The 115,343-nt window shown below is 39.8% G+C and carries 101 protein-coding genes, 3 tRNA genes, 1 other RNA gene and 3 pseudogenes (1 of these 108 only partly in view); 65 read left to right on the top strand and 43 right to left on the bottom strand.

Translation table 11 applies throughout. The annotated features are described in order from the left end of the window. From tuf to rimI, 4 genes are all read left to right on the top strand, one after another. Positions 1-490, top strand: the 3' end of a protein-coding gene (tuf, locus tag F903_RS14355) for an elongation factor Tu (RefSeq protein WP_005198081.1). It extends 701 nt beyond the left edge of the window; only the last 490 of its 1,191 coding nucleotides appear in the window; its start codon lies off the left edge, out of view; its stop codon occupies positions 488-490. A 344-nt stretch (positions 491-834) separates the two neighbouring features. Next, entirely contained in the window at positions 835-1,716 is an 882-nt protein-coding gene (locus F903_RS14350) for a metal-dependent hydrolase (protein WP_005198080.1), read from the top strand. 298 nt (positions 1,717-2,014) lie between these two features. Further along, a complete protein-coding gene (locus tag F903_RS14345) occupies positions 2,015-2,899 on the top strand; it encodes a metal-dependent hydrolase (RefSeq protein ID WP_005198079.1) in 885 nt (294 codons plus the stop codon). 93 nt (positions 2,900-2,992) lie between these two features. After that, a complete protein-coding gene (rimI, locus tag F903_RS14340; RefSeq protein ID WP_212749525.1) occupies positions 2,993-3,451 on the top strand; it encodes a ribosomal protein S18-alanine N-acetyltransferase in 459 nt (152 codons plus the stop codon). Positions 3,452-3,454: 3 nt separating this feature from the next. Here the strand turns inward: rimI and F903_RS14335 are convergent, their stop codons facing one another. The 4 genes from F903_RS14335 to trxB all read right to left on the bottom strand — a co-directional run bounded on the left by F903_RS14335 (position 3,455) and on the right by trxB (position 7,735). After that, complete coding sequence (locus F903_RS14335; protein ID WP_005198076.1) at positions 3,455-4,270, bottom strand: arginyltransferase; 816 nt, start codon at positions 4,268-4,270, stop codon at positions 3,455-3,457. Positions 4,271-4,298: 28 nt separating this feature from the next. Further along, the gene (gene aat / locus F903_RS14330; RefSeq protein WP_034595088.1) at positions 4,299-5,030 is read right to left on the bottom strand and encodes a leucyl/phenylalanyl-tRNA--protein transferase; all 732 of its coding nucleotides are present in this window, start codon (positions 5,028-5,030) and stop codon (positions 4,299-4,301) included. Positions 5,031-5,117: 87 nt separating this feature from the next. After that, positions 5,118-6,674, bottom strand: coding sequence for a methyltransferase regulatory domain-containing protein (locus F903_RS14325; RefSeq protein WP_005198072.1), 1,557 nt, complete (start codon positions 6,672-6,674; stop codon positions 5,118-5,120). Positions 6,675-6,784: 110 nt separating this feature from the next. Then, entirely contained in the window at positions 6,785-7,735 is a 951-nt protein-coding gene (gene trxB / locus F903_RS14320; protein WP_005198070.1) for a thioredoxin-disulfide reductase, read from the bottom strand. A gap of 302 nt (positions 7,736-8,037) precedes the next feature. Here trxB and F903_RS14315 point away from each other — a divergent pair, with 302 nt between their 5' ends. Both F903_RS14315 and rhtC read left to right on the top strand, forming a co-directional pair. Continuing rightward, on the top strand, positions 8,038-11,079 hold the full coding sequence (locus F903_RS14315) for a DNA translocase FtsK (protein ID WP_005198068.1): 3,042 nt from the start codon (positions 8,038-8,040) through the stop codon (positions 11,077-11,079). A gap of 126 nt (positions 11,080-11,205) precedes the next feature. Next, positions 11,206-11,823 (top strand): threonine export protein RhtC, encoded by a 618-nt coding sequence (rhtC, locus tag F903_RS14310; RefSeq protein WP_005198066.1) that lies wholly within the window; start codon positions 11,206-11,208, stop codon positions 11,821-11,823. A 37-nt stretch (positions 11,824-11,860) separates the two neighbouring features. Here rhtC and F903_RS14305 read toward each other — a convergent pair whose 3' ends face one another. From F903_RS14305 to F903_RS14280, 6 genes are all read right to left on the bottom strand, one after another. Further along, a complete protein-coding gene (locus F903_RS14305; protein ID WP_004670118.1) occupies positions 11,861-12,148 on the bottom strand; it encodes a PA4642 family protein in 288 nt (95 codons plus the stop codon). Positions 12,149-12,270: 122 nt separating this feature from the next. Further along, on the bottom strand, positions 12,271-12,543 hold the full coding sequence (minE, locus tag F903_RS14300; protein ID WP_004670120.1) for a cell division topological specificity factor MinE: 273 nt from the start codon (positions 12,541-12,543) through the stop codon (positions 12,271-12,273). 2 nt (positions 12,544-12,545) lie between these two features. Continuing rightward, positions 12,546-13,358, bottom strand: a complete 813-nt coding sequence (gene minD / locus F903_RS14295) for a septum site-determining protein MinD (protein ID WP_004670121.1) — start codon at positions 13,356-13,358, stop codon at positions 12,546-12,548. A 59-nt stretch (positions 13,359-13,417) separates the two neighbouring features. Beyond that, entirely contained in the window at positions 13,418-14,137 is a 720-nt protein-coding gene (minC, locus tag F903_RS14290) for a septum site-determining protein MinC (protein ID WP_005198062.1), read from the bottom strand. A 106-nt stretch (positions 14,138-14,243) separates the two neighbouring features. Then, a complete protein-coding gene (locus F903_RS14285) occupies positions 14,244-15,302 on the bottom strand; it encodes a hypothetical protein (RefSeq protein WP_005198060.1) in 1,059 nt (352 codons plus the stop codon). Between the two features lie 4 nt (positions 15,303-15,306). Beyond that, on the bottom strand, positions 15,307-16,239 hold the full coding sequence (locus F903_RS14280; protein ID WP_004670128.1) for an acyltransferase: 933 nt from the start codon (positions 16,237-16,239) through the stop codon (positions 15,307-15,309). A gap of 390 nt (positions 16,240-16,629) precedes the next feature. On the opposite strand from F903_RS14280, the gene F903_RS14275 reads away from it, so the two are divergent. From F903_RS14275 to F903_RS14230, 10 genes are all read left to right on the top strand, one after another. Then, a complete protein-coding gene (locus F903_RS14275) occupies positions 16,630-17,283 on the top strand; it encodes a YiaD family glycine zipper/OmpA-like lipoprotein (RefSeq protein WP_005198053.1) in 654 nt (217 codons plus the stop codon). Positions 17,284-17,467: 184 nt separating this feature from the next. Then, on the top strand, positions 17,468-19,507 hold the full coding sequence (locus F903_RS14270; RefSeq protein ID WP_004670132.1) for a UvrD-helicase domain-containing protein: 2,040 nt from the start codon (positions 17,468-17,470) through the stop codon (positions 19,505-19,507). Between the two features lie 23 nt (positions 19,508-19,530). Continuing rightward, positions 19,531-19,983 (top strand): dUTP diphosphatase, encoded by a 453-nt coding sequence (dut, locus tag F903_RS14265; protein ID WP_004670134.1) that lies wholly within the window; start codon positions 19,531-19,533, stop codon positions 19,981-19,983. Between the two features lie 190 nt (positions 19,984-20,173). After that, entirely contained in the window at positions 20,174-21,595 is a 1,422-nt protein-coding gene (locus tag F903_RS14260; RefSeq protein ID WP_005198050.1) for a phosphomannomutase/phosphoglucomutase, read from the top strand. 13 nt (positions 21,596-21,608) lie between these two features. Beyond that, positions 21,609-22,511 carry an acetylglutamate kinase gene (argB, locus tag F903_RS14255; RefSeq protein ID WP_005198048.1) on the top strand — a complete coding sequence of 301 codons (903 nt, stop codon included), beginning with the start codon at positions 21,609-21,611 and terminating at the stop codon, positions 22,509-22,511. A 125-nt stretch (positions 22,512-22,636) separates the two neighbouring features. Then, positions 22,637-23,413, top strand: coding sequence for a GNAT family N-acetyltransferase (locus F903_RS14250; protein WP_005198046.1), 777 nt, complete (start codon positions 22,637-22,639; stop codon positions 23,411-23,413). Between the two features lie 100 nt (positions 23,414-23,513). Continuing rightward, positions 23,514-24,362, top strand: coding sequence for a class II glutamine amidotransferase (locus F903_RS14245; RefSeq protein ID WP_034595177.1), 849 nt, complete (start codon positions 23,514-23,516; stop codon positions 24,360-24,362). A gap of 337 nt (positions 24,363-24,699) precedes the next feature. Next, entirely contained in the window at positions 24,700-25,155 is a 456-nt protein-coding gene (locus tag F903_RS14240) for a bacteriohemerythrin (RefSeq protein ID WP_034595086.1), read from the top strand. A 245-nt stretch (positions 25,156-25,400) separates the two neighbouring features. Then, a complete protein-coding gene (locus F903_RS14235) occupies positions 25,401-26,483 on the top strand; it encodes an SLC5/6 family protein (protein WP_005198043.1) in 1,083 nt (360 codons plus the stop codon). Next, complete coding sequence (locus F903_RS14230) at positions 26,483-26,797, top strand: RnfH family protein (protein WP_005198040.1); 315 nt, start codon at positions 26,483-26,485, stop codon at positions 26,795-26,797. Before F903_RS14235 ends, F903_RS14230 begins: the two co-directional genes overlap by 1 nt. A 62-nt stretch (positions 26,798-26,859) precedes the next feature. Here the strand turns inward: F903_RS14230 and F903_RS14225 are convergent, their stop codons facing one another. Further along, positions 26,860-27,258 carry an outer membrane protein assembly factor BamE gene (locus F903_RS14225; RefSeq protein ID WP_004670150.1) on the bottom strand — a complete coding sequence of 133 codons (399 nt, stop codon included), beginning with the start codon at positions 27,256-27,258 and terminating at the stop codon, positions 26,860-26,862. A 111-nt stretch (positions 27,259-27,369) separates the two neighbouring features. On the opposite strand from F903_RS14225, the gene fur reads away from it, so the two are divergent. Next, positions 27,370-27,807, top strand: a complete 438-nt coding sequence (gene fur, locus F903_RS14220; RefSeq protein ID WP_004670152.1) for a ferric iron uptake transcriptional regulator — start codon at positions 27,370-27,372, stop codon at positions 27,805-27,807. Positions 27,808-27,955: 148 nt separating this feature from the next. Here fur and F903_RS14215 read toward each other — a convergent pair whose 3' ends face one another. Both F903_RS14215 and F903_RS14210 read right to left on the bottom strand, forming a co-directional pair. After that, positions 27,956-29,074, bottom strand: a complete 1,119-nt coding sequence (locus F903_RS14215) for a PilT/PilU family type 4a pilus ATPase (RefSeq protein WP_005198037.1) — start codon at positions 29,072-29,074, stop codon at positions 27,956-27,958. A 27-nt stretch (positions 29,075-29,101) separates the two neighbouring features. Then, the gene (locus F903_RS14210; protein ID WP_004670156.1) at positions 29,102-30,139 is read right to left on the bottom strand and encodes a type IV pilus twitching motility protein PilT; all 1,038 of its coding nucleotides are present in this window, start codon (positions 30,137-30,139) and stop codon (positions 29,102-29,104) included. Between the two features lie 128 nt (positions 30,140-30,267). Between F903_RS14210 and F903_RS14205 the strand changes: the two genes are divergently transcribed. Beyond that, entirely contained in the window at positions 30,268-30,960 is a 693-nt protein-coding gene (locus F903_RS14205) for a YggS family pyridoxal phosphate-dependent enzyme (RefSeq protein ID WP_005198034.1), read from the top strand. A gap of 12 nt (positions 30,961-30,972) precedes the next feature. Here the strand turns inward: F903_RS14205 and F903_RS14200 are convergent, their stop codons facing one another. From F903_RS14200 to F903_RS14185, 4 genes are all read right to left on the bottom strand, one after another. Next, on the bottom strand, positions 30,973-31,638 hold the full coding sequence (locus F903_RS14200) for an HAD family hydrolase (RefSeq protein WP_004670159.1): 666 nt from the start codon (positions 31,636-31,638) through the stop codon (positions 30,973-30,975). Between the two features lie 42 nt (positions 31,639-31,680). After that, positions 31,681-35,277 carry an AAA family ATPase gene (locus tag F903_RS14195; protein WP_005198033.1) on the bottom strand — a complete coding sequence of 1,199 codons (3,597 nt, stop codon included), beginning with the start codon at positions 35,275-35,277 and terminating at the stop codon, positions 31,681-31,683. 9 nt (positions 35,278-35,286) lie between these two features. Continuing rightward, on the bottom strand, positions 35,287-36,537 hold the full coding sequence (locus F903_RS14190; RefSeq protein ID WP_005198030.1) for an exonuclease SbcCD subunit D: 1,251 nt from the start codon (positions 36,535-36,537) through the stop codon (positions 35,287-35,289). Between the two features lie 167 nt (positions 36,538-36,704). Then, the gene (locus F903_RS14185) at positions 36,705-38,744 is read right to left on the bottom strand and encodes a BCCT family transporter (RefSeq protein WP_005198029.1); all 2,040 of its coding nucleotides are present in this window, start codon (positions 38,742-38,744) and stop codon (positions 36,705-36,707) included. 471 nt (positions 38,745-39,215) lie between these two features. On the opposite strand from F903_RS14185, the gene F903_RS14180 reads away from it, so the two are divergent. Then, positions 39,216-39,998: a crotonase/enoyl-CoA hydratase family protein gene (locus tag F903_RS14180; RefSeq protein WP_005198028.1), complete on the top strand. Its 783-nt coding sequence runs from the start codon at positions 39,216-39,218 to the stop codon at positions 39,996-39,998. 64 nt (positions 39,999-40,062) lie between these two features. On the opposite strand, the gene F903_RS14175 is transcribed toward F903_RS14180, so the two are convergent. Beyond that, entirely contained in the window at positions 40,063-40,458 is a 396-nt protein-coding gene (locus F903_RS14175) for an SMI1/KNR4 family protein (RefSeq protein ID WP_005198026.1), read from the bottom strand. 37 nt (positions 40,459-40,495) lie between these two features. Next, positions 40,496-40,873: pseudogene (locus F903_RS14170) on the bottom strand (VOC family protein). 498 nt (positions 40,874-41,371) lie between these two features. Here F903_RS14170 and F903_RS14165 point away from each other — a divergent pair. Continuing rightward, positions 41,372-41,818, top strand: a complete 447-nt coding sequence (locus F903_RS14165; RefSeq protein ID WP_034595084.1) for an ABZJ_00895 family protein — start codon at positions 41,372-41,374, stop codon at positions 41,816-41,818. A gap of 74 nt (positions 41,819-41,892) precedes the next feature. Continuing rightward, positions 41,893-42,801, top strand: a complete 909-nt coding sequence (locus tag F903_RS14160; RefSeq protein WP_005198021.1) for a TIGR01777 family oxidoreductase — start codon at positions 41,893-41,895, stop codon at positions 42,799-42,801. On the opposite strand, the gene thiO is transcribed toward F903_RS14160, so the two are convergent. Together thiO and hemB are read right to left on the bottom strand one after the other, a co-directional pair. Beyond that, entirely contained in the window at positions 42,787-43,908 is a 1,122-nt protein-coding gene (gene thiO, locus F903_RS14155) for a glycine oxidase ThiO (protein ID WP_005198018.1), read from the bottom strand. The two genes, F903_RS14160 and thiO, sit on opposite strands and share 15 nt — an antisense overlap. A 10-nt stretch (positions 43,909-43,918) precedes the next feature. After that, complete coding sequence (gene hemB / locus F903_RS14150) at positions 43,919-44,932, bottom strand: porphobilinogen synthase (RefSeq protein WP_004670174.1); 1,014 nt, start codon at positions 44,930-44,932, stop codon at positions 43,919-43,921. A 173-nt stretch (positions 44,933-45,105) separates the two neighbouring features. Here hemB and F903_RS14145 point away from each other — a divergent pair, with 173 nt between their 5' ends. The 6 genes and pseudogenes from F903_RS14145 to F903_RS14125 all read left to right on the top strand — a co-directional run. After that, positions 45,106-45,603: a thioesterase family protein gene (locus F903_RS14145; protein WP_005198016.1), complete on the top strand. Its 498-nt coding sequence runs from the start codon at positions 45,106-45,108 to the stop codon at positions 45,601-45,603. 250 nt (positions 45,604-45,853) lie between these two features. After that, complete coding sequence (locus F903_RS14140; protein ID WP_005198013.1) at positions 45,854-47,002, top strand: HlyD family efflux transporter periplasmic adaptor subunit; 1,149 nt, start codon at positions 45,854-45,856, stop codon at positions 47,000-47,002. A gap of 5 nt (positions 47,003-47,007) precedes the next feature. Beyond that, positions 47,008-48,534 carry a DHA2 family efflux MFS transporter permease subunit gene (locus F903_RS14135; protein ID WP_005198012.1) on the top strand — a complete coding sequence of 509 codons (1,527 nt, stop codon included), beginning with the start codon at positions 47,008-47,010 and terminating at the stop codon, positions 48,532-48,534. Between the two features lie 301 nt (positions 48,535-48,835). After that, positions 48,836-50,830, top strand: a complete 1,995-nt coding sequence (ggt, locus tag F903_RS14130) for a gamma-glutamyltransferase (protein WP_005198010.1) — start codon at positions 48,836-48,838, stop codon at positions 50,828-50,830. Between the two features lie 158 nt (positions 50,831-50,988). After that, positions 50,989-51,347, top strand: a transfer-messenger RNA (tmRNA) gene (ssrA, locus tag F903_RS16475). Between the two features lie 183 nt (positions 51,348-51,530). After that, positions 51,531-51,710: pseudogene (locus F903_RS14125) on the top strand (Arm DNA-binding domain-containing protein); the annotation flags it as partial. Between the two features lie 112 nt (positions 51,711-51,822). On the opposite strand, the gene F903_RS14120 reads toward F903_RS14125, so the two are convergent. Together F903_RS14120 and F903_RS14115 are read right to left on the bottom strand one after the other, a co-directional pair. Further along, entirely contained in the window at positions 51,823-53,187 is a 1,365-nt protein-coding gene (locus tag F903_RS14120; protein WP_005198005.1) for an NAD(P)/FAD-dependent oxidoreductase, read from the bottom strand. 58 nt (positions 53,188-53,245) lie between these two features. Beyond that, positions 53,246-53,998, bottom strand: a complete 753-nt coding sequence (locus F903_RS14115) for a hypothetical protein (RefSeq protein WP_005198004.1) — start codon at positions 53,996-53,998, stop codon at positions 53,246-53,248. 79 nt (positions 53,999-54,077) lie between these two features. Between F903_RS14115 and F903_RS14110 the strand changes: the two genes are divergently transcribed. Further along, positions 54,078-54,674 carry a TetR/AcrR family transcriptional regulator gene (locus F903_RS14110; protein ID WP_005198003.1) on the top strand — a complete coding sequence of 199 codons (597 nt, stop codon included), beginning with the start codon at positions 54,078-54,080 and terminating at the stop codon, positions 54,672-54,674. A 305-nt stretch (positions 54,675-54,979) separates the two neighbouring features. Here the strand turns inward: F903_RS14110 and F903_RS14105 are convergent, their stop codons facing one another. Together F903_RS14105 and F903_RS14100 are read right to left on the bottom strand one after the other, a co-directional pair. After that, on the bottom strand, positions 54,980-55,483 hold the full coding sequence (locus F903_RS14105; protein WP_005198002.1) for a GNAT family N-acetyltransferase: 504 nt from the start codon (positions 55,481-55,483) through the stop codon (positions 54,980-54,982). Next, positions 55,477-55,911, bottom strand: coding sequence for a rhodanese-like domain-containing protein (locus F903_RS14100; RefSeq protein WP_005198001.1), 435 nt, complete (start codon positions 55,909-55,911; stop codon positions 55,477-55,479). Before F903_RS14100 ends, F903_RS14105 begins: the two co-directional genes overlap by 7 nt. Before the next feature lie 95 nt (positions 55,912-56,006). On the opposite strand from F903_RS14100, the gene ftrA reads away from it, so the two are divergent. Next, on the top strand, positions 56,007-56,966 hold the full coding sequence (gene ftrA / locus F903_RS14095; RefSeq protein ID WP_005198000.1) for a transcriptional regulator FtrA: 960 nt from the start codon (positions 56,007-56,009) through the stop codon (positions 56,964-56,966). Between the two features lie 105 nt (positions 56,967-57,071). On the opposite strand, the gene F903_RS14090 is transcribed toward ftrA, so the two are convergent. Together F903_RS14090 and F903_RS14085 are read right to left on the bottom strand one after the other, a co-directional pair. Beyond that, entirely contained in the window at positions 57,072-57,449 is a 378-nt protein-coding gene (locus tag F903_RS14090) for a transposase (RefSeq protein ID WP_322782736.1), read from the bottom strand. A 164-nt stretch (positions 57,450-57,613) separates the two neighbouring features. Further along, positions 57,614-57,793, bottom strand: coding sequence for a helix-turn-helix domain-containing protein (locus tag F903_RS14085; protein ID WP_212749524.1), 180 nt, complete (start codon positions 57,791-57,793; stop codon positions 57,614-57,616). Positions 57,794-58,138: 345 nt separating this feature from the next. Here F903_RS14085 and F903_RS14080 point away from each other — a divergent pair, with 345 nt between their 5' ends. Then, positions 58,139-58,546 carry a hypothetical protein gene (locus tag F903_RS14080; RefSeq protein WP_005197992.1) on the top strand — a complete coding sequence of 136 codons (408 nt, stop codon included), beginning with the start codon at positions 58,139-58,141 and terminating at the stop codon, positions 58,544-58,546. A gap of 47 nt (positions 58,547-58,593) precedes the next feature. Here the strand turns inward: F903_RS14080 and F903_RS14075 are convergent, their stop codons facing one another. The 4 genes from F903_RS14075 to F903_RS14060 all read right to left on the bottom strand — a co-directional run bounded on the left by F903_RS14075 (position 58,594) and on the right by F903_RS14060 (position 66,470). Continuing rightward, the gene (locus tag F903_RS14075) at positions 58,594-60,597 is read right to left on the bottom strand and encodes an esterase/lipase family protein (protein ID WP_005197990.1); all 2,004 of its coding nucleotides are present in this window, start codon (positions 60,595-60,597) and stop codon (positions 58,594-58,596) included. Positions 60,598-60,740: 143 nt separating this feature from the next. Next, a complete protein-coding gene (gene adeC, locus F903_RS14070; RefSeq protein WP_005197987.1) occupies positions 60,741-62,135 on the bottom strand; it encodes an AdeC/AdeK/OprM family multidrug efflux complex outer membrane factor in 1,395 nt (464 codons plus the stop codon). Between the two features lie 79 nt (positions 62,136-62,214). Continuing rightward, a complete protein-coding gene (locus tag F903_RS14065; RefSeq protein ID WP_005197986.1) occupies positions 62,215-65,325 on the bottom strand; it encodes an efflux RND transporter permease subunit in 3,111 nt (1,036 codons plus the stop codon). Next, on the bottom strand, positions 65,325-66,470 hold the full coding sequence (locus F903_RS14060; RefSeq protein ID WP_005197981.1) for an efflux RND transporter periplasmic adaptor subunit: 1,146 nt from the start codon (positions 66,468-66,470) through the stop codon (positions 65,325-65,327). The genes F903_RS14065 and F903_RS14060 overlap by 1 nt, the downstream gene beginning before the upstream one ends. A 146-nt stretch (positions 66,471-66,616) precedes the next feature. Between F903_RS14060 and adeR the strand changes: the two genes are divergently transcribed. Then, positions 66,617-67,345 carry an efflux system response regulator transcription factor AdeR gene (gene adeR, locus F903_RS14055; protein ID WP_005197980.1) on the top strand — a complete coding sequence of 243 codons (729 nt, stop codon included), beginning with the start codon at positions 66,617-66,619 and terminating at the stop codon, positions 67,343-67,345. A gap of 48 nt (positions 67,346-67,393) precedes the next feature. Further along, on the top strand, positions 67,394-68,470 hold the full coding sequence (adeS, locus tag F903_RS14050; RefSeq protein ID WP_005197979.1) for a two-component sensor histidine kinase AdeS: 1,077 nt from the start codon (positions 67,394-67,396) through the stop codon (positions 68,468-68,470). Positions 68,471-68,588: 118 nt separating this feature from the next. Here adeS and F903_RS14045 read toward each other — a convergent pair whose 3' ends face one another. The 3 genes from F903_RS14045 to F903_RS14035 form a co-directional block, all read right to left on the bottom strand. Further along, complete coding sequence (locus F903_RS14045) at positions 68,589-69,464, bottom strand: phytanoyl-CoA dioxygenase family protein (protein WP_005197978.1); 876 nt, start codon at positions 69,462-69,464, stop codon at positions 68,589-68,591. A 189-nt stretch (positions 69,465-69,653) separates the two neighbouring features. Continuing rightward, positions 69,654-70,577 (bottom strand): alpha/beta hydrolase, encoded by a 924-nt coding sequence (locus tag F903_RS14040; RefSeq protein WP_171065247.1) that lies wholly within the window; start codon positions 70,575-70,577, stop codon positions 69,654-69,656. 72 nt (positions 70,578-70,649) lie between these two features. Next, positions 70,650-72,185: a flavin-containing monooxygenase gene (locus tag F903_RS14035; protein ID WP_171065246.1), complete on the bottom strand. Its 1,536-nt coding sequence runs from the start codon at positions 72,183-72,185 to the stop codon at positions 70,650-70,652. 416 nt (positions 72,186-72,601) lie between these two features. Here F903_RS14035 and F903_RS14030 point away from each other — a divergent pair, with 416 nt between their 5' ends. Beyond that, the gene (locus tag F903_RS14030) at positions 72,602-73,207 is read left to right on the top strand and encodes a TetR/AcrR family transcriptional regulator (RefSeq protein ID WP_005197974.1); all 606 of its coding nucleotides are present in this window, start codon (positions 72,602-72,604) and stop codon (positions 73,205-73,207) included. Positions 73,208-73,452: 245 nt separating this feature from the next. Continuing rightward, complete coding sequence (locus F903_RS14025; protein WP_005197973.1) at positions 73,453-74,805, top strand: OmpP1/FadL family transporter; 1,353 nt, start codon at positions 73,453-73,455, stop codon at positions 74,803-74,805. 510 nt (positions 74,806-75,315) lie between these two features. Here the strand turns inward: F903_RS14025 and F903_RS14020 are convergent. Next, on the bottom strand, positions 75,316-75,780 hold the full coding sequence (locus F903_RS14020; protein ID WP_005197971.1) for a winged helix-turn-helix transcriptional regulator: 465 nt from the start codon (positions 75,778-75,780) through the stop codon (positions 75,316-75,318). Positions 75,781-75,947: 167 nt separating this feature from the next. On the opposite strand from F903_RS14020, the gene F903_RS14015 reads away from it, so the two are divergent. From F903_RS14015 to F903_RS13995, 5 genes are all read left to right on the top strand, one after another. After that, positions 75,948-76,814 carry a metal-dependent hydrolase gene (locus F903_RS14015; protein ID WP_005197969.1) on the top strand — a complete coding sequence of 289 codons (867 nt, stop codon included), beginning with the start codon at positions 75,948-75,950 and terminating at the stop codon, positions 76,812-76,814. A gap of 38 nt (positions 76,815-76,852) precedes the next feature. Continuing rightward, a complete protein-coding gene (locus tag F903_RS14010; protein WP_005197968.1) occupies positions 76,853-77,290 on the top strand; it encodes a PaaI family thioesterase in 438 nt (145 codons plus the stop codon). Between the two features lie 120 nt (positions 77,291-77,410). Next, positions 77,411-78,094 (top strand): glutathione S-transferase family protein, encoded by a 684-nt coding sequence (locus tag F903_RS14005; protein ID WP_005197967.1) that lies wholly within the window; start codon positions 77,411-77,413, stop codon positions 78,092-78,094. Next, positions 78,091-78,831 (top strand): SDR family NAD(P)-dependent oxidoreductase, encoded by a 741-nt coding sequence (locus F903_RS14000; RefSeq protein ID WP_005197965.1) that lies wholly within the window; start codon positions 78,091-78,093, stop codon positions 78,829-78,831. Before F903_RS14005 ends, F903_RS14000 begins: the two co-directional genes overlap by 4 nt. Before the next feature lies 1 nt (position 78,832). Next, on the top strand, positions 78,833-79,525 hold the full coding sequence (locus F903_RS13995) for a Rossmann-fold NAD(P)-binding domain-containing protein (RefSeq protein WP_005197959.1): 693 nt from the start codon (positions 78,833-78,835) through the stop codon (positions 79,523-79,525). Here the strand turns inward: F903_RS13995 and F903_RS13990 are convergent. Then, positions 79,522-79,944, bottom strand: coding sequence for an Lrp/AsnC family transcriptional regulator (locus tag F903_RS13990; protein WP_005197958.1), 423 nt, complete (start codon positions 79,942-79,944; stop codon positions 79,522-79,524). The two genes, F903_RS13995 and F903_RS13990, sit on opposite strands and share 4 nt — an antisense overlap. A gap of 226 nt (positions 79,945-80,170) precedes the next feature. Here F903_RS13990 and F903_RS13985 point away from each other — a divergent pair, with 226 nt between their 5' ends. The 10 genes from F903_RS13985 (at position 80,171) to F903_RS13940 (ending at position 93,290) form a co-directional block, all read left to right on the top strand. Continuing rightward, positions 80,171-81,445, top strand: a complete 1,275-nt coding sequence (locus F903_RS13985) for a Glu/Leu/Phe/Val family dehydrogenase (RefSeq protein ID WP_171065245.1) — start codon at positions 80,171-80,173, stop codon at positions 81,443-81,445. A 92-nt stretch (positions 81,446-81,537) separates the two neighbouring features. After that, a complete protein-coding gene (locus F903_RS13980) occupies positions 81,538-82,743 on the top strand; it encodes an aspartate aminotransferase family protein (RefSeq protein WP_005197956.1) in 1,206 nt (401 codons plus the stop codon). 21 nt (positions 82,744-82,764) lie between these two features. Further along, positions 82,765-83,811 carry an arginine N-succinyltransferase gene (gene astA / locus F903_RS13975; RefSeq protein ID WP_005197955.1) on the top strand — a complete coding sequence of 349 codons (1,047 nt, stop codon included), beginning with the start codon at positions 82,765-82,767 and terminating at the stop codon, positions 83,809-83,811. Continuing rightward, a complete protein-coding gene (gene astD / locus F903_RS13970; RefSeq protein ID WP_005197954.1) occupies positions 83,808-85,277 on the top strand; it encodes a succinylglutamate-semialdehyde dehydrogenase in 1,470 nt (489 codons plus the stop codon). The genes astA and astD overlap by 4 nt, the downstream gene beginning before the upstream one ends. A gap of 33 nt (positions 85,278-85,310) precedes the next feature. After that, entirely contained in the window at positions 85,311-86,651 is a 1,341-nt protein-coding gene (gene astB / locus F903_RS13965) for an N-succinylarginine dihydrolase (RefSeq protein ID WP_005197952.1), read from the top strand. Between the two features lie 44 nt (positions 86,652-86,695). Beyond that, on the top strand, positions 86,696-87,670 hold the full coding sequence (gene astE / locus F903_RS13960) for a succinylglutamate desuccinylase (protein WP_005197951.1): 975 nt from the start codon (positions 86,696-86,698) through the stop codon (positions 87,668-87,670). A gap of 172 nt (positions 87,671-87,842) precedes the next feature. Beyond that, positions 87,843-89,327: an amino acid permease gene (locus F903_RS13955; protein ID WP_005197950.1), complete on the top strand. Its 1,485-nt coding sequence runs from the start codon at positions 87,843-87,845 to the stop codon at positions 89,325-89,327. 239 nt (positions 89,328-89,566) lie between these two features. Beyond that, positions 89,567-90,949 carry a hypothetical protein gene (locus F903_RS13950; protein WP_005197949.1) on the top strand — a complete coding sequence of 461 codons (1,383 nt, stop codon included), beginning with the start codon at positions 89,567-89,569 and terminating at the stop codon, positions 90,947-90,949. A 43-nt stretch (positions 90,950-90,992) separates the two neighbouring features. Then, complete coding sequence (locus F903_RS13945; RefSeq protein WP_005197948.1) at positions 90,993-91,889, top strand: bile acid:sodium symporter family protein; 897 nt, start codon at positions 90,993-90,995, stop codon at positions 91,887-91,889. A 27-nt stretch (positions 91,890-91,916) separates the two neighbouring features. Continuing rightward, a complete protein-coding gene (locus F903_RS13940; protein ID WP_005197947.1) occupies positions 91,917-93,290 on the top strand; it encodes an amidohydrolase in 1,374 nt (457 codons plus the stop codon). Between the two features lie 62 nt (positions 93,291-93,352). On the opposite strand, the gene F903_RS13935 is transcribed toward F903_RS13940, so the two are convergent. Further along, positions 93,353-94,372 (bottom strand): AraC family transcriptional regulator, encoded by a 1,020-nt coding sequence (locus tag F903_RS13935; protein ID WP_005197946.1) that lies wholly within the window; start codon positions 94,370-94,372, stop codon positions 93,353-93,355. A gap of 188 nt (positions 94,373-94,560) precedes the next feature. Between F903_RS13935 and F903_RS13930 the strand changes: the two genes are divergently transcribed. The 4 genes from F903_RS13930 to F903_RS13915 all read left to right on the top strand — a co-directional run bounded on the left by F903_RS13930 (position 94,561) and on the right by F903_RS13915 (position 99,612). Next, positions 94,561-95,613, top strand: coding sequence for a fatty acid desaturase (locus F903_RS13930; RefSeq protein WP_005197945.1), 1,053 nt, complete (start codon positions 94,561-94,563; stop codon positions 95,611-95,613). A gap of 380 nt (positions 95,614-95,993) precedes the next feature. Further along, positions 95,994-97,694: an NAD-dependent malic enzyme gene (locus tag F903_RS13925; protein ID WP_005197944.1), complete on the top strand. Its 1,701-nt coding sequence runs from the start codon at positions 95,994-95,996 to the stop codon at positions 97,692-97,694. Positions 97,695-98,342: 648 nt separating this feature from the next. After that, positions 98,343-98,966, top strand: a complete 624-nt coding sequence (locus F903_RS13920) for a MarC family protein (RefSeq protein WP_005197943.1) — start codon at positions 98,343-98,345, stop codon at positions 98,964-98,966. Between the two features lie 130 nt (positions 98,967-99,096). Beyond that, positions 99,097-99,612, top strand: a complete 516-nt coding sequence (locus F903_RS13915; protein ID WP_004670298.1) for an acyl-CoA thioesterase — start codon at positions 99,097-99,099, stop codon at positions 99,610-99,612. Positions 99,613-99,737: 125 nt separating this feature from the next. Here F903_RS13915 and F903_RS16725 read toward each other — a convergent pair whose 3' ends face one another. Then, on the bottom strand, positions 99,738-99,914 hold the full coding sequence (locus F903_RS16725; RefSeq protein ID WP_005197933.1) for a hypothetical protein: 177 nt from the start codon (positions 99,912-99,914) through the stop codon (positions 99,738-99,740). A gap of 472 nt (positions 99,915-100,386) precedes the next feature. On the opposite strand from F903_RS16725, the gene F903_RS13910 reads away from it, so the two are divergent. The 4 genes from F903_RS13910 (at position 100,387) to F903_RS13895 (ending at position 103,125) form a co-directional block, all read left to right on the top strand. After that, positions 100,387-101,391, top strand: coding sequence for a CobW family GTP-binding protein (locus F903_RS13910; protein ID WP_005197932.1), 1,005 nt, complete (start codon positions 100,387-100,389; stop codon positions 101,389-101,391). 68 nt (positions 101,392-101,459) lie between these two features. Further along, positions 101,460-101,990, top strand: a complete 531-nt coding sequence (locus F903_RS13905; RefSeq protein WP_005197931.1) for a YaeQ family protein — start codon at positions 101,460-101,462, stop codon at positions 101,988-101,990. Between the two features lie 43 nt (positions 101,991-102,033). Continuing rightward, complete coding sequence (locus F903_RS13900; RefSeq protein WP_004670305.1) at positions 102,034-102,375, top strand: FKBP-type peptidyl-prolyl cis-trans isomerase; 342 nt, start codon at positions 102,034-102,036, stop codon at positions 102,373-102,375. Positions 102,376-102,729: 354 nt separating this feature from the next. Then, a complete protein-coding gene (locus F903_RS13895) occupies positions 102,730-103,125 on the top strand; it encodes a hypothetical protein (RefSeq protein ID WP_004670307.1) in 396 nt (131 codons plus the stop codon). A gap of 75 nt (positions 103,126-103,200) precedes the next feature. Here F903_RS13895 and F903_RS13890 read toward each other — a convergent pair. After that, positions 103,201-103,286 (bottom strand) — tRNA-Leu (locus F903_RS13890). A gap of 208 nt (positions 103,287-103,494) precedes the next feature. Here F903_RS13890 and F903_RS13885 point away from each other — a divergent pair. After that, positions 103,495-105,258: an alkaline phosphatase D family protein gene (locus F903_RS13885; protein ID WP_005197930.1), complete on the top strand. Its 1,764-nt coding sequence runs from the start codon at positions 103,495-103,497 to the stop codon at positions 105,256-105,258. 119 nt (positions 105,259-105,377) lie between these two features. On the opposite strand, the gene F903_RS13880 is transcribed toward F903_RS13885, so the two are convergent. Together F903_RS13880 and F903_RS13875 are read right to left on the bottom strand one after the other, a co-directional pair. Continuing rightward, a tRNA-Leu gene (locus F903_RS13880) sits at positions 105,378-105,463 on the bottom strand. 8 nt (positions 105,464-105,471) lie between these two features. Further along, positions 105,472-105,545 (bottom strand) — tRNA-Cys (locus tag F903_RS13875). A 152-nt stretch (positions 105,546-105,697) separates the two neighbouring features. Here F903_RS13875 and folD point away from each other — a divergent pair. The 3 genes from folD to F903_RS13860 all read left to right on the top strand — a co-directional run bounded on the left by folD (position 105,698) and on the right by F903_RS13860 (position 107,716). Next, on the top strand, positions 105,698-106,546 hold the full coding sequence (gene folD, locus F903_RS13870; protein WP_005197928.1) for a bifunctional methylenetetrahydrofolate dehydrogenase/methenyltetrahydrofolate cyclohydrolase FolD: 849 nt from the start codon (positions 105,698-105,700) through the stop codon (positions 106,544-106,546). Positions 106,547-106,606: 60 nt separating this feature from the next. Then, complete coding sequence (locus tag F903_RS13865; protein WP_005197924.1) at positions 106,607-107,275, top strand: class I SAM-dependent methyltransferase; 669 nt, start codon at positions 106,607-106,609, stop codon at positions 107,273-107,275. A 156-nt stretch (positions 107,276-107,431) separates the two neighbouring features. Further along, complete coding sequence (locus tag F903_RS13860; protein WP_005197922.1) at positions 107,432-107,716, top strand: GNAT family N-acetyltransferase; 285 nt, start codon at positions 107,432-107,434, stop codon at positions 107,714-107,716. 58 nt (positions 107,717-107,774) lie between these two features. Here F903_RS13860 and F903_RS13855 read toward each other — a convergent pair whose 3' ends face one another. Then, positions 107,775-108,197, bottom strand: coding sequence for a hypothetical protein (locus tag F903_RS13855; RefSeq protein ID WP_005197920.1), 423 nt, complete (start codon positions 108,195-108,197; stop codon positions 107,775-107,777). Between the two features lie 260 nt (positions 108,198-108,457). Between F903_RS13855 and glpK the strand changes: the two genes are divergently transcribed. The 3 genes from glpK (at position 108,458) to glpD (ending at position 112,564) form a co-directional block, all read left to right on the top strand. Continuing rightward, entirely contained in the window at positions 108,458-109,972 is a 1,515-nt protein-coding gene (gene glpK / locus F903_RS13850; RefSeq protein WP_005197918.1) for a glycerol kinase GlpK, read from the top strand. Positions 109,973-110,025: 53 nt separating this feature from the next. Next, positions 110,026-110,784 carry a DeoR/GlpR family DNA-binding transcription regulator gene (locus F903_RS13845; RefSeq protein ID WP_004670322.1) on the top strand — a complete coding sequence of 253 codons (759 nt, stop codon included), beginning with the start codon at positions 110,026-110,028 and terminating at the stop codon, positions 110,782-110,784. Positions 110,785-111,043: 259 nt separating this feature from the next. Further along, on the top strand, positions 111,044-112,564 hold the full coding sequence (gene glpD, locus F903_RS13840; RefSeq protein ID WP_005197914.1) for a glycerol-3-phosphate dehydrogenase: 1,521 nt from the start codon (positions 111,044-111,046) through the stop codon (positions 112,562-112,564). A 45-nt stretch (positions 112,565-112,609) separates the two neighbouring features. On the opposite strand, the gene F903_RS13835 is transcribed toward glpD, so the two are convergent. After that, a complete protein-coding gene (locus F903_RS13835; protein ID WP_005197912.1) occupies positions 112,610-114,784 on the bottom strand; it encodes a TonB-dependent siderophore receptor in 2,175 nt (724 codons plus the stop codon). A gap of 369 nt (positions 114,785-115,153) precedes the next feature. Between F903_RS13835 and F903_RS16720 the strand changes: the two are divergent. Beyond that, positions 115,154-115,343 (top strand): annotated as a pseudogene (locus F903_RS16720) (ShlB/FhaC/HecB family hemolysin secretion/activation protein); the annotation flags it as partial.

Here is a 115,343-nt window from a genome sequence, read left to right as displayed (position 1 = left end):
AGAATCTGGTATCGTTAAAGTTGGCGAATCAGTTGAAATCGTTGGTATTCGTGACACTGTTGTGACGACTGTAACTGGCGTTGAAATGTTCCGTAAATTGCTTGACGAAGGTCGTGCTGGCGAGAACTGTGGTGTTCTTCTTCGTGGTACTAAGCGTGAAGACGTACAACGTGGTCAAGTACTTGCTAAGCCAGGTACAATCAAGCCGCACACTAAATTCGACGCAGAAGTATATGTGCTTTCTAAAGAAGAAGGTGGTCGTCATACTCCATTCTTAAATGGTTACCGTCCACAGTTCTACTTCCGTACAACTGACGTAACTGGCGCAATCCAATTACAAGACGGCGTTGAAATGGTTATGCCAGGTGACAACGTTGAAATGTCAGTAGAACTAATTCACCCAATCGCAATGGACCCAGGTCTACGTTTTGCGATTCGTGAAGGTGGTCGTACTGTAGGTGCTGGTGTTGTTGCGAAAGTAACTCTCTAATCATCTAGAGTAATAAAAAAACACCCCTCTGGGGTGTTTTTTTATGCCTATTGTTGGCTCTTTATTTTCTTGCGTCGGAAAAATTAATACTTAATTAATTTTTCCTCTTGCGTCGAAATAAAGCGATGCTTGATTTCTCTTTCATAGTGAAATAATTCCATAAATGATATTTTCCCTTGCGTCTGAAAAATTAATACTTAATTAATTTTTCCTCCTCATGTCCCAAACTGATACTTAGCTGTCCTAAACTGCACTTAATTGATACCAATAAAACAGTAAGATAAAACTCAAGAAAATGAACAAAATTACTCAGTGAGAGATTTCACTTAAAAGGAGTAGGCGGCATGAATGCTAAAGTAAATATTTCAAATCGTGCAGGTGCAAGTTTTCCTGTACGTCGCATGAACTTTGACTTTGACCAAGTCCCTGAATATTGGATGAGTGGTTCAGCAGGTTTAACTCATTTTATGACAGCTCTATCTGCCTTATTTCCAGATGGTGAAAAGCTGTTCATTGATTCTGTTCGCGCAGTACGTCATCATCCTGCGATTAAAGACAATGAAGCATTACAAAAAGAAATCAGTGCTTTTATTGGTCAAGAAGCCATGCATACGCAAGAGCATGTCGGTTTTAATCAGTCCGCACAGAAATATGGTCATGATGTTACAACTTTGGAAAAACGTACAGCGAAACTGATTCAATTCACACGTAAGAATTTTGCGAGAGTGGTTAAGCCATTTGGCATGACACAAGAAATGGTTGATTTAACTGCAACGACAGCATTGGAACACTTTACTGCGACGATTGCTTCTGAGCTATTGCGTAATCCGCACATTCAAGAACTGATGACAGATGACACTATGTCATATATGTGGTTTTGGCATGCAGTCGAAGAAAATGAACACAAAGCAGTTGCCTATGATGTTTATGAGGAAATTTTTGGTCGTGGCATCAAAGCCTATGCATTGCGTAACACTGCATTAGTGGTGGCAATGGTCTTTATTTTCTTAGCACAATCATCATTTGTCTTACGCTTGCTTAAACAAGATGGCAAACTGAATCTAAAAGAATTGGGTATGATTTATAAATATGGCTATAGTCCATCAAAAGGGATTATTGCAGGAATGGTTGGTGAGATGCTGGCATATCTGAAACCAGGCTTCCATCCGAACGACTTGGATACTGTACAGTTGCTCAAAGATTGGAAAGAAAAACTAGGTTTGTGATTTCTAGATTCAGCTATTAACTGTATGTTAAGAAAGGACAATTTTATTGTCCTTTCTTTTTTTTTCATGAAAACTAGATTTTCTATTCTTATTCGACAAATTTCCCTTGCGTCGAAAAAATTAATACTTAATTAATTTTTCCTCTTGCGTCGAAATAAAGCGATGCTTTATTTCTCCTCATGTCCTAAGATGATGCTTTAATGACCTTATCTGCACTTATTTAATGCATATAAAAGCGCGTATAACTAATAAATAGAGCGTAATTAAAAAGAATATTTGCATTATAGGAGAACAAGGTATGAATGCTAAAGTTAATATTTCAAACCGTGCTGGTGCCAGTTTCCCTGTACGCCGGATGGATTTTGAATTTGGTGAAGTACCACGTTACTGGGCACATGGCGATGCAGCATTAACTCACTTTATGACTGCACTATCAGCACTCTTCCCAGAAGGTGAGCAATTCTTTGTCAATAGTACTCGTGCCGTGAGAAATGATCCTAAATTAGCTGATCCTATATTACAGAAAGAAATTAGTGCTTTTATCGGTCAAGAGGCGATGCATTCCAAAGAACATTTGGCTTTTAATGCAGCTGCACAAGCCTATGGTTACGATGTGCGAGAAATGGAAGCACAAACTGGACGTTTGATTAACCGTACAGTCGGCATAATTTCACAAGCGCTTAAACCTTTTGGGTTTAGCAAAGAAATGATTGGTTTGACAGGAACGTGTGCCTTAGAGCATTTTACTTCGACGATTGCAGAAGAATTGTTGAGCAACCCAGACATTCAGGCAATGTTCCAAGATGAAACGATGTATCACCTTTGGATGTGGCATGCAGTAGAGGAAAACGAACATAAGGCGGTTGCTTTTGATGTATATGAAACAATGTATGGTCGAGGTGCAAAAGCGTATTTTATGCGTTCATTGGCGCTTGTGATTGCAATGGGATTGATCTTCATCACGCAATCATACTTTACAGCGAAGCTACTCAAAACTGATGGTAAGCTTACTTGGCGTGATACTAAATATATGATCAAATTTATGTATGGCTACAAAGGCTTTATGTCACGTCAGATTCCGACATTACTCGATTTCCTAAGACCTCGCTTTCATCCGAATGATGATGATACAACTGAGCTATTAAATAAATGGCGTACTGAATTAGGTTTCAATCCAAGTTAACTTCAACGGACAGTGAAAACTGTCCATTTTTTTATTCAAATTTTGGCTAAAATTGCTGATAATCGCATTATCATATTTATAGAGTAGTAGATTTTGATCCGATTGATGCAAGAAAGTGACGTGGATCATGTTGCTGCGATTGAGCGCTTAGTTCAGACACATCCATGGTCTAAACAGCAGTTCCAAGAATCTTTAGTATCTCACCAATGTACTGTTTATGAACAAGCCAATCAGGTGGTAGGCTTTTGTATCTTACAGCCTGTGTTGGACGAAGCAAATTTATTACTGATGGCGATTCATCCAAGTCAGCAAGGGAAGGGATTGGGCTATGCATTACTTGATTATTCAATCGAGCAATTAAAAAATAATCCGATTCAGATTTTTTTAGAAGTGCGAGAAAGTAATCGCGCAGCGATTCGTTTATATGAAAAAGCGCAATTCCATCAAATCGATTTACGCAAAAACTATTATCCAAATGGTGATGGTTCAAGAGAGCATGCTGTGATCATGGTCAGAACATGCACTGATGATTTTGCAGCGCTATTTAAATAAACGCTATTTAATAATTAAATTATTCCATTCGGATGGAAGTGTACTCATTAATGAATCTCCAAGTTGCTGTATTTCATTATTGGAGAGTGGACGATTGAGCCTACGCCATTGTCCATCAAGCAATAATTCGAGTGGCGTATATTGCGATTTGTAATTCATTTTTTGTGAGTGGGGAACCCAGTAACCCAGATAGAGGTATTCAAGGTTTAGACTACGGACATATTCGATTTGTTTGAGAATTGCAAAGACGCCCAAAGAACGACGTTGTTCATCTGGATCAAAGAAAGTATAAACGGCAGATAGCCCATCATCCATGAGATCACAGGTTGAAACCCCAATTAGTTTTTGATCTTTCCATAGCTCCAGAAAGAAACTTTCGGTACAGCTATGCACAAGGAATTTTTCAAACTGGTCAAGGTTTGCTGGATACATATCGCCATCTGCATGGCGTTCATTGATATAGCGTTCGTATAAATCGTAATGTTGTTGCGTCGCTTGAGAAGTGGGCAAAATATTCATTTTTAAATCTTGGTTACGTTTCCATGCCTTTTTCTGGCTACTATTCATTTGAAATTCTTGAATAGGTACGCGACAAGATAAACATTGGCGACACAAATGGCACTCAGGGCGATAAACAAAATCACCACTACGTCGAAAACCGACGCGAGAAAGTTCCGACAATGTCACCACATCTATACGGTGAATCGGGTCTAAAAACACCATTCGAGCTGATTTGCTATCTAGGTAGCTACAATCATGTGGTGGCGTGATGTAATACTGTAAGTCATTTAAAAGGGACTTGGGTTGGTATGATTTCATGAATCTGTCCCTCCAAGGTGTTCGTCCGTTAACCGTCTAATTTTGCATTAAGTGCTATTGTTTTACTTGAAAATACACGTTCTTGATAGCTTTTCCAATTGATAGGGGGGGCAATAATTACATCTTGTAACGATTTTAGATATATTTGGCGAGAAAGTGTACGTGCGCCTAAGCTGATGAGGTGTTCATTGACCAATTGGCAATCCACCCAAGCTAATTGATTTTCTTGTCCGATCAGCATCAGGGTATAAAATGCCATTTTTGATACATCGGTTTCAGTGCTGAACATCGACTCACCAAAACAGCCTTTACCAATGCTGACGCCATACAAGCCACCTACAAGTTGCTGGTGATGCCAGACCTCAACACTATAAGCATAGCCCGCTTTGAATAAAGCGCAATAGCCTTGAATAATATCTTCGCTAATCCATGTTTCATTGGTATAGCTACGTGGCATTGAACAAGAGCGCATGACCTCTTCAAAAGCATGGTTAATGGTAATCCGATAATCATGCTTTTTCATATTACGGATTAAGGATTTGCTTGGCTTGTATGATCGCGGTTCGATAATGCAGCGAGGTTCGGGACTCCACCAGCATATCGGTTCATCTTCATTGAACCAAGGAAATAAGCCGTGGGTATACGCTTCGAATAAAGTGGAAGGGGATAGATCCGCGCCAATACAGATAAATCCATGGCCGTCAGGATCTGCTTCTATTGGATTTGGAAAATTGTATTGAGATAAGGGGAGTTGTTGCATATCAGGAAAAGTTAATAGGAATGATTCTAAACTAACTGAACTGAAACAGAATGGCAATCGTTGAACGATCACCATTCCATTGACAGGCTAATTAAATAAACGAAGTTGTTTCGCGATTTCAATTTTTTTACTATCAATAAAGATTTGCGCTTTGCCCTTTATGATCTCAAGGCTCTGAGTTTTATCAGCCACGGTATTGCCATCTGTATCTAAAACTAGCCATCCAAGTTGACTGATAACATTTTGGACATAAATCGCAAAATCACTTGCTGTTTCTAATCCATCAATAAAATGTGCACGATAGAATAGCTGATGGAAGTGTTCTGTTGGAATGCCGATACCAGTAAGTGGGCTGACTAAGACATTATAGTTTTGATGAAAACTGGCTTGTTTCAGGATGTGATGGTTTAAATCATGGCAGTGTTTAACCGTTTTCTCTTGTGGTTTAAGATTTTGACAAGGTTGTGCCAAACCGAGATGACATAAAATTACTAATGCATTTAAAATCTTTGCGTAGTTTAGTTCTGGAAAACTTTGTTCAAACTCCGCGATTGTTAATGGTTGATAATTATCCTCAGCAAATCGATTAGCAATAGGTTGATAAATTTCTTCAATTAAATTGAATGTACCTAATAGACCATTGATACTTGTTGGTAATTGTTCTTTAGCCGTAAGTAACACAAAAGCGGTCTTGCGTAATTTTTCTTGGACTTGTAGTGGAGTTAAATTGTTCTTTCCACGAATGAATAAGTCTCTCCTAAACTGTGTATTTGCAAAATAGTCTCGGCATTGCTCTTTGAAGATTGGATGTTCAATTGCATCTAAAAACTTTTGATGTTCTTCAGAAAAGTTAATATTATCAAGATGAGAACCTAAATCAGTAGAACCAGCATAAGACAGTTTGATTTCATCAAGAATGCGGACAATCTGTTGAAATGAAAAACATTGCCAATCTTGGTTTAGATATTCATGAATCAAATAGTTGGGGTTTTGTTGTTTTAAGTCTGCAACTTTTTGTGTGGCGTTTGGATTACGCTGAGCAAAAACAGGGTTTTGTTTGAGTAACTCATCACTAAAATTTAGTGCTTCATTCACCTTTTGAATTGGGTTGGTACTTTTACTATTAAATTTGAAATGACTATGAAATAGCTCACGGATTGGCATGTTTGCAGCCCAACCAGTGACGCAGTTATAGCTGATATATACAATACCATTCGGTTTTAGAAATTTTCGAATGAATTTTAAAATAATATGTTGATTTTCATAGCTAATCCAGCTCCATATACCGTGCAAACTGATCGAGTTAAACATTGGTAAATCATCGCGATTTAGTAGCTCCTCAAAGCTATCATCATAAAAAAAATGCTCAATATGGCTTTGTTCTGCTAATTGATTAGCATGTGCAGCGTGGGCAGGATTAAAGTCGGTACCGTAAAATTTAGCTTCATTACTTGTGGCGTGAATGTTGATACTAACGCCTTGTCCAAAACCAAGTTCACAATGGGTTTGGTTATCTTGAAAGTCAGGACTTTCGATGCCATTGAGCAGTAAGCAGAATTTTTGAAAATTCGGGCTCAAGTCACGATAATAACCATAGGTATAATTTACTTCTGTTTGATAGCCGTTAGTCCATGTTGTTGTCATTCATGCATCCATTATTAAATTTTGTTTAAAAAGTATTCATGTTTTTGATTGTATGAATGATTTATAAAAAAAACCACCAAAAATTTGGTGGTCTTTTCATAAATTGTAAATTAGTTCGAATTGTCTAAATACTTCTCAGCATCTAAAGCAGCCATACAGCCTGATCCAGCCGAAGTAATCGCTTGACGATAAATACTATCCGCGACATCACCAGCAGCAAAAACACCTTCAATAGAAGCTGCTGTTGCATTGCCAGAAGTACCACTTTGCACTTGGATGTAGCCATCGCGTAGGTTAAGTTGACCGTCAAACATACTGGTATTCGGTTTATGACCAATCGCAACAAATAGACCTTGGACTTGAACGTCTTGAGTGCTTGAGTCTTGCGTTGATTTGATACGAACAGAAGTTACACCTGTTTTATCACCGAGAACTTCATCGACTTGATGATTCCAAATGATACTGATTTTGCCTTCTTTTTCTTTAGCAAAAAGATGATCTTGTAAAATCTTTTCTGAACGTAAGCTGTCACGACGATGGACTAAAGTGACATGTGCAGCAATATTTGAAAGATAAAGCGCTTCTTCTACCGCAGTATTACCACCGCCTACAACCATGACATTTTGGTTCTTATAGAAGAAACCATCACAGGTTGCACAAGCACTAACACCTTGTCCCATAAATGCAGCTTCAGATTCAAGACCTAAGTACTGTGCAGTCGCACCTGTTGCAATGATAAGCGCATCACATGTGTATTCAGCCATATCGCCCTTTAATACGAATGGGCGAGTTTTGAGGTCAACTTCATTAATATGATCGTAGACGAGTTCTGTACCGAAACGTTCTGCATGAGCTTGCATACGATCCATAAGGACTGGACCAGTCAATCCTTCAGGGTCACCCGGCCAGTTATCGACTTCAGTGGTCGTGGTCAATTGACCGCCTAGTTGTATACCGGCGATGAGTGTCGGTTTGAGGTTGGCACGTGCAGCATAAACTGCTGCGCTGTAACCTGCAGGACCAGAACCCAGAATAATTAATCGTGAGTGACGAGCGCTCATTAAAGAACATCCTTCTTATATTGAAAATGCTAAAATTATACGTGAATCCACACAAGATTGGGGGCAAAACCATGTGGATAATATTGATAAGTTCAATCGAAATAGGCTATATCATGTTTGAGGAATTGATTATTTCAAAATTACGTGTCGAAAATGTGAATCGCCCTTCGATGTTAACAACAACAGTAAACAATCGTGCATCTTTTTTTTTAGAACGCGTGCATAATATAAAACTTATTGATTAAGGTAAGTTAGACCTTAAAAGATACCAACAAATAACGAATTGGGTTACAGGATTGTATATGGCTGCGGTGTCAAGTGTTTATGCACAACGCTTTTTAATGACATTATTTTTAATTTCTTTTGGCATTTATTTATTTCTTGCCACAGTGACCTACACACCTTTTGATCCGGGTTGGATGCATATCTCTAGTGATACCCAGCATGTTTCAAATGCAAGTGGGGTCGCTGGCGCTTGGATCGCAGATTTATTATTTGGTTTCTTGGGCTGGGCGAGCTTACTTATTCCTTTATTTTTATTTATAGAGGCAGTACAGGTTTGGTGGCCAAGAAGCTTTCTAAATTTACCTTTTCGCTATGCAGCACAATTCTTTTTGATCTTATCGGTCTCTAGTTTATTGTATTTACACTGGAATACGCCTGCGGATACGCTGGATAATGCAGCAGGTGGCATCATTGGTTATGAGTTAGGGCAAAGCTTGTCTCACCTTTTGACCATTTATGGTGCGACATTGTTTTTACTGGCATTTAGTATTTTATTGATTACTTTAGCTTTCGGTATTCAATGGAATAAAACATGGTTGATGTTGAAAAAGACACCTGCCTATTTACAGGATTTATTCTATAGAAATGTGCCGCAGAATGAGTCTGCTTATGACCGTACTGAGCAATTGGCGGAATCAGAAATACCTGCAATAAAAAATAAAGTACCAGTACAGACTGAATCGGATGTACAGCAAGCAACGTTAACTAGCGCAACGGTAGATGATGTTCAAGCCAAAGCAACAAAAATGGATGATTCACATCATCAGATTTTGGCTGAAAAGTTGTTTGCTGATGTCGTTGCGCGAGAGCAACAAGGTAATCAACCACAACAAACGCCGCAAACCGAAGACTTTGAGCAAACCTTACAACGCGCACATCAGTTTGAAACTGAAAGCCAACGCCTCGTTCAAACAGGTGAGGTATGGCGCGCGCTACAAAGTGATGATGCGAATCATAAACAAGAAATTGATGCGCTCTTAAGAGCTGCTGATGATGAAAACTCTTCTACAGCGCCACAGCCATCGCAGTCAGAACCAGAGATTCAGAAAAGCAATCATCGCCATTTAGACTGGAATGATGATCAAATTTTTGATGAGTTATTGGCTGCAGTTCCGAATACCAAGACAGCGACGGATTTACACACACCATTTACGCCAGAGCTGCAACAAAATGCACATCATACGGTGGACATGGATATTGATTTTGATTCGCCCCTAAGTGAATCAACGCCAACAAAAAATCTTTATTCCCAAACATCGCCTGCCAAAAATACACATCTAGATGCACAGGATGATTTCGATCATTTTAATGATCTTTTAGTTGAAAGTGAGCAAGACAAAATAACCACGCCAACAAGCAGTAACCCTCATGTACAACTTGCTGCTGTAAGTACCACCGCTGAGATGCAAAAAGAAAAGTTATCCAAAGAAGCATTTATTGAAGCATGGCAAGAAACGGCTGGAAAAGCTGAAACAGATTTAGATTTAGAAGATGATTTTGATTTGGATGCGCCATTAACGGATACATTTGGGCGTCCAATGTCACGTGCGATGCAGGTTGCGCAGAAACGTCGTGACTTGCCGACTTTACCGGGCTTAGAGTTGCTGGATAAGGTTGATCCTAACAAAAAGGTGAATTTTACTGCGGAACAATTGGCACGACTTTCTGAATTATTAGAAATTAAGCTACAGGAATTCAATGTAAAAGCACAGGTGGTTGAAGCTCAACCAGGACCTGTGGTCACGCGTTTTGAATTGGATCTTGCACCAGGCGTTAAAGCATCTAAAGTGACTAATATTTCGCGGGACTTAGCGCGCTCAATGTCGATGGCATCTGTGCGGGTTGTAGAAGTCATTCCGGGCAAACCTTATATTGGTATTGAAGTTCCGAACAGCACGCGTGAAATGGTGCGTCTGATTGAGTTATTGACCATTCCTGCTTTTACCGATCCAAATAGCATTCTTTCTATGGCGATGGGTAAAGACATTTCAGGTAATCCTGTTATTGCAGATTTGGGTAAAGCACCACACATGTTGGTCGCGGGAACGACAGGTTCAGGTAAATCAGTTGCGGTCAACTCGATGATTTTGTCGATGTTGCTGAAATATACGCCTGATCAATTGCGTTTTATTTTAATTGATCCAAAACAGCTAGAATTAGCCAATTATAATGATATTCCTCACTTATTAACGCCTGTTGTAACCGATATGAAAGATGCAGTAAGTGCATTAAATTGGTGTGTAAATGAAATGGAACGTCGTTATAAACTGATGTCATTTCTTAAAATTCGTAAACTCAGTGACTACAATCGTAAAGTCGAAGAAGCGATTGCAAATGGTGAGGATTTAATCGATCCAACGTGGAAACCAAGTGACTCAGCAACACAAGAACGTGCAGCACGTTTGACGCCGTTACCTTCGATCGTCATTGTTGCGGATGAGTTTGCTGACATGATTATGCAGGTCGGTAAAAAAGCGGAAGAAATGATTACGCGTTTAGCACAAAAATCTCGTGCGGCAGGTATCCATTTGCTGCTTGCAACGCAACGTCCATCTGTAGATGTGATTACGGGTTTGATTAAAGCCAATATCCCAACCCGTGTGGCATTACGTGTAAACAGTAAGATTGACTCGCGTACGATCTTGGATGCGGGCGGGGCAGAGGACTTGCTTGGTCATGGTGATATGTTGTTCTTAGGGCCGGGTAAAATTGAGCCTGAGCGTGTTCATGGTGCATTTATTAGTGATGACGAAGTCAATCGCATTTGTGATGCATGGCGTGAGCGTGGTGAACCGAACTATGTTGATGAAATCTTGACGCCTTTTGATGAGGAACCGTCTTCACGTGGTTTTGAAGATGGTGATGGTGATCCAAATCGTGATGCGCTTTATGATCAGTGTGTTGCTTTTGTTTTGGAAACACGCAAAGCCTCAACTTCTTCATTACAGCGCAAATTTAGTTTAGGTTATAACCGAGCTGCCCGTATTATTGACCAAATGGAAGAAAATGGTATCGTCAGTGCGATGGGGGCAAATGGCAAACGAGATATTCTCGTTTAACGAGAAAAATCTAATAATAAAGCCTTTATTTAGAGGCTTTCTTTTTATATTTGCTTAATTTTATATAGTAATAATCACATTTTTTATTTAAGCTTACGCTTTGGAGTCCCATTGCTAGGGTGAGCTATGTTAGTTGCATTGAGTACGCTAATCTTCATTCATTTTTGTGCATTAATTACACCCGGACCAGATTTCTTTTTGGTCTCGCAAACGGCAATCAGTCGTTCGCGTAAAGAGGCCGTATTGGTCGTTTTGGGTATTTGCATTGGTGCAATGCTTTGGTCACTATTGGCGTTGATGGGGCTCAATATCATTTTTGAGAAAATGGCTTGGCTTAAACAAGGGCTGTTGATCGCGGGCGGCTTATATTTGTGTTGGCTTGGCTTCCAGATGCTTCGCTCTGCTTTCTCTAAAGGGGATCAGACGGTAAATCCGATTGTCTTACCTCAATCACCTTATTTATTTTTTATGAAAGGATTGCTAACAAATTTGTCTAATCCAAAAGCAATCATCTATTTTGGTAGTGTATTTTCTCTGTTTTTAACCAATCCTTTATTTGATCAGCATCATTCATTGTTGTTTATTATTGTTTCAGTAGAAACTGCGTTATGGTTTACTTTGGTCGCATTTGTATTTTCTCTACCTGCATTTCGCACAGCGTATCAAAACTTTGCAAAATGGATTGATGGTGTTTCAGGTGGGATTTTTACTTTGTTGGGTGTGTATTTAATCGGAAGTCGATAAATATTTAAAAAAAGCCTGCATCATGCAGGCTTTTTTATTAAGCAAACTTTGCTAAGACTTCTAAGAAACCATCTTTTTGGCGTGGAAATTGTGCAATTACGTCATGGATGCGTAATCCTTCAGGATTGGTTGCATTCAAGTCACGGCCATCAGCCAAAAACTGAGTAATCAATCGCTCATAGTCATTTGGACGCATGTGTTTAAATGCATGATAGAGGACATGAAAGTCAGCATTGACACCTGTTGGTGGAAGTTGGTTGAGGTAGGCAAAAACACGCTCATCTGACCATTCTTCATTGAAAGTTGCTGGCTGTGATAATGCCATGACAGTCTCCTCAGTCTTAAAATAATAAAGGCAAAATACGAGGCTGGATTTGCAAAGCAACGCTTTGCTCAGCAGCAAGGTATTTTGCCTTTATTTACAAAAAATCGCTAATGAAAAAACTACTATCGATCTTCAGGTAAATTGATATTCATTTCTAACATTTCGATATTTGCCTCTGAACGAACTTGCATTTGAATATGCTGTTCATCCACACCTCGAACGTAACGACTGACGACCTGCATGATTTCTTTTTTCATTTGGTCAATTTTGTCTTGGCTTAAACGACGACCTAAGCCTTGTTCAGATGCAACAATCACCTTTAGACGATCTTTGGCAGTTTGTGCACTTGATGACTTTTCATCACTGCTAAATAGTTTACTCCAGAATCCTGCCATCATTACGCTCCAAATAGTCTAGCTAACCAACCTCTTGGCTGTACCACAATGTGTCGATAAGGACGTTCTTCACCAAGAAAACGAGCCACTAAATCATCATAGGCTTGACCAGCTTTTTCTTCTGTATAAAGAATAACAGGCTTACCTTCGTTCGATGCTTGAAGTACGCTCGGACACTCAGGAATAACACCCAAAGTCGGAACACGTAAAATATCTTTAGAAATGTCATCAATCGTCAGCATTTCTTGTCTATCTGCACGTTCTGGATTGAAACGTGTGATACACAAGTGCTTACGGATACGGCCTTCGTTTTGCTCAACTTTTTTAGTTTTGCTATCCAACATACCGATGATACGGTCTGAGTCACGAACAGAAGAAATTTCTGGGTTTGTGACAATGATTGCTTCATCAGCATGATACATCGCTAAAATTGCACCACGCTCGATCCCTGCTGGTGAGTCACAAATGATGTAATCAAACTCTTGTGACAATTCATCAATCACACGTGCAACACCTTCATCACTTAAGGCATCTTTATCACGGGTTTGTGAAGCAGGTAATATGTATAGGTTTTCAATTTCTTTATCACGGATGAGTGCTTGTTGTAAGCGAGCCTCATTATTGATGACATTAACAAAGTCATAGACGACGCGGCGTTCGCAGCCCATGATTAAGTCAAGATTACGTAAACCTACATCGAAATCGATCACAACAGTTTTATGACCACGTTGGGCTAATCCTGTTGCAAAAGATGCGCTGGTCGTAGTTTTACCTACACCACCTTTGCCTGACGTTACGACAACAATTTTGGCCACCGAATCCACTCCTATTTATGGTCATACGCCCCTAAAAGGGCTTTTTTGGTGTTTATAAATTAAAACTGCAAAGTTTCAAATTCAAGCTCTTGCTTGGTGTTTAAATAAATATGTACAGGTTTCTTGATCAGATCTTTAGGAATATCATCTGCAACACAATATGTCCCTGCAATAGAGACCAGTTCTGCTTCGAGAGAATTGCAAAAAATGCGCGCTGAAGTATGTCCACCTGCACCTGCAATGACTCTACCACGTGCATTACCATAAATGTGAATATTTCCAGATGCAATCACTTCTGAGCCGCTGTTCATACCTGCATTTAAGATAATATCGCCTTGATCTTGTACCAAACATTGCCCAGTACGCAAAATCTCATCATGATAAGAGGTGATATGCGTATGCGCTGTGTTTTTTTGTGGTGTTTGTATTGCAGCACTATTCGCTTGCTCTTTAGCTGGGTGAGCCACCACTTGTTCTTTCGATGCTTTAATCCGCTGTAAGGGTTGATCCGCAGGTAAAACAGGGAATTGAATCGCTCGTGCTTCATCACCTAAGAGACCATCAATCACTGCCATTGGTTGTAGGCCTAGATCGATTAACACTTGAATTAAGGCGATGAGTTCTTGTTCAACGGTACTGTCTATAATTACCAAAGTTCCTAAATAAGAACCTTCATTGAGTGTGCTCGTCAATTGCTGTCGGATTGCATTATGGTCATTTGTGTCGAAAGTTAATCGACTAAAATTCACCATTCTGCCCGTAATCCGTATATCAGCCATAATGTATCCTTCAGGGCTTTTAAGCACTCTAGTGTGTTATAAATAAAAGCAAATGCTAGAACAAATTACAGCAATTCTCTAGCTCGAATAGTAAATTTTCTTGTAATCATTCTGCTTTTTTGTTCAATTGAGCATTTTCATCCAGCATTTCTTGCCATTGCTTGACTCGAACTTGTTTGCTTATCGCCTCAATGCTTTCAAATACGACAGATTTAACCAGCTCTTCCAAGTATTGATTATTAATATTTAGCTCACTGACTTTTTCTGCAATCAGTTGAAAATTCTCATTGGGCTGCTGAGGCGAGCCTGCTGTAAAAGGCTCGATTAAACCTGCACTAATATTTTCTCCTAAGCGTTGTCCAATGCTTTGAATCTGTTGTTCAATCCGCCCACCGACGATCGGAATAAGGCGTAATAGCTGAGTCAGCTCAGGCGTATCTTCGATGGCTTGATTGACAATCGCACCTACTTTTTGGGTAATCGCAGGTTGTTGCTGTTGTAAAGCGGTGGCTAATGATTCTTGTAGCAAAGAAGAAAGTGTCGTCACAAATAATTGGCGGTGATGATCAACCAAATTATGAATGGTTTGTTGATGACTACTATTGGTTTTTAACTCATGTTTTAAACCGTCAAGAACAGTCAGTACCACGCGATCGGATAACTCTTCCATCACCACACGATAATAAAATAAAAGTGTGCGCTGTATCTTTTCTGGGATCACCTGATAGCCCATTTCATATAAGCGGTAGGCAATAATCCCAGCCCGAAATAAACGTAGAAAACGCAAATAAGGAATAATGGCTAGAATTTCATAGAAATGCACAAATGGAAACCACCACCAACGAGCATGGTGTTTATTGATGATCGCAAAAATCCAACGTACAACCAGTTCTGCAATCAAAAAGATAATAAACCAAGCTTCAGTGGTGATAACCCAAGGGTTGAGATGGGTTCGATAGAAATCAAGAACGCTGAGTAGATGAATCTGTTGAAATAACCATTCCCCAAGAGAACTCATCAGGAAAAGGTTCATACCTAAGCAGAATAAGTTAAATACAATAATAAACACCATAAAGATGTCATAGAGCAAAAACAGTCGGAAAGGCCAACTGTTTTGATCGACACTGTGGTATTTAGATTTTGGCTTCTTATTCTGCTGAGTCATAAATTTACTTAATGTCCGATGTGGTTGTATATTTTTCTTTCATTTGCTGAATAAGCTGATCTTTTTCAGTCCAGATTTGATCGACCCATTTTTGGAAGCGTTCACGAAACTCTAGATCATCCTCGTAGTTGCCCCCAAGCACCCAATCAGGAATCTCAATTTTACGTAAATCGACCGCTATGCGGGAAACATCACCCAACCAAAAATCGCTATATTCAGGCGGACCATCTGGATAAACAATGGTCATATCAACAAAGGCATCAACTTTATCACCCAGAATATTTAACGCCAATGCTAAACCACCTGCTTTAGGCTTAAGCAAGTTTTTATATGGTGACTGCTGTTTGGCATGTTTTTCTGGGGTAAAACGTGTGCCTTCTAAATAGTTGAGTAAAGTAAAAGGTTGACTCAGCAATTGTTCACAGGCTTTGCGTGCTTCGAGCATATCGCGTGATTTCAGCTCAGGATTTTTAGCAATCTGCTCTTTCGTATGACGTTTCATCATTGGGAAGCCCAAAATCTTAAAGGCTTGGCCAACAAAAGGAATAAAAATCAGCTCCCACTTGGTAAAAAAGCGGGTAAGCGGCATACGGGTTAAACCAAAATATTGATTAACCGTGGTGTCGACCCAGCTTTGATGATTACAAATCATCAAATATCGACCTTGTAAGCTTAGATCGAGTTTTTCATCGATGCTGATATCCCATTGTAGGTTGGGCAGTACATGCTCAATGAGTTGGTTATTTATCCCAATCCAGCTATTTGCGAGTTGGATATTCGTTTCATCGACTTTCGCAGATTTTTTGAATAATTTTGTCAAACCTAAAGCCAGCACAGGAGGGCCATGCAAGAAGGTGCTTCCTGTAATGACAGAACCAACGGTCAATCCTTTACTAATTTTTTGCAATAAAGATGCTTTTTTATTTGAGGTAGACATAAATCAAACCTTGAGTGCAAATGTTTAAAAAATAGATGATCCAACTATAAACAACAGAAATTGAAATACAACCGTATATTTGAGGATCTTGACAATTTTTATATATTTAGATGGGTTAGAGCGCATTTCTACAAAATATTAAAGCTTCTACTGAGGTGTGAAATACCAATTTGTAGTAAACTTAACAATGAAAATGGTGATATTATTTTTGAAAAGAACAGTCAACGTATAACGATGAAGGAAATGTGTTGCTTTATTCAAGTAAAGTGCATCAAAGTATTACAAAAATATAAATAAACTGTTTATTATTAACAAAATATCAATGGTATGGCATCGTTTTCTCATCCATTATTCACCAAGACAACAAAATACATAGACAGGAGCTACGCAATGCGTGCATTAATGATTTCAACACTCGTAGGGGCTGGATTGGTACTTTCTGGTTGCCAAACTACTGGTAATAATATTGGCGGCGTAGAATATGATAAGTCTGCTCTAGGCGCATTGATTGGTGCTGCTGCGGGATATGGCGTTTCTAAAGGTAATGCAAATACAAGTAAGCAAAATAACCGTGCTGCGGCGATTGGTGCAGTTTTAGGTGGTGCTGGTGGTTTATATCTTGACAACAAAGAGAAAAAACTTCGTCAACAAATGCAGGGTACTGGTGTAGATGTTGGCCGTAATCCAGATGGTTCTGTTCAATTGATTATGCCTGGTAGCATTACTTTTGATACCAATAAATCAAATATCAAGCCAAACTTCTATACGACTTTAAACAAAGTTGCGCAAGTATTGGCTGAAGATAACCAAAGTGCGATCTTAGTAACTGGTTATACTGACAACACAGGTAATGATTCAATCAATATTCCATTATCTCAAGCACGTGCTCAATCAGTTAAAAACTATTTAGCTGGTAAAGGTATTTCAGGTGGTCGTATTGATGCACAAGGTTATGGTTCATCAAATCCAATCGCAGACAACAGTACTGCTGCTGGCCGTGAACAAAACCGTCGTGTAGAAATCAGCATTTATGCAAAACAGTAATTTTTACTGATTTTTAAAGAACCACCTTCGGGTGGTTTTTTTATTGCTTAAATTTCTTGCGACAAGCTGTGGCGTGTTATTTGCAGAAGACATCATAATTTATACATATCCCAAGATTTATTATTGGGATTCTAAAACAGAGATGTCTATAATCATGCTCGGAAACGTGAGAGGTATTACAACGATGTCATCTGCCAGTCAATTGAATGACAAGCAACTTGAAGCCATGAAATATGTTCAAGGGCCTTTGTTGGTGCTTGCAGGTGCAGGTTCAGGTAAAACTTCAGTAATTACGAGAAAAGTTGCTTTTTTGGTGCAGCAGTGTGGTATTCCTGCTCATCGCATCACTGCAATGACTTTTACCAATAAAGCAGCACGTGAAATGAAAGAGCGTGTCAGTAAGCTCCTTTCTCGTGAAGAGGCAAAAGGGCTTTCTGTTTCGACCTTCCATACCTTCGGCTTAAATTTATTACGTTTAGAATTAAAAAACTTGCCGCTGAAAGCCAATTTCTCAATCTTAGATGCAGATGACTGTAAACGAATTTTGATGGATTTGATGCAGCGTGACAATTTATCAGGTGCTGAAAGCAAAGATTTGATTGCGAAAGCAATGCGAAAAATTTCAGATTGGAAAAACGATCTGGTTTTGCCTGAACATGCACATTCAACCTGTGAAACGGTCGATGATGTTCAGCTTGCGCATCTCTATCAACTTTATGAACGTAACTTACGTGCTTATAATGCGGTTGATTTTGATGATTTGATTGTGATGCCAACGCGTTTACTTCAGGAAAATGCGGAAGTGCGTGATAAATGGCAAAACAGAGTCCGTTATTTGTTGGTGGATGAATATCAAGATACCAACACCGCCCAATATACCTTAGTTAAGCTCTTAGTCGGGGTGATGGGACAGTTCACTGCGGTAGGAGATGATGACCAATCCATCTATGCATGGCGCGGAGCAAAGCCTGAAAACATGGCTTTACTCAAAGAGGATTTTCATAATCTAAAAGTGATTAAGCTTGAGCAAAACTATCGCTCGACTAGCCGTATCTTAAAAGCTGCCAATGCCGTGATTGAAAATAATCCGCACATTTTTGACAAGAAGTTGTGGAGTGATAAAGGCCATGGTGAAACCATTCGTATCATCACTTGTTTGAATGATGATGATGAAGCAGAGCGTGTGGTTAAAGATTTAATCACACATAAGCTCATGAATGGTAAAAGTTGGAAAGATTATGCAGTGCTCTATCGTGGTAATTTCCAAGCGCGTGTTTTAGAAACCCAACTGCGTCAACTACAGATTCCTTATAAATTATCAGGTGGGCAATCATTCTTTGCGCGTGCCGAAATTAAAGATGTGATGAGCTATTTACGCTTAATCATCAATCCTGAAGATGACAGTGCTTTCTTACGAATTATTAATACCCCAAAACGTGCCATTGGTCCGGTCACTTTAGAAAAGCTCGGTCTATTTGCACAAGAAAATACTCTGTCATTGCTAACAGCATCATCAGACCAACGTCTGTCGATGGTGTTGCCAAAGAAAGCGACGACACAATTACATGAGTTCGCGGATTTTATTGCTACATTCACTCGTGAACTTTTAGATGATGATGAACCTGTACCTAAAGTCCGTCAGATGATCAATGAAGCTGGCTATATTGATTATGTGCGTGAACAAGCGGCGACACCAGCACAAGAAAAAACCAAGATAGACAATATTGAGACGCTATATACCAGTATCCAAAACTTGATCAATCGTGCCGACGATGTTGATGAGAAAAATATCGAAAGCGTAATTCGTAAACTGGTCTTATTGGATATGCTCGAACAGCAACAAGAGGAAGAAGACACTGACAAGGTGAACCTATTGACGCTGCATGCAGCCAAAGGTCTAGAGTTTCCTTATGTCTATATGATTGGTTTGGAAGAAGAGTTACTGCCACATAAAAACTCGATTGCAGCGGAAACCATCGAAGAGGAACGCCGTTTGATGTATGTGGGGATTACCCGTGCACGTCAAGGTTTAACGTTGACACTGGCAGAGCAGCGTAAAAACGGTGGGCAAATGCGTCAGATGACACCAAGTCGCTTCTTGGATGAGCTACCGCAAGATGAGCTGGAATGGCATGGTCGTAAGAAGAAACTTGCGCCAAATGTTGATCCGAAAGAGCAGGCGCAGCATTATCTCGCAAATTTAAAAGCTTTATTGAAACGTTAAGAAAGTGTAAGTAGGAAGTCGAAATGAAAGTCCAAGTTAAAGTATTAGATGCACGTTTAGGTCAAGAGTGGGCATTGCCTTCTTATGCGACGACAGGTTCAGCAGGTTTAGATTTACGTGCTTGCTTGGATGAAGCGATTGAGATTGCTGCAGGTGAAACGGTTTTAGTCAAAACTGGCTTGGCGATTTACATTGAAGATCCAAATTTTGCGGGTTTGATTTTACCACGTTCTGGTCTAGGTCATAAGCACGGTATCGTGTTGGGTAACTTGGTTGGTTTGATTGATTCAGACTATCAAGGTGAGTTGATGGTGTCTGTTTGGAATCGTGGACAAAACACCTTCCGTTTAGAACCTGGTGAGCGTTTAGCACAATATGTGCTCGTACCTGTTGTACAAGCACAATTTGAACAAGTGAATGAATTTGTTGCGACTGAGCGTGGTGCAGGTGGTTTTGGGCATACAGGCCAACAATAACGTTTCAATTAATCTTTTGGAGTGCAATGTTCTCGCGTGGAACGTTGCATTTTTCGTATTGATTGTTGCTTAAATATATATTAAAAAGCAGCTGACGATTTATTTTAATTTTTATCAACAAGGGTGCGTTAATTTCTTAATAGTAATATTTTTTGAATAGTCTTTTGATTATAAAAAATAGGGGCTTACTGTGAATATAAAACATACATTTCCTCTGAATATTTTTCGTGCTTATGATATCCGGGGAAAGCTAAGTAATTTAACACCTCATGTTATTCGTTCAATTGCTTACGCTTTAGTACTACAGTATAAAAAAGCTGAACAAAACCAAATCGTAATAGGGTACGATGCGCGTTTAACCAGTCCAACTTATGCCAATATTATTCAGCAAATATTTGAACAACAGGGCTTTAAAGTCACCAACATTGGGTGTTGTTCATCACCAATGATGTATTACATTGCAAGAGATTATGGTGGTAATGGCATCATGGTCACTGCAAGTCATAACCCAAAATCGGATAATGGGATTAAGTGGATTTTGAGCGGTGAACCACCGAATCCTGAAGCGATTCAAAAAATCGGTCAATTGGCTCAAGTCTCTTTGTCTGATTTAAATCAAGCACATGATTTGGAAAATGTCTTGCATAAGATTATTCCTCAGTACTGTTTGCAGTATCAGCAATCATTGCTCAGCGATATTCACTTATCACGCCCTTTGAAAGTTGTTTTAGATGGTTTGCATGGTTCGGCTGGTCGTTGTGCAACACAGGTTTTAGAAAAGTTAGGCTGCGAGGTGATTGCTTTACGCTGTGAGGCAAATGGGGATTTTCCAGATCATGCTCCAGATCCATCGCATGCAGCACATTTAAGACAATTACAAGCCGCAATTATTTCTGAAAAAGCAGATTTAGGCATTGCTTTAGATGGAGACGGGGATCGGGTGGTTCTACTGGACGAACACGCGCATATTATTAGCCCTGATCGTTTATTGTCTTTGTTCGCACAAATGTGTTTGTTGCAACATCCACATAAAGAAATCGTATTTGATGTGAAGTGTTCTCGGATGGTTGCAGATACGGTGCAGCAACTCGATGGACAAGCGAAAATGATCCGGACAGGCAGTAGTTTCTTACGTGCTTATTTATCACAGTCGCAAGGTGAAGCCGTGTTTGGCGGGGAATATGCTGGTCATTATGTCTTTAATGATGGGCGTGGTTTTGGCTATGACGATGGTTTATACGCCGCATTGCGTGTAATGGAGTATTTTACCCAATCCAATGCAGGCAGTTTTTCTGAATTATTCGCGATTTATCCTGAACGATATTGCACCGAAGATACCTATATCAGTACCCACGAGGCGAATCCTAAACAAGTTTTAAATGATATTGAGATTTTAAGTCATCGTTTAGGTGCTCGTTTAAGTAAAATTGATGGCGTAAGACTTGATTTTGACGATGGTTTTGGCATTATTCGAGCATCCAATACGGGTGAGTATTTTACCGTTCGTTTTGATGCAGATAACCCAGATCGATTAATTGAGATTCGCCAAGAATTTGTTTCTATGTTGCAAGATCAATATCCTCTAATTGCACAAGAACTCGCACAGGCTTAATAAGGAGAGATACATGCCACCTCACGAGCATATCGGCATTGATAAAGCTAAAATTTTGATTGAAGCTTTGCCGTACATCCAACGTTTTGCAGGCAAAACTTTGGTGGTGAAATACGGTGGCAATGCGATGACTGATCCAGAGTTGGAAAGTTCATTTGCTCGTGACATCGTGTTATTAAAAACAGTGGGTTTAAATCCAATTGTGGTGCATGGTGGTGGACCTCAGGTTGATTCATTATTAAAGCGTTTAGGTCAAGAGTCTGATCGTATTGATGGTATGCGTGTCACTGATCAGGCGACGATGGAAGTTGTCGAAATGGTCTTGGGTGGTAGTGTCAATAAATCTATCGTGAACTTGATTAATCAACATGGTGGTCGTGCCATTGGTTTAACGGGTAAAGATGGAAATTTGCTTCGTGCGCGTAAATTGTTGATGGAAAAACAAGAAGCAGATGGTTCAATCTCTCAAATTGATTTGGGCATGGTTGGCGAAGTCACAGGCGTTAAAACGGATGTGCTTGAGATGTTTACCCAAGGTGATTTTATTCCCGTGATTGCCCCATTGGGTGTTGATGACGAAGGTAATACTTATAATATCAACGCGGACTTGGTGGCTGGAAAAGTGGCAGAAGCACTGGGTGCTGAGAAACTGATTTTACTCACCAATATTACTGGTGTACTCGATGAAAATAAAAACCTGTTGACAGGTTTAAGTACGCAGGAAGTTGATCGTTTAATTGAGACGGGTGTGATTTATGGCGGGATGATTCCTAAAGTTGGTTGTGCGCTTGATGCGGTCAAAGGTGGTGTAGTGAGTGCGCATATTGTTGATGGTCGTGTGCCACATGCAACCTTATTAGAAATCTTTACCGATCATGGTGTTGGTACGTTGATTACTAATCGTATGAAGCATTAAATATTCATACCAAGATGAAAGAGACCTCATATAGGTCTCTTTTTTGTCATCAGCTCTTCATGTTTTAGTCATGGCAATGTCATTTAAGCGATTTAAGGTAAGTCTAGTCATAAGGAGCTTTCATTATGCTAGAAAAATTAAACCAATATCGCCAAAATTTGACTTTACCTTTACGTCAAAAACCTTCGCAAACCCAGTTTCGTTTTGAATGGGTAGATAATTTAAAAGAATTACAACAAGTACATCGTTTTAGAGCAACGCAATTTAGCCATCAATTTGGGATGACTTTTGAAGATGGTCTCGATCAAGATATTTATGATTTTGGTTGTGAGCATGCGGTGTTACGTGAGAAATGGACAGGGGAGATTGTTGCTTATACACGGCTTAAATTGTTCCAAGGACATGAAATCGGACAAAGCTATAGTGCACAAGAGTTTGATGTGGTTCCACATTTTTCTCATTTACCAAATGTATTGGAAATTGGACGAACCTGTGTTCACCCACAATTTCGTTCAGGTAAGGCTTTATCCATGTTATGGCTGAACTTGGCTCCAAAAATACTCTGGTCAATGCGTGCTAAGTATTTGATGGGCTGTGTCAGTATTCATCTTGAAGATAATTCAGCCCGTGCTTATTACACACACCGTCAAATTCAACAACTCGCTGCACATCAGAGCATTGATATTCGTTCAAAACGTGCTTTTGAGCCTGAACGTCCTGACTATAGCTTTCCACAAGACGAACGCATGCCCAAGTTATTTCAAACGTATTTAGGAATGCAGTCGAAGTTATCCAAACAGGCATTCTATGATGAGGATTTTAAATGCTTAGACTATTTCGTATTCTTAGAAGTGAATAAAATTGCAACCTCATTTGTGATGAATAAAATGGTGCAACGTTAGGGCTTTGTCATATTTAATCTCATTCTGTGCACATATTGAGATTTACAAGGCATCTAGGGCTCATGCACAATAGGTAAAGATGTCAAAAAGTAAAAAAGATATGTGCCAACTATTAGGAATGAACTGCGCAACACCGACAGATATTACTTTTTCCTTTCGTGGTTTTTCCCAACGAGCAGGTGTGACGTCTGATCATTGCGATGGCTTTGGTATTGCTTTTTTTGAAGACAAAGCCTGCCGTTTATTTGTGGATAATCAATCCGCTGTTGAATCGCCAATTGCGGATTTGGTGCGTAACTATCCAATCAAATCACGTAATATCATCGCACATATTCGAAAAGCCACGCAAGGTAAAATTACCTTAGAAAACTCGCATCCATTTTTACGTGAGTTGTGGGGCCGACATTGGATATTTGCGCACAATGGTGATTTACACGATTTTAATCCTGTATTGAATGGGCGCTTTGAACCTGTTGGCAATACCGATAGTGAATATGCGTTTTGCTATTTATTAGATCAAATGGTTGAAGCGTTTGGCTATACAGAGCCTAGTCTTGAAGAGCTTTTTTCTCTATTAGAACGTATCGCCCCTCAAATCGCTGAACATGGCACATTTAATTTCTGCTTATCCAATGGTCAAGCATTATTTAGCTATGCCACCACCAAGCTGCATTGGCTGGTGCGTGAATATCCATTTCAACATGCACATTTAATTGATTTGGACGTAGAAGTCGATTTTAGTGAGGTAACAACAGCAGAAGATCGGGTCGCTGTGATTACCACTGAGCCTTTAACACATAATGAGGAGTGGACGGCTTTTCAAGCGGGTGAAATGATTTTATTCCAAGATGGAAAATCGATTAAACATGCATTAACGCGCGTTGAACGACTTATTCGTGAAGCAGAAAATCCATCACTAAAACGGGTCACTAAAGCCGATCAATATTAGACGCTTTGTATTATTCCCATCTCGAGAAAAATGGATTTATAAAACAAATCTATCCATTTATAAAAATGAAGTAACATCGCTCAAATGTAGGTGTTTTCTTAATTTAAAGATGTATATATCTTATATATTTCAATAAAATTAGATAGATAATTTTTCTAACTGGTTAAAAAATACTTGAGTGTTTTAGTGGGTGAAAAATTTAAAATAAATATAAAACAATAGGTTAATTTATTTATTTGAAAAATATGTAAAATCTGACAAAAATGCTTTGTTTTTATTTCCCTCCTTTATCGATATTATTCTTTTATTCAATAAATAATATTGATCTTGGGGGATTTTGGGGATGAAATGGTCTGTTGATTATAATACAGGTATTGAGGTTATTGATGATCAACATCGTCGTATTCTAGATTATATTAATGAAATAGATGAATTAAAACACAGCAATGATCGGGTAAAAATGAAAGGTGTATTGGATAATATTATTGATTATACCCAATCCCATTTCACCTTCGAAGAAAGCTTACAAGAAGAAGCGAACTATAAGTATCGTGTCCCACATAAGCGTGTACATGACTTATTTATCAAGAAGATAGAAGTTTATCGAGAGCGTTTTGAATTGGGACAGGAAATCGATAAAGAGTTACATGAAGCACTGTCTAAATGGCTGATTAATCATATTCGTCATGATGATGCTGATTATGTGGGTGCAGTCAAAGAGAATATGATAGGTATCATTAAGGAAAATGAAAAGAAAAAAGGGAAAAACTGGTTTTCTCGCTTTTTCTCATAATAACAAGATAATAAGAAAAGACCCTTTATCATAGAAAAATAAAAAGGTGAGTATCAGTGTAAATAAGGGGTCTAATGAGTAAAATAATAATTCATGCGCGGCAAATCATCTAGATGGTGGTTTGCCTTTTTCTTTCTCTATCTTTTATTTTGATTTTCAGGCTTGAGAAAGGCAAAATAGATTGAATATTTCATTGTAAGCACCATAAAGTGCAATGAGTTCAAAGATTTTTCAAGGAATGCATTATGCAGGACACAACTCTGTCACGCTGGTTGGCTCCAGTGATGGCGTTTTGCTTATCTTTTGTCATGATTACTACTTTAGCCCCTACGGTTGGCGTCCAAATTGATCGTCAATTGGATTTCTGGTTGTTATGGTTAGGCACAATGTTTTTATTGGCATTGCCCATTGCTTATCTTGAAATTGCTTTAGCAAAGCGATCACAGACAACAGCATTGCAAGCATTATCCACACTCACACGTGATGCTGATGCGTCACCAAGATGGCGTATTGTTGGCTGGTTAGCCGTTGTTTTTATCCCGTTTTTTGCGGGTAGTGTTTTAACAACAGCAAGCAGTGTGATGAGTCCACAAATTGCATTCGATCTTTCTGATCAAGTCCTTTTTGCTATTTTTGCCGTTATTGCACTCGGTTTATCCTTTATTCCACGCCAGTTTTTGCTTGCGTTGACAACCTTGGGTGTAGTTGCAGCTTTTATTCTTGCAAATGTTATGGGTACTGAGCTATCTGCATGGCATTGGACCAGTATTGAATTTAAAGAGTGGGGTAATGCCACTGTGCTTGCATTAGTCGCAAGTGGTTTAGGGCTTGGTTTATATTGGCAAAGTAGCTTATCAATGGTGAAGCAGCAGCCAGCTGCGACTACAGCTGTATTGCCGATTTGGCTTGCTCAACTTGTTGCTGTAATTGCTTTTGGTTTTTTCTCTGTTCAGGCTCAACTTCCTGCATTGGCATGGGTGTTCGCTGCGATCATGACGGCAGCATTGTTGATTCAATTGACAAGAGAACAGTTAGCACAACGTCAACTCGCTCATATCATCCAATGGGTGATTATTGTTGCTGCGATCGCAGTGTGGGCTATTCCACACGTTGAACAAGTCTTTAATACGCTGCTGATGTTATGGGGCTTGGCGATTTGCTTAATCTATGCTGTTTTTGCTGGCTGGATTATGAAGATCAGTCATTTGCGTAAAGCGATGGGCTTTAGCAATGAGTTATTTTATAACTTATGGCGTATCGCTGTACGTGTGGTCTTACCACTGTCAATCGTTGTTGCTGCCATCGCTGTGATCGGACAGAGCCTTTAATGGAACAAATCAAGCAGGTTTGGGTTGCTTTTAGCAGCCCTGAGCAACAGTTTCATATTGCGGTTGCATTTGTTGAAGGGATGACGGCATTACAAGCCATTCAGAACAGTGGTTTAGCCGATCAAGTCAATTTACCTGAACCTTTGCAACTTGGTGTCTTTGGTACAAAGATTGAAGCTGATACCGTTCTTCAAGCAGGCGATCGGGTTGAAATTTACCGTACGTTGACGATTAACCCAAACGATATTCGGCGTAAACGAGCTGCTAAAAACCCAGTAGGACGTTTCGCCAAAGGTAATCGTTTCAAACTATGAGCTTGATAAATAAAACCCCTCACGAATAATTCGATGAGGGGTTTTATTTTATAGTAAAGCGACTATAGTGGTGGTGCAGTCAAAATCGCTTCTTTTGATGCCGGTAAGCCCGGTTGTGATTCTGGAATCGTATCTAAACCTTCGATACGCTCTACATTTCCAGTTGCATCAAAGTAAATTTTTAGATGTTGGCCATGTGCTGCAGGTATTTTTGCTTTTTTTGCATAAGTGCCTGGGATATAGTTGTAGATATAGTCCCAACGTTGAGGATTCAGTGGATCTGAAACAGTCGGGCTTCCTAGCAAGAAACGGACTTGCTGGAAACTCATGCCGACTTGTACCTGAGATGCTTGTGCCTTGGTTAAGGGCGTTCCTTGTGGAATGTCGACTTTATAAACACCAAAGACAGAACAACCGCTTAGTACTGAAGTGACGAATAACGCCAGCATGATTTTTTGCATTTTGCTACACTATCCTGATAAATGATGATGCATTTGATCCGAGGATAGATCATACTGCATCTAAACTCTATTTCCTATTCCAACTTAAGATTTGTTGAGAGACCTTTTTTCATGCCTATTTCCAATCAAGACTTACGCAAAGCTGGACTTAAAGTTACCCTTCCTCGTATTAAGATTTTGGAATTATTAGAAAATTCAAAACAACATCATTTAAGCGCAGAAGATATTTATAAAACTTTGCTTGAACAAGGTGAAGATGTCGGTTTGGCGACAGTTTACCGTGTGTTAACACAATTTGAAGCTGCAGGTATCATTCAGCGTCATCATTTTGAAAATAATCATTCAGTTTTTGAAATCATGCAAGAAGATCATCATGATCATTTGGTTTGCTTAAATTGTAATAAAGTAATTGAATTTACTAATGATATTATTGAAAGAGAGCAGCATTTAGTTGCAGAAAAGCATGGTTTTGCCTTAACTGGACACTCTTTGAATCTTTATGGTTATTGCAAAGATACTGAATGCCAAGAGGCTTATCGTAAAAAATAAGTTTGATTCGGTTAAAACTGATCAGTTCACTAAAAATGAACAATTAAAAAAGGAAGGTTACAAAAACCTTCCTTTTTTAATCCCTCCCAACCTCCCTTTATCAAAGGGAGGAGTACCCCTCTTTGATAAAGAGGGGCTAGGGGAGATTTTACTGACCATCAAAGGTAATATTGCGACTCGCATTTAAGAGTTGATCAGCCCCTTCTTCTGAAAGTTTAATGGTGAGACGTAAATCATTTGGTGAGTCCGCATGTTTAAGTGCATCTTTATAAGTGATTTCACCTGATTTATAGAGGTCGAATAAGGCTTGGTCAAAGGTTTGCATGCCAAGTTCACGCGAACGTTTCATCAGATCTTTGATCTCATGAATCTCACCTTTACGGATATAATCAGCTAATAATGGTGTATTGATTAAAATTTCAATTGCTGCACGTCGTGAATTGCCATCTGGTGTTGGAATCAATTGCTGAGCAACCATTGCTTTTAAATTTAGTGACAAATCCATATACAGTTGCGTATGACGATCTGCTTCAAAAAAGTGAATAATACGATCCAGTGCTTGGTTGGCGTTGTTTGCGTGTAGGGTTGCCAATACCAAGTGACCAGTTTCTGCAAAAGCAATCGCATAGTCCATGGTCTCACGAGAACGAATCTCACCAATCAAAATAACATCAGGTGCCTGACGTAGTGTATTTTTTAAAGCAACTTCAAATGAGTCAGTATCAATACCGACTTCGCGTTGCGTGACGATACAACCTGCATGTTGATGTACAAATTCAATCGGGTCCTCGATGGTGATAATATGACCTTTGGAGTTGTGGTTACGGAAACCAATCATCGAAGCCAAAGAGGTTGATTTACCGGTTCCCGTTGCACCCACAAAGATAATAATGCCGCGCTTGGTCATGGCAAGATCTTTGAGTACGGTTGGAAGTTTCAACTCATCCATCGTTGGAATGACGGTTTCAATTCGACGTAATACCATGCCTGGCATATCACGTTGTTGAAATGCACTAACACGGAAACGTGCGGTTTTTTCACGGTTCATAATCGCAAAGTTACATTCACGTGTTTCCGCAAATTCTTTGCGTTGTTTATCACTCATAATTGAGTGCAGTAACTGACCGACGATTTCACCTGATAATTTTGTTTTGGCTACAGGGACAATCTGTCCGTTAATTTTCATCGATGGTTCTACATCATCAGTGACGAATAAGTCAGATGCATTTTGTTGAATCATCAAATTGAGCAAGTCATTAAAGTCCATGAGATTTCTCTAATCCATTTGTAATTTTTATAGGAATGATTCAGGTTGCTTGGCGGCGGTACGTGCCGTTTGAGGGCTAATCAAGCCTTTAGAAACCAGTGTTTTAAGACTTTGATCTAATGTGGTCATACCGTAGTTGGCGCCCGTCTGAATCGCAGAGTACATTTGTGCGACTTTATTTTCACGAACAAGGTTACGAATCGCAGGAATCCCGATCATGATCTCGTGTGCAGCCACACGACCACCGCCGTTCTTTTTCAACAAGGTTTGAGAAATTACCGCCTGTAATGATTCCGAGAGCATGGCACGAACCATATCTTTTTCTTCAGCAGGGAAGACATCGATCACACGGTCAATGGTTTTGGCTGCTGAAGTGGTATGCAGCGTACCAAAGACCAAGTGACCTGTTTCCGCTGCGGTTAAAGCAAGACGAATGGTTTCTAAGTCACGCATCTCACCGACTAGAATAATATCAGGGTCTTCACGCAATGCTGAGCGTAATGCTTCATTAAAGCCATGGGTGTCACGATGCACTTCACGTTGGTTGATTAGACATTTTTTAGACTGATGTACAAATTCGATTGGGTCTTCAACTGTTAAAATATGGTCATAACGATTTTCGTTGATATAGTCGATCATCGCCGCAAGGGTGGTCGATTTACCTGAACCTGTTGGTCCTGTAACCAATACAATACCACGTGGATAATCGCAGATTTGCTTGAAAATTGTGCCTAAACCCAAGTCTTCCATCGTCAAAACTTTAGATGGAATGGTACGGAAGACTGCACCAGCACCACGGTTTTGGTTAAATGCGTTCACACGGAAACGAGCAATGTTTGGGACTTCAAATGAAAAGTCGGTTTCAAGGTCTTCTTCAAAATCACGACGTTGTTTGTCATTCATGATGTCATAAACAAGACGATGGACATCTTTGTGCTCTAGCGCGGGTAGATTAATTCGGCGAACCTCACCATCTACACGAATCATCGGTGGCATGCCCGCCGAAAGGTGCAAATCCGATGCACCATTTTTTACTGAAAAGGCGAGTAATTCTGTGATATCCATAATTTCCCCGAAACAATTAAAAAAGTAATTCATTATTTTGTAGAATAATATAAGACTTTCCCCGAAGCTTACCAAGACTTCTGATTGTGGTTATGCAAAAAAAGATGTCGTGAATGAGAACTGTGTCAATGAATTTACTCCAACAGCAGCGCCAACAAGTATTAAGCCAAATCGAGCAGGCTTGTCAGCGAGTTAATCGAACGGCAGCATCTGTACAATTATTGGCTGTCTCCAAAACGCATCCGACTAGCAGTCTCCAAGAAATGTATGCGGCTGGACAACGTTGTTTTGGCGAAAATTATTTGCAGGAAGCTTTAGAAAAAATAGATAACCTCCAAGATTTAGATATCGAATGGCATTTTATCGGCCATGTACAACGCAATAAAACCAAACATTTAGCGGAAAAGTTTGATTGGGTGCATGGTGTCGATCGTCTCATTATTGCTGAGCGGTTGTCTAATCAGCGTTTAGACGGTCAGCAAGCTTTGAATATTTGTCTTCAAGTGAATATTGATGCACAAGACTCTAAAGATGGTTGTCAGCCTGATGAGGTTGCCGAATTAGTTCAACAGATCAGCCAACTGCCTAATCTGCGCTTACGTGGTTTGATGGTGATTCCTGCACCTGAGAATAGTGCTGCATTTGCTGATGCTAAAACTTTATTTGAGCAAGTAAAGTCTCAGCATGCACAGCCTCAAGACTGGGATACTTTAAGTATGGGCATGTCGGCAGATTTGGATGCCGCAATTGCAGCAGGTTCAACGATGGTCAGAGTTGGGACGGCGTTGTTTGGGTTGAGGGATTATTCAAGTAAGAGTTGAGCATAACCTAAATTATAAATGCTTTAAAATCTCGCTGAATTTTTCATAATTATGTAAGTTAGCATCGGCAATCAATGATTCAACTTGCGGATCAGGGTGAAAGAAGATGGTTCTCATACCAACTTTTTTTGCACCTTGTATATCCGCTATTTCATTATCTCCAACGAAGATACAATCTTGTGGAGGCACGCCAAGTTGTGTACATGACAATAGAAAAATTTTAGGATCAGGTTTTCGAAGTCCTACAGCCTCAGAAACAAGAATACTTGAAAAGAATTCAGATAAGCCTAATGCATAAAAATTATGTTCTTGAAAAGGTGTTCTGCCATTCGATATTAAACCAATTAAATAACCATGTTGCTTCAACTGATTAATCGTAATTTCTACGTTTTCATAGCAGCATGAAAATTTATTAAAATCATTGATATAACTTTCTAGTAGCTGATCTTTAGAAATATGTTTGATCATAAATTCTTGAGTTAATTTTTCATAAACAAGATCTTTCCAAACTTTGCCATTATCGTCTAATTCTAGAAAGCGTTTGATAAATTGCTCTCTAACTTTATTGGGAATTAATCGAAAGTAATTCGTTTGCCAAGTTAGGAATCTGATGAGAGAAGTTGTCCGATCAAGCAGAGTCTGATCAAGGTCAAAAATAATAGCTTTGTTCTGTTTCATTTCAATAGAACCGTTGTGACTATTTATTCACTATAAAGTGAGTTAACCAATAATTTCAATCCGACTCGAACCTGACCCAATTGGTTGTACCTGAATCTGTACAGGAATGCGTTCATGCATTTCCTGAATGTGTGAAATTAAAATGACTTTACGTCCTTGGCTTTGCAACTGATCGAGTGCATTCATGACCATATGCAAAGAAGATGCATCCAATGTGCCAAAGCCCTCATCAATAAACAGAGACTCGATTTTCATCGAACCAGAAGCCATATTGGCAATTGCCAATGAAATCGCAAGGGCAGTGAGGAATGATTCTCCACCAGATAAAGAAGCAACAGAGCGGGTTTCGCCGTCCATATCATGATCAATAATGGCAAGACTCAGCGAATTATCCAAACGTTTTAAAGTATAGCGCTGAGATAGCATCGCCAGTTGTTGATTGGCATATTCAAGTAAAATGTCGAGATTGTATTGCTGTGCTAAATCACGGAAATCTTTGCCTTTTGAATCGCCAATTAAACTGGAAATCTTATTCCAGCGATGTTCTTGCTGCTGTATTTGTTGAATTTGATCTGCAAACTGTTTTTGTTTGGCGAGGTTTTGTTGATGTACCTCAAGCTGTACTTTAAGTTGATCTCGTTGTTCTACACATTGCTGTACATTTTCTTGATTGCAACGGATCAATTCAGTGAGCTGTTCAGCTTGAATATTCGGTTGTTGCTGTAGATGGGCATGCCGTTGCTCTTGGATTGTTTTAAGGGCGTAGTCTGCTTCACTCAGGAGACGATCTGCATGTTGTAGGGCTAAACGAATCTGCTGTTCTTGAGTTGATGAAATCGCAAGTAATTCACTCAGCTGGCTTTCAGTAAAATGTTGGTGTTGAGACAACCATGTTGCTACTTCGGCTTTACATTGCTCAAGCGAATGATGATTCTGCTGCTGTTGCGCTTTAAGTTGTTCTAATTCATTTTTTTGTTGTTCAAAATTTTGACGCGCTTGCTCAAAACGCTGCTTGATTTGCTGATATTGATGCTGTAATTGCTGACGTTGTTGATCATGTTGAGTTAACCATTCATTGGCTATGAATTCAGTTGAACCCGTCATGATAACGATCAGTTGATTGGCTGCTTCAGTATTTTGTTTACCTTTGGCTTCGATATCTTTTAATTGTTGTTTTAAATCGGTGTGTTGTGCGGTTAATCCAACCAAATTCGATTTTAATAAGCTCAATTGTTGATCTGCATGCTCCATTTGCTTGATGAGACTTTCTGCGTGATCAAGTTGCTGATTACGCTGCTGCAAACACTGCAAAATTTGCTGTGAAAATGACAAGGTTTGCGCAGACCATGATATTTTCTCATCAGGATTCAGGCAGTCAACGATATGCTGAATGTGTTGTTGTAACTGTTGTACTGTTTCAAGTTGATGACGTGTATTTTGAATGATCTGCGTTAGGTTGTATTGATCTTTATGGGCTTGGCTGAGTCGTTGTAGATCTATTTCAATCTGTTGTTTAGATTGCGTTGATTGGGTGACTAAAAGTTGCAGCGATGCTGTGATTTCATGCTGAGCCAAATTGAAATCCAGTTGAATTTCGGATTGCACTATAAGCTGCTGTAATTGATGATCCTGAATTTTTAATTTTTCACTGATCTGTTGCAAGCCATGTTGCAATTGGCTTTGTTCCGTGTGGCTCTGTGTGAATTGTTGCTGTGTCTGTTGCCAAAGTTGTAAACACTGTTGTTCCTGCTGAATCGCTTGCTGTTCTTGTTGTTGCTGTAAGGCATATAAGGCTTTAGAGATTTGGCTCTCGTCATCACGGTAGGGGTGTTCGGTACTACCGCAAACTACACAGGCTTCACCTTGTTTCAGTTGAGCGCGTAAATGTTCAATATTTTCTGCATGTAATAAACGTTGTTGCTGCAAGATATCTTGTAATTTTTCACGTTCATTTTTTGCAGATTGATAATCTTGCTCAGTTTTTTTCTTATTCTGTTCAAGCTGTTGAGATTGCTGCTGTACAGTCTCGAATTTGCTTTGCAAAGACAAGACTTCATTTTTTAATTCAAAATAGTGCTGAAGTTTTTGCTGAATAATATCGAGTTGATTTAGTCGATTCTGTTGCTGTTCTCTTAATTTCTGTTTTTGCTCAATTTGAATCTCGATCTGCTGCGCTGTTCCAAATTGTTGAACTAAACCATTTAGCCTTATTTGATCTTGCTCAAGTTTGGCTTGGGCGTGTTGAATAGAACCTACAGTGTTTTCGACTTTCTGATATTGCTGAATAAATTGTTTGAGTTGTTGGATATGCGCATTTAAACCTTTATCTAAAGGCGAGAATTGAGTGCTTTGTTGTTGCTGCTCGCTGCAAATTTTTTGTTGTTCAGTTAGGGTTTGAATGTTTTGCTCAAACTGTTGCTGCTGAGTCAGTAAAGGTTGTTGTTGGTTTTCAATTTGGCTGAATCTGCTTTTGGTCTTTTTATATTCTTCGCCGATGTATTCACGTTCTTGTATATATTTTCGGACTTGGGTCAGTTCATTTTGATAGGTTTGTTCAAAGGATTGGAACTGCTGTAGTGCTGATTCTGCTTGGGAATACAGCGTTTTTTCTTGCTCGAATTGAGTCGATAAAGTCGCGAAGCTATTTTGTTTTTGCTGAATTTGAGGTTCGAGTTGTTGTTGTGTTTTTTGAAGTTGTTGTTGCTGGAAAATAACTGGTCGTATGTCTGAGAAGGTCTCTAGTTGTACGAGCAATTGACGATCTGCTGCTAAGCTATCATGGGCCTTGAGTTGAGTGGCGTGGTATTGCTGTTTTAAGACAATTTCACTTTCCAGCTTATGTTTTTGTTCAAACCACTGCTGTTGTTGTTTAAGTTGATTTTTTTCATTTTCAAATTGTTGAACTTGTTGTTGTAGCTGTTGAAATTTGTTTTTTAGCTCAGCAATTTCTTCATCCGAACGGATTTCAATATGACCTAACACATTTTCCAGTTGTTTACGTTGATTCGTTATTTCACGCGTCTTTTCAAACGCCAATTGACCAATCTTCGCAAAGATACTGGAATTGGTCAGATATTCTAATAATTCACCACGTTCATTATCACGGGCTTTTAGAAAGGCAGTCACTTCGGACTGTGCCAGCAAAACTGCACGTGTAAATTGCTCAAAACTGAGTTGCGTGATTTGTTGAATATGATTTTCTACGGCTTTGGTTTTATCAGCAATGACCACACCATCGGTTAAGCATTTCAGCGAGCGCTGTACGCTTTGTAATTTACCATTGGCATTTTCACGCGCGCGTTTAATTTCCCAACGGGCTAAATAATGTTTTTGATCTTGCGCCACAAAACACAGTTCAGCAAATCCATGACCAGTACCACGCCGTAACACTGTGAGAGGAGAGTTAGTGAGTAACTCTGAACCGTCTACATCTAAGAGTTTGCCATCACTGTCTTTAAGTCTTGGAATTTTATTAAATAGCGCAAGACACATGGCATCTAAAATAGTGGATTTACCTGCGCCAGTTTTGCCAATAATCGCAATCAGTCCAGCATTGGCTAAAGGCTCAGTTTCAAAATCAATAAAATGTTCACCTGCTAGAGATGCCAAATTTTTAAGTCGAATCGATAAAATTTTCATGGCAGCTCTTTAGTTACAGTGATCATCTTCAAGTTGTTTTTGTGCTTCGGCAACCAAACTTAGGAAGTCTTTGCTGACGTCATCATCAACGCTATAACCTTTTTTTTGCCAAATTTGCTGAAATAGTTTTTCAGGTGTAGGTGGTTCAAGGCTAATACTTTGCTTCATCTCAGCATTATTTTCATTGGATAAGTATTGTCTTGAAATCCGCACTAAACGATAGCGATCTTTGGGTAAGGCATCTTCAAATTGTTGTCTTAAATTTGGCTGTGGAGGGGTCGCCGTGTGATATTCAATATCGACATATTCACGGTGGTTGAGATTTTCGATGATGTCATTGGGCAGATTTTTTAGACGTTGCATCACCTCATTCAGTTCGCCTTTTATTTTGTGTAATTGAATAGAGCGAGGAATTGCGATGGCTTCAAATTCAAATTTATTTTGGTCTTTTTCTGGATCAATGGTGACCTCAACCACTTGGTGTTTATAGTTGATTTCACTAAATGACAGTGGAATCGGTGAGCCACTATAACGGATATGCGAATGTTGTACTTTTTGTGGTTTATGCAGATGACCTAAAGCCACATAATCAATCACATCATCAAATAGCGTGGTGGAAAGTGCTTCTTCATTGCCAATGATAATTGGTCGTTCTGAATCTGAAGTTTCGCCGCCTTGCATATGTGCATGGGACATCAGGATGAGGGCTTGATCATCGGTTTTTCTGTGTTTTGCCTCAGCGATCAATTGTTGATGTAAATAGGCAATCGCACTTTGGCTCTCCGTGGTATGTTCATTAAAACCTGTAATTTCGGCTGATCGTAAAAATGGCAGGGCAATGCACCATGCCACAATCTGTTTCTGTTCATCATAGATCGGTAAGATTAAACGTTCTAGATCAAGTGTTCGGTCATCATTCCAACGAATCACACCGACTGTTTTGGCATTGTATTTTTCTAAAAGAGGCTCTACTTGTTCGATGCGATAACCTGAATCGTGATTACCTGCGATCATCAAGGTTTGCATGTGTGGAGCAATGTCATGAGCATCGGCTAGGAATTGATAGAGTTGTTTTTGTGCTTGTGAGCTTGGATTGATCACATCAAAAATGTCACCTGCGATCAGCAAAGCATGTGGTTGTTTTACCTTGATTTGTTCGAGTAACCATGTCAAAAACTGTTCATGTTCGTAATGGCGGGAATGGTTATAAAAAAACTGCCCCAAATGCCAATCGGAAGTATGAAAAAAACGCACAGTCATGAAATGGAAAGTCCCAGTTTTGAATAGGAATAAGGTAGCATAATTTACAGCTAGAAAATGGAATGGCGTTATTTGAATGCAACAAGTACGCTTAAATTGATTGAAGATCGTTCAGCAAAGCATCGAAATGCTTTGCTGAACTTATAATCTCGCTATAGCGTTATGAATTAATGATGAAAGTCATTCTCCATTTTCCATGGTAATGTTTTAGGCGAAATATGTAAGAAGTGAAGGTATTTTTCAAACTGATTTAAAATATCATTGATGAGTGAGCTTTGATCGAAGCCGTATACATCATAAGCTCGACCTCCACGAAGTAAGAAAACTTCTGCTCTATAATATTTTTCTTGGTCAGCATATTCCTTACGCTTCAGCTCTTTCATATAGCTTGGTGTGCTGTATTCACACATTCGTATTTCGTAGATAAACTCAACATTATTGGGTTCTGATAATTTAAGCTGTACCCGAGCATTTACCTCATCATAGGTCACTTCAAATGGCCAATCTTTTTCTTGGAAGCCTTGTTTCACTGCCTCGATACTTTGATACGCGGTAGATGCAATAAACTCTCTGACTTGTTCTTGGGTTGGAAAGGCCACTAAATAGTTGAGACGCCTTTGTATTAAAGTTTCAGTATCATCATTTTTTTGTGCGTTATGCTGTGAAGGTTGATGATGGGTCAAACTGGTATTTCGATGTTGTTCGATCGCCAGTGCTTTGCACAACCCGATGATGGCGATTAACATAATAATGGTAAAAGGTAATGCACTCACGATCGATGCAGTTTGTAGGGCTGAAAGTCCACCTGCAAGTAATAAGCCTGAAGCAATGAGACCTTGTGTTGTGGTCCAAAATACACGTTGCCATATCGGGGTATCGGTTACGCCACCTGAGGTCAATGAGTCAATAACCAATGCTCCAGAGTCCGCAGAGGTAACGAAAAAAGTAATAATGAGGATTACACTCAAAACGGACAACAATGAGGTGAGTGGTAAGTGCTCATATAACTTAAACAATGCAATGGCTTTGTCTTGCTGCACATCTTGAACGAGAGATTGGTAACCTTCGACTAAAATTAAATGTAGTGCTGTATCCCCGAACACAGAGAACCATAAAAAAGTAAAAATGGTCGGAATGAGCATGATACCCACGATGAACTGTCGAATGGTTCGCCCGCGACTAATTTTCGCAATAAAGATCCCCACAAATGGTGCCCAAGAAATCGTCCACCCAAAGATGAATAAAGTCCAGTTACCAATCCAGTCATTTGCAGTATAGGCTTGTAAACTAAAAGTTCTCTCGACGAGGTTGCTGAGATAACTTCCTGTATTTTCTACAAAGGTTTGTAAAATAAATAAGGTTGGTCCGACGATAAACACAAAAAGCATCAGTGCAACTGCGAGCCCAATATTGATGACCGATAGTCGTTTAATACCTTTATCCATGCCTGCGACGACTGAAAATGTGGCTAGTAAGGTAATAATTAAAATGGTCGCAATTTGTACAGGGATACTGATAGGAATAGAGGGGAATAAGTAATTTACACCTGTATTGATCTGAGTGACAGATAACCCTAGCGTGGTTGCAATACCAAATAAAGTCCCTAAAACTGCAAAGGTATCAACAGTATGTCCCATCCAGCCATTTATTCTATTTCCAATAAATGGGAACAGTGTGGAGCGCATGGCAAGTGGTAGCCCATGTCGAAAAGTAAAATAAGCGAGTGACAATCCGACCACACCATAGATAGCCCAGATATGAAATCCCCAGTGGAAATATGAAATCTGCATCGCTTGTTTTGCAGCTTCAATCGTTCCTGGAGCGCCTTGAGGCGGGGCACTAAAATGTAAAACGGGCTCTGCAACGCCAAAAAAGAGCAATGCGATGCCGTAACCAGCTGAAAAGAGCATGGCAAACCACGACAAGAAACTATACTCAGGTTCAGCATGATCTGGGCCTAACTTGATATTTCCCCAGTTACTCATCGCAATCCCGACAATAAAAATGAGAAATGTGGCGACTGCGAGCATGTAAAACCAACCAAAGGTGTTGGTCACATAATTGAGAACTTGAGAGAAAAACTGCCCTGCTAATTCTGGATTGCTGATGGTGCCGAGAAGAACCAACACAATGACGATGATGGTTGGGATAAATACAGGAAATAAAATTGCGGTTCTAAAAAAACCTTTCGTTTCAGTAAATGTCATATAAAACCTTGCTAATTCGATATTTTTCTTTAATTTCTAAGTCGATCGAGGGTTTATATAACATCATTGATAAATGATATTTCGTTTGAATCGGTATGAATAGGAATGTGCTTGGGTCGACATAATTTTGTTCATATTGAACATACTATCGTCAAAAACCAGATAGTACAAATCAACAAAAAATACAAAACACGAAGCCAAAAGAATTTTTATAGTGGTTTCGTGCTTATGAACTGGGATGGATCACTTTAAAAATATCATCTGCAATCACTAAATATTGAAGAAAAAATACTGTACAAGATGATCATTGATTGTCTTTAAACGATCCTCTAGTTTGATATTTAAATGATGATTCGACGCTTTAATTATTTACACCTTCTTTGTATTTCTCTGATCGGAGAATGAGGAACGATTGAAGTTCCGCAAGGGCATGTATGAAAGAAGTCTATTTAAAAAAAGAGGAAATAGAAAATGAGCTTAGGTAAAGTAAGCCGCGAAATAATTGATCATATCATGTTGATTGGGTTAGACCGAGTCCCCAAACGCAATGCTTTTGATAGCCATATGATTTCAGCTTTGTCCCAAGCTTTGACGGAATATGAAGATGATCCTGAATTGCGTTGCGCCGTGATTTTTGCTCATGGTGATCATTTCACAGCGGGCTTAGACCTTGTTGAGCTACAGTCAAAAATTTCAGAGGGAATTTTTAATTTTCAGGAAGGTCAAATTAATCCTTGGGGCGTTGGCGGTCGGCACAGAACTAAACCTGTAGTGGTTGCTGTACAAGGAATCTGCTATACCGCAGGGGTAGAATTGATGCTCAATGCTGATGTGGTGATTGCCAGTGATGATACCGTGTTTGGTCAGCTCGAAGTACAGCGAGGTATCATGCCTTTTGGTGGGGCAACGGTACGCTTTGTGCAGGCCGCAGGCTGGCAAAAAGCCATGCCATATTTATTAACAGGTAAAACGTTTGATAGTCAGACAGCAAATGAATTGAATCTTGTTTCTGAGGTCGTTGAACAAGGTAAACAACTTGATCGTGCCATAGAAATTGCTCAAGAAATCTGTATTGCTGCGCCTCTTGCTGTACAAGCTTTACTGGCTTCGGCAACGGATGCTGTGACGCTAGGGCAAACTGTTGCATTTCAGAAAATGGATAATTACCTTAAACCATTATTTGAATCTGAGGATGCTCAAGAGGGTATACGTGCCATGCTAGAAAAGCGTCCGCCGCAGTTTAAGGGGCAATAAGTCTCGAGGTGTTATCTATCAATCAAAAGAATATCTTTTAAGTTGATTCAAGTTTAAAATTTGATTAGTACAATTGCTTAAAATCTGAAGCAACTTGCTGTATTTCATTAGTACCATGAAACCAAATGTAGACAGCATCTGAAAGTGTTTGTGGTGTGTGATCATAGGGAAGAAAAATTAAATAATCTCCGCACCCATTACGAGCGATAGCAATGGCAAGTTCAGGAAAACCGACCCACTGTCTCGCAAGTTTTGTTTCATGCAAAAGATGATTACAAGTACGGATTTTTCGTTTTTGATTGGATTGATCAAAAAATGGGAAAATTTGCCAGTAATCTTCTGCGATAAAAACATCACCACCATTTTCCTCAAGCATCTTATTTTTAAATGATTGGGGGAAAACGAGATTCAGCTCTTTTTCCGTAGCTAAAATATATTCTTCCTCTATGGGAAAAGGCATAGTTAAATCTCAATAAGATTGAATTCAATGGTCTATTTTATATAGCTTTTTCATCCATTTCACAAATCCCAAAAACATTATTATCTAAATCGAGGAAATAGCCCTGCCAGCAACGATTTGGAATGGCAAATTTATCCATTGCCACAATACCTCCTAGGCTTAAAATTTTAGCGGCTGTTTCATCGAAGTTTGCAACTTCTATGGTGCAGGTATAGGCATTGGTACCACACTCAGTCGGTGGGGTTGCAACAGGGCGCTGTAATAAACCACCGTGAATGCCGTCAGTTTCTATGCGATAGTATTCAATTGGCAAATCCTCTACTTTTTCAAACTTCCAGCCAAAAGCCGACGCATAAAAAGTGGTATCACGTTACGGGTTTGAAGATTGGATTTCAAAATAAATAATAGCGTTCATCCATTTATTCCTTTGTCTTTATTGTCTTTGAATTATTCTAAATAGATTGGGTGATCTGGACATAAAGATTTATGTAAGTATGCTTTATTGGAATACATCCCTTGACTGGAAATACAAATTTTATTCGTTTAATCATTTTGAGATAAACGTATTGAAAATGAATGTAATTAAATTAGCGAATACACCATGACTTGTAGAGCAGGCGGCATTTAAAACACAAGTTTTAGGCAAATAAAAACCGACGATTCGAGTGATGGTAAATCGTCGGTCAAATCTTCATCATAAGTTTTGGCTGCTAACAAAACCAATTCCGAAGAGGAAAAGTCATAATGAAAGGTCACCGAAAACGTTGCGGATGCCGTGCAATGTAGCTTCGGTTGCTGCGACCTTGTACTCTATATAACGAGACTAGATGTAGATTGGTTGACATAAAAATGAAAAAAAAGTGAAAAAAATCTATAATCATTGATCAAGGTCGATCTAATTGGGTATATGTTTATGATTTCATTGCGTTTGTATTATTTATGGTTTTTTATCATTTGTCTCATTTCGACTTTGTTGGCTGGTGTACTGGCTGCGATTTTACCAAATAGTATCGGCGGTATCCTCACCGCACTGCCTTATCTGATTGCGATCATCTTTGTATTATTCAAATTTTTAAAACAACAACAACGTGCACCAAGCGTCCAAGAGAAAAAACGTTTAACACTCGCATTTACCCTAATTTTTTGGGGATATAATGTATTGGGCTTATTGTTGGGGCTATTTATCTTTGCTCGTAAAGATCCTGAAGTTTGGCAGAACTTCCTCTTATATTTACAACAACCTAAATTCTTGCTGACTGTACTCGCGATGTGGTTGATGCTGGCGATTCCATTATTCTTAATTACTTATTGGTTTTATGGCAAGCAGGCACAGCGAATGGCGCATAAGATGTTTGGATAGTTTCAAAGTCATCTTGTAATTCATTTTTATTCTGTTATAGCTACTTATACATATCATTTTTGATAGGTAGCATCATGCAAAAATTGACTGTACTGGTAACTGGTGCGAGTGGTTTCATCGGCTCTCATCTTTTACCGTTTCTGTTAGAACAACAATATCAAGTTATTGCCTTAACTCGACAAAAACAAAACGCATCTCAACATCCGCATTTAACTTGGGTGAATGATTTAGAGCAGATCCAGTGCGTTGAAATAGACTATGTGATTAATCTCGCTGGTGAAAGTATTGGGCAGAAACGCTGGAGCGAACAACGAAAAAGGCAACTCATAGAAAGCCGAGTCAGTACGACAGAAAAGCTCTATGAATGGTTAGAGCGTAAACAGATTTATCCTAAATGTATTATTTCAGGTTCAGCGATTGGTTATTACGGGATTGATCCGACTGAACAATGGGCGACAGTGTGCGATGAAAATTCGCCTCCACACGATATTTTTATGTCAGAACTATGCCAAGCCTGGGAACAGGCCGCATTAAAATTTTCTAATCAAAATACCAAGATCATTCGTTTAGGTGTGGTTTTTGCGGGTGATGGTGGGATCTTACCGCAGATGCTTTTGCCTATTAAATTGAATATGGTCAGTAAAATTGGTACAGGATTACAACCCGTAGTATGGATTCATATTCAGGATGTGCTGCGCGCCATGTTGTTTTTATTGACCTTGGAAAGCTCGCAAAAGGTTTATAATCTTGTTGCTCCTGAACAATCCAATCAACAGCGATTTGCCCGTATTGCAGCCAACGTTTTAAAGCGTAAACCATTTATGCGGATGCCAAAATGTATCTTTGAATGGAGCTTAGGTGAACAGTCGCAATTGATTTTAAATGGGCAATATGTACAACCAAGTGCGTTATTAGCGCATGGGTTTGAATTTAGTTATCCTGATCTTGAGTCTGCATTACAACAAATTCTAAGGCGTGACTAAGGCCAAGCGCTGCAATCGTTGAGGTGAATAAGCTGTTGGATTGACAAAAGTTTCTTGTCCTAATATCAACTGGCGTAGAAGTTGAGCCGATCCAGCACCCATACATAGCCCATTACGGAAATGTCCAAAGTTTGCCCATAGATTTTCTATTTCAGGCATTGCACCAATATAAGGAATACCGTGTGGCGAACTAGGGCGTAAGCCTGCCCAACGTTTCACAATCGGGAACTGTTCCAACTCAGGAATCATCTCCAAACAAGCCGTTAAAATGTTGTGCTGGGTTTGTTGATCAACGGTAGTGCTAAATCCACACTCCGACATACTCGAACCACAAACGATATGACCATCTTGACGTGGAATCAGATACATCACACGATTCATACACATGGTGGGGAGCCAGTTCTCAGGGGTTTTAAACAGTAGCATCTGACCTTGAACGGGATGAACAGGAATGTTTCGTTGTATTTGTTCAACCCAGTGTTGACTCCATGCACCAGACGCGAGTACCACTTGATCGGCAAAATATTGTTGCCCATCTTCCGCCTGTAAGCCATGCACTTTTTTATTTTTAATAATGAGTTTTTCAATCGGGCAGTATTCAAAAAAACGGACTGAAGGGTGTTGTTTTAAATAGCTGATCAGTGATTGGAGTAAACGAGGATTGCGGACATTTGAAAGCTCTGGGAAATAGATTGCTTGTTCGAAGTCCGCAGAGATATGCTGATTTACCTGTTGGATGTCATCGCCTGTTAAGTATTCACAACGTTGCATCGGCTCATGATATTTTTCAGCATATTCCAAGCCTACTTGGAAGTCACCCTTATCAAAAATCAGCATACCTGTATCGTGAATTTGAAAATCAATGCCTGTGATAGGGTATAGTTTTTCATTCCACCTTTGATATAGGGATTTGCCATATTTGGCGAGTTGATTCACTTCAGGCGCATATCGCCAAGGGTACATCGGGGAGAGGATACCGCCACCCGCCCACGAAGCGGCTTGACCAGCTTGTTGTTGATCAAAAATATCGACTGAGCAGCCTTGTTCAGCAAGCTCAAGTGCAGTCATTAAGCCGCTAATCCCTGCACCAATGATGGCAATATGCATAAGTGGAGTTCTATTTCATCTCTTTCAGTTTACGCGCTGCTTCTTCTGCAAAATAAGTCCAGATACCATCTGCACCTGCACGACGACAGCACATCAATGATTCTAAAATCACACTGTCAGATAACCAACCATTTTGAATCGCGCCTGCAAGCATGGCGTATTCACCACTGACCTGATAGATGAAGGTCGGTACGCCAAAGGTGTCTTTTACCTCACGGACGATGTCGAGATAAGGCATACCCGGTTTGACTATCACCATGTCAGCGCCTTCTTGAAGATCCAATGCGATTTCATGCAACGCTTCGGCACGGTTGCCGATATCCATTTGGTAATTATATTTATTGCCGCCTTTTAAGTTGCTTGCTGAGCCAACTGCATCACGGAATGGACCATAGAAGCTAGATGCGTATTTCGCTGAATAAGCCATGATGTTGGTATAAATAAAACCATTTTGTTCAAGCGCTTGTCGAATCGCACCAATACGACCATCCATCATGTCACTTGGTGCAACTACATCAGCACCCGCCGCCGCATGGCTCAAGGCTTGTTTAACCAAGCATTCAACTGTTTCATCATTCAAGACATAACCTGTCTCATCAATAATTCCGTCTTGACCATGCGTGGTATATGGATCAAGTGCGCCGTCTGTAATTAACACCATTTCAGGTAATTCTTTTTTTAATAAACGGCAGGTGGTTTGTACTAAACCATTTTCATCCCAAGCCGCTTCTGCTGTTAAACTTTTATCTTGTTGTGGGGTAACTGGAAATAATGCAAGTTTTGATACACCCAGTTCCAACAAGCTTTCAGCTTTTTTGAGTAATAAATCAGCAGATAAGCGTTGCACATTTGGCATGCTTGGAATATCTTGCGTTTGTTGCTGTCCAGGTAATACAAATACTGGATAAATCAAATGATTAGCTGTGAGTTGTGTTTCACTGACCATAGCACGAAGTTGGTCGTTTTTACGGATACGGCGCATGCGAGTCGCAGGAAAAGCAGGACGATTGAACGTATAAGTCATAACAATCTCGATGTTCAGTATTACACTATAGGAGTAATTGAATCTTTTTAAGTCACGCTAGGGGAGAACTTAGCGGCTTAGGTCAATTAAATATCCTCGCTATTGTAGCCCCATAATTTTAGATTTGTACAAAATAATGGGATGTTTATCGTTCCTTTGGATTTAGACAGCGTATGAATGATGTAAAGAAAAACTGGACAGGTAATATTCAGTTAGGTGCTAAAGCCGATCATGGCGTGGTATTAAAACAGCTTTGTAAAGCATTTAATTCTTCACCATTTTTTAAGCACTGTGGCATGGTCATGCGAGTGGTGGATGATCAAATCGAGGGTTATATCGACATGCAATCTGAACTGATTGGTAATGTCGCTTTCCAAATTTTGCATGGTGGTGTTGCTGCAACAATGCTGGATAGTATTGGTGGCGTGGTGGCGATGGAACAACTTTATCGTCGTGCAAACCCTGAAGATTTACCAGATACCATTAAAAAAGTCTCTCGCTTAGCGACGGTCGATATGCGTGTTGATTATTTAGCACCGGGTCGAGGTAAGTTCTTCATCGCACGTGCAGAAACATTACGTTTAGGGCGCAAGGGTTGTACCATGCGTATGACCATGGTCAATGATGAAGATAAGCCGATTGCAACCGCAATTGCATCTTATGCATTTTAGTCATCTCCTGAATACTAAAGCGTCTTTGGACGCTTTTTTTATTTTTATAATCCATATCAAAAAATAATCATAAACATAAGCCTGATGAATCTTGTTTTTTAGGTATAGCGATTCGGATGGTCAGAATAATTATAGCCCTTTGTTTGTTTTTAGCTTTTAAATTTTAATATTCCGTTAAGTATTCAAAATTAAGCTGGTCGGCTGATTAAACCAAAAGTTAAAAAGTCGTTTTAATTTTCAGGAATAACCTATGACTGACGCCCCAGCAAATTCACAGAATATGGTTTCAGACTCGGCATCAGATGGTGCGATGAAAGCAAAACGTAAAAAGTTTCTTGGATTTTTTGCGCTCATTCTGATTCTTGCCGCAATTTTGTATGCGATTTGGGCGCTATTTTTCAATCATTCCGTCAGCACAGATAATGCTTATGTCGGCGCAGAAACTGCACAGATTACTTCAATGGTCAGTGGGCAAGTGGCTGAAGTATTGGTGAAAGATACCCAACAAGTGAAACAGGGTGATGTGTTGGTTCGGATTGATGAACGTGACGCCAAGATTCAATTGGCTCAGGCGCAAGCCGAGCTTGCAAAAGCACAACGTCAATATAAACAAAGCCAAGCCAACAGTAGTTCTTTGAACTCTCAAGTTGGGGTACACAATGATGAAATTATCAGTGCCCAAGCCCAAGTCAATAAAGCTCAAGCGGATTTTGATCGTGCTGTATTGGAACTGAAACGACGTAATGAGCTTGCTGTTTCAGGGGCGATATCCAAAGAAGAACTCAGCAAAGCACAAAGTGCCGTTTCTACGGCTAAAGCCAGTTTGGATTTAGCTCAGGCGGGTTTAGCTCAAGCAACCTCAAGCCGTAAAGCTGCTGAAAGTACGCTCGCGGCCAATGAAGCATTGATTCAGGGTGTCAATGAAGCTTCAACGCCTGACGTTTTAGTGGCAAAAGCACACCTCGATCAAGCAACACTGGATTTGGAGCGTACCGTGATTCGTGCACCTGTTGATGGTGTAGTGGCACGCCGTAATATTCAAATTGGACAACGTGTTGCACCAGGTACAGTGATGATGTCGGTTGTTCCAATTTCTGCGTTATATGTCGACGCCAATTTTAAAGAAAGCCAACTCGCTAAAGTAAAAACAGAGCAAAAAGTCACTTTAAGCGCTGATCTCTATGGCGATGACGTGGTATATCACGGTGTAGTACAAGGTTTCTCTGGAGGTACAGGTTCAGCATTTGCTTTGATTCCCGCTCAGAATGCGACAGGGAATTGGATCAAGGTGGTACAGCGTTTACCTGTGCGAATTACGCTTGATCCTAAAGAACTTGCAGAGCATCCACTGCGGGTTGGGCTGTCGATGCAAGTGAATATTGATCTCGCATCGAAGTAATTGCTATGAAAACTCAGAATCCTTTCGCTGAACTGAGTGGTGGGCGATTACTGCTTGCTGCTTTTGTCATCGCACTCTCAAATTTTATGGTGGTACTCGATACCACCATTGCCAATGTTTCAGTGCCACATATTACGGGGAACTTAGCTGTTTCCAGTTCACAAGGCACATGGGTGATTACCTCCTACGCCGTTGCTGAAGCGATTTGTGTACCACTCACAGGTTGGCTGGCTGGACGTTTTGGAACAGTTCGAGTGTTTGTGTTTGGGCTGATTGGTTTTACGATTTTTTCATTCCTGTGTGGTTTAGCGACTTCATTGGAAATGCTGGTGTTTTTTCGTATTGGTCAAGGATTGTGTGGTGGACCACTCATGCCATTGAGCCAAACATTATTGATGCGCATTTTCCCACCTGAAAAACACGCACAAGCAATGGGACTATGGGCAATGACCACTGTCATTGGACCGATCCTTGGACCCATTTTGGGTGGTTTGATTAGTGATAATTTGTCGTGGCACTGGATTTTCTTTATCAATATTCCCGTGGGGATTTTTTGTGCTTTAGCTGCGGTGCGGTTGTTATCTGTGGCTGAAACCAAAACTGAAAAATTGCGTATAGATGCGATTGGTCTTGGTTTGCTGGTGCTATGGATTGGTGCGCTGCAATTGATGCTCGATTTGGGTCACGAAAGAGATTGGTTTAATAGCAGCAGTATCATTATGCTCGCTTTGGTCGCTATCATCGGCTTTATTGTATTTATGATTTGGGAGCTTACGGAAAAGTATCCTGTGGTGAATTTATACGTGTTCCGACATCGTGGTTTTAGCATTTCAGTACTTGCTTTGGCTTTTGGTTTTGGATCATTCTTTGGCAGTATTGTTTTAATCCCGCAATGGCTGCAAATCAACTTGGGTTATACCGCAACATGGGCTGGGTATCTCACGGCAACCATGGGTTTTGGTAGTTTGACCATGTCACCGATTGTGGCAAAACTTTCCACTAAATACGACCCGCGAGCATTAGCCAGTTTTGGTTTGGCTTTACTTGGCGTGGTAACGATGATGCGGGCATTTTGGGTCACGGATGCTGATTTTATGGCATTGGCTTGGCCACAAATTTTGCAAGGCTTTGCAGTCCCTTTCTTTTTTATTCCACTGTCCAATATTGCGATGGGTTCAGTATTGCCACAAGAGATGGCGTCTGCCGCAGGGTTAATGAATTTCTTGAGGACGATGGCTGGAGCAATAGGTGCTTCAATTGCGGTCACGATCTGGGATGATCACGCCAAAGTGGCACGAAGTGAAATGGTCAATGGCTTACATCCACAAGAAGTACAGAATGCGTTAATCCAAAATGGATTTTCTTCGGATGCGACCTTAGGTTTGATCGCGAATTTAGTGGACAAAGAAGCCATTACGATTTCGGCTAATCATTTCTTTATGATTATGGCGATGGTGTTTGTATTTGCCAGTATCCTGATTTGGATGAGCCCTAAACCGAAAGGTAGCGTGGATGGTATGCCTTCTCACTAATCATAAAAAACACTTTTAGATGATGGTTTTGGGCTTGTTTTTTAAATACTGGTTGAGTTTGGAAATGGCAGATTATGTTTGTATTTATCAAAATACGGCATGCTAGAATCGGGCAGATCAGTTAAAAATTAAGCTAGATAAAACAAGGAGGAATATTATTAGGTACTGGGAATAAACCTAACTCATTCAATATTATTAAAACCTTAATTTTATCAAATATTAAAAAATCTCAATACCTGAGAATAAAGAAGCTTGCATAGCAATTGCATGGATAGGTAGGTATAAATAGTGGAGTGATCACGTGAATAAAAGATATACATTTCTTTTCAGTAGCTTATTAGCAGTCGGTTTATTACAAGGGTGTGGAAGTGATTCCTCATCAGATCAGTCCAAAGATGATTCAAATATTGGTCAGCCACCGCAGTCGAATTTAATTGTAGATAATGACCCGAGCAGTTGTAGCAAATTGGCGCAAGATGGTTCAAGTGTCGTGGTTGGATCTAACCAAAATGGTGACCCTTCAGCTCCTGAAGCTGCATCGGGTTATAAGTTAGGTCATACCGTAAAATATGCAGATAAATATATGGTGGTGGCAAATACCCCACTCGCGGTAAAAGCAGGCTGTGATATTTTAAAAGCTGGCGGCAGTGCAGTTGATGCTGCTGTTGCCGTACAAGCTGTACTGGGTTTAGTTGAGCCACAATCAAGTACCATTGCTGGTAGTGGTTTTATGATGTACTACGATGCCAAGACCAAAACCGTAACCGCCTATGATGGGCGGGAAACAGCACCTGCCGCAGCCAATGAATATTATTTAATTCGCCAAAATATAGATGATCCAAATTCACCTGCACCTGTACCAAGTGCTCGTCGTAGTGGACGCTCTATAGGCGTGCCGGGCGTCATGCGTTTGTTGGAGCAGGCTCAGCAAGAACATGGCAAACTTAAATGGAACCAGCTTTTTGATGAAGCGATTCATTTGGCTGACCATGGCTTTCGTATTCCGGGGCGTTTGGCCAATGCTATTGAAAGTAATGCCAGCAATCTAGCGCTTGATGCAAATGCGATGAAGACCTATTTTTATCCTGATGGTACACCTAGAAAAGTAGGTGAAAGCATGACCAATCAGGACTATGCAAAAACGCTTGAAGCACTTGCAAAGCAAGGGGCTGGGGCAATGTATAGTGGTCCGATTGCTAGAAATATCGTTGAAAAGGCTGGGCAGATGGTGGGAGATGATCCAGCGCGTACACCAATGACACCAAGCTTGATGACTTTGCAGGATTTATCCGATTATCAAGTTAAAAAACGCAATCCCGTTTGTACGACCTATCGTGACCGTTACTACATTTGTACGATGCCACCTCCATCTTCGGGGGGTATAGCTGTTGCTCAAACGCTGGGTATTTTAGAAAGCTTTGATATGGCCCAATACCCACCTAAAAACCCAGAAAATGAAGGTGGAGTACCAAATGTAATGGGTGTGCATTTGGTGTCTGAGGCAGAGCGTTTGGCTTATGCCGACCGTGACAAATATGTAGCAGACACTGACTTTGTGCCTTTACCTGCACGTGGTATTGCTAGTTTGCTTGATAAAAACTACTTAAAACAACGTGCCGCATTGATTAACCCAAGCCAGAGTATGGGGGTGGCACAGGCAGGTGATTTCAATTCAGCTTTTGGTGTCGATAGCACTGTTGAGCATGGTACAACTCAGTTCACGATTGTGGATGCTTATGGCAATGTGGTTTCAATGACATCGACTGTTGAATCGAGTATGGGGTCTTTTCACATGGTGGATGGTTTCTTACTGTCGAATCAGTTGACTGACTTTAGTGCCAATCCTTATGACAGCACAGGGGCACTGGTTGCCAACCGTGTGGAAGGTGGCAAACGTCCTCGTAGTACGATGGCACCTACTTTGGTCTTTAAGGGCAGCACGCCAGATGAGTTTTATATGGCAACTGGCTCACCTGGGGGCGGAACCATCATTCAATATGTGGTTAAAACTTTGGTTGCTGCGCTGGACTGGAACTTAAATGCTCAGCAAGCAACTTCTCTGTTGAACTTTGGTGCAACCAATAGTCCAAATACCAATATTGACAGCTCGAATGACCAGCTTTCTTTGATTGAACTGATGGAAGGTTTAAAAGCAAAAGGGCATAGTGTTGCTAATACTGCGCAAACGAGTGGTATTTCAACGATTATGAAAGTCAAAATTGATAAGCAAAGCAAATATGCTGGTGGAGCAGATCCACGCCGTGAAGGCATTATTTTAGGTAATGGCGCTTTGTAGACTAAACTTAAAAAAGCTGTCATTTTTGGCAGCTTTTTTTATGCGGGCCTTGAAAAAAACAAAAGCTACTCAATTATATAAATATGCCCATCAATGGCGGACTGTTGATAAAATGCGCAGTATTTTATTTTAGTTATGCTATGATGTTGCTGTACTTAGGGGGTGTTTCTGGCTTCGACGCTGGTGATGAAACTTATAGATGCATGCCGAGAGCGCATTTTCTCTCGTAAATCAAATTTGCATTTTTTAGTCGCAAACGACGAAACTTACGCTCTAGCTGCCTAAGGGCAGCTTGTCCGCTTCACTGAATACTTGTGGTTAGTGAACCCGACTGTAGCGCACGCACACAAGTCCGTATAGAGCCAAGCCTCGGGGCTTTATACCAAACTAAGAGGATCGCGATTTGTACCCTGTTCGTCGGGTCACAAAGAGTTAAAATAGTAGACGATATCTAAGCATGTAGTATTCTCGAGTGTAGTGCTGGCGGACGCGGGTTCAACTCCCGCCACCTCCACCAAAATATTATTCGGGATTGTTCGATCCGATATAAAAAAGCCTTTAAGTTCAATGCTTAAAGGCTTTTTTATTTGCCTGTTTGTCCGATATCATCTGACTTGATTTGACCTTATTTTTGCCTTCTGTGGGTAATTATTGGGAAAATTTACCCAATTATTTTAGTCTAGATAAAGGGTAAATACAGATGAAGCTTACTGATACAGAATGCAGAAAAGCACAGCCAAAAGAAAAACGATATCGTCTTTCGGATGAGAACGGTCTATCACTTCTCGTAACGCCATCAGGACAAAAATACTGGAACATACGCTTTACTGTTCTTGGTGAGTGTAAGTCAGAGTCACTTGGTCCATATCCTGATATGAGTTTTATGTTTTTATTAGCTTCACTCAATTGTTATGAATGAAGCTAATGAGTCTTTATGTGGTTCGCACTAAAACGAATAAGCCATCATTAAGAAGCTGAACTATTTATGTAACTCACTTTGCATTGGCAGCAAGCGCTTTACGGTCAGTCAGACGATCATAAACTCCAGCTGCTGTGAATGCAGTCTTAAAAGCACACCACTGAAAAGGTTCTGGAAGTGTAGAAGGCGTCTTGTGATACAAAGCCGTCAAAATTGGGTTCTCAGTTCCCATAATTTTCTCTGCGAGAAGTTGACCCATCATAGATTGAGTTGCAAGCCCATGACCCGTACATCCAGCTGTATAGATGATATTTTGATGTGCGCCAGTTGTACCGACTACAGGAAGAAAGTCATATGCAACACTCACATAACCGCTCCAACACTGTTTGATCCCAAGACCTCGTAGGCTAGGATGACGCTCGTGTAATGTTCGTACTAAAGCAGTATATGCGTGATCATCTGGTATGTTAGGTGTTTTAGAGCCATAGACGTAGTTTAACTTTTTCACGGTTAATACCATTGTATTGTGTGCTGTTAAACGATGGCTTTCCATAGTGAGATGCGGCGTGATAATACCTTCTCGACCATGCCAACCTAGTGATGCTAATTGCTGAGGTGATAATGGCTGTGTTTCAATGGCTGAGACTCGTATTGGTGCAATCTTATCTCGAAGTAATCCTAACTGCGGAGTAAAAGCATTTGTAGCTAAAACCATGATGGGTGCAGTTGCACTACCTTGAGCAGTTTTACAGGTGATTGTTGATCCCTCACTATATGAAAGTAACGGTGTTTTTTCATAAATTTTAACGCCTGCTTGAATCGCAGCACGTCTCAAACCACTGACATATTTACCAGGATTTAGCGTGCCACCACGTTGCTCACTCCCAAACAGAAACGCTGGTGGAATCCCTCGGGCACGCATCTCATCTTGATCTACGAAACGAGTTATTGAACCTAATTCGTGACCAACCTTCATACTACGTCTTAGCCATTTTTCTTGTGATGCATCAATAGCAGCGCGGATAATACCAGAAGGGTTGTAATCACAATCGATGTCTAATTCGATCATTCGTCTTTCGACATAGCACACTGCTTCATCATAGAAATTGACAAATTTTTTCGCATGTTCAATACCGACACGCTTAGCAAACATTTCAAATTCAATACCCATGCTGCCTAGCAAATATCCAGCATTACGACCACTCGCACCGAAACCACCAAACTCTTGCTCAAGTACGACGACTTTTGCACCTCGAGCAGTTAGCTCAAGTGCTGTAGATAGGCCTGCAAACCCAGCCCCAACTACGATCACGTCGGCTGTCAATGAACCTTCAAGTTTTGGCTGAAGATCACTTGGTTGTTCTATCCATCCTCCAAGAAGACGAAATGGTAGAGATGAAGGATTGCTGAGATTCACTTGTTCATTTGTACGATTCATTGAATATTCCTTTTAATCATTTACACAGTAATTAACAAATTCTTGTGATCTCATTTCTCTAACGAGCTGGAACAAAGGATTGATTTGAAACAAACTGCGAACGCTCAAGAGCAGCGTAGGCGTAATACAACTGAATCCCTGCATAAGCCCAAGTAATAAAAGCCCAAGTCATAAAAATCATGAAAGTGTCATCGCCAGGTATCGGGAAGAAATCATAGACAATCGCCACTGCTAGACCGAATGCCGCTGTAATCGTTGTAGCGAACGCATGCAACTTTTCTCCAGCCTGCGCTAAACGGAAAATGAAATAGCAGAGATAGATTGTAAAGATTGACCACATAGTGAGGTAAAAGTACGGACGAATATCATTGAAAAAATCTGCGAGAAAAATAACAAATGTCCCTGCGAATGCTGCTGCGAACAGAATCACTTCCTTGAAAGCGGAAGGCTTCAAATTATGGGTAACTGTCATTAAGCCAAGTACCGCAATAATAGGCATACCAAAACTACGTGAGAAAGAATCAAGAAACATCGTGATGGAATAACTAACTTCCCAGCCTGTTAACATGTAAGAGACAAAGTTCGTAGCCGAAAAAGCAATAATCCACCACTCTAAACCAAGAAGATAATTATTCTTCTTAATGAATTTAGCCCCATAAACCCAACCCGATAGAGCTAGCACAATACAAGCAACAAGTCCTACGATATTTATAATTTCCATGATCGCTACCTTTATCAATTCACCGTTAACTAAAATTTTTGTTGCGATAGCCTCCATTTCGCTACCTACACCAAGTCCAAGCATTTTCATAATATGACTTCCTTAATTTATTGACTGTCATGTCAGTAAAATAATATGCTAAAATTAATAAGTAAACATTTTTTTATTAATGGCGATGATGGAAAACAAAATAGGGCGACCGAGCAAGGCGCATGAAAGGTCATTTGAAATTCTTCAGGCAGCTGTTTCTGTTGTTGCCAAAGAAGGTCTTGAAGGGATTACCTTTGCTAAAGTAGCAAAAGCTTCAGGTATGCAACGTACCTTAGTACACCATTATTTTGCTTCTCGTGCGGATTTGATGAATGCTTTCATTGAGCATTACATCTCGAAAATGGGTACTGAGATTATTCATCGTTTTAGCGGGAAACCGTTGAACGAAAGAATTCTAATGTTGTTCACCCCAGATGTTTACCGCAACCAAGAAGATTTAATTGTTTGGTTTGAGTTGGTTGCTCAAAGTGCTAGAAATCCATTTATTCAAAAGATGCTGCATGATCTTTGGACACAGCATTGGCTTCCCGATTTTGAAAATCAATTGGCGCAAGAATTTCCCAATGCACCTCAAGAGGCGATTAGTTCAGCTGCTTATGTACTTGCTTGTTTGTTTGAGGCTCATTGGGGATTCAGTATCCAAGGTGTTACAGATAATCAGAGACAAAAGCAAATGGAACAAACTGCATTACTTATTTTGAATGGCTTAAAGTAAATGATTTGATAATAAGTATTTAGCTTTAATAAGATCGTTTGGAGGAATTGTATATTTGACCTGTCCCCGTATTACTCGTCTTTGTAAATTGAAAGTTTTAGACTTATACAGTAGACCTCTTTCATAAATCAAAAAGTGACCACCTTTTTGATTTATGAAAGAGGTCTATTATATGAATTAGAATTCAATAAAATATTTTGAACCTTTTTAGCATATTTAAAAAAAAGATGACTTATTGGGGTAAACAATAAGTCATTAAAATAAACATATAAGTATTGACCGAGCTCTGACGTGATATCTTTTTTTTATAGAGCTATGTCATTCAACAGAATCATGGCTTTTAAAGCAGCATTATCCATAATATAAGGTAACCATTTACTCTCAGGGCAACCACCATGCTGCGTATAAAATGCTTCAGCACGGTAATTTCCAGCCAAGACACTCCACTTTAATCTAGCTCCATCTTGAGCCAGTGTCCAAGCTACAATATGACGTAATAACGCTGCTCCAATACCTTCTCCTCTGTAACGAGCTTCAACGAATAGCTCTTTGAGAACAATGGTCGGTCGTAGATCATAAGTGAAGGGAATGATCAATCCAACAGCATAACCAACGATCCCCTCTGCTCCTGTAGCAACAAAAATATAGCATTCAGGGTGATCGCCAAATGCTCGAGATAACAATGATTTTTCATCGATTTTAAATTCATCGATATATCCCTCGAATTCTGCCAGCTCTCGCATCTGCTTGAGCAAATCAGGTACATCACCAGGCTGCGCAGAGCGAACGTCAATAGATTGCTTTAACATGCGCAGGAAACGCCATCTGTTGGTGAGGAATTATTCTCTCCATTCAAAGAAAGCCCTTCGTCAAGCCATCCTGTAACCCCACCAATCATTTCCTTCACTGAATAGCCCAAGCTCGCTAAACGAACAGCTGCTCGGTGTACTCCATTGCAATGAGGTCCAGCACAGTAGACAACAAATAAGGTATCTTGAGCGTATTCAGCCATACGTTCAGAGGTAATGGTACGAGTTGGGATATTAATAGCCCCAGGTACATGTGCTTTTGCGAATGCTTCACTAGATCTAACGTCTACCAACACATAATCAATATTGCCCGATTGTTGGCTATGGTAGACATCGGAGCAGTCTGTTTCGAATGCCAAACGCTGACTGAAGTGCCTTAGGGCTTCTAAATGGGTGGATGCAGGGATTTCACTGATTAAGCTAGACATAGATAACACTCCTAATTTGAAAGTGTTTTCATTGTAAGAAGCTATATTATTTTGATAAAGTGGCGTATTAGACAGTGATCGGTAGTTTTCCGCCAATGTTAGATAAACCTGGTTTAGTCGCCGTTCTGGCCTATGATGGACTATGTACCTTTGAGTTTGGTATTGCGATGGAGATATTTGGTCTATCACGACCAGAGTTTGATTTCCAATGGTATAGCCATCGAATCGTGGCAGTGGACGCATGTCCAATGCGAGCTTCTGGCGGCATGCAAGTCATAACAGACTTCGGTTTGGAGTCTCTTAACGATGCTCAAACCATCATTATCCCTGGGTGGCGAAATCGTGACGAAAATCCTCCACAGGCTTTGTTGGATGCATTATGTGCTGCCTATCAGCGTGGCGCTCGTCTGCTATCTATCTGCTCCGGAGTATTCGTGCTTGCCGCTACAGGTTTATTAGATGGACGGCGTGCCACCACCCATTGGAAATACACCAATGAACTGGCCGTCCGCTATCCCAATATTGAAGTAGATCCAAATGTCCTTTATGTGGACAATGACCAACTAATCACCTCCGCAGGTAGCGCTGCAGGTATCGATGCCTGTTTACATTTGGTGAGTCGAGACTTTGGTATGCATGTCGCCAACACGGTTGCTAGACGTTTAGTCATGGCACCTCAGCGTTCTGGGGGCCAAACGCAATTTATCCCTGCACCTGTTGCAAGAAAACCTCGTGATGATCTGGCCCTTGTACTTGAATGGGTGCTTAGACATCTGGATAGTCATATTTCTGTGAAGCAAATGGCGGATAAAGCGCTAATGAGCGAACGAACCTTTCTTCGACGTTTCAGAGAAGCAACTGGTGTAGCGCCAAAAACGTGGTTACTGCAAGCGCGTATAAATCTTGCTCGAGACTTGTTAGAAAGCAGCCCTCTGAGTAATGAGAAAATTGCAGAAAGTTGTGGCTTTGCTTCAGTGGAAAGTTTTCGTGTAGCTTTCCGTAAGACCGTAGGGTTAGCACCGATGTCCTATCGTAAGAAATTTGGTAGTTGTTGACTATTTAAAAATTTACTTAATATTTATAAGCATAATATATTAGTGTCCAAGTTATTAGGATTGATGGAGTATATTTAATCCAATATACTAGACTTCTTTCATAAATCACTTTTTACCCAACTCTAAATTATAGATTCCAGCAATCAAATTAAACTTTAAGTGAAGTTGTTTCCCTCTGTTCCGATAACGTTCCGCTAGGATTCTGAAAGTCTTTAATGTACCAAATACATACTCAATCCTTATTCTTCTTTTATTAATTTCTCGATTATATATTCTTAGTACAGGATCTAATGCACAACGCTTTTTAGCCTTACACGGTAACAGGCTATTGGGATATATAGCATAAATCCCTTGATATCCTTTATCTGCAAGAATAAATGAATTTGTTGGTACTAAATCAAGGTGGCGTTTGAACAGTTCACAGTCATGTACCGCGCCTTTGCTCATACATAAACTCAGTATTTGCTGAGTTTTACAGTGAATGATTGCTTGTACCTTAAACGTATGTGCTTTTTTCTTGCCACTATAGCTTTTCTTCTGTTTTTTTTAGGTCTTTGTATTGGAATTTCAGTGGCATCTACGATCACAACATTCCAGTCTAAACCTTCGCCTTCAGGGATATCCTTGGGTAAATTAAACAAACCTGACTAGCTTAAAGTATCTTCAACTTGACGAACAATTCTGGAAGCTGTCGACTCTGATACACCATAACTTGTAGCAACATGAAATAAGGTTTTGTATTCTCGCCAATAGCTTAAACAGAGAAAAACTTGATCTTCAAGACACAGTTTTGCTGGTCTGCCTTTAGAGGGAATTTGCATATGCATTTGTTCAACCATTAGAGAAAATGTTGAACGAGATATGCTTGTATAACGCTTAAACTGAGCATCAGAAAGCTTTTTTGAATCGAGATATTTCATACACAGATTATGCGTGAAAATCTAAAATTTTTCAGGATGAAAAACAAAAAAAATGAACGCTTTTTGATTTATGAAAGAAGTCTAGTAAAAAATGGGATAGGTTAAATATCAATGCTTCAATATCTCATTTGCAGTATGAAAAGTGATCTTTTTATATTTTATAAAGATGGTTTGATTTTTCGATCAGTTACTCCTCAAAGGGTGAAAAATGAGTAAGATGAAAGGCGATCATATTTATAATAAATAGCCAATATGAAGAAAAAATCAAAACTTGATCAAGATACGCTTTTTGTTAAATTGTTATTTAAGTCTTCATCTGAGGTGACTGATGATGAGGTTGATTATTATCGAAAATATCCTGATCAGATAGATCAAGTGACAGCCCCAATCAATATCCATAAAGTTTTCTTATGGACTGGGGCATTGTTAGGCATTGTAGTTGTTGCGGTCGCTAAATTTCTTAAATTCTCTGGTACTTTAGGTTTTTTGTCAGAAGGTGTCTTAGAATTCGTAATTGATATTATTTATGAAAGTGGAATTGCTTTGATTGGTGCGGCAGTTACTGCATATATGTTGGGAGTATTACTCAATAAACAGCAAGAAAATGCGTTGAAATGGCGAGAAGAGATTCGTAGACGTATAAAAGAAAATGAACAATAAAAGAGTGGAAAAAGCCAAAGTGATTTCACTTTGGCTTTTTTTAATGTTTAGTACTTAGACTTATCTAAACCGTGATCTATTAAATGTTGATTCAATATACGACGAAGTTCTAATGTTGTTTCGGGTTTCATTTGAATCGAATGCCCCCCTTTAATAATTTTTTCTGAAATCGCTCCATCTATATGTGCACTTTTATAGGGAACGATACCGTCTGTAATGGTATCTGGATCATCGCTTTTAGTTATATTCCCCATAATCGAATGAAAAACCAATCCTTCTTTTTGAGATATTCCCGAAGTAAGTTCCATAAACTCAGATTTATTACTCAGATCACTTGGACCATTTTGAAGTGAATTGTTGATGGTTCTGACCATATCTTTAAGGTCATCATCATAACTCGTCAAAGTATCAGTTAATGTTTTCAAAAATGTGGAGGGTAGTCGAATAATTTTTCGCGCAGTCAAAGTGAACCAGCGATCTGCATAACTAGTGCCGCGATGAGGTGCAGCAAGAAAAATGACACGATCAAAGTTTGGAATTGCCTGCATTTTTAAACGTTCACCAATTACAGGATGTTTTCTCATACGCGCTTGTTCATGCTGACTCATCATCGGTAAAGCATCTTTTGAAATATCAGCATTACTCACTAAAAGTCGGCTAATGATGCCGCCCATGCTATGACCAATTAAAACTGCATTATTTGCCGCTTGATCTTTTGGATTTAGAGACCCAAAAGCTTGTTTTAATAATGCATAAATCTGAAAGCGACTTTCTAAAATTGGCATATTAGTGGAATAAAATACTTGCCAGACTTGATATTGTTCTCGCAATATTTTATCTCCCATAATTTCATTCGTTACTGCAATCCATGCCTCTGGACTACTTGCAAGCCCATGAATTAATACGATCACTTTTTTATGCGGATTATAAGGTTCAAGCATGTATAAATGTGGTGTAGTTAAACGTTGATTGCGATCAATTAAAGTTAAATAAGCAGCAGCACCTAAGTTGTTTTCGGCTAACCATAGACCGTAAGGTGCAGAAAAATTTGCTGCAAGCGAGTAGTCTTTGCCTTCAATATTGATCTTTTCAACTTTGTAAGGATCATAGATTTTGATTTTAAAATTTTGACCATTTAGAACTTCATCGAGTTTAGCATTTGCATTGATTGGTTCTGCGATAAGCGTTGATGCTAGATAGTGCGCTTTATGAATCTTTGGATTAATACCATTTGGATAATGATGATTGAGGGGATCAAGAATATACTTTTTATCAGACTGGTTTGATTTTTCATCTGATTGTAGAACAGCAACAAAGTCTGCACCAAAACCGTCCCGACGGTTAATTGATCTGAGACCAGAGAAATTCATATTATAGCTTGAAGTGAATTTTTCCAATTTTTCTCCTTGTAGCTTTTGATAGGACTCGATATCAACGCTGTATTTACTTCTCCCGATTTGAATCGTGTGGGGAATATTTTCAGAAGAATTCTTTTCACTATAAACATTCACCAATTGGTTAAGTGCCTGATTGTAAAAATCTCTAATCTGAACTTGTCGGTTATCAAAAATACGATCTTGTGGCTGGCGAGGTGTTTTAAATAAATAGGCATAGCTATATCGAATACTTTTATCCAAAGCATGTAGCTGTTGATCTAGACATGTATCAACCAGTTGCTTTTCTTCAGCTTTGGCTTTTTGATTCATTTTACAGCCACGTGACTCTGCAAGTGCTAAAGCCTTAGATAAATAGAGTTCACTGGCGGTCGATAAGAATTGCTCTTCCTGAATTTGAGGGATTTTCTCTAAATCAGCAATACATATCTCTAGGGTTTGCATACAAACTTTGGCATCCATACCTGACATATACAAAAGGTTTAGGCTGGCTTCACTTAATTTGTTTTGAGTAAGAATGCTGTTGCGTTCGTTGGCAATCGTAGTATGCAGCGTTTGTCTTTTTAGACTAACGACTTGGCAGCCAGTGGAGAGGAATATACTAAAGAGGATGATAGTACAAATATATTTGTGGAGAGGGAGAGCATACATTTTCATAAAGGAATTTCGTGAGCTAAATGGAAGTGCATCCAAATAAAATAGGAGAATAAATAGAAAAAATTCTAAGCGTGAATTTAACAGTAAAGGCTAATTAACCAATTGATTAGCCTTTAAATGATTAAGGAATTATTTGAGGAACTTTATTTATTTACACCCCCGCCTAATGCTTTATAAAGTTCAATTTGATTGTTTAATTGGGTTTGTTCAAGGATAAGTAGATCTTGCTGAGCTGCATATGCAGAGCGTTGAGCATCCAAAACAGTCAAATAATTATCTATTCCAGCTCTAAATCGGGCAGTTGATAGCTTATAAGTAATAGCTGTTGCTGACACTAAACGGCGTTGCGCATTTAAACGGTCATCGATGTGTGCATGGGCAGCCAAGGCATCATTGACTTCACGGAAAGAAGACTGAATTGCTTTTTCATATTCTGAAAGTGCAATCCTTTGATCAATTTCTGAAATCTTTATATTCGCTTTACGAGTTCCCCAATCGAAAATCGGCAGATCAATGCTTGGACCAACCGACCATGAAAAGCCACCAGACTTAAATAAATCTTTAAGATCAGTCGATGCATACCCAGCTGAGCCTGTTAAGGTGATGGTTGGAAACATACGGGCTTTCGCCGCACCAATATTGGCACCCGCTGCACGAAGTTGATATTCTGCAACTTTTAAGTCTGGGCGGTTCTGGAGTAAATCACTACTTAAACCAGTCGAAAAACTCTTTTCCTGAGTAATGGCTTTAACTGGTTGTTGAGGAAGGAGTTGGGATGGAATCGTTTGACCAACTAAAAGATTCAACAAGTTTTGAGCTTGTGACACTTGAGTTTTATAATTTGCAACGTCATTGCGTGCTGTTTCGACAGAAATCTGAGCTTGACGTAAGGGTATTTCACTCTCAATTCCGACATTAAAACGTTTCTTGTTGAGGTTATAAGAATCAAGTTGAGCTTTTAATGTCTGTTCTGCAAGGTTTAGATTCGCTGTTGCAAATGAATAATTTAACCAAGCCTGTGCGACCTGACTGACTAAACTAATCTGAGTTGAGTCTTTAGCACTCTGTGTTGCAAAATAATTGTTTAATGCAGCATCTTTAAGACTCTGAACACGACCCCAAAAATCGAGTTCATACGCTGTTAACCCTAGTCCAACTTGAAAAGTTGAATAAGGGTTGTTGGGATTTACAGAAGGATTAACTTGTCTAATCGCATTGCCTGTTGCACCAATGGTAGGGAGTTGCTCATATTTAGTAATTTGGTACTGCTGTTGAGCACGCTGGATATTTAATGCAGCAATACGTAAATCACGATTATTATTTAATGCAATTTCAATTACTTCTAATAATCTCGGATCTGAAAAAAAAGTTTTATAACCTTGCTCAGCAATTGATGTACCAACGTAGCTTTCAGTAAAGTTTTGAGGAATATTAGCTTTAACATCAGGCTGAGTTGCTTGCATACTGACACATGCAGTTAAAGTAAATGCTAATGTAGAGATAATCAATCCACGAGATGAGATAACCGATTTAGACATGTTGCTCTCCGAATAATTTAAAGATTTTGGACACAGGAACAGCAAGGGAAGTTCAGTGAACTCCCTTGTCTTAGCGCATTTAAGATTTAATTTTCTGCTTTGAAGAGAACAATTTTTCGGCTGTACCCAGTACGAAGATAAAGAATACTGGTACAAAGAAAATTGCTAAAATTGTCGCCGAAATCATGCCGCCAAATACACCTGTGCCTAGAGCATGTTGTGTTTCAGAACTTGCCCCTGACGCAATCACTAAAGGAACTACACCACATGTAAAGGCAAGGGAGGTCATTAAGATAGGGCGAAGACGTAGTTTTGCTGCCGCAACAGTTGCTTCAACTAGACTCATACCTTCTTCTTTTAACATTTTTGCGAATTCAACAATCAAAATCGCATTCTTGGCTGAAAGACCAATAATCGTAATCAGACCAATCTTGAAAAATACGTCATTCATTAGTCCTTTGGTCATAATGGCTATGATGGCTCCGAAAATACCTAATGGCACCACGAGCATCACTGAGAGAGGAATTGACCAGCTTTCATAAAGTGCTGCGAGTACGAGGAAGACCACTAACATAGATAAACCAAGTAAAAATGCCATTTGTGATTCTGATTGCTTCTCTTGCAGAGAAATACCTGTCCATTCATAGCCAATACCTTTGGGTAGTTTGGTTATAAGTTTTTCCATTTCACGCATTGCATCACCTGATGAGGTATCGAAGTTCGGAATACCTGCGATACTCAAAGATGGTCGCCCGTTATAACGGTTATATTGTTGTGGTGCTTTGCTCCATTGAGGCGTCACAACTTCTGACAATGAAACCAATTGACCACTTGAACCCATCACTTTTAGATTCAAGATATCTTTGAGTTGCATACGTGATTTTGCATCGACTTGTATAATCACTTGCTGCATGCGACCTTGATTTGGAAAGTCATTGATATACATTGAACCCATTGAAGTCGAGATGATGTCTGAAACATCTGCAAATTTAACACCTAAGGCATTTAATTTTTCTCGGTCAATTTCTAAAGAAATACTGTCTCCTTGAGGCAGACCTTCATTCCAAACCATATAGAACTTTTTATTTTTGGCTGCCATCTCCATCAATTGATCTTGAGCAGCGAGCAATGCAGGCATACCTAAGTTCGCTCGATCTTGCAAACGAAGACTAAATCCAGAGAATGTACCTAATTCATCAATCGCTGGAGGTAAGACAGCCATTGTTGAGCCTTCTTTACTATTTGCCATTGTTTGATTGATTGAATTTGTCATCTCAGACGCAGAGGATGTTCTATCTTTAAAATCCGTGAGTGTTGTAAATGCAACTGCTACATTTTGACCGGCACCACTGAAACCCCAACCTAAGATCGTTGTGTTGCTTTTAACATTAGGATCATCTTTGATACTAGTTTCAAACTCCTTCACTACGTTTTTAGTTCGTTCAGTAGAGGCATCTGATGGAAGTTGGAATGTTGTTAAAAACCAACCTTGATCTTCTTCAGGCATAAAAGCAGTTGGCCATAATTTCATTCCAGCAAAAGTCGCAGCAGTGATGATAATAAACAGCACCATCATTGGAATGGTATGCTTGATCACTTTAAATAAGATGATTTCATATTTTTTTGTGACATTATCAAAGGTACGATCAAACCACGCAAAGAAGCCTTTTTTCTGATGATGTTCATCAATTGGCTTAAGCATAGTCGCACAAAGTGCGGGAGTTAAAATTAATGCCAAAAGGGCAGAAAACAAGATGGATACTGACATAGTCAGCGTAAATTGTTTGTAAATAACGCCGACTGATCCACTCGCAAAAGCCATTGGTAAGAACACAGCAGTAAGTACTAAGGTGATCCCAATGATTGGACTTGTGATCTCTTTCATTGCCTTAGATGTCGCCTCTTTAGGAGGTAGACCTTCTGTTGCCATAATCCGTTCGACATTCTCGACGACAACGATGGCATCATCGACGATAATCCCGATGGCAAGCACCATCCCGAACATGGTAAGGACGTTGATTGAGAAACCTGCCAGTAGCATTACTGCAAATGTCCCTAGCAGGGCAATAGGCGCAACAATAGCTGGAATAAGTGTGTAACGGACATTATGAAGAAACAAATACATCACAATGAAGACCAAAACCATGGCTTCAAGTAATGTATGAATTACCTTTTCAATAGATATTTTGACAAATGGAGCGGTATCGTAAGGAATACTAAATTGCATACCTTCAGGTAAATTGAGCTTTAATTCCTCAATTTTTGCTCTGACACCTTCAGCAGTTTTGACTGCATTTGCACCAGGACTAAGTTGAATCGCTGCTGCCGTTGCTGGTTTACCATTTTCCAAAATAGCAAAGTTATATGCTTGAGAACCAATTTCTACTTTCGCAACATCAGATAGTCTAATTACACTTCCGTTGATTTTACTTTTTAAACTAATGTTCTTGAATTGTTCAACGTCACTCAGTTGTCCTTGGGCAGATAAAGGAACTGTGATTAACTGTCCATTTTCAGTAGGTAAATCGCCTAAACGACCTGGAGCAATTTCGACATTATTCTCACGAATCGCTGCGTTTACGTCACTGATTGAAAGGCCGTAGGACACTAACTTATTTGGATCTACCCAAATACGCATTGCCTTTTCGGCACCAAATGATTGGACTTTACCAACACCTTCAACACGCTTTAATTCTTCAACTACATTTCGAACAAGATAATCGCTCAGATCAACTTCCGAATATTGATTGTTGGGCGAATTAATACCCACCAACATTAAGAAACCTGAAGATGAAGCCTCAACCTGTAGACCTTGTTGGCGAACAATTTGAGGAAGTCTGGCTTCGACGGCTTTAATTTTATTTTGTACATCAACTTGAGCCATATCGACATCTGTACCTGGCTTAAAGGTGACAGATATTTGTGCCATCCCTGACGAGTCTGTAGTTGCACTGTAGTAAAGTAAATTTTTAACACCAGAGAGCTCTCTTTCGATTAAGGTAACTACACTGTCATTAATCGTCTTTGGGGTCGCACCAGGATAGACTGCACTAATGGTAACTTGTGGTGGGGCAACACTCGGAAAGCGAGCGATAGGTAGTTTGGGAATACTAAGTAATCCAAACATAATAATAAAAATCGCGATAACCCATGCAAAGACAGGGCGGCGAATGAAAAATTGTGACATCATCATTGAGCTCCTTTCGCGATAGGGGCTTTCCAATTACTTATTTCAAGCTTTTGATTGGGTTGGATTCGATCAATACCTTCAACGATGACTTTGTCACCCGTTTTCAGCCCTTTGCTGACTAAGTAGAACTGTTCATGTTGTTGTCCAAGTTCAACTGGACGGACATCAGCTAAACCTTTGCTATTAATGACATAGACTTGTGGATCACCATTGTTATTACGTTGGATTGCTTGAGCTGGTACGAGAAGAGCTTGTGGCACAGATGCACGGTCAATACTGACACGAACATACATTCCAGGAAGTAGCTTACGTTCTGAGTTATTTACGACGATACGAATGGTGACATCGCCTGTCTCTGGGTCTACATTGATATCTTCAAATAGCATTTTTGCGCTAACGTTGTATGGTTGACCCTGACTATTGGTAATTCGAACAGTTTTATCGTTATTTGCCGATAATTCGCCGTTTTGTAAGGCAGTCTGTAGACGTTCGTATTCACCAATTGATTGCTTTACATCGACATAGACTTTGTCAATTTGTTGCACAGTCGCTAATGTATTGGTATCACCCTGACTGACGAGAGCACCTTCTGTCACAAATGATTGCCCAATGCGACCTGAAATCGGAGCGCGAACCGTTGCGTATTGCAGATTGAGATTTTGTCTTGTCAGTAAAGCTTTCATTTGTGCAACATCAGCTAGCGCTTGACGATATTCAGCCTGCGCATTGCTCACTTCTTGTTTGCTAATCGCATTACTGGGTAATAATTGTTCATAACGTTCTAATTGAACCTTTAATCGAGCAACTTCTGCTTCGGCTTTGTTTAAAGATGCTTGATTGCTTTTAACATCTGCTTGAAAGGTTTCTGAGTTAATTTTATATAGCGCTTGTCCCGCTTGCACCTCACTGCCTTGAGTAAATAAGACCTTCTCAATGATGCCACCAACTTGTGGGCGGATTTCAGCTGTACGAAAAGCGTGAACACGAGCAGGGAGATTCTCGCTAAAATTCACAGATTTAGGTTGGAGACTTAAGACGCTCACTTTAGCTGGGGGAGTTTCAGCCTGTGGAGTTTCTTCTGAGCCACAACCTTGGATAATTAAACCAATAGATAAAAATAATGGAAGTAAAAGATGCTTTTGCATACTGTCCAAACCTTTGGAGTTTTTGATGCTGCTATTATTTTGACTGAGTGTGTAATCATCATCTTTGAAATGTGGAAAAAGTGTGGAGATCAGCACATAAATAAGCGTATTATGCAGATTGACTGAAATTTTTCGTTGATTTGTCTATGTTCGAATCTTCATTTTCTTTTGATTGCCGCGATAAACAGATTCTTGTTGTAGAAGATGAATATGATATTGGCGATATTATTGAACACTATTTAAAACGTGATGGTATGCGAGTGATTCGAGCGATGAATGGCAAGCAGGCAATCGAAATCCATGCCTCACAAGCGATTGATTTAATCTTACTTGATATCAAATTACCTGAACTCAATGGCTGGGAAGTGCTGAGCAAAATTCGTCAAAAAGCACAGACACCTGTGATTATGCTGACTGCACTAGATCAAGATATTGATAAGGTGATGGCTTTAAGAATTGGTGCAGATGATTTTGTTGTTAAGCCGTTTAATCCCAATGAGGTGGTTGCACGCGTTCAGGCTGTATTAAGAAGAACCCATCAAAAAAATCAAATTTCGCAAAAAAACCTATTTTACAAAAACATTGAAATCAATACCGAAATTCATAGCGTTTATATCAATCAGGCAGACAAAAAATCATTACTCAATCTGACATTAACAGAATATAAAATATTACTTCTCATGATTGATCATCCACATAAGGTGTTCACTCGTGGTGAATTGATGAATCATTGCTTGCCTGACAGTGATGCTTTAGAAAGAACGGTTGATAGCCATGTCAGTAAGCTCAGAAAGAAATTAGAAGAACATGGACTTGAACACATGCTGATTAATGTTCGAGGGGTGGGATATAGACTTGATTATCCGCAAGAATAATAAGATTGGATAGAAACAAGCTGACATGCTACAAGTTGAGAAAAGACAATGAAAAATAAATTAGGGATTAATAAGCAATTTTTTATTGCTTTTAGTATGGTGAATTTAAGTATCACTTTATTGTCTGTATTTGTAGGCTATATAGTTTATAACTATGCAATTGATCATGGCTGGATTTCACTAAGCTCTCTGCAAGGCGACTTCACAGATTTCCATTTGGTTGACTGGATTTGGTTAGGTATAGTCATTTTATGTGGTTCAATTATTTCTTTAATTATTGGAATGCAATTGGCAAAAAGATTTATTGTGCCCATTAATTCATTGGCTGATGCAGCGAATAAAATTAGTGAGGGGGACTTGTCCGCAAGAGCAAATGACCAAAAAATCCATTCTTCTGAGATTTCAAAATTAATTATAAACTTTAATGATATGGCACAAAAATTAGAAAGCTCTGTACAAAATGCTCAAGTTTGGAATGCAGCGATTGCACATGAATTAAGAACACCTATTACAGTACTACAAGGACGATTACAAGGCATCGTAGATGGCGTGTTTGAGCCAGAGCCAAATTTAATCAAAAGTTTATTAAATCAAGTAGAAGGGTTGTCTCATTTAGTGGAAGATTTAAGAACAATTAGTTTATTTGAAAATAATCAACTCAAGCTCAATATTGAGCCGCTTGATTTTCTGAGATGTGTTGAAAAAGTTGTGCTGATGTTTGATGAAAAATTAAAAGAGGCAAAGCTGCGTATTGATTACGATATTTCTAATGATATTGTATTCTGCGATAAGCGTCGCATGGAGCAAGTCCTGATTGCTTTGGTGGATAATGCAATCAGATATTCTAATCCTGGAGTTTTGAGAATTAGATCTTCAGTTCAGCAAGACAAATGGACACTAGAAATAGTTGATGAGGGGCCAGGAATCCCTGTTGAATATCAGAAAGAATTATTTGATCCATTTTATAGAGTTGAGCAATCTAGAAATAAAGCTTTAGGGGGTACGGGTTTAGGCTTGGCTGTAGTTCACGCAATTGTTCTTGCTCATTCAGGCTCGATTCGATATGAAAATGTTAATGCCAATAGTGCATTCATTATTGAGCTAAAAAATAATAAGCTTAAATAAAACAAAGAAACCTCCATGGCTAGAGATTTCTTTGTTCAAACATTTCAAGCAATATTATCGATACACTATTTTTAGAAAAACATATTACTTTACTGATGTTTATATCTTAGACAAAGAGCTAGATGATTCCTGTTGTCTTAAACTCTTGATTGTTTAGCATATCAATTGGATTCATCATTATTCCATCGTGTTCGACAAATCCAACAAATGTTGTACTCATGTTCCAACCAAGTAATCCTTTAAGTTCATCTGGAAAGTTTTTAACGGTTTCTGTTGATAGAGATAAATAATGATTTTCTTCTTGACGCAGGAAACCCAGATCATAAGACATGGTTAAACCAATACGAGGTTCATTACTTACATTTGCTCCACCACCATGATAGGTTGAACCAATCCATATCAACGCATCACCAGCTTTCATTTCAGCTGCAACAGTTTCATCTTCTTTCGGTGCTCTTTCATCATCCCATAAATGACTAGCAGGAATGACGCGAGTAGCACCATTTTCTTCAGTGAAATCAGTCACAGCGAACATGATTTGTACTCTAGCTTCACGTCCGTATACGGGATGCTGCCACATCCAAACTGTATCATCACGATGTAAGGGTTGTGCTTTTTGACCTGGCCAAATCTGAATAGCTTGGGTTACACCAACTTGAATGTCTGGGCATAATTCGATTTGAAGCTCACCACTCCAAGCCTGTAATGGGGTTTGAAGAATAGCTTTTGCAGTGTCCAAGAATACTGGATTCATTGCAACCAATGGCATTTGAGGTAAACGTGCAAATAATCGACTCATTCTGCGGGTTTTTGTACCTGCAAAATAATCATCTACACCATTTGGAATTAATTCTAATTGTTGAGATAAGGTCTGATAAATATCTTGAGTGATATCATCATCTAAAAAGTTCTCAATGATGACACCACCATCTCTTTTAATAATCGAAACGATTTCATCGATTGTTGAATCTTTGCTTAATTTAACGAGTGACATAAGACTTCCTTTTCGTTCTTGGTGAGGAGTATTTCAAAGCACTCAAATGAGTGACTTGGTAACACGATTGGTTTTCATACATATCCGTCAATTTAACTATTCAATATTAGCGAACTAATTTTTTGAGATAGTCGAGTGGCGACATGATGTATGTTATTGAATTAAAGTATTTTCTATAATGAAAGTGGATTACCTTTCATGTTTGCTTGTTTTAGGAGCTAATGTTTTCTTTAAAAAATTAATCTGATCATTGAGCACTGCTCCGTGCCATGATTCTGTGTAGAAATCAAAATGATCAATAGGATATTCCAGTAACTTGGAAGGACCTTGAATCAGACTGGCAGTTTTTCGAGCTGGGTCGGGTGGTGCAATTTGGTCATTAGAACCCACTTGTATCAACGTCGGGCACGTCACATTTTTTGCAAAAGTTACTGGTCGGTTGTATGAGACTTCTAAGGCTGCACGAGCACAGACTTCATTACGCCAAGTTGGACCTGCCATAGAGGTATAGCTTTCTTCAGCACCAGGTGTACTAATCATTGCAGCTGTGCCAGGTTGTCCAACTATTGGGATGAGATGAGGAGGGCGTTGAGCTATGGCATGAATTAAATCTTTTATGCCATGTCCTATTGCAGTCGTTATTTGCTTTAGGCCACCATATTGGAATACTTGTTTTAACGCTGCTAAACCATCTGTAGCAGGGTTCATGGAGACGACTGCCGATACTTTTTGATCCTGTGCGGCGACTACAACGACATGACCACCAGAATATGAAGTACCCCATAGAACTATGCGATTGCGGTCAACGAGTGGCAAACTTCGTGCAGCTGCGATTGCTGCGTGATAATCTTCACGTTGGTTAATATAAGACACGTGTTGTCTTGGTAAGCCTGCTGACTCGCCAAAGCCTCGATAGTCAAATATGAAAGCATCAAAACCAGCATGACTAAACGGCTCAGCAAAATCTAATAACCCTGTATCTTTTGTACCACCAAAGCCTGTTGCCATAACAATGCAAGGTCGTCCTCGAGATGTCATGAACTCATCTGAAGTTGCAGGTATATACCATGCAGAACAGGTAATTCCCTTACTTCTAAATTTAATATTTTCCATCATATTTTTCCTAAATTATTGTTTATCTCTGCTTTTTAATTGAAAACAGAGATATACGATTTGATCGTGATATTAAGCTTGGATCTTTATCTGTTCTGAGATAGGTTTTTCAGCAACAAGCTTTGGTTTTTGCTTGAATTGAGCAGTGGTAAAAAGTAATTCCTTATCGAATACTGAACCTTTTTGCAGTCGTTCTAAGTCGAATTTATAATCTTGTTTTACAATCCATGGACCTTCTGTACCAGCCATAGGAAATTGCGCAATGCTGCGTTGGATATAACCTGAGTTCAAATCCACAAATGGCACACGTTTCATATCTTTATTACGAATTACTGGTGTGAAAGTTTCGTAGTGATTTTGATCCATGTAGTCCATGAGTCGACAAAAATGTTTCCATACTAGATCGACTTTTAAAGTCCATGCTAGATTGGTATAACCAAATGCGAAGGCAAAGTTTGGAACATCTGACAGCATCATTGATTTAAAAATTGTCGTGTCTGGGTAGTTTATTTTTTTCCCATCCACAATCAATTGCGACTTGCTAAATGCGACAGCATTAAGACCTGTAGCGGTAATAATGATATCGGCTTCCAGCATTTTTCCTGATTTAAGTAAAATGCCTTCTTTGGTAAAATGCTCAATATGATCAGTGACTACAGATGCTTTACCCGCAGAAATCGCTTTGAACATGTCTCCATCTGGTACAACACATAAACGTTCATCCCACGGATTGTATTTCGGTGAAAAATGAGTGCCTACATCAAAGTCTTTTGGCAGATTTCGTTGTACATCCGAGATTAAAAAGCGACGCATCAGCTTTGGAAAGCGACGACTTAAATTGTAGACGCCCCGCGTCAAGGCAATATTTTTACGTCGGATCAGATCGAAAGCACGTTGCGGTGAGAGAACACCATTAAGAGTATTTGCGATTGCATCTGTACTTGGCGCTGCCATGACATAGCTTGGTGATCTCTGGAGCATGGTAATATGCCCAACCTTGTCAGCCATTGCAGGAATTAAGGTCACGGCTGTCGCGCCACTACCAATCACTACGACTTTTTTGCCAGAATAATCTAGGTTCTCTGGCCAGTGTTGAGGATGAAGGATGAGTCCTTGAAATTCCTCAGTTCCCTTAAACTCAGGTGTATAACCGTTATCATAGTCATAATAACCTGTACTCATTAGTAAGAAGCGGGAGCGGAAAGTAGTTAATGCTTTCTGATTTTTACGCTTCACTTTCACCGTCCAAAGACCTTCGGAAGAAGAGAATTCAGCACTGGTCATATAGTGTCCAAAGTGAATGTGAGATTCGATGTCATTTTCAGTGATCGTTTCTTTTAAATAATTACAGATCATTTGAGCACTGCCAAAAACCCTTTTATTGGTCCAAGGTTTAAAGCCAAATGCAAAAGACTGCATGTCTGAATCTGAACGAATGCCTGGGTAACGGAATAGGCTCCATGTGCCTCCAATTTCGTCACGGCCTTCTAGTAGAGCGAATGTCGTATTCGGTCTATATTTTTTTAGATGATATGCTGCGCTAATACCTGAGATCCCTGCGCCGATAATTAAAACATCAGTAATAGCAATTTGGTCTGATGTACTCATATCTTTTTCCTCTTCACACAATTTTAGTAAATTGAGCATCAGTTAGATTCTCTAAGATGATGATTTTTAATCTTCATTTTCCCTGATGAACAAAAGCCTTAATTCAATTCGCTATCATTCAGATTTAAATCTTGAATCACGTTTTAGGCATGTAAATATTATTAAGCTAGTAATTACACTATGTCAATGACCATGTGTAATTATTGCAATATTGACTCTCAGGTTGAGTTATCAATAAAGAGAAATGATAAGTATGGTCTAATTAAACTTATGAATTATATAATTTATATTTTATTTTTATATAATAAAGTTTTTCTGATTACAAGCGGGTAGAGAGAACGCACAATCGCACAAAGACTTGTCGAAAGATTTATTAATACCTACAATGACGCTATGCCAATAGGAAATGGGACCATATGACAACTTCTCGCCGTAGACCTAAACATGATCCAAAAGAATCTGAGCGAGAAATATTAGAAGCTGCTGAACAGTTTTTAAATGAACATCATTTTCGTGATCTCAATATTGATGAGGTCATGCGCCGTACAGGTTTAAAACGCCCAGCTTTTTATGTCCATTTCCGGGATAAACACGATCTTACGCTTCGTCTTGTTGAGAGTATTGCTAGAGAATTGTTTAATATCACAGAACGATGGTTGGCAGGAAATAATCTTCAAGATGATTTAGAACGTGCCTTGGTCGATTCTATAAATGTCTATATACAACATGGTCGTTTATTAAGGGCCTTTGTCGAAGCAGCAAGTGGAGACGAACGTGTTGATAGTGTCTATCGAAAGATAATTCAAGACTTTATCAAGGCGGCTGCTCAACACATAAGAGCAGAACAACAGGCAGGAAATATTAAAAAAAATTTAGATATCGACGAAACAGCGAAAGCACTGATTTGGTTGGAAGAACGTTATCTTTCAGAAGCATTTGGGCGTTCATCACCTGTAGAACCTGAGGTCGTTATCCGTGTACTCCGAAATATTTGGACTTCAACACTTTATGAGAATAAATAAAACATTATCTGTAATTTAATTTTTTATGTGAAATATTTTATTTATTAATTGGTTGTATCAAATACAACAGTCAAGCACTGCAATTTTTTGCATAAATTACACATAGTCATTGACACTGTGTAATTTATTTATCAGTATATTCCTTATCCATTTTATCTTGTCTTCTTGATGGTAAATGGATAGGGAAATTTTTAATCATTAGTGTGATTGAGCAAAAAATTATAATTTTCAGGATGAATTTAATAATGGAAAAATCTGTATGTAAGGAGAGAGCGGGCTTATTTGGATTATTCTCGAAAACTAGAGAAATGATTCGAAATAATTGCTTCAATGGCTTATTTCCTAAGATCCATCGGTTCGGATTAGCTCCTGTTATGTCTGGCATAATCGGTGTGTTGATCAGTGATTATACTCAAGCTTCCGCACTTGATCAGTCTGGTCAATCAATACTACCATTTCTAGAGAGTGGTAATTATTTTGAAGTGAATGCATTTGCTGTTGATGCTTCTATTACAGGTGTAGTTCATGATCGCCCAAATCTTGTGCGTGTGAATCAAAGCCGTGATACAGGTGATATTGGGCAAAATGTGCAATTTTATACAGCTGCATTGAAGCTACAATTAACTGATCAGTTTAGTTTCGGCCTGCTTTACGACCAACCATTTGCGGCAAAAACTGCATATCCACTCCGCCCCAACAATAGCTATTCAGATAATGATTTTAGTCAGGAAGGTACATCCGTAAATGTAGAGAGTCAGGACTTAAGTTTTATTTTTGGATATTCACCTTTTAAGAACTTCCAGATTTATGGCGGGCCTGTTTATCAGGAGATTAAAGGAAAAGCTTCTTTTCGAGGCATGGCGTATACCGAGGCTTTTAATGGTTACGAGGCGAATTTCAAAGAAAAAGGAGAGTTGGGCTGGCTTGCTGGGGCGAGTTATCAAATTCCAGATATTGCATTGAAAGCGGCTGTCACTTATCGCTCCAAAATCAAATATAAATTTCAGGTCGATGAAAGTATATTTGGTGAACCATTGCAGTATGTCAAAGCAGCAAAAACGACAATCGAAACCCCTCAATCCGTCAATATCGATTTTCAAACTGGAGTTGCTGAAAACACAATTGCTTATATGAATTTGAGATGGGTGAATTGGAAAGATTTTAATATCCGTCCAACCCAATATAACGCACTTACCGCAGATTTTCTGGATGAACTTACGGGAGGAGCATACAAGGAAGGCGTTGATTTAGATTCGTATCAAAAGGATCAATATAATGCCACGATAGGAATAGGTCATCAATTTACAGAAAAATGGAGTCTTGCCACCGATGTCGGGTGGGATTCTGGAACGGGTAATCCTGCTTCTACACTGGGGCCAATGAAGGGTTCATGGTCAATGGGTATCGGTGCGCAGTTCAATCCTGCACAGAATTATTTTATCGCAGCTGGTGTTAAATACTACTGGTTAGGAGATGCCAAGTCCGAAGATGGTGCCTACTATTTACCTATTGAAGGAATTAAAGAAATGGCAGAACAGGCTGAATTTAAAAATAATCATGCTATCGCTTATGGTTTAAAAATTGGTTACCGGTTCTAAATGTAAGAGAAGGAGTGGTTGAGTTCAGCTACTTCTTAAAAATACAAAAAATGCATGGAGTCAAGATCGGGTAAGTTTGATTTTTATACGAATAAAAGTTAAATAAAACAGCATGTTATTAATCTAGTTGAACTGGCGCCATCTTCACCAAAATTCTCTATATAAAAAGCCGCTTATCATAAGTGGTTTTTTTATTGACATATTTTCTGACTTAATCCAATAGAGTTTGACCTCATTTTTGCATCTCTGGGTAAAAATTGGGAAAATTTTACCCTCGAAAGAGGTATCTGTCACTTCTATTAACGATGGTTGATCAACAAAACAAATCTAACCCATTAAAAAAGTTATTTTAAATCCGCAACAATTCAGATTCATTTAAGCTTAGCCAATTAGTCTATGCATAGGTTAAAGCAGTATCAGTATGAAAAACCCTTCGCCACATTCCTCAGATGTGGCTTTTTTTTATGTCTAAAATTCAAGATTTATAGTTTTATTTTAGAATTTAATATATTAAATCTTCTTCATTTCTTCTGAAACATAGACAGGGGACATTTGTCTTGCATCAAGTTCTTCACCGCAGCAGTCACATGTAAGCGTGGGCTTGGTGACATTACCACAGCTTTTATGTAGATAGCGAAGTTCTGGGAATTCTTTATTTTCATTTTGCCAAAGATTTCCCCAACCACTCATGGTGACAAGGATTGGGTAAAGTGCCAGTCCTTTTTCTGTCAGCCTATATTCATACCTTTTTGGTGCTTCATGATAGAGCACTTTTTCAAAAATATTGTTATCTACCAAACGATTAATCCGTTCAGTTAATAAATGACGAGTGATACCCAACTGCTTTTGAAAGTCATCAAAACGTCGAGTTTTCATAAAGGCGTTACGAATAATAAGTAAGGTCCAACGATCCCCAAAGATAGACAACGTCCTTGCGATTGGGCAGTTCATTTCACCGAGTTCATGCCATTTCATTGAATACCCCATCTATTTATCTTTACAGGAACAAGACTGTCATTTTAGGACAACTTGAGCCATTAAGACATCCGCTTTATTGACAATATATCTTAGCATCGTTATTTTGATTATATAAGTTCTTTTTTGGAACTTGCTATTTTGAGATAAACTTTTTGAGGTGAGTCATGTCTGTATCCGTGTTGAAAGAAAAAACAAAGCAAAAAACACCTGCATCATTTCCTGTACGTCGTATGGATTATGAGTTTGCAGATATGCCAAAGTATTGGTGTAATAATGAGCCTACTTTTACTCATTACTTCACAGGCTTATCCACGTTATTTCCTGAGGGCGAATCCTACTTTGTGCGATCAGTACGTGCTTTGCGTGGACAGGTAAAAGAGAATGAGCAATTAGACCGTGATATTGGTGCCTTTATCGGTCAAGAAGCCATGCATTCCAAAGAGCACCACGCATTTCACCTTAGTGCTCAACAATATGGTTTAGACCCTGAGTCATTAGAAAAAATCACGGGAACTATTCTCAAAGCAATTGAAAAAACGTTCCCAAAAAAATGGAATTTATTAGTCACAGTCGGTCTAGAACATTACACCGCAGTACTGGTGGTGGAAATGATGAAAAACGTCAATGAACTAATGACCGATGAAACCATTCGTAACCTCTGGTTATGGCATAGTGTTGAGGAGACAGAGCATAAAGCCGTTGCCTATGATATGTATCAATATTTGTATGGTCAGGGTTTGGCAGCTTACATTCCCAGAGTCACGATTTTTACACTGAGCATTGTTTTGATCACCCTGATGTCAAATGTTTATCAAGTGATGTTAATGTCTAGAGATAAACAAATGCTGAACCTAAAATCTTGGGCCAAATTTGCTGGGTTTACGGTACAGTCATATCGGAAGTTGGTCCCACAGTTTTTCTCTTATTATCGTTTTAACTTTCATCCAAATGATACGGATGAATCTGAAATCGTGGCGCAAACCAAAATAAAAATTGGTTTGTCTCCAGAACAATCGACCTTTATTCATTAAAAAATATTTTTAGTTTTTTCATTAGATAGGTAACAGGTATGAATCCATCAAATATGACTGGTTTAGAACTCATGCAAGCATTTCAGCAAGGCTTAGTACCAGCGCCGGGTATTGCGAAAACAATGGGGATGGAAGGTGTCGGTGAGGTTGAATATGGTCGTATCGTATTTATTGCGATCGCGGATGAACGTCATACCAACCCACTAGGCGGCGTGCATGGCGGTTTTGCTGCGACAGTTTTGGACTCAGTGACAGGCTGTGCAACACATACTGTGCTTGCGGCAGGTGAGGGATATGGAACAACCGATTTAGCCATTAAAATGTGCCGTCCTATGCCCTTTAATAAAAAGTTGATTGCTGAAGGCAAGGTCATCAATGTCGGAAAGAATTTGGTGATTTCTGAAGGTTATCTTCGTGATGAAGAAGGTAAATTGTATGCCCATGCGACAGCGACTAACATGATTATTCGTGCTTAGCTGAAGTGTAAGGTGTATAGCCTCTAAGTGATATGCTTCATTGGGAGCATATTGCTTTTATTTATGCCTCCTACAAATCTCACTCTGTACAAGTAACATAATAATTTTATAGGGAAAACAATGAAAAAATCAGCGGTGTTACATCAATGGGAAATTTCACCTTTCTGCCAGAAAGTAGCCAGAATGTTGAGGTTCAAAGAAATTGCATTTGAAACCGTAAACTACAATGGTGTTTTGGGTGCAAAAGTTCCCATGCTCAGCAAAGTCGGTAAAGTACCTGTATTAGATATCAATGGACAGCGGATTCAAGACAGTACCCGTATCGCACGTTATTTAGATGAAACCTATCCTGATTTACCACGTCTTTATCCGCTTGATCCGATACAAAAGGCTTATGTTGAGTTGTGGGAAGACTGGGCAGATGAGTTATTGTATTTCTACGAAATCCATTTTCGAGTCAGTGATGCTAATGCCTTAAACCACGCTGTTGCGATTAGTGCTGAAGGTCGTCCTAAGCATGAGGTGATTTTGATGAAACCCTTATTAAAGTCGGCACTCAGTTTCCAACTGAAAATGCAGGGCACAGGACGTATGGCAAAAGTCGATATCGAAGCTGAGTTTATTCGTCATCTAGAACGTATTGAACTGGTGCTAGGTGCTACAGGTTGGTTGGTTAGTGATCGTAAAACGGTTGCAGATATTGCAGTGGGTTCACAACTTTTAGAGATTATACGCACCAGTAAAATTTGGGGACCGAAAATTAACAGTTATCCAAACATCGCGGCTTGGATAAAACAGATATGAGTATGCGAGTCGCTGTCGTCATTGGGGTGGGGGCAGAGCAAGGCATCGGTGCAGCCATATCACGGCGTTTTGCTCAAGTCGGTTTAAAAGTTTATGTGGTTGGTCGAACCCTCAATAAGTTGCAAGCAGTGACTCAAACCATTACTCAGCACAGTGGAAATGCTGTTGCTTATAAACTAGATGCAGAAGATCCTGAACAGATTCAGTCTTTATTTAAGACAATTATTTCTCAGAATGAACAGCTTGAAGTGGTTGTACATAATGTCGGTGGCAATATTCCATCTCTGTTTTTAAAAACCAAGCTTTCATTCTTTTCAAACATGTGGCGGTCTACCTTTCTATCTGCCTATTTGGTTTCACAATCGTGCCTCAAGATTTTTGAGCAGCAACAAAAAGGAACCTTGATTTTCACGGGTGCAAGTGCATCCATACGTGGCAAACCTTTTTTCGCAGCATTTACCATGGGCAAATCGGCGCTACGTGCTTATGCGCTCAATTTAGCAAGTTTGTATAAGCCGAAAAATATACATATTGCGCATGTTGTGGTTGATGGCATGGTCGATGGTGATCGAGTCAATAAAGCCTTATTCGGACTTGGGCGTTTAGTAAGATTAACGCGTGGTACTGGTGGCTTAAATATCGAGGCAATAGCAGACAATTATTTAATGCTATATCAACAAAGCAATGATTTATGGACACATGAATTAGATTTACGTCCTTATCAGGAGCGGTTTTAAGATGAAAAGAATCCTTAATCAATTCTTTCAACAAGCCTTAGAACCACAAGGTTGCATCGTTGTGGTTGGTGATGAAATACATCATCTTAGCCATGTTTGTATGGAACAGAGTAAGCAAAAAAAGTTGCATGTTTATCAAGTCTTGAGTGATGCTAAACACCCTTCAATACACATAGAATGCCAGAATCCAGAACTTACGACGATCTATTTAAATTTAGTCAATCCTGTTGCATTAAAAAACTTGATGCAGCACATGCGACAGCAAGCACATCACATTGAACTCTGTATATTTCAACCTAGTTTTAAAGTATTGAATGAAGAAGATATGCTTTCTACTCAACAAGTGCAGTTACAGTGGGAAAACACAGGGCTAAGTGCGGTCAGTATTTCACAAATAATCATTAAGCATATGCTTGCACAGAGAAAAGGCACATTCATTTTCCTTGGCATGCAAAATAAAATAATATCAAATGCTGATCTTCTCGCTCAAAGTATGTTTGCCAGTATTCGGGCATTATCACAGTCATTATCAAGAGAGTTTCATCCTAAAGGGATTCATATTGCGTATTGTGAGCTAGAAACATGGCATAGCCAGAATCAGCCATTAATGAAATCTATTCACCAACTATGCTGGCATATTCACAAACAACCTAACTCCACTTGGAGTCAGGAAGTGAGTATAAGAGGGCTTTAAATTTTATAAGTCGATAGCAAAATACTGGTTTCACTGTTATAAATCCCTGAAATATTTCGAATCCTTTCTAGGGCCTTATCAAAATTCTCTAAACTATCTGATTGTAATTCCACCAAAATATCCCATTTCCCATTGGTGGTATGCAGGCGCTCCACTGCAGATTCTAAGCGTAATTCTCGAATGACGGCCTGCGCTTTGGTTCCTTCAACCATAATGCTCATCCATGCTCGAATGATATTTTTTTCTGTATTTGGGCGGAAACGCACCGTATATCCTGTAATGACACCAGTCGATTCCATGTATTCAATACGCTTCTGTACAGTTGCCCTCGATACGCGTGTCTTGGCAGCCAAATCTGTGATCGACATCCGTGCATTGTCTTTCAGTAATCCTAAGAGAATATGATCAATATTGTTCATTTTGATATTTACTATGAGCAGATTGCTAAAAAATAATTCATTTTAGTCATAAAAACAAATTTTATGAATCATTTTGATTCTTAATAATAATGATTATACGAAGCCCCAAACATTTCACTCAATTTTATGAAGCTGAATGTGGATCAGGGAGGATGGGGTGAAAAGGAGACCCTGAATAAAAAGGGAATCTGTAGATAACAGGGATAATTGATTAATTAAGGAACAGATGATGTCTTTATCATATACGGATCAAAATAGCGGTGCTTGGCAAACTTATCTCACTCAAATTGATCGAGTGACACCTTATTTAGATGCGGACCTCAGCAATTTTGTGAATACGCTAAAACGCCCAAAACGTACCTTAATCGTGGATGTTCCAATTGTGATGGATGATGGAAGTATTCGTCATTTTGAAGGATACCGCGTACAGCACAACTTGTCGCGTGGTCCGGGTAAAGGCGGTATCCGCTATCATCATGATGTTGAATTGAATGAAGTCATGGCATTATCTGCTTGGATGACCATCAAAACTGCCGTACTCAATCTGCCATTTGGTGGTGCCAAAGGTGGTATCCGTGTCAATCCTAAAGAACTTTCACCACGTGAATTAGAGCGTTTAACCCGTCGTTTTACCAGCGAAATCAGCCCAATTATCGGCCCTCAAATTGATATTCCTGCACCGGATGTGGGTACAAATGCCGATATTATGGGTTGGATGATGGATACCTACTCAAGTATCAAAGGTCATACTGTAACCGGCGTAGTAACAGGTAAACCTGTACATTTAGGTGGTTCGTTGGGGCGTGTTCGTGCAACAGGTCGTGGAGTATTCGTTACTGGCTTAGAAGTCGCCAAAAAAATAAATCTGGTTGTCGAAGGCAGTAAAGTTGCGGTTCAGGGTTTTGGTAATGTAGGTAACGAAGCCGCATATTTGTTTAGTCATGCAGGTGCAAAAGTGGTTTGTGTACAAGACCATACAGGCACTATTTTTAATGCTGAAGGTTTAAACGTAAAAGCATTGCAAAACCATGTTACAGAACAGGGTGGCGTGATGGGTTATGCCGATGCCACAGTGATTGCAGATGAAGCATTTTGGGATGTCGATATGGACATTCTGATTCCTGCGGCATTAGAAGGTCAGATTACCGTTGAACGTGCGCAAAAGTTAAAGGCCAAAATCGTACTTGAAGGCGCAAATGGTCCAACTTATCCAGAGGCAGATGATGTCTTTATTGATCGAAATATCATTGTTGTCCCAGATGTAATTTGTAACGCTGGTGGTGTGACCGTCAGTTATTTCGAATGGGTTCAAGACATGGCGAGTTACTTCTGGACAGAAGATGAAATCAATGAACGCCTCGATAAATTAATGATTCAAGCAACGGCGGATGTTTGGGAAATCGCTCAACATAAAGCATGTAGTCTGCGTACTGCGGCGTATATCTTGGCGTGTGAACGTATTTTAAAAGCGCGTAAAGAACGCGGTATTTTCCCTGGATAAATTTGTATATCAGTTTAAAACTGGGCTGTGAAATATTGAAATAGATTGATGTTTAAACAGCCCAACGATCAAACAGGAAGTGAGTAAATAAAATGAGCAATGTCGCGATTACACGTAGCAATTTTAATGATTGGATGGTTCCCGTTTTTGCGCCAGCAAATTTCATTTTAGTGCGTGGTGAAGGCTCTCGGCTGTGGGATCAAAATGAAAAAGAATATATTGATTTTGCAGGCGGAATTGCAGTCAATGCGCTAGGTCATGCCCATCCAGTTGCGGTCAATGCGCTGACAGAACAAGCGCAAAAGCTTTGGCATATTGGTAATGGTTATACCAATGAGCCTGTATTGGGTCTTGCAAAACAATTGGTCGATAGTACTTTTGCCGACAAAGTATTTTTCTGTAACTCTGGTGCAGAAGCCAATGAAGCTGCGTTAAAACTGGCGCGTAAAGTCGGTCTATTAAGCGGCAACCCGAAAAAGAATCATATCGTTGCATTCAAAAATGCCTTTCATGGTCGTACTTTGTTTACCGTGACTGCTGGTGGTCAACCGAAATATTCTCAAGATTTTGCGCCACTGCCTGAAGGTATTGAACATACCGCGTTCAATGACTTAGAGGCTGCAAAAGCGGTGATCACTGAAGATACTTGCGCGGTGATTGTTGAACCGATCCAAGGTGAGGGTGGTGTTGTTCCTGCTGATCTTGAGTTCTTAAAAGGTTTACGTGCGCTGTGTGATGAAAAAGGCGCAGTGCTGATTTTTGATGAAGTACAAACAGGTGTCGGTCGTACAGGTTCGCTCTACGCTTATATGAATACAGGTGTTACACCAGATATTTTGACCACAGCAAAAGCACTCGGTGGTGGTTTCCCTATAGGTGCCATGATCACCACGAATAAATACGCCAACATGTTTGCGGTGGGTGATCACGGCACAACTTATGGTGGCAATCCATTGGCCTCTGCGGTGGCCGCAGCGGTATTTGGATTTATCAACACACCTGAGGTTTTAGATGGGGTCAAACAGCGTCATCAGTACTTTGTCGATGCTTTAAATAAAATCAATGCTGAATTTGATTTGTTCAAAGAAATTCGTGGGCAGGGCTTACTGATTGGTTGTGTACTCAAAGATGAATATGCTGGCAAAGCCAAAAATATCGTCACTTTAGCGGGTGAGGAAGGTCTTTTAGCTTTGGTTGCAGGTGCTGACGTGGTGCGTTTTACCCCTTCACTGATTATTCCAAAAGAAGATATTGATGAAGGTCTAAATCGTTTTGCTCGTGCTTTAGCACGCCTCTAAATCTTTAGTGAGCATCTAACCATGATGATTGTTAGACATGCAGCGCATCGGGACTTAGATGATATTTATCGTTTGGCGCAACGAGCTGGGGAGTCAGGCATTGGCTTGACTTCCTTGCCACAAAATAAAGAAATTTTGGCTGAGCGAATTACCCGTACCACGCATACTTTAGAGGGCATATCTCCAAAGGGCGATGCGAGCTATTTGTTTGTGCTTGAAGACACCAGCATTCACAAAATTGTAGGTGTCAGTGCGATTGAAGTTGCAGTAGGTTTAAATGAACCTTTCTATAATTTTCGTGTTGCTAAACAGGTACATGCCTCTAAAACTTTAAATGTGTATAAAACTTTAGAGACTTTATTTTTAAGTAATGATCATACGGGTTGCAGTGAGCTTTGTACCCTGTTCCTTGATCCTGACTATCGTAAAAATCAAAACGGCAAATTTTTATCTAAGGTTCGTTTTCTATTTATTGCGGCGTTTCGGTCGTATTTTGAAGAAAGATTGATTGCCGAGATGCGTGGCTTTTCAGATCAAAATGGCTATTCACCATTTTGGAATGCATTGGGCTATCACTTTTTTAATATGGATTTTGCTACTGCGGATTATTTAAGCGGTATTGGGCAAAAGGTTTTCATTGCTGAGTTGATGCCACGATTCCCTGTCTATGTCGATTTACTTCCACAAGAGGCGCAAACAGTGATTGCTGAAATGCATCCACATACGCTTCCTGCTGCAAAAGTATTGATGTCTGAAGGGCTTAAATATCAAGGTTATGTCGATATTTTTGATGCAGGTCCAACGCTAGAAGCCAATATTGCTGATCTACGTGCCGTCAAACATAGCCGTGTATTGACGGTCAAAATTTCCGAACAGATAGAGACGGCAGAGATTTATTACTTGGTCGCAAATGACCAATATACCGATTACCGCGTTTTGCTCATCAACAACCATATATCCGAAGACGATACTTTGCTGATGACTGCAACACAGGCGCAGGCACTCAATGTGCAACAACAAGATCAAGTGCGCGTTTTAGCATTAGAAAATATGGAGAATCAAAAATGACACAAGGTGCATTACTCATTGATGGCGCTTGGGTACAAGGACACGGTAGCACTTTGAGCAAAACAGATCCTGTTACCAATCAAAAAATCTGGGCAGGGCACGAAGCCAGCGCTGCGGATGTTGAGCAAGCATGTGATGCCGCACGCCAAGCATTTCCAGCATGGGCACGTTTGGCATTAGAACAACGTATTGCGATTGTTGAACGTTTTGCAGCTTTACTTGAGCAAAATAAAAAACAATTGGCAGAAGTGATTAGTCAAGAAACCAGTAAACCACTCTGGGAAACCTTAACTGAAGTTCAAGCGATGATTGGCAAAGTGGCGATTTCAATTCGCGCCTATCATCAACGGACTGGTTTTAGCGAAACAGAAATGCCTGATGGTATTGCTTCATTGCGCCATCGTCCACATGGGGTGTTGGCAGTATTTGGTCCATATAACTTCCCGGGACACTTGCCAAATGGTCATATCGTTCCTGCGTTGATTGCTGGGAATACAGTGGTGTTTAAGCCGAGTGAACTTACACCTTGGACCGCAGAAGAAACCGCAAAATTATGGCAACAGGCGGGTCTACCAAAAGGTGTACTTAATGTTGTACAAGGCGGGCGCAGCACAGGTGAGGCATTGGCTGATGCTGAGCAAATTGACGGTTTGCTGTTTACAGGCAGTGCTAACACTGGCTATCACCTACATAAACAAATGGCGGGTACACCTGAGAAAATCCTTGCTTTGGAAATGGGGGGCAATAATGCCCTCATTATTGATGAAGCAAGTGATATTGATGCAGTGGTAAATTTAGCGATTCAGTCTGCATTTGTCTCCGCGGGTCAACGCTGTACTTGTGCTAGACGTATCATCGTCAAGCAAGGTGCCAATGGTGATGCCTTTATTCAGCGTTTTGTCGAAGTGGCGAAAAACTTGGTGGTGGGTGCATGGAATGCTGAACCGCAACCGTTCATGGGCGGTGTGATTTCTGCTCATGCCGCTGAACAAATGTTAGCAGCGCAAAGCAAATTGATGGCTCTAGGTGCAAAACCACTCTTGGAAATGACACGTCCACAAGCCGATAACTCATTACTGACTGCAGGTATTTTAGAGGTCAGCGATGTCGCTGACATTCCTGATGATGAATACTTTGGTCCGCTCACTACCATCTATCGTTATCACGATTTTGATGAGGCTTTAAACATTGCCAATAACACTCGTTTTGGTTTGGCTGTAGGTTTGGTCTCACCACAACGTCACTTATTTGAGCGTGTATTGATTGAAGCACGTGCAGGTATCGTGAACTGGAATAAACCACTAACCGGCGCATCAAGTGCAGCACCTTTTGGTGGTGTTGGTGCATCTGGAAACCATCGTGCCAGTGCATTCTATGCCGCTGATTATAGCGCGTGGCCAATGGCATCAATGGAAAGTGACAGCGTCACACTTCCTTCAAAATTATCACCGGGCATTGTGCTCTAAGTTAAATCGTGCCGTGACGATATGGAGAAAAAAATGTCAGGTTATGAAATCAATTTTGATGGTTTAGTTGGGCCAACTCACCACTATGCAGGCTTATCCTTTGGTAATGTCGCATCGACCAAAAACCGTAATAATGCCTCAAACCCTAAATTAGCCGCCAAGCAAGGCTTGATGAAAATGAAAGCCCTTGCAGATTTAGGGCTTAAGCAGGGTGTTTTTGCGCCACAAGAACGTCCCCATGTACCCACCTTACGCCGTCTCGGTTTTACTGGTAGCGATATTGAGGTGATTACACAGGCGATGCGCACTGCACCTGCGTTATTGTCATCCTTAAGTTCTGCATCATCGATGTGGACTGCAAATGCGTGTACGGTTTCTCCATCTGCGGATAGTGCTGATGGACGTGTACATTTTACCGCCGCTAATTTAAATAATAAGTTCCATCGATCAATTGAGCATCATACGACCACACGTATCCTTCAAGCGATGTTCAATAATGATGTATATTTCACGCATCATGAAGCATTGCCAGAAGCGGCTTTGTTTGGTGATGAGGGTGCAGCCAACCATAACCGTTTGGGGGGTGGGTATGACCAAAAGGGTGTGCAAGTTTTTGTGTATGGGCAGCAACAATTCGGCGGTGTGGTTGCACCACAAAAATTCCCTGCTCGTCAAACTCGTGAAGCTAGTGAAGCAATCGCGCGTTTACATCGTCTAGATGCAAAACGCACGGTATTCATTCAGCAAAATCCTGAGGTGATTGATAAAGGCGTGTTTCATAACGATGTCATTGCCGTGAGTAATCAACAGGTGCTATTTCATCATGAACAGGCTTTTTTAAATCAAGCCGAAGCATTGAATGCAATTCGTCAAAAAATGGCAGGGATTGAGCAAGCGTTCATTTCGATTGAAGTACCCGAAAATCGTGTCACGGTTGAGGATGCTGTCGCGACTTACTTGTTCAATAGTCAAATTTTGACGCGTGCAGATGGTGGAATGAGTATCGTTGTGCCAGAAGAGTCGCGCCAGAACAAAGCAGTGTGGAGCTATTTGAATGACATGATTCAGATGGGGACGCCGATTGATGATCTGAAAGTTTTTGATTTGCGTGAAAGTATGCGCAACGGCGGTGGACCTGCGTGTTTAAGATTGCGTGTCGCGGTCAATGAAGCTGAGCTTGCTGCCGTGAATCCGAATTTATTTATGAATGATGCTTTGTTTAAAACTCTGAATCAGTGGGTTGATCAGCATTATCGTGATGAGTTGACTCAGGATGATTTAGCAGACCCAAGTTTATTGATCGAGAGCCGTACCGCGCTAGATGAGTTAACCAAAATATTAGCATTAGGTTCGGTTTATCACTTTCAAAGATAGGATGTGAAAATCGTCTGTGGAATGACTTTTAAGGATAAAGGTACATGCTTGATTTATTGACACTGACCTTAGAACAACAAACACCTGAGCAAACTCAGGGTGAGACAGCAGACTTTACATGGCAGTGGCTTGCTGAAGGGCTTTTGCAATGCACACCAAAATCAAGCTATAGCAAGACTATGGTGTTGTCTGCTGGGATTCATGGCAATGAAACTGCACCGATCGAGTTGCTCGCAAACATCATCAAAGACCTATTTACCCAACGCCTCACTTTAGGGGCTCGGGTGCTGTTTGTATTGGGCAATCCTGAAGCGATTCGCCAAGGTGTTCGTTATCTTGAAAATGATATGAATCGGATGTTTTGTGGGGCTTATCAGCATCTCACACCAGATCGAGAAACGTATCGAGCAGCACAACTTGAGCAGATGACGGCGCAGTTTTTTGCTCAAAGTCACCCAGATGCTGCGCGTTATCACTATGATTTGCATACTGCAATTCGTAGTTCTTTATTGCCAGTTTTCGCTTTATTTCCCTATCAAGTTCAAGCTTACGATGATTTCTTGATTCAAAGTCTCAATGCTGCTGACCTTGATGCCTTGGTCTATCACAATGCAGCAGGTAAAACCTTTACTCACTTCACCGCTGAAACTTTTCAGGCAGCCAGTAGCACTTTGGAGTTAGGCAAGGCAAAACCCTTCGGTCAAAATGAGTTATCAGAATTTGCTGCTATTGATCAGGTATTACGTGCAGTGCTGTCAGGTCAGGCATTGCCTGTGCGGCAGAAGCCAAGCATCCGCCAATTTAAAGTGGTGGATTCGATTTTAAAGCAAAGTGAAGACTTCCAACTCAAGTTAAATGCAGATGCGCCAAATTTTTCTCGTTTTGAGAAAGGCGAATTGATTGCAACTCAACACGCTGGAAATACGGTGATTCATGACCAACAAGTGTGGATTTTATTTCCAAATCCAAATGTGAAAATTGGATTGAGAGCAGGGCTAATTTTAAAAGAAATTGAATAGGATTGAACGCTTAGACATCGCTTAGATGTTGTTAAGGAATAAGCATACATGGAGTTTAAAAATGCACGATCAGTAACAAAAAAGCAGAAAGAAAATATCCGTTGGATATAAGTGTAAGAAATTGAAACAGCAAGGACAGGTTGTCATAAGAATATCGTTGGAGTGATCGTGTATGAGTAACAATAATGAAAAGACATTTCTATCGGGAGATGTTTTGGAGGGGCAGTATGTGCCCCAGCAAGACACATCCAATCCATCAAATATTTCTTCATCAGAAATAGTGGTCGGTCAACCCTTAAAACGTGCCATGACCAAGCGTCATTTGGTCATGCTTTCATTGGGTGGTGCGATTGGTACAGGATTATTTTTGGGTTCGGGAGATGTTATTTCTCAGGCAGGTCCGGTAGGCGCTATTTTAGCTTACTTACTTGGTGGGGTGATTGCATACATGGTTATGCTATGCCTAGGTGAGTTAGCGGTACATATGCCTGTTTCAGGTTCTTTTGGTGAATACGCGAGAACCTATATAGGACCCGGTACAGGTTACATGGTGACGTGGTTGTATTGGTTGACATGGACCGCGACACTCGGCACAGAGTTTACTGCGGCTGCATTATTGATGCAGGAGTGGTTTCCTTCGGTTTCGATGTGGACATGGACGCTTTTATTTGCGGGTTTAGTCTTTACGCTGAACATTAGTTCAACACGGCTTTTTGCTGAATCTGAGTTTTGGTTGTCGCTAGTCAAAGTGCTGGCGATTATCTGTTTTATCGGTTTGGGTTTAGTCACTATTTTTGGATTCATCCCTTATCAAGGACATGAATCAGCACCACTATTTAGCAAACTCACTGAGCACGGCTGGTTTCCACAAGGGATCTTTCCAATTTTTGCGACCATGCTGATTGTGAACTTCGCCTTTTCTGGCACCGAATTGATCGGGGTTGCAGCGGGTGAAGCAGAAAACCCATCTAAAACCGTACCTAAAGCAATTAATGCCGCCATTTGGCGCTTACTGATTTTCTTTGTGGGTACCATCGTGGTGATTTGCGCATTACTTCCTTATGAAATGGCAGGGCTCAATTCAAGTGGCATCAGCAATAGCCCATTCGTGACGGTGTTTAATTATATTGGGATTCCATACGCAGAAGATATTATTCGTTTTGTGATCATTACTGCATTACTTTCAGCGGCCAACTCAGGGTTGTTTGCAGCCTCTCGAATGATGTGGTCACTTTCAATCAAAAAACAGTTACCGAAAGTATTTTCTACCTTGACTGCTTCAGGAACTCCGATTGTTGCGATCGTGGTGACGATGTTTGGCGCAATTCCGGGACTATTATCAGAACATTTCGCGCCTGAAACGATTTTTAAGAATCTGTTGGGTGTCGCCGCATTTACCATGGTGGTGGTGTGGATTACGGTTTGTATTAGCCAGTTTAATTTCCGTCGCCAATGGATCAAATCAGGTCATACAGTAAAAGATCTCAAGTTTGCAGCTCCTTTATTCCCATTGACGCCAATTTTAGGCGGCGTATTTTGTACCATCACGTGTATCAGTATGGTGACTGACCCTTCAATGCAAGTGGGTTTTATTTGCTGTATCTTATTTATTATGGCGTGTTATGCGAGCTACTATCTTTTTTATAAAAATAAATAATTCAAATTCATTCTAAGCCAACCAAAGCAGCAGATGCGTGGTTGGCTTTTTTCAGTCTGTTGCTATGTAATTTTGTTATTTATCTTCTGTTTATTTCGCTCGATCTTGATGTCTGTTATATGTTGATGGATTGAAAAGGAGATTGGCATCAGCAGACAAGTATTTGGCGTTTGGAGTTAAGCGCATAAATATAAATATAAATAAAGTAACAGATGAAAAGAAAAGTCCAGGACGGATCAATGAATCATATGACGAAAAAGAAAGCACTGGCGACCGCCATCGCTTTACTGTGTTCAGGCTCACTTCATGCCGCAGCTTTTGATAGAACAGGACAATCGATTGCCCCATTTCTTCAACCGGGCAATTATTATGAGGCTGGCTTAACGATATCGGATGCATCACTGCAAGGTCAGGAAGCTGGTTTAAACAAAGCTCGTGCTTCAATGTCTGATATTGCAAATACGGATTATCGACCATCTACTGCATTAAAATTACAGCTTTCCCCAGAATTTTCCTTTGGTTTACTGTATGACCAGCCCTTTGGTTCTGATACTGCATATTCAGGGAAAAATAGTTTTGTTGCGTCAGCGAATGATAATGTGATACCGGGCATGACTACTACAAAACTTGCTGAAGCAACGGGTGGCAAGATTCCAACGGGTAACTCTAATGCCAGATTTAATATGCAAAATTTAAGTCTGATCTTTGGTTATCAACCGAATAAGAACTGGAATTTTTATGCTGGCCCAACTTATCAAACTTTTAAAAGTCGTGTTGAGTTAAGGGGCGATGTATATAGCCTTTATAACGGTTATGACGCGCATACCGATATCATTGGCGATTGGGGCTGGCTTGCTGGTTTCGCCTATCAAATTCCAGAAAAAGCCATCAAAACCTCTTTAACCTATCGTTCTGCGATTGTTCATAAAGTCAATGCAACTGAGAATGCTCCCATCATTGATATGTTAAATACAACCCAAGGACGGGATTTTGTTGATCAACATTTAGATCATTTGATCTCGATGGGAATGATGACGCAAGAGAAAAAAGCACAATTGAATGAAGCTTTTGATGATTTGCCTGAAACTAAAAACTCAGGCACAACCAAGTTTAGATCCCCAGATTCAGTCAATTTTGATTTCCAAACAGGTTTGCGCCCGGGAACTTTGTTATTTGGTAATGTCCGTTGGGTACATTGGAGTGGTTTTAAGTACCAACCTTATCGTTTTGGAGAGATTTCTAAAGCGATTGGTGTGTTGGCAACCCCAAGTAGCCCTGAAGGTTTTGGTCTAGTGCATTACTTTGAAGATCAATGGTCTGGAAATCTCGGTATTGGACAGCGCTTGTCTCCGAAATTGTTTGGTTCAGCTTCCGTAGGGTGGGACTCTGGGGCTGGAGAGAAAGTTTCAACAGGTGGGCCGTCTAAGGGATATTACAACATCGGGCTGGGTGCGCAATACAGCCCAACCCCACAGTATTTTATTTCTGGTGGTATGAAGTACTTTTGGTTAGGAGATGCCAAAGGTCAGCTCGGTGCACAGGCGGGCAGTGATTACTATGTTTCAGAATTTAAGGACAATCATTCGATTGGGTATGGCCTCAAGATTGGCTATAAATTTTAAATAAAATACCTTAACTATTATTTTAACGAATGGAATTTCGCTCATGGATTCAGTATTAATTACCGTATTTTTGCCGATGGCACTTGCCGTTGTGATGGTTGGTCTTGGGTTAGAACTTACACCGAATGATTTTAAACGCGTTCGTCAGCACCCGAAGGCTGTATTTATTGCTTTATTCTGCCAATTGATTGTTTTGGTGGGTATCGCATTTATGATCTGTAAAATATTTGTTTTACCACCGATGATTTCTGTGGGGCTTATGTTGCTTGCGGCATCACCTGGTGGCCCTACCGCAAACTTGTATAGCTATTTATTTAAAGGTGATGTGGCACTCAATGTGACGTTGACTGCGGTAAATTCAATCATTGCTGCCTTTACATTGCCGTTGATTGTGAACTTTTCATTGCAACATTTTATGACCAGTTCTCAAGAGGTCGGTTTACAATTTTCCAAGATTGTTCAAGTGTTTGCATTGATCTTGGTGCCTGTAATTGTTGGGATGTTTATCCGTCATCTTGCGCCAAACTTCTCAGAGAAACTGCATAAACCTGTGCGTATTTTTGCAATCGTATTTTTACTGTTTATTGTCACCTTAGCGATCGCTAAAGATTATCAAAAGCTGATGACTTATATCGGACAAGTCGGTGGTGCAACCTTTGTTTTCTGTATTTGTAGTTTAGCAGTGGGTTATTTTGTACCGCGTTTATTTGGTATTAACCGCTTTCAAGCCAAGGCTTGTGCCTTTGAAATCGGTATTCACAACGGGACATTAGCATTAACAATTGCACTTACTGTGATGGCGAGTTCAATGGCTGCGATGCCTGCCGCAATTTACTCAATATTCATGTATATCATGGCCGCTTTATTTGGTATGTTGTTGAATAAACTAGAAAAGAGAGAGTTACAACAAAGCGTCAACAACGTTGTGAATCGAGTTTAACGGTATATGTAATAAAGGAATAATTTCATGAAGCGTATAGCCAAAAATTTATGTCAATTGGTTGGGTTTTCCGCACTTGCCTTAAGCGGCGTGGTGAACGCCCAAAGTACAGAGAATGTACCACACAGTTTACCTGCTGTTTCTGTCAAAGCTATTTCAATGATTGATGGACAAACAGATTGGCTCAGTAAAGTCTATAAAGATATTCATCAACATCCTGAATTGGCTTTTATGGAAACGCGTACAGCAGCGATTGTGGCCAAAGAGCTTAAATCACTGGGCTTTGATGTTAAAACAGGTATTGCACAGACGGGTGTAGTGGGCGTTCTCAAAAATGGAGAGGGTCCAACTATCATGTATCGTGCTGATATGGATGCCAATACGGTAGAGGAAGCGACAGGTTTGCCATATGCCAGTAAAGTTCGCGTCAAATTGAAGGATGGAACAGAAACGCCTGTGGCACATATGTGTGGTCATGATGCCCATGTCACATGGATGTTAGGTATGGCACGTACCTTGGTGGCGCTGAAAAAAGAGTGGCGCGGTACGATTATCTTGGTTGCACAACCTGCTGAAGAGGAAGTCACTGGGGCTAAAGCAATGGTCACAGAGGGGTTGTGGAGCAAATATAACCTGCCTAAACCAGACTATTTCTTTGCTGTTCATACTGTGCCTGCGCCAGTAGGGGTTGTCATCAATGCGCCAGGTCCAAGAATGGCAGGGACAGACCAAATTGATGTTTTATTTAAAGGAGTGCCGGGACATGGTTCTACTCCTCATTTGACTAAAAACCCAATTAATATGGCAGCCAATGCCATCACGCAATATCAAGGTATTACAGGTAATTTTATTGATGCACAGAAACCTGCAACCTTATCTGTGGGTTCAGTTCAAGCTGGTAGTGCCAATAATGTGGTACCGTCCTCTGCGTTGGTAAAGATGAATCTGCGCTGGTTTGATGCAAAAGTCCGCGACACGATGGTGAACCATATCCATGCCGTGAGTGATGGTGTGGCTCAAACGCAAGGCATGTCAAAAGAGCAACTTCCTCAGATTACAATGAAAGGTTCAACCACGCCCGTAGTCAACCATAAAGCGTTTTCAACACGCTTAAATGCACCCTTGAAGGCATTGTTAGGGGATAAAAAAGTATTAACAGAATACCCCGCATTTATGGGATCGGAAGATGTGCATCATTTATTAGGTGAGCACACCGACGTTCCATTTAATTTCATGTTCGTCGGTGTAGCAGATCCAGTCGTATTTGCAAATGCAATTAAACAGGGTAAGCCTATGCCTTATGTACCGCATAGTTCAGACTATGTGGTGGACTTAAAAGCACTACCTGTAGGGGTGAAAGTGATCACCGTTTCAATGTTGGAATTATTAAATAAGCAATAATTGATTCATTTAAAAACGGATACATCCAATCAGATGTATCCGTTTTTTTATCTATTTTATTTTTAGTGATTGGACAATGGATTGGAAATATTATTATCACGATATTTTACTGGCGAGAAATTGGTCCAACGTCGAAAAGCGCGAGAGAAACTACTCACATCAGTAAACCCGAGAATATAAGCAATTTCAGTAATACTATAAGCAATGTTCTTGATATACGACATGGCCAACTCTTGCCTTGTGTTATCCAATAACTCGCTAAAAGTTGTTTTTTCCTCAGACAGTTTCCGTTGCAAACTACGAATGCTCAAGCCTAGACTTTTGGCAATCTCTTGTTGGTGTATTTCCCCAGTAGATAAGCGTTCAATGAGTTTTAGCTTCACTCGGGCAAGTATATTTTCTTTATCAAAGCGAGCGAGATAACGCATGATGATTTCATCATATTCTTGCGTCAGCTCAGGGTTTGCACCGTCTAAGGGCTGTTCGATGCTGGCTGTATCAAACACCATCATGTCCTTTGGCGCATTAAAAACGATAGGTGTTTTTAGAATACTTTGATAAGTCTCGAGGTCTGCGGGTTCGGAGCGACGCAGTTCGATGCGTAATGGCGAGAAATCAGAGCCTTGTAACGCCCGAGAAGCCCGAATAAATACAGAAATAAAAGCGTCGATTGCTTCTGGTTGGACTTGTTCAGGCACATGGATTAAGAAATAGTGGTTGCTGCCTTTGCTAAAAAATTCGAGTTCAGGAATATTGGTCACTAAACGAAAATAACGAATGATTCGTCCAAACATTTCTTTGAGTGTCACACTGGTATTCAGTGAGTTCCCAAGAACATGAAAGGTATGGTGATTGACCTGACTGGCAACTTTAAGTCCAAAACAGGAGTCCTGCGTAGCTTCAACAGATAAACGCCATAAATGTGCAGTCTGCTCTAGTGAATATCTGGCATTGGGATCATTCAAAACTTGAATGTCCAAGCCTGCTTGCTTCAATAACTCTTGACTATCACAGCCTGCTTTTTCAAGGGCTTTTTGAATTGCTTTCACCCAACTGGTCAGTGCTGTTGCTGTCTGTGACATGTTATATCCTATAACGTATAAATCAGATTCCGATGACAAGTATAAAAGGTTTTACTCCAAGATTTTCTGCTTATTTTTGTGAATAACAATAAGTTGGCGTCAACAGCCAATAGTTTGGCATTTTGAGTTAAGTATATTCAAAGCGATACAAATACAGTAGGGGTATTGGAAGAACCAAGGAAAATTTTATGAGTTACACTTACCAAGACTCATCTGGTTGGACAGATGCAGAAAAGACGGAATATATTAAAAAAGTAGTAAACGCAGAAGGTGTTGCATTAAGAAAAAAATATTCTATTTTGAAGCATCAAAATACTATAGGTGCCCTGATTTTGGCTTTTGCTTTAGCGGGTATGGGCGTGACGGCTTACTTTTATATCGTACACCAACTCTCTGTCTGGTGGACGATTCCACTGATTGCTTTTTTTGCTTCTTTAACCCATGAATTAGAACATGATTTGATTCACTGGATGTATTTCCGTAAAAAACCGTGGGCACATCATTTGATGATGGGATTGGTGTGGTTGGCTCGTCCAAGCACGATTAATCCATGGGCGCGCCGAGAGTTGCATTTTAATCATCATAAAATGTCTGGTACTGAACATGATATTGAAGAAAGAGCTTTAGGTAATGGCGATGTCTGGGGGATCCGCCGTTTCTTTGCGACAGGTGATAATGGGCTAGCCGTGTTATTCCGAGTCATTTCTGCGAATAACTGGACGGTACGCAAAATGATTTTGAAGCGTAGTTTCAAAGCCTATTTCCCATTAGGTATCATTCACTGGTCTCTTTGGTATGTGTTTTTGGGCTACCATGCAGTTAACTTGGTCGCAATGTTGGCAGATACTTCAATTTTATGGTCGGCTACTACGTTACAAGTGATGCATGTAGTAAATATCTTAACGGTTGTTTGGATTGCACCGAATGTATTACGTACTTTCTGCTTACATTTTGTGACCAGTAATATGCATTACTACGGCGATGTCGAGTTGGGCAATGTGATTCAGCAAACTCAAGTCCTCAAGCCATGGTGGATGATGCCATTCCAGTTATTTTGTTTTAATTTTGGTTCGACACATGCGATTCATCACTTTGTGGTTAAAGAACCGTTTTATCTTCGACAAATGACGGCTCCTGTTGCGCACAAAGTCATGCGTGATATGGGCGTGAGATTTAATGATCTAGGAACATTCAGACGTGCCAATCGTTGGGAAACGAAGCTCCTTTCTGAGCAAAGTTAAAGCAGTTTCGTATTGAAAAACAGATTAAAAGAGACCTGAGTTTCTCTTTTAATCTGTATCTATTTATTCGGGTCAATTCAAGCTTTCCACAAGGCTAATGATGACTTCAGTACCATATTTTGCCTGCCGTGTTTGCTTTTGTATTCTTTTTCGATCAAAGCACGATGCTATATTCCGTAGATAACAATTTTATCAAGCGATACAAACGATCTTTGCTAAGCAACCATTTAGATTCTAAATATCATATGGCTTTACATATAACCAGATAAATACAGTTTTAGGTCGCTATTGGTGTAAATTATTGACTATGCCAAAGTTCAGTTTTTCTGAACTTGAGCGAAGAAATTTTTATATTTGACGGATAGGTTGAAGAGCGCGGTATGACAGTGAACCAAATTAAAACCAAAAAACCTTTATATATCCCTTATGCTGGAAACGCACTTTTAGAATTACCTTTGTTAAATAAAGGATCTGCTTTTTCTGAAGAAGAACGAGAAAGATTTAATCTTCATGGTCTCATACCCAACAATATCGAAAATATTGAAGAACAAACCCAACGTTCTTATCAGCAATATCTTTCTTTTGGGAGTGACATGAATAAGCATATTTATTTGCGAAATATTCAAGACACCAATGAAACCCTATTCTATAGTTTATTGAGTCAGCATTTAGATGAAATGCTACCGATTATTTATACCCCAACGGTGGGAGAGGCTTGTCAGCGTTTCTCAGATATTTATCGTCGTCATCGCGGTATCTTTATTTCTTATGGTGAGCGTGAATATATCGACCAAATCATTCACAACGTTAATAAGAAAAACGTCAAAGTGATCGTGATTACAGATGGCGAGCGCATCCTCGGTCTAGGCGATCAAGGCATCGGTGGCATGGGGATTCCAATTGGGAAACTCTCTTTATATACCGCTTGTGGTGGGATTAGTCCTGCGTATACATTGCCAATTACCATTGATGTTGGGACCAATAATCAACAGTTACTCAATGACCCGATCTATATGGGCTTGAAACAGCCTCGGATAACAGGTGAACAATACTATCAATTTGTTGAGCAGATTATTACCGCTATTCGCCAGCGTTGGCCTGATGTATTGATCCAGTTTGAGGATTTTGCTCAACATAATGCTATGCCTTTACTGACTCAATACCGCGACAAAATTTGCTGTTTTAATGATGATATCCAAGGCACGGCAGCGGTCACTGTTGCGACTTTGATCGCGGCATCACGTGCGCAAGGCAAACAACTCAAAGATCAAACCATTACCTTTGTTGGTGCAGGTTCGGCTGGTTGTGGTATCGCTGAACATATCGTGAGACAGATGATTGATGAAGGCTTGAGTGACCATGAGGCACGTTCACGTATCTTTATGGTAGATCGCTTTGGTTTAATGACCGATCAACAAGAAAACCTGTTGGACTTCCAACAAAAATTGGCAACGCCAGTTGCTACAATTCAGTCATGGGAAGGACAGGGTAAAAACATTGCCTTGTTAGATGTGGTGCAAAACTCCAAACCGAGTATTTTGATTGGCGTGTCAGGGCAGGCAGGATTGTTTAGTGAAGAAGTGATTAAAAGCTTAGCCAAATATTATAAACATCCGATTGTTTTACCGTTGTCGAATCCAACTTCTCAAGTCGAAGCACAGCCAAAAGATATTATCGAATGGACACAAGGTGCGGCGATTGTCGCGACTGGCAGTCCTTTTGCCCCTGTATTTTTCCAAGGCAAAGCGTATCCGATTGCGCAGTGTAATAACTCTTATATTTTTCCGGGGATTGGCTTGGGTGTGATTGCTTGTGGCGCGACACATATCAGTGATTCAATGCTGATGGCGGCAAGCACCGCTTTAGCCGATTGTTCACCACGATTGAAAAATGCAACAGCGGACTTATTGCCAAATATCAATGATATTCAACAGGTTTCTAAGTTTATCGCATTTAAGGTGGCAAAAGCAGCAATGGCAGATGGCTTAGCGATGCCAATGAGTAACGATCTGCTTAAAACCGTAATTGACGATAATTTCTGGACACCAGCCTATCGTCAGTATTCGCGGGTAACGTTTTAGTATACTTTAAGTGTTAAAAATCTTTTGATGAAGTGGTTCTTTAATGAAATGTCAGGAACGATGAGTTTTTGTTAGAGAACCACGAAGACGCTGTCACAGTAATAAGTTTAAATAGGTTTTTATTCACAAAAAATGAATAATACTAAGAATCTTATTTATTCAAATATATCTACATTTTCAATACCATACTTATACATGCTAGCCAAATCAAAGTAAGCTCCTATATGTAAAAATTATAAGCAATAGTCGCGCATTCAAATTCAAGTGAAGGCATTTTATTGACTTCAACTAAGGTGTTATCTTTAAGGATATTGGTTGGGGGCTATGGGGATGCTGCTACTTTGAAACTCAATTGAGAAGCACTTTCATTTTATGTGAACAAGCATAACCAACATACGATTCATGATATGAAGTAACTATCGAGCTTCACCGTGATCAAGGGGATTAAATTTATGATTAAAACCTTAGATAATCAAATTGTAAGTTTACAGATTCACATGTTGGGTAGGGGCTAATTTTACCTTAACAAAAGCTCGTTAGTAGTAAATAAATTCTAGCATGTGCTGTAAACAGATCCTTAATAGATAGCTTATTTCATTCTCAAATTAATTTTCAAAGAACATCCATAGTGATGTGCACGAGTATTTTATGTTTTCTTCTTATGTTCATGCTTTTGCGTTGTTTTTCGCATTGTTAAATCCCTTCCTTATGAGTGTCTATATGGTGGGGATTATCCGAAATACTGATGTAACGGTATTTAATAAAGCCCTTATTCAAGGGAGCTTGATTGCCTTCATTGTTTTTGTTTTATTCGCGTGGGGCGGCGAGAATATTTTTAGTCGATATTTGAATGTCCGTTTTGAGTCTTTTCAAATTTTTGGTGGCTTAATTTTCTTAGTGATTGGCTATCGTTATGTATTTCAGGGGGCTGATACCATCGGTGAAATGCGTGGTGCACCTGAGCACTTAGCTGGAACGATTGCGATGCCATTTATGATTGGGCCGGGAACGATTAGTGCGGCAGTGGTCACGGGGGTAACCTTACCTTTTACAGCTGCAGTCGCTGTGATTGCTGTCACGTTGTTCTTGACCTGTAGTATTTTGATTCTCATGAAGTATGGGCATGATCATTTACGCTATAAACATGCAAAATACATTGACCGTTATTTTGATATCGTGGGGCGCTTAGCTGCATTGCTCATCGGGACGATTGCGGTTGATATGATCGTCAATGGGGTATTTGGTCTCATGAATTCCGCAAATTTAAGTTAGAAATACGTTCTCGTGATAGGTAAAACAATCGCTCCTCGAGCAAGCGACAGTGTTTGATTGATTTAGATATATGTTTGCGATCATGAATGAGTGATAATAGTGGTGCTGTTTTCCGCTATGAGTCCCAAACATGGATCAACTAGATCAATTCCATCAGACGCCTGATGATCAATCAGAGCTTACAATGTCGGTTTTGATGACACCAGATATGGCAAACTTTTCTGGTAATGTACATGGTGGCGCTATTTTAAAACTGCTTGACCAAGTCGCTTATGCTTGCGCTAGTCGTTATTCAGGCAGTTACGTGGTGACGCTATCTGTTGATAAAGTCAATTTTAAAGAACCCATTTATGTTGGTGAATTGGTGACATTTTTAGCGAGTGTAAACCATGTTGGCCGTACTTCAATGGAAATAGGGATTCGCGTCGAAGCCCAAAATATTCAAAAACGTAGTATCAGACACACCAACACCTGTTATTTCACCATGGTTGCTGTTGATGAACAGCGCCAACCGAAACAAGTTCCATCTTTAAAATTAGATACTGATTGGAAGCGTTGTCGTTTCGAAGCAGCAGAGCAACGGAAAGAAAGGCGCCTACAAGAAGTTCATCAACCCTCATGCAGTATGTTTAAGTCTTCGCCTTAATTTTTATTTAGCCCATAAAAAAGATCGAACCGCAGCATGGTTCGATCTTTTTTTATTTATTATGAAATAGGATCAAATCATAATAAATCGATTTAAAAAAGCAGAGGTAGCTTTTAAAATCTATATTAGTTTGCTACTGGTTCAGATGCAGGAGCAGCTTCGCTTGTTGCATCAGTCGCTGGTTGTTCTTGAGTTGAAACAACAACACGGTCTTCAGTTTGTGCTTCGTTAGCTGACGCAGCAAATGTAGTCGCAGCAGCAAGAGTAAGCGTCGTAGCAAGAAGTGTTTTGATAAGTTTCATTGTTGGCATCCTTTAATTTCAGTTTCATTAAAAAACAGCCTGATTTGTAGATAAGCCACAAATCAAGACATGTGCTCATGCTATGTGCCAAATCTATTTACGGCAATAACCTTAACAATCTATTACGCCAAGCTTAACAATTTGAAATATTGAAGGACTTTATGTGGTTACTCTGTAAATGAATAGCCAATTATTGCGTGCTAAAATGTATGGAAATATGTTTTTTTGGATAAAAAACAAACTAACTGTTTACGCAGATTAAACATTGCTAGTGAGTTCATTAGAATTACTTAATTGAATAAACCATTCATATTTGTATTTTGAATAAGGTTATTAGATTAACTATGTGATAGTGGTCTCATTAATATGTTTAAGTGAGCCTTTATTAAGGTTTGGTTGTTTGATCGCTGATTATTTCTTTTCCTGTTTTTTTCGCATTACAATGCAATAAATCCTTGTTCCTGAGTATGTCGTGAAATTCATTTCGCCCAAAGCAGTTCCAACACATATTATTTCTGGCTTTTTAGGTGCAGGGAAGACCACATTATTACAGCATTTATTAGCACAAAAACCTGAGCATGAAGTTTGGGCGATTTTGATGAACGAGTTCGGGCAGATTGGGGTAGATCAACAACTAATCAGCCAACAGGATGGTTATACCGTCAAAGAGTTGTTGGGCGGTTGTTTGTGTTGTAGCAGTCAATTGCCGATGCAAATTGCGTTGGCGCGTTTATTAAGTGAAAGCAAACCCGATCGTTTATTCATTGAACCAACGGGCTTGGGGCATCCAGCACAATTACTCGATCAGCTAACAGAGCCACATTGGCAGAGTAGTCTAGAAATGCGTGCACTGGTGATCGTGATTGATGGCAGTCGTTTGCATGACCATGATTGGGTACAGCAGAATCTATATACCGACCAGCTCAAAGCGGCACAAATTGTTGTATTGTCCCATATTGATTGTATGACCGAAGCCGACCAAGATGCGTATTTAGCGTTAAAACAAGAATATCAGACTTATGTCCAGCATTGGATCGAAGCGGAGCATGGAAAAGTCTGGCTAGATCAGCTTGATCTTATCCAGCTGCCTTTGCAACGAAAAATCCAACCTTTACTGCGATTGCAAAAAACACAGCTCGGTGATGCTGCGGAACAAGAAATCAAACAGTTGCCCTACCATTATATTGAAACTGCGCAAGGATTTACGGTCGCTGGTTGGAAGTTTTCCAAACGTTGGCAATTCAACTTTTATGATTTATTGGATCTATTGTGCGCACAGCAGGATTGGGTTCGGATCAAAGGAATATTTAATACCGATCAAGGCTGGAAAAGTTTTAATTTCAATCCGCAACAGTTTAACTATAAGTCGGTAGAAGCAAGTATTGATAATCGAATAGAAATCATTTGTCAGGTGCAACAGGACTGGTTTGAGTTTGAAAAACAACTCTTGGCGTGTCGCCTAGATGAGTCGAGTTGATTCACAAATCGCATCATTTTCTAGCAAAAATAGAGTATGCTTAGCGCCAAATTTGAGGACATGAAGCAATGGCGTTAAAAGCAACGATATATAAGGCAGACCTAAATATTGCCAATATGGATCAGCATATTTATGCAGATTATCAACTGACCCTTGCTCAACACCCATCAGAAACGATTGAGCGATTAATGGTGCGTATCCTTGCTTATGCGCGTTATGCAGATGAACATTTGGATTTCACCAAAGATCTATTTGAAACAGATGAGCCTGCTTTATGGCAAAAAGATCTGACGGGCTTGTTAGAAAAATGGATTGAAGTGGGTTGTCCATCTGAAGATAAAGTGAAAAAAGCCAGTGCGCGATGTAAAAGTGTTGCCGTGGTGACCTATGGCGCACAAGCAAATGATTGGTGGCAGAAAAGTACCAAAATCAAAACACTGAGCAATGTTGAAGTTTGGCAGCTTTCTACTCAAACCACCCAAGCACTTGAGCAATTATGTGAGCGTACCATGCAGTTGCAGTTAAACATCATGGATGGTGAATGGACATTGTTGAGTGACAAAGGCCAAGTCGACATTCAGTGGCAACAATTGCAATAATAGTGAATACACCCTGAATTGAGCTGAGTTTGGAGAGACAAAAATGAGCGCAGAGTTACAGATTATTGATTTAAAAGTAGGTGAAGGTAAAGAAGCGGTAAAAGGTGCTTTAATCACCACACATTATACTGGTTGGTTAGAAGATGGAACCCAGTTCGATTCTTCACTTGATCGTGGTAATTACTTTGAAACTGTGATTGGCACAGGACGTGTAATTAAAGGATGGGATCAAGGCATTATGGGTATGCGTGTGGGTGGAAAGCGTAAACTCATCGTACCTGCACATTTAGCTTACGGTGAACGTAAGATGGGGAAAATTATCCCTGCAAACTCAAATCTGACTTTTGAAATTGAACTTTTTGATGTAAAAACACGCGACCAATAGCAATCGTTGTGTATATCATGAATAAAGTGATTTAGCCAAGTCTTAGCTAAATCACTTTAAAATCATGTGGATATATTTATTTTTTAATTATAATTAAGTTTGTATAAACACCTGATTTGGCATAAATTTCTTTTTATCTGATTTTCATGACAGCCTAAGAAAAAAATATTGATTCTCTAAATCGCCCTATATATCTTTGAGATAAAAGAGCAATTTTCTTTAAATGACAATAACTTGAATAAAATAATCATTTTTTGATCTTTTAAAAACTTGCTCATGACGTTGCTATCTGGCTGGGATGAACCACGAAAATAGTGACATGAATTATAAAAATTTAAATGAGTAGAGGTCGATATGAATGATTATTTGGATATCACTGCATCTGAGTTATTAAAAGAGTTACATCATTTTTTCTTGATTGATACATATGATGGCGCGGAAACGGGATTTTGGGTCAATGAAAAGGCATTGGTTGATAAACAATATTGGCTTGATGGTGAGCATAAAGTTGAAATCGTCAGAGAACTCAGTGCCTCTCATTTACATGCACCACATAGTTATCGAATTACGCTATTGAACCAAGAGGGTGGCGATATTGTTTTGTTGAGCTACGATGGTGTCAATAAAAAAGTACTCACTTTTCGACGTGGTGAGTGGGTCAATCGAATGTACAAATATTTTTATCAAAAAGAACGTTATTATTTACAGCAACTCGCAGATCATCCAAATTTTCAGTTGATCCAGTATTAAGCTGACCGAATTTCAGGCATAAAAAAACCAGCTTAGGCTGGATTTTTTTACGCACCAAATTTCATTGTTGAAAAATGGTGCCCGAGGCCAGACTCGAACTGGCACGCTTTGTGGGCGGGGGATTTTAAATCCCCTGTGTCTACCGATTTCACCACTCGGGCATGTGCGCAATAATAGAGGACACTTTAAAACTTGGCAAGAGTGAAACGAATTATTTGCTTTCTTTTCAGTCAATTCATGTGCTTATCTCATAAAAAATAAGCTAAATCCGCTATTTTTCATAAATTTTTCATTAAATTGAGATCAAACCTTCATCTACCTACTTTAGTTTTATTTGTTTAAAGTAATAAAAACCAAGGTAGCCATCAAATGACAGCAAAAATTTCACGACGGGAACTGATTCAAAAGAGTTTATTTGGTTTTGGGGCTTTGTCTTTATCCGCAGGTTTTACAGGGTGTAATAATAGTTCAGATAAAGAAAGCAATGCGCTGAAAGTCAGTTTTGATCATGGTGTGGCGAGCGGTGATCCATTGCAGGATCGTGTGATTCTTTGGACACGTCTTAGCCCAAACGATTCAAGTTCACGTTTGCAAGTCACTTGGGAAATTGCATTGGATGATCAATTTAAGCAAATCGTTAAGACGGATAAGGTGACAACGGCAGCAGCACAAGATTTTACGGTTAAGGTCGATGCAACAGGTTTGACACCGAATCAAAACTATTACTATCGCTTTATTTTTGGTGATAAAAAGTCTCCCGTTGGACAAACCAAAACATTGCCTACCAGTACTTCGAAAGTCAGTTTCGCAGTCTGTTCTTGTTCGAATTATCCCGCTGGCTATTTCTATGTGTATCGTGAAATGGCAAAGCAAAATGTCGATGTGGTGATTCATTTAGGCGACTACATTTATGAGTACGGTGCGGATGGTTATGCCTCAGAAGATGCAGCCAAACTCGGAAGAAGCTTGGCAGCTGATAATAGCCAAGAAATTATTAAATTAGATGATTATCGCAAGCGCTATGCGCTGTATCGTAGCGATAAAGATCTACAAGCCTTGCATCAACGCCATCCATTTATTGTCATTTGGGATGATCATGAGTTGGCGAATGATACTTGGAAAGAGGGTGCGGAGAATCATCAGGAAAACGAAGGTAGTTTCCTTGAGCGTAAACTTGCAGCATTACAAGCCTATTTTGAATGGATGCCGATTCGTCCAGTATCTGAGACAGATCATTTAAATATTTATCGTCAGTTTGATTTTGGCAATCTGGTACAACTGACCATGCTGGATACCCGAATTTTAGCACGAGATAAACAACTTGATTATGCAGACTATTTGACTGCTTCAGGTTTGGATATTCAAAAGTTTCAACAAGATTTAACCAATCCTGCACGCACTTTGATGGGCTATACCCAACGTGATTGGTTGCTGGGGAAATTACAACAATCCACCGCAACATGGAATGTATTGGGTCAGCAGATTCTTATGACCAAAATGCTAATTCCAGCTGAATTATTATTGTCGCTTGCAGAAATTACTTCAGGCAATCCAAGCACAGACACATTAAATCAAATGACGACTCAGATTACTGAATTAGTGACTCTGAAAATGCGTCTTAAACAAGGTGATCCAAGCCTTACTGAGCAGGAAAAAGCACGTGTGCTGACTGTCGCTCCTTATAACCTAGATGCTTGGGATGGTTATTTTGCTGAACGTGAGATTCTATATGGCACTTTGGCGCAGTTAAAAAAGAAAGTCGTGGTCCTTGCAGGGGATACGCATAATGCGTGGTCGTCTAATTTATATAGTAAAGATGGTGCTTTTGTTGGCGTTGAGCTGGCAACCAGTTCTGTATCTTCGCCAGGGATGGAAAAATACCTTAATATCCCTACGGCACAGCTTCAACAATTCGAGTTTGCATTTACGGCGTTGATTGATGAATTAAATTACTGCAATTTGAATCAACGAGGTTATTTGATGGTTCAATTTGATGAAACACAAGTTCAATCACAATGGATTTATGTCGATTCGATTAAAACAGCAGAATATACGGTGGATGCAAGCCGACAGCATCAATTGGTCTTAGATGTGAATTTATTGCCGATGCAGACTGCACAGCAAGTCGCATAAGTCTAAGAACAAAAAAGCCAAGTCAGTGTACTTGGCTTTTTTTATACTTCGCTAAATTTCAGGCATAAAAAAACCAGCTTACGCTGGAATTTTTTGCACCATATTTCATTAGCTGAAAATGGTGCCCGAGGCCAGACTCGAACTGGCACGCTTTGTGGGCGGGGGATTTTAAATCCCCTGTGTCTACCGATTTCACCACTCGGGCTTTACCAATGGAGGCGGAGGTCGGAATCGAACCGGCGTACACGGAGTTGCAGTCCGCTGCATGACCACTCTGCCACCCCGCCATCTCTTGGTGATGCACATATTAGCAATCTTTAGAAAAAAAACAATAGTGTTTGTCGCGAATATGCACATAAAAACAGCATCTAAAAGAATATTGCTCAAATTATCATGTATTATTTACGCAATTGATTCATACCCATTTTGGAGATGCGCTGTGGCATTGGTTTTAGACGGTCGTGCATTGGCAACACAAATCGAAGCGGATTTGTTGGTACGTGTAGAAGCATTAAAAGCAAAATCGGGGCGTACCCCAATTTTGGCAACAATCTTAGTTGGTGATGATGGTGCATCGGCAACTTATGTGCGTATGAAAGGTAATGCTTGCCGTCGTGTAGGAATGGATTCGCTTAAAGTTGAGCTTCCGAAAGAGACGACAACTGAACAATTGCTTGCAGAAATTGAAAAATTGAATGCAAATCCTGATGTACACGGGATTTTGTTGCAACACCCAGTGCCAGAACAAATTGATGAAAGAGCTTGTTTTGATGCAATTTCATTGGCAAAAGATGTCGATGGTGTAACTTGCTTAGGTTTTGGCCGTATGGCGATGGGTGAGTCTGCGTATGGTTCAGCGACCCCAGCAGGCATCATGACCATTTTGCAAGAAAACAAGATTGAAATTGCAGGTAAACATGCCGTAGTGGTTGGTCGCTCTGCGATTTTAGGTAAACCAATGGCAATGATGCTATTGCAAGCCAATGCAACCGTTACGATCTGTCATTCACGCACACAAAATCTTGCTGAGTTGGTTAAACAAGCCGACATTATCGTGGGTGCAGTGGGTAAAGCGGAATTGATTCAAAAAGATTGGATTAAGCAAGGTGCTGTTGTGGTTGATGCTGGTTTCCATCCACGTGATGGCGGTGGTGTTGGTGATATCCAATTAGTCGGTATTGAAGAGGTTGCTTCTGCTTATACACCTGTTCCTGGTGGAGTAGGTCCTATGACGATTACCACTTTGATTCGTCAAACAGTTGAAGCTGCTGAAAAAGCATTAGGCTAAATCTCCCTCTAACCCCCTCTTTATAAAAGAGGGGGGACTTAAAAGAATTAAAGAAACGATATGAGCTGTACTTTTCAATTCGCTAAAGCACCAGAACAATTGCTGAAAGCATTGCATGATGTGATTCCAAGCACTGACTTATTGGCACAACAACTACCTGAAACGCCGATTTCTTTATGGCTGATACCACCAGTATTTCCTACAGATCGTTTGGATGATGAAGTCATTCGACGTATTTGGAATGAAACGCCGTATTGGATTTTTTGTTGGGCATCTGGTTTGGCAATGGCCCAATGGTTATTGGCAGAGCCACATCATGTCAAAGATAAGGTGGTGTTGGACTTCGGTGCAGGTTCAGGTGTGGTTGCAATTGCTGCAAAAATGGCGGGAGCAAAACGCGTTATTTGTTGTGATATTGACCCTATTAGTCTTGAATCATGTCGTGAAAATGCGCTCTTAAATGATGTAGAGCTTGAATATCTCGATGATCTCTATAAATCAGAACAAGTGGATGTCTTGCTCGCTGCTGATGTACTTTATGATCAGTGCAATCGTTTCTTTTTAGATGAGTTTTTGAAATTAGCACCTGAGGTTTGGGTTGCTGACAGTCGAGTTAAAAATTTTAGCCACCCAAAATATATAAAGATTGATGAACGTAGTGCAACGACTTGGCCTGATTTGGATGAAGCGAAAGAGTTTAAAAATGTGAGTTTCTATCGCACCAAATAAGCCGCTAGCTTATCTAAAACAATATTTATCGTAGCTTGATAAGATATAAAATCGCAACATAGCACCACGCAACATCATGTTAAAACATTGAATGAAATAATGAGATGACCGATTTAAGTTTCATCCAATAACATTTATTGATAAAAGAGACATAGTATGAATATTCAACAAGTTGATGATGGTAAACATGGCGTATTTAAGCTTGTCGATGGTGATGTATTGGCAGGTGAGATGGCTTATACATGGGCGGGTAATGAGATGCTGATTATTGACCATACCGATGTCAGTGATCAATTTCGTGGGAAAGGCATTGGTCGCCAATTATTAGATGCATTGGTCGAATTTGTAAGAGAACGCCACGTCAAAGTGATTCCTTTGTGTCCTTTTGCAAAATCTGTGTTCGATAAAGATTCATCTATTCATGATGTGCTAAAAAAATAAGCTTGGTTGGATGTATTCATCATCAATATCTGCATACATCCATTTTATATCTATGTCATTAAGAACAGGTATAACGAACGACAGTAAGTGTGGTTGGTCGAGTCTCAAGTGCTTGACGAGTGGCATAACCTTCACTGTTATTTAAATCAGGGGAGTTGGATAGACCAAAAGTTGTGCGACTGGTACCAAGCTGAACACCATACTTTTCTTGTGCGGTGGGGTTCATGATTTCATTGGTGCTTAGAATTGAAATTTTATAATTTTTTTCTACACCGAGCACTTGTTTACAGGCATGCTGCAATTTTTTCTCATCCACATTTGCATTGCCACGTGCAGAAAGTGTATAGGCAATCGTCGCCGAAGTTGCTGTTTTATCTTCAATTTGATAACCCTTTGCACCATTATATTGATGTGAGCTTGTCTGACATGCAGCAATCAAAAGTGTACCGCTTACAATAAAGAATAAATTGGTTTTTTTCATATCAATGATCCTGTTATTTATGTTTTTAGTATCGCATAAAATGATTTTTGAATTGTGAGTAATCTTTAAAAACTGGTCTTTTCGTCACTTTTGTATTCAAAAATAAAGAAAGAATTTTCGTTTGCGAACAATTTTGCATATAATCGCCCCAGTTTTTAATTTAATACAGAAGTCGTTGCTTTATTGCAGTATTACTCTCCGTTTTTTCGGACGTTTAATTTTTTGCTCTAATACATCAGGCCAGTCTGGATAGGTATGTCATGATCTCTACAGATAGTCAAAAAAAATATGTGGTTGCATTTGATCAAGGTACAACGAGTTCACGTGCGATCGTATTGGATCACGATGCGAATGTCATCACCATTGCTCAGCGTGAATTTACGCAAATTTACCCACAACCAGGTTGGGTTGAGCATGATCCGATGGAAATCTGGGCGACCCAAAGCGCAGTGTGGGTTGAAGCGTTAGCGCAAGCGAGTATTTCAAGTGATCAAATTGCTGCGATTGGGATTACCAACCAACGTGAAACGACGGTGATTTGGGATAAAAAAACAGGTAAACCTATTTACAATGCCATTGTATGGCAAAGCCGTCAAAGCAATGAAATTTGTAATCAGCTTCGTCAGGATGGCTGGCAAGACTATGTACGTAAAGTCACGGGTTTAGTGATTGATCCTTATTTTTCAGCGACAAAAATTAAATGGATCCTTGATCGGGTCGAAGGCAGTCGTGAGCGTGCGGAACGTGGAGAACTGCTATTCGGTACAATCGATACATGGCTTATTTGGAAACTCACCAACGGTCAAGCTCATGTGACGGATTATACCAATGCCTCTCGGACCATGTTATTTAACATTGAAACATTGGAATGGGACGATAAGCTACTTGAAGCTTTAAACATCCCTAAAGCAATGTTGCCTGAAGTGCGTAGCTCTTCAGAGGTTTATGGATACACGCATACTATCAGTGGACAAGAAATAGGCATTCCGATCGCTGGTATCGCAGGGGATCAACAAGCCGCATTATTTGGTCAAATGTGTGTTGAAGTAGGACAAGCAAAAAATACCTACGGCACAGGCTGTTTCTTGTTAATGAATACAGGAAAGCGCATTGTTCAGTCGGACCATGGCTTATTGACCACCATCGCATGCGGTGCAAAAGGCGAAGTGAACTATGCACTTGAGGGTGCTGTGTTTAATGGTGGCTCGTGTGTGCAATGGTTACGTGATGAAATGAAAGCGATTAATGATTCGCATGATTCTGAATATTACGCAACCAAAGTCAAAGATAGTAATGGCGTCTATGTCGTTCCAGCCTTTACTGGACTTGGAGCTCCTTATTGGGACCCGACCGCACGTGGTGCAATCTTGGGAATTACAAGAGGGGTTAGTATCGAGCATATTATTCGTGCGACGCTGGAATCGATTGCGTATCAAACGCGTGATGTTTTAGATGCAATGCAGCAAGATTCAGGTGAGAAGTTACGTACGCTCCGTGTTGATGGTGGCGTCACAGCCAATAATTTTCTGATGCAATTCCAAGCTGATATCTTAGGTACTTCAGTTGAACGTCCTGCAATGAAAGAAACCACAGGTATGGGTGCGGCATTTCTTGCTGGTTTGGCTGTCGGTTTTTGGTCGGATCTGAATGAATTGAAGAGTAGAATGACGATCGAGCGCACTTTTACGCCTGAAAGTAGTCGAGATAGAACTGAGAAGCTCTACAAAGGCTGGTTAAAAGCGGTCGGTCGTACTCGGGATTGGGATGAGGATTAAGTTCGACTGAGTGCCTGTATCGGATGAGTTGAAATAACATAGGATGGATGAGCATGAGTTTGATATTACGTCAACAAAAGACCCTCGAATTAGTACGCGAGCGTGGCTATATTAGTATTGAAGAACTTGCCCAATATTTTGATGTTACACCTCAGACGATTCGACGTGATATTAATCAGTTGGCAGATGAAGGCTTATTGCGTCGCTATCATGGCGGCGCAGCACATGATTCGAGTGTTGAAAACACAGAGTACACCATGCGTGTCGGGCACATGCTTGAACAAAAGCGTTCTATTGCGGAAGCTGTTGCCGCAGCAGTACCTGATCATGCTTCATTGTTCATCAATATCGGTACTTCAACTGAAGCTATCGCGCATGCCTTGTTAAATCATACGGGGCTGAAAATTATTACCAATAATTTAAATGTTGCTAAAATTTTGAGTACCAAAGAAGATTTTGAAGTACTGATCGCCAGTGGACGCGTCCGCCCTGATGGTGGGGTGATCGGGCAGGCAACGGCTGATTTCTTTAAGCAATTTAAAGCAGATTATGCGTTGGTTGGGATTAGTGGTATCGACGAAGATGGCACGTTATTGGATTTCGATTTTCAAGAGGTTTGTGTTTCCCAAGAAATTATTTCTAGTGCACGTCAGGTTTTTTTAGCGGCGGATAGCAGTAAGTTTGGGCGTAATGCGATGATTCGTTTAGGTTCGCTTAAACAAGTGGATTGTATTTTTACTGACCAACAACCCAATGATCAATATATGAAAACCATTAGAGATTTGGATATTGGATTGATTGTTGCAAAATAAATATTCATTTTCGAAAAAATGTTACTTTTTTTGAATGAGCTGTTTTTTGCTTCATTCACTTTATATAAAATTATTTTTTATTCCTTGTAAATATTATATTTAGTAAGCTTATCATCATTTTTCCCTTTCTTTCTATTTTTTACCATCAGTCTAAAAATGTCGATAAATTGACATTTTTGTTGCGTGTTTTTATTGTCTATTTTCATTTTATATGTTTAAATTTTCATTATTGAACAATATCGAAAATTTGCGGTGATTTATGCAAAACGCTCCCCAGTTAACAGATAAAATTTATGATCTTGCGATCATTGGTGGTGGTATCAACGGTGTGGGTATCGCAGTCGATGCGGCTGGTCGCGGATTGTCGGTATTTTTATGTGAAAAGGATGATTTAGCGAGCCATACGTCTTCCGCAAGCAGTAAGCTCATTCATGGTGGTTTGCGCTATTTAGAGCATAAAGAATTTCGCTTAGTGCGAGAGGCGTTGGCTGAACGTGAAGTGTTATTGAATAAAGCGCCACATATTATTCGCCCAATGCGTTTCATCATGCCGCATCGTCCCCATTTACGCCCAGCTTGGCTGATTCGTACAGGTCTATTCTTCTATGATCACCTAGGTAAGCGCGAGAAATTACTGGGTTCAAATAACGTTTATTTTAAAGAAGATAGCCCATTAAACTCGGCGATTACCCGTGGTTTTGAGTATTCTGATTGTGCGGTAGATGACTCACGTTTAGTGGTGCTGAATGCGATGCATGCGCGTGAAAAAGGTGCTGACATTTTGACACGTACTCGTTGTTTATCCGCCAAGCGTGACGGCGAGTACTGGATCGTTGATTTGGAAAATGCACAGGGAGCATTTCAAATCAAAGCCAAGGCTTTGGTCAATGCAGCTGGTCCATGGGTTGCTCAGTTTATTAAACAAGATTTACAGCTTAAATCACCGTATGGGATTCGTTTAATTCAAGGCAGCCATATTGTTGTGCCGAAGCTTTATGAAGGTGATAAAGCCTTTATTATGCAAAATGATGACCGTCGTATCGTGTTTGCGATTCCTTATTTGGATCAATACACCATGATTGGAACAACGGATCATGAATACAAAGGTGATCCAGCTCAGGTGAAAATTACTCAAGGTGAAATTGACTATTTGGTTAAGGTGAGTAATGAGCATTTTAAAAAACAATTAACTCAAGACCAAATTATTTCGACTTTTGCTGGTGTGCGTCCGTTGTGTGATGACGAGTCAGATAATCCTTCTGCGGTGACACGTGATTATACCTTGGCATTGTCAAAGCAAGCAGTCGGCGAAGCACCATTGCTTTCTGTATTTGGTGGAAAATTAACAACTTACCGTAAGTTGGCCGAATCTGCGATGCAGCAGCTCAAAGCATTCTTCCCAGAAATGCAGGGACGCTGGACGGCAAAAGAAGTCTTGCCAGGTGGTGAGAAGATGGATACTGTTGAGCAGTTGGTTCAGGAAATTCTTCTACAAGTGACTGATGCACCAGAGTCTTTAGCTAAACGTTGGGCATCTGCTTATGGTACACGTGTGTGGAATATTCTGGGGGAAGCCACTTCTGTCGCGCAGCTTGGGCAGCATTTTGGTCAAGGTTTATATGTGAGAGAGGTGGATTATCTGTGTCGTTTTGAATGGGTAATAACCAGTCAGGATCTTCTTTGGAGACGCTCTAAGCTTGGTTTAAGCATGAGTAATGATGAGGTCGCATCATTGGATGCATATTTAAAAACTAAAAATCAGGCACCTAACGCTGCTTAAAATATTAACCCCTTATCCTAGTATTAAGATAAGGGGTTAAATTTATTAATATTTAAATTTAAGCGCAACGCTATAGTTCGCAGGTTCGCCATAGAACGCTTGGCTATACATAAAACTATTCAAATATTTTTTATCGGTTATATTATTTGCATTGGCTTGAACGCTAAAGTATTTATTGACTTCATAACTTGCCATTAGATTAAGCAACGCATAATCGCTTTGTTTTAGATATGCTGATTTTACATTGTCAAAAACAGAGGTTTTTCCTTGCCACTGTAGCCCCGCACCCACTTTTAATTTGGGTAGTTGAGCGGGTGTATAGGTGGTCAGTAAATTAAAGGTTTGAGTTGGATTATAAGTTCTCGCAGCCCCACCATTTTTTAGATCTTGTAAACTAAATTGAGCATAACCAAGAGAAACATTGACCTGATCGGTTAATTGCCCAGCCAAACCAACTTCGACACCTTGTGAGCGTAAATCACTAATGCCAACTTTACGGTTTAAAGGATGTCCGTCTGTTGAACGAAGTGGATAGTTATTTTGTTCAGTTCTAAATATCGCGAAGGTTCCTGTTAGTTTGTCATCTAACCAAGCACTTTTAACCCCAACTTCATAGCTTTTACCTTCGATTGGATCTGCAACTTTTCCTGTGGCTTCATTCACAGAAGTTTGAGGGCGAAAGATCGAGGTGTAGCTCATATAACCTGTGTATTCAGGTGTAAAGTTGTAGGTAATTCCTGCATAAGGCGAAACTTTACTTTCATCGTAATTCATCGGTGAGCCATAGCTTGTGCCTTCGCTCTTGGCTTGGACGTAGTTCGCACCAAGTGTCAGCTTGAGATCATCATTCAGATGTAGACGTGTGGCTGCATAAATTGACTGATTGCGTTGGGTATAATTGGCTTGTTTGATGAAATCCGACCACGTTACATGCTTTGGCGTCCAACTTTCCCGATTGGTTGTACATTGTGCTTCATAAGGTCGTAGACAAATTGCTATATTACTATCTTGAATAGTCCCCATACTTCTTGAGTCATTTTGCTTATTTTCTGTGTAGTTATAACCAATGATTGCATCATGTTGTCGACCGAATAAATCAAATTTTCCATTCAAGTTAAGGTCAACATTGTGTTTTCGATTTTTTTCAATAAAGCTACTGGCGGTAAGATCAACATTTGATCCATCTGCATTTGGATAGCCGTAATAGTATAGAAGTCTGCTTTCACTATCTTTCTCATTATAGTTATAGCTCAGGTTAGCAGACCATGTATCTAGGAATTTTTGTTTTAGTTCGATAAATGCATTTCTAGAAGTGTTGTCCCAATATGCCCAATCTGGATTGGGGTTAAATGAGCGATCATAACTGAGTTGTTTGCCAGAACCATCCATCAGTGGAATCGCACCCCAGTTGTTGGCATTTGGTTTATTTTTTTCTTGACTGGCACCAATGGTGAGAAGGGTAGAGTCAGTAATATCTGCTTCTATAACACCTGCAATTCCATTTTTTTCTGAAGAATAACGATCACGATATGAGTCGCCTGTTTGTTGAAAGCCAGACAGTCGTCCACGTATACGATCATTTAAACTACCAGAGGCATCTGCTTCATAGCGTTGAGTATCCCATGAGCCATAGCTTAGACCAGTATTGGCTTGAAATTCTTTGGTCGGGCGTTTGCGAATGTAGCTAATGGTTGCACTAGGATCACCAAAAGCATTGGTTAATGCATTTGCCCCTTTAACGACTTCGATACGATCATAAAAGTAACTATCGGGATTGGTGTCATTATAGTTCCAGCCCGTTGAGGGAAAACCTACGCCATCAACTAAAATATTTGAAATCTCGAATCCGCGAGCCATATATACGGCGCGTTCCGTTTCAAGCGCATTGACTGTCACGCCAGGGGTATTATTTAAAATGTCTCGTGTTGAGGTCAAACCAAAGTCTTCGATCTGTTGGCGAGTGATGACATTGATGGTTTGAGGGGTTTCTTTGGCTTCGATATTGAGCTTAGTCGCACTTGAGCTATTTTTAATCGTATAGGCTTTGGTGCTTTCAGAATCTGAAATTTCATTCTGAGTTGCTTTGACTTGAATCGTTGGGAGTTGCTGCGATACTTCATCTGCTGCAAAGCTATAGGGGCTAATGCTGACTAAGCTTGATAGTGCAAGAAAAAGTGAGTTTCGTTTGAAGGAGAGGGTCGAGCTCATATTTACAGCCATGTAAATGAGAAATATTATTATTACAATTATCGTTAAAATTGTTTTGTTTTGCAATTTTTTTTGTTACGAAGTTGTGGGGTACACGGGTGAAATCCAAATATTAAATTGGAATTTACTGGACATAGAAGGTGAAAAAATTGAATGAGTAATATCAATTTTTATCAAAAGTTAAATATAAATTTATGTTGTTAATATATTCTTAACAATATACTTAAAATTCAAAAAATTAAATTTAAATAAAAATCAGCAAATTAGAATTTATTATTTATTTTCCACTCTATTAATGATAGTAATTCTTGTTCGCTTTGAATGAATAATGTATATTCCGTTTCAGTTTGTAACATCACATAACATTCTGTATATTTGAATATGAATAAAACAACGCGTTTTTATGCTGCATGTGTAGCATCTATCCCTCTCTCTGCGATCGCTGCTGACCAAAATCTTCCACCAAGTGTAGATCAGGTTTCTACCTTTGAAGTTATTCGCCAAGATCAGCGTTTAAATGAATTAAAGCAACAATTACTTGAGCAAAACATTCAGCTCACACCAAAACCAG

The sequence above is a fragment of the Acinetobacter sp. NIPH 298 genome, assembly GCF_000369505.1.
In the GTDB taxonomy this organism is placed as follows: Bacteria; Pseudomonadota; Gammaproteobacteria; order Pseudomonadales; family Moraxellaceae; genus Acinetobacter.
Note: the sequence above shows the minus strand (reverse complement) of the source record. Positions and strands in the feature narration are given on the sequence as shown.

Excerpts from the sequence above, each read along its gene's own strand:
- F903_RS14215 (WP_005198037.1), bottom strand. The coding sequence starts at position 29,074 with ATGGACTTTAATGACTTGCTCAATTTGATGATTCAACAAAATGCATCT.
- F903_RS14245 (WP_034595177.1), top strand. The coding sequence starts at position 23,514 with ATGTGCCAACTATTAGGAATGAACTGCGCAACACCGACAGATATTACT.
- F903_RS13935 (WP_005197946.1), bottom strand. The coding sequence starts at position 94,372 with ATGTCACAGACAGCAACAGCACTGACCAGTTGGGTGAAAGCAATTCAA.
- F903_RS13905 (WP_005197931.1), top strand. The coding sequence starts at position 101,460 with ATGGCGTTAAAAGCAACGATATATAAGGCAGACCTAAATATTGCCAAT.
- dut (WP_004670134.1), top strand. The coding sequence starts at position 19,531 with ATGAAAGTCCAAGTTAAAGTATTAGATGCACGTTTAGGTCAAGAGTGG.
- F903_RS14145 (WP_005198016.1), top strand. The coding sequence starts at position 45,106 with ATGAATGATGTAAAGAAAAACTGGACAGGTAATATTCAGTTAGGTGCT.
- F903_RS14200 (WP_004670159.1), bottom strand. The coding sequence starts at position 31,638 with ATGAAACAGAACAAAGCTATTATTTTTGACCTTGATCAGACTCTGCTT.
- F903_RS14015 (WP_005197969.1), top strand. The coding sequence starts at position 75,948 with ATGTCTGTATCCGTGTTGAAAGAAAAAACAAAGCAAAAAACACCTGCA.
- F903_RS13860 (WP_005197922.1), top strand. The coding sequence starts at position 107,432 with ATGAATATTCAACAAGTTGATGATGGTAAACATGGCGTATTTAAGCTT.
- astD (WP_005197954.1), top strand. The coding sequence starts at position 83,808 with ATGACACAAGGTGCATTACTCATTGATGGCGCTTGGGTACAAGGACAC.
- F903_RS14280 (WP_004670128.1), bottom strand. The coding sequence starts at position 16,239 with ATGTCTACCTCAAATAAAAAAGCATCTTTATTGCAAAAAATTAGTAAA.
- glpD (WP_005197914.1), top strand. The coding sequence starts at position 111,044 with ATGCAAAACGCTCCCCAGTTAACAGATAAAATTTATGATCTTGCGATC.
- F903_RS13885 (WP_005197930.1), top strand. The coding sequence starts at position 103,495 with ATGACAGCAAAAATTTCACGACGGGAACTGATTCAAAAGAGTTTATTT.
- F903_RS14325 (WP_005198072.1), bottom strand. The coding sequence starts at position 6,674 with ATGACAACAACATGGACTAACGGCTATCAAACAGAAGTAAATTATACC.
- F903_RS14035 (WP_171065246.1), bottom strand. The coding sequence starts at position 72,185 with ATGAGTACATCAGACCAAATTGCTATTACTGATGTTTTAATTATCGGC.
- F903_RS14025 (WP_005197973.1), top strand. The coding sequence starts at position 73,453 with ATGGAAAAATCTGTATGTAAGGAGAGAGCGGGCTTATTTGGATTATTC.
- adeR (WP_005197980.1), top strand. The coding sequence starts at position 66,617 with ATGTTCGAATCTTCATTTTCTTTTGATTGCCGCGATAAACAGATTCTT.
- F903_RS14005 (WP_005197967.1), top strand. The coding sequence starts at position 77,411 with ATGAAAAAATCAGCGGTGTTACATCAATGGGAAATTTCACCTTTCTGC.
- astA (WP_005197955.1), top strand. The coding sequence starts at position 82,765 with ATGATGATTGTTAGACATGCAGCGCATCGGGACTTAGATGATATTTAT.
- F903_RS13955 (WP_005197950.1), top strand. The coding sequence starts at position 87,843 with ATGAGTAACAATAATGAAAAGACATTTCTATCGGGAGATGTTTTGGAG.
- F903_RS13940 (WP_005197947.1), top strand. The coding sequence starts at position 91,917 with ATGAAGCGTATAGCCAAAAATTTATGTCAATTGGTTGGGTTTTCCGCA.
- F903_RS13845 (WP_004670322.1), top strand. The coding sequence starts at position 110,026 with ATGAGTTTGATATTACGTCAACAAAAGACCCTCGAATTAGTACGCGAG.
- minE (WP_004670120.1), bottom strand. The coding sequence starts at position 12,543 with ATGGCAGGATTCTGGAGTAAACTATTTAGCAGTGATGAAAAGTCATCA.
- F903_RS14105 (WP_005198002.1), bottom strand. The coding sequence starts at position 55,483 with ATGTTAAAGCAATCTATTGACGTTCGCTCTGCGCAGCCTGGTGATGTA.
- fur (WP_004670152.1), top strand. The coding sequence starts at position 27,370 with ATGCCTATTTCCAATCAAGACTTACGCAAAGCTGGACTTAAAGTTACC.
- F903_RS14060 (WP_005197981.1), bottom strand. The coding sequence starts at position 66,470 with ATGCAAAAGCATCTTTTACTTCCATTATTTTTATCTATTGGTTTAATT.
- F903_RS14235 (WP_005198043.1), top strand. The coding sequence starts at position 25,401 with ATGCAGGACACAACTCTGTCACGCTGGTTGGCTCCAGTGATGGCGTTT.
- F903_RS14115 (WP_005198004.1), bottom strand. The coding sequence starts at position 53,998 with ATGAAAATGCTTGGACTTGGTGTAGGTAGCGAAATGGAGGCTATCGCA.
- F903_RS14080 (WP_005197992.1), top strand. The coding sequence starts at position 58,139 with ATGAAGAAAAAATCAAAACTTGATCAAGATACGCTTTTTGTTAAATTG.
- F903_RS13915 (WP_004670298.1), top strand. The coding sequence starts at position 99,097 with ATGGATCAACTAGATCAATTCCATCAGACGCCTGATGATCAATCAGAG.
- F903_RS14160 (WP_005198021.1), top strand. The coding sequence starts at position 41,893 with ATGCAAAAATTGACTGTACTGGTAACTGGTGCGAGTGGTTTCATCGGC.
- rhtC (WP_005198066.1), top strand. The coding sequence starts at position 11,206 with ATGTTAGTTGCATTGAGTACGCTAATCTTCATTCATTTTTGTGCATTA.
- F903_RS13920 (WP_005197943.1), top strand. The coding sequence starts at position 98,343 with ATGTTTTCTTCTTATGTTCATGCTTTTGCGTTGTTTTTCGCATTGTTA.
- F903_RS14045 (WP_005197978.1), bottom strand. The coding sequence starts at position 69,464 with ATGTCACTCGTTAAATTAAGCAAAGATTCAACAATCGATGAAATCGTT.
- F903_RS14135 (WP_005198012.1), top strand. The coding sequence starts at position 47,008 with ATGAAAACTCAGAATCCTTTCGCTGAACTGAGTGGTGGGCGATTACTG.
- F903_RS14010 (WP_005197968.1), top strand. The coding sequence starts at position 76,853 with ATGAATCCATCAAATATGACTGGTTTAGAACTCATGCAAGCATTTCAG.
- hemB (WP_004670174.1), bottom strand. The coding sequence starts at position 44,932 with ATGACTTATACGTTCAATCGTCCTGCTTTTCCTGCGACTCGCATGCGC.
- ftrA (WP_005198000.1), top strand. The coding sequence starts at position 56,007 with ATGTTAGATAAACCTGGTTTAGTCGCCGTTCTGGCCTATGATGGACTA.
- F903_RS13895 (WP_004670307.1), top strand. The coding sequence starts at position 102,730 with ATGAATGATTATTTGGATATCACTGCATCTGAGTTATTAAAAGAGTTA.
- thiO (WP_005198018.1), bottom strand. The coding sequence starts at position 43,908 with ATGCATATTGCCATCATTGGTGCAGGGATTAGCGGCTTAATGACTGCA.
- F903_RS14190 (WP_005198030.1), bottom strand. The coding sequence starts at position 36,537 with ATGACTGTGCGTTTTTTTCATACTTCCGATTGGCATTTGGGGCAGTTT.
- F903_RS14175 (WP_005198026.1), bottom strand. The coding sequence starts at position 40,458 with ATGCCTTTTCCCATAGAGGAAGAATATATTTTAGCTACGGAAAAAGAG.
- F903_RS14140 (WP_005198013.1), top strand. The coding sequence starts at position 45,854 with ATGACTGACGCCCCAGCAAATTCACAGAATATGGTTTCAGACTCGGCA.
- F903_RS14335 (WP_005198076.1), bottom strand. The coding sequence starts at position 4,270 with ATGAAATCATACCAACCCAAGTCCCTTTTAAATGACTTACAGTATTAC.
- F903_RS14285 (WP_005198060.1), bottom strand. The coding sequence starts at position 15,302 with ATGACTCAGCAGAATAAGAAGCCAAAATCTAAATACCACAGTGTCGAT.
- F903_RS14185 (WP_005198029.1), bottom strand. The coding sequence starts at position 38,744 with ATGACATTTACTGAAACGAAAGGTTTTTTTAGAACCGCAATTTTATTT.
- F903_RS13930 (WP_005197945.1), top strand. The coding sequence starts at position 94,561 with ATGAGTTACACTTACCAAGACTCATCTGGTTGGACAGATGCAGAAAAG.
- minC (WP_005198062.1), bottom strand. The coding sequence starts at position 14,137 with ATGGCTGATATACGGATTACGGGCAGAATGGTGAATTTTAGTCGATTA.
- F903_RS14040 (WP_171065247.1), bottom strand. The coding sequence starts at position 70,577 with ATGGAAAATATTAAATTTAGAAGTAAGGGAATTACCTGTTCTGCATGG.
- F903_RS14345 (WP_005198079.1), top strand. The coding sequence starts at position 2,015 with ATGAATGCTAAAGTTAATATTTCAAACCGTGCTGGTGCCAGTTTCCCT.
- adeS (WP_005197979.1), top strand. The coding sequence starts at position 67,394 with ATGAAAAATAAATTAGGGATTAATAAGCAATTTTTTATTGCTTTTAGT.
- F903_RS14120 (WP_005198005.1), bottom strand. The coding sequence starts at position 53,187 with ATGAATCGTACAAATGAACAAGTGAATCTCAGCAATCCTTCATCTCTA.
- F903_RS13990 (WP_005197958.1), bottom strand. The coding sequence starts at position 79,944 with ATGAACAATATTGATCATATTCTCTTAGGATTACTGAAAGACAATGCA.
- F903_RS13835 (WP_005197912.1), bottom strand. The coding sequence starts at position 114,784 with ATGGCTGTAAATATGAGCTCGACCCTCTCCTTCAAACGAAACTCACTT.
- adeC (WP_005197987.1), bottom strand. The coding sequence starts at position 62,135 with ATGTCTAAATCGGTTATCTCATCTCGTGGATTGATTATCTCTACATTA.
- F903_RS14210 (WP_004670156.1), bottom strand. The coding sequence starts at position 30,139 with ATGGATATCACAGAATTACTCGCCTTTTCAGTAAAAAATGGTGCATCG.
- F903_RS14275 (WP_005198053.1), top strand. The coding sequence starts at position 16,630 with ATGCGTGCATTAATGATTTCAACACTCGTAGGGGCTGGATTGGTACTT.
- F903_RS14250 (WP_005198046.1), top strand. The coding sequence starts at position 22,637 with ATGCTAGAAAAATTAAACCAATATCGCCAAAATTTGACTTTACCTTTA.
- F903_RS14350 (WP_005198080.1), top strand. The coding sequence starts at position 835 with ATGAATGCTAAAGTAAATATTTCAAATCGTGCAGGTGCAAGTTTTCCT.
- aat (WP_034595088.1), bottom strand. The coding sequence starts at position 5,030 with ATGCAACAACTCCCCTTATCTCAATACAATTTTCCAAATCCAATAGAA.
- F903_RS14100 (WP_005198001.1), bottom strand. The coding sequence starts at position 55,911 with ATGTCTAGCTTAATCAGTGAAATCCCTGCATCCACCCATTTAGAAGCC.
- astE (WP_005197951.1), top strand. The coding sequence starts at position 86,696 with ATGCTTGATTTATTGACACTGACCTTAGAACAACAAACACCTGAGCAA.
- F903_RS14315 (WP_005198068.1), top strand. The coding sequence starts at position 8,038 with ATGGCTGCGGTGTCAAGTGTTTATGCACAACGCTTTTTAATGACATTA.
- F903_RS13855 (WP_005197920.1), bottom strand. The coding sequence starts at position 108,197 with ATGAAAAAAACCAATTTATTCTTTATTGTAAGCGGTACACTTTTGATT.
- F903_RS14075 (WP_005197990.1), bottom strand. The coding sequence starts at position 60,597 with ATGAAAATGTATGCTCTCCCTCTCCACAAATATATTTGTACTATCATC.
- F903_RS13950 (WP_005197949.1), top strand. The coding sequence starts at position 89,567 with ATGAATCATATGACGAAAAAGAAAGCACTGGCGACCGCCATCGCTTTA.
- F903_RS14230 (WP_005198040.1), top strand. The coding sequence starts at position 26,483 with ATGGAACAAATCAAGCAGGTTTGGGTTGCTTTTAGCAGCCCTGAGCAA.
- F903_RS13925 (WP_005197944.1), top strand. The coding sequence starts at position 95,994 with ATGACAGTGAACCAAATTAAAACCAAAAAACCTTTATATATCCCTTAT.
- F903_RS13865 (WP_005197924.1), top strand. The coding sequence starts at position 106,607 with ATGAGCTGTACTTTTCAATTCGCTAAAGCACCAGAACAATTGCTGAAA.
- F903_RS14085 (WP_212749524.1), bottom strand. The coding sequence starts at position 57,793 with ATGCATATGCAAATTCCCTCTAAAGGCAGACCAGCAAAACTGTGTCTT.
- F903_RS16725 (WP_005197933.1), bottom strand. The coding sequence starts at position 99,914 with ATGAAACTTATCAAAACACTTCTTGCTACGACGCTTACTCTTGCTGCT.
- F903_RS14020 (WP_005197971.1), bottom strand. The coding sequence starts at position 75,780 with ATGAAATGGCATGAACTCGGTGAAATGAACTGCCCAATCGCAAGGACG.
- F903_RS14000 (WP_005197965.1), top strand. The coding sequence starts at position 78,091 with ATGAGTATGCGAGTCGCTGTCGTCATTGGGGTGGGGGCAGAGCAAGGC.
- astB (WP_005197952.1), top strand. The coding sequence starts at position 85,311 with ATGTCAGGTTATGAAATCAATTTTGATGGTTTAGTTGGGCCAACTCAC.
- F903_RS14205 (WP_005198034.1), top strand. The coding sequence starts at position 30,268 with ATGAATTTACTCCAACAGCAGCGCCAACAAGTATTAAGCCAAATCGAG.
- glpK (WP_005197918.1), top strand. The coding sequence starts at position 108,458 with ATGATCTCTACAGATAGTCAAAAAAAATATGTGGTTGCATTTGATCAA.
- F903_RS14195 (WP_005198033.1), bottom strand. The coding sequence starts at position 35,277 with ATGAAAATTTTATCGATTCGACTTAAAAATTTGGCATCTCTAGCAGGT.
- F903_RS14065 (WP_005197986.1), bottom strand. The coding sequence starts at position 65,325 with ATGATGTCACAATTTTTCATTCGCCGCCCTGTCTTTGCATGGGTTATC.
- F903_RS13900 (WP_004670305.1), top strand. The coding sequence starts at position 102,034 with ATGAGCGCAGAGTTACAGATTATTGATTTAAAAGTAGGTGAAGGTAAA.
- F903_RS13995 (WP_005197959.1), top strand. The coding sequence starts at position 78,833 with ATGAAAAGAATCCTTAATCAATTCTTTCAACAAGCCTTAGAACCACAA.
- F903_RS14270 (WP_004670132.1), top strand. The coding sequence starts at position 17,468 with ATGTCATCTGCCAGTCAATTGAATGACAAGCAACTTGAAGCCATGAAA.
- F903_RS13985 (WP_171065245.1), top strand. The coding sequence starts at position 80,171 with ATGATGTCTTTATCATATACGGATCAAAATAGCGGTGCTTGGCAAACT.
- F903_RS14165 (WP_034595084.1), top strand. The coding sequence starts at position 41,372 with ATGATTTCATTGCGTTTGTATTATTTATGGTTTTTTATCATTTGTCTC.
- F903_RS14225 (WP_004670150.1), bottom strand. The coding sequence starts at position 27,258 with ATGCAAAAAATCATGCTGGCGTTATTCGTCACTTCAGTACTAAGCGGT.
- F903_RS13945 (WP_005197948.1), top strand. The coding sequence starts at position 90,993 with ATGGATTCAGTATTAATTACCGTATTTTTGCCGATGGCACTTGCCGTT.
- argB (WP_005198048.1), top strand. The coding sequence starts at position 21,609 with ATGCCACCTCACGAGCATATCGGCATTGATAAAGCTAAAATTTTGATT.
- trxB (WP_005198070.1), bottom strand. The coding sequence starts at position 7,735 with ATGAGCGCTCGTCACTCACGATTAATTATTCTGGGTTCTGGTCCTGCA.
- F903_RS14030 (WP_005197974.1), top strand. The coding sequence starts at position 72,602 with ATGACAACTTCTCGCCGTAGACCTAAACATGATCCAAAAGAATCTGAG.
- F903_RS14305 (WP_004670118.1), bottom strand. The coding sequence starts at position 12,148 with ATGGCATTATCACAGCCAGCAACTTTCAATGAAGAATGGTCAGATGAG.
- F903_RS14180 (WP_005198028.1), top strand. The coding sequence starts at position 39,216 with ATGAGCTTAGGTAAAGTAAGCCGCGAAATAATTGATCATATCATGTTG.
- F903_RS13980 (WP_005197956.1), top strand. The coding sequence starts at position 81,538 with ATGAGCAATGTCGCGATTACACGTAGCAATTTTAATGATTGGATGGTT.
- F903_RS14110 (WP_005198003.1), top strand. The coding sequence starts at position 54,078 with ATGGCGATGATGGAAAACAAAATAGGGCGACCGAGCAAGGCGCATGAA.